Source organism: Dactylosporangium sp. CA-092794 (genome assembly GCF_050948465.1).
Taxonomy (GTDB): domain Bacteria; phylum Actinomycetota; class Actinomycetes; order Mycobacteriales; family Micromonosporaceae; genus Dactylosporangium.
Window position 1 is genome coordinate 11,021,654 of the sequence record NZ_CP192044.1, and the last position, 114,968, is coordinate 11,136,621.

The following is a 114,968-nucleotide window of genomic DNA, read 5'->3' on the forward strand; positions in this document are numbered from 1 at the left end:
ACCTACGCGGTCGCCGGCGGCAACGACTCGGCCAACGCCTGCAGCAAGTCCCCGGCCCGCCTGCCCGAGGCGATCACCGTCGGTGCCACCGACACCGCCGACACCCGCGCCAGCTTCTCGAACTTCGGCAACTGCCTGGACATCTTCGCCCCCGGCGTGAACATCACCTCGAGCTCCAACGCCTCCAACACCGCGACCCAGAAGATGAGCGGCACCTCGATGGCGACCCCGCACGTGGCCGGCGCCGCCGCCCTGTACCTCGCCGCGCACCCCGCCGCCACCCCGCAGCAGGTCCGCGACGCCCTGGTGAACGGCGCCATCAACGGCGCGGTGAAGAGCGGCGGCAGCGGCTCCCCGAACAAGCTGCTCTACACGACCAACCTGAACAACGACGTCACCCCGACCACGCCCGCCACGCCGGCCCCGACCACCCCGGCCCCGACCACTCCGGCCACGCCCGCCCCGACCACCCCGGCTCCGACCACTCCGGCCCCGACCACGCCCGCCCCGGCCGCCTGCGCCGCCGCCGTGAGCACCACCGCGGTCGCCATCCCGGACCCGGGCACCGCCGCCAGCAAGGTCGTCGTCGCGAACTGCACCGGCAACGCCTCGAAGACCGCCACCGTCAAGGTCTCGATCAAGCACGCCGACCGCGGCGACCTGCGCCTGGACCTGGTCGCGCCGGACGGCACCAGCTACCACCTGAAGAGCTCGACCTCCGGTGACGACAACGCCTTCACCACCGCGACCTACACGGTGGACCTGTCCTCCGAGGTCCGCAACGGCACCTGGACGCTGCAGGCCCGCGACGTCTTCGCCGGCGACAAGGGCACGCTGACCGGCTGGACGCTCACCGTCTGAACAAAAATGACCAAAGCCCGCCCCCGCCGGAACCCCGGCGGGGGCGCTTGGCATTCGCGAACTAATCCCGCGAATCACCCGTAATACGGGCGAATCCGTCGGTAGCGTGTGGACAATCAGGCACCGAACGGCGAGGGGGACCACCATGAGCACCGCGAGAGAGTCGATCGAGGTTGCCGTACCGGTGGAGGTCGCCTACGAGCAGCTGACCCACTTCGAGAACTATCCGCAGTTCATGTCCGGCGTGATGAGCATGGCGCCGATCGACGCCTCCACCGCGCACATGGTGCTGGACCTCGGCGGCAACCGGGCCGAGTTCGACGCCCGGATCACCGAGACCCGGCCCGGGGAGTTCCTGTGCTGGGAGGCCACCGACGGCCCGCAGATCAGCGAGGCGCTGCGGCTGGAGCCGATGGCCGACGACATGACCCGGATCATCGCCGACCTGCAGGTCGACGCCCGCGAGCTGATGCCGGCCGAGGAGCACGCGGTCGAGGTCCTCGGCCGCCGGCTCAAGGCCGACCTCAAGGGCTTCAAACGGTTCTGTGAGCAGGCCGCGCTGGTGCGCAGCGAGCTGACCCACGCCACGAACGAGCGGCCGGCCCAGCCCGTGCCGCCGCACGGCAACCTCGGCCCGATGCAGCACACCGCCCGCTGAGATGACCGCAATACTCGTCGCCGACGACGACACGGACATCAGGGACCTCGTCGCCTTCAAGCTGGAGCAGGCCGGCTACGACGTGCTGGCCGTCGACAACGGCCTCGCCGCGCTCACCGCGGCCACCGAGAGCCCGCCCGACCTGGTTGTCCTCGACGTGATGATGCCGGGGATGTCCGGCATCGACGTGTGCCGCCAGCTGCGGCTGGAGCAGGGCACGAAGGCCCTGCCGATCATCCTGCTCACCGCGCGCGCCCAGGAGGGCGACGTCGAGGTGGGCTTCGGCGCCGGTGCCGACGACTACATCGTCAAGCCGTTCAGCCCGCGGGAGTTGGTCAGCCGGGTCGAGGCGATCCTGGCCCGCCTGCGCCCGTGACGCTCGCCGGCGCCGCCCTGGTGGCGCTGCTGGTGATGCTGTTCGCCGCGCTCGTCGACGTCTTCGAGCGCCGCGCCGCCTGGCGGGCCCGCAGCCGGCTGGGTCGCCAACGGCTGCACGGCGGTGGCCGGGCGCATCGTGGACGTGCGGATGCCCCGGAAGGTGCTGGGCAAGCAGCGCGTCGGTGCTGGAGAACGTCGGCTACCGGCAGCTGACCGCGCTGTGGCGCACGATGGGCATGTGGGCCGCGATCCGCGGCGGCAAGCACGTGTGGGGCGAGATGACCCGCACGGGCTTTCAGACGGTGGAACCCGAACGGGTCAGAGCCAGACCGGGCGCTCGCGCGGGATCCGGATCGTGAACGTCGTGCCCTGACCGGGCACGCTGTCCACCGCGATCTGCCCGCCGTGCCCCTCCACGATCGTCTTGGTGATGGCCAGACCCAGTCCCGCGCCCTGCACCGCCTCGCGCACCGCGAAGGTACCCCGGAAAAATCGGGTGAACAGCCGCGGCTGCTCCTCCGGGTCGATCCCGGCGCCGTTGTCGCGGACCTCGATCCGCACGTGCTCGCCGTCCTCCCGCGCGGTCAGCTCGACGAGACCCCCGTCGGGCGTGAAGTTGACCCCGTTGACGAGCAGGTTGGACAGCGCCCGGCGCAGCTGCTCCGGGTCGGCGTCGACGCTGCCGAGCTGCCCCTCCACGGACAGCACCAGCCGCAGCCCGCGGCGCTTGGCGCGCGGCTCGACGGCCGCGCAGGCGGCGCTGAGCACCTCCCGCAGGTCGGTGCGGCGCAGCTCGAGGTCGAAGACGCCGGCCTCCACCCTGGAGATGGTGAGCATGTCCTCGATGAGCGCGCGCAGCCGGTCGGAGTTGCGGCCGATGACGCCGAGCATCCGGGTCTGGGCCGGGGTCAGCGGGCCGGCGTCGCCGGAGGTGAGCACCTCGAGGTGGCCGATGACGTTGGTCAGCGGCGTGCGGAACTCGTGCGACACGGTCGCCACGAAGTCGCTCTTGGCCACGTCGAGCTCGCGCAGCCGGGACACGGCCTCGCGCTCGTGCTCGTAGGCGTGGCGCAGCGCGTCCTCGGTGCGCTTGCGGTCGGTGATGTCGTGCACGAACGCGTTGAACGTCCAGCCCATCACCGGGTCCTGGACCGCCCACACGGCGAGTTCCACCGGGAACTCGTAGCCGTTGCGGTGCCACGCGGTGATCTCGATGCGGTGGTCCAGGAAGCGCCGCTCCCCCGTGGTCAGGAACCGCCCGACGCCGAGATGGTGGGCCTCACGGTACTGCGGGGGCACGATCGTGTCGGCCAGCCGCCGCCCGATCGCCTCCTCCTTGGACAGGCCGAAGACCTTCTCCGCGGCCGCGTTCCACGAGGTGATCATCCCGCCCTCGTCCATCGCGACGAACGCCTCGACGCAGCTGTCGAGGATCCGCTCCAGCCGCCGGCCGCCGAACAGCAGCGCGTCGCGGGCGGCCATGCGGTCGGCGACCCGGCCGAGCTGGGTGCCGACGTCCGACATGATCTCCAGCAGCCCGGGGTCGGGCGCGGCCGGCTCGCGGGTGAAGAACTCGAGGACCGCCGCGACGACCCCGCGCGCGGTGACCGGGAAGGCGATCGCCGCGCCGACCCCCTGGACGCCGGTGCGCACGACGCCGCGGTCGGCGGACACGTCGGCGATCCACTGCGGCCGCCCGGTGCGGGCCGCCCGGCCGACGATGCCGGCGCCGAGCGGGAAGTGCGCTTCCTCGCTCGCTTTGCGCAGCGCGGCGAACTCGCCCGCCACGTCCTCGTGCCACACGTCGGTGGAGACGAGCACGCGGCGGTCCCGCTCGTCGGGCAGGCACAGGTGACCCACCGGCCACCCGGTCGCCGTGCACACCGCCTTGAGCACGGGCAGCCCGGCGTCGCCGATGTCGTCGGCTTCGTTCGCGATCCGTGTCGCCTCCTGCAGCAGGGAGACGAGGACGAGTTCGCGATCCTTCGGCACAGCTTGATGGTAAAGGTCTGACCCGCAACGATTGCCCGTTTCGGGGATTGGACCGTGCACTTTGCCCCTGCACAGTGGCCGCGCGGCGACCATGCGGGTTCGGGGCGGCGATAGCCTCGGCACAGACGCGATGGGGGGCGAGCCTTCATGGACGACATCGATCCGCACGTGCTCCACCCGCTCAACCGGTTCGTCGCCTTTGTGGCGCACTCCCGGCAGGACGCGGCGCTCGCGACCGCGGAAGAGGCGTTGGCCTACTGCGCCGAGCACGGCCGGGTCGCCGACGAGTTCAGCGTGCTGCTCGTGCTGTGCGGCGAGCTGGACCCGGAGTTCTTCGCGGCCGACCTGGGCCGCTACGCGACCAGGCTGATCGAGCTCGCGGTGGCGCATGCCGAAGCGCTCACCCGGGTGGAGGTGCACACCTCCGTTGGCCCCATGCTCGACGCGCTCCTCGCCCAGGTCCCCGCCGAACGGCGCGGCGAGCTGGCCCGGCGGTTCGCGACCGTCCGGGCCGGCTACCACGCGGGCTTCACCGCGGACGTCCTGCTGGAGCCGGCGATCGACATCCCGCTGCCGGAGCCGATGGCGCGGCGGTACCGGCTGCTCGCGCTCGCCGCACACGCGCCGGAGTCCGTGCGCGACCGCGACATCAGCGTGGCCGCGCTGCACGACCGGTTGATCCGGCAGGCCCGGAGGCTCCCGGCGGCCAGTGGCTCGCGCCGGATGCTGCTGGGAGAGATCCACATGCTCGCCGCGGAGGCCGGTATCCGCCTGCACCAGCCACGGCCGGTGCTCGCCGGCGCCACGGCCATGCTGACCGAGGCCGGCCCGGTTCTCCCCCGGCAGCACCGGATCGCGGCCGCACACACCATCCTGTGGCAGTTACGGGAGCTGCTGCCGGCGCAGCGGCTGGGCTCAGGCCGGCTGCAGCGCGGCCGGGCCGTCAGGGCGGCCGGCCGGGTCGTGCGGGAGAACCTGACGCTGGTGTACGCGAACCGGGTCATCCGCTTCGCCGCGGCGAACCTGGCCGAGCTGTATCCGCTCGTCGGGGAGTACGTGGACCTGCTGGCGGCCCGGCCGGCCGCGCACCGTCGCGCGGCCGGGATCATCCACCGCTACCAGGGCGGCCTGGTGCTGATCGCCTACGCGCTGAGCACCGATCCCGGCCTGCGCCCCGAGGGTTTCGACGCCTTCATCCATGAGCTGGACAACCTGCTGCGGTACTCCGCGGTCGGCGCGGCCACCGAGGACGAACGGCTCGGTCGTCCCCTCCTCGCCCGCGACCCGGCGCCGGCCACCGACGCCGAAGAGTCGCCGGGCCGGGCCGACCCCGGGTACGCCGGCGTCACCTTCGGCATCAGGGCCACCCGCCGCGACCCGTCACCGGTCGCGGTCCCGGCCGGTGAGCTGCGTGCGTCGCTCGCCCCGGACGAGGCCACGATCTCGCTGTTCGTCAGCGAACGGCGCGTCCACGCGGTCAGCCTCACCCGGGGGCGACCGCCGCGCCTGGCCACCATCGGCGAGCGGGCCAAGCTGTGGCCCCGGGCCCGCGACCTGCTGGCGGCCATCCGTGACGAGGACGCCCTTCCGCAGCTGCGCGCCGCCGACTTCGCGTGGCTGCACGACGAGCTGCTCGGCCCGGTCCTGAGCGACCTCCCGCCCCGCGTCGGCAAGCTCGTGCTCGCGGCACCTCAGCTCAACCTGCCGCTGCACCTCGCCTACGACGGCGCGAGCAAGACGTACCTCACCGACCGGTACGACATCTCCTACACGCACTCGGTCCAGGTCCACCACCGCCAGTCCCGCCGGCACTCGGCGCGGCACGGCACGGCACTGCTGCTCGACGGCAGCGACGCGACCCTGTCCCACGTCGCGGCGGAAATGGCGCACATCGCCGAGGCGCTCGCCCCGCGACTGCGCGTGGACGGTCCACATCGGACATTCGAGTCGGCGTCGCGGGTCCCCGGCCCGGCCGCGGTCGTCCACTACGGCGGGCACATGAGCACGGACGAGGCCGGCGAGCGCTGGTACCTGCACATGGCGGACCGGTCGGCCAGCCCGGGCGAGCTGCTGTCGCGCGTGGGGCACGGCACCGATGTGGTGTCGCTGTTCTCCTGCTCCTCCGCCGACCGGCGCGGCGGCAGCCCGGAGCCGGTCGGCGTCTCGGCCGCCGTTGCCGCCGCCGGCGCGCGCTGGTTCGTCGGCTGCCTGTGGCCGATCCCCGACCGGACGGCGGCCACCATCGCGGTAGCCATGTACCGGACCTGGGCGTCCCGCGGGGTGAGCATGGCGCAGGCACTCCGCGAGGCGACCGCCCCGCTGCGCTCGAAGCCGCCGGCCCTGTGGGGCGCGGTGGTGTGCCACGGCCCCCACCGGCCGTAGCCCACCCCGCGCGATCGGCCGATCAGAACGGCCAGGCCTCGTCCCGGCCCGCCTCGATCAGCGGCAGCATCCGGAACGTGGCATCGGTCAGGCCGCCGAACTCCACCCGGTTCGCCACGGCCGGGATCGCGGTCACCCGGTAGCCGCCCAGGTTGAACCCGTAGAGCGGGATGGACTTCGGCACCACGTCGGTGACGCCGCGGTCCATCGTCTGCATGTCCGAGATGATGACCACCCGGTCGTGCTTGGAATACGACTTGCGCAGCGACGCCGCGATCGCGGTGCCGTGCCCGTCCTCGCCCGTCCGCCGCACGAACCGGTCCACCTCGCGGATGACCGACGCGCCCCGGCCGACCTTGTGCGTGAACGGCCGGCGCCCGTCGGCGAAGCCGACCAGGTCGACCCGCTCGCCCTTTGCCGCGAGGGCCACGCCGAACACCGCGGCGGCCTTCAGCGGCGTCACCGTCGAACGCGCCGAGATCCCGCCGGAGGTCATCGACCCCGACGTGTCCACCAGCACCAGCGTCCGGCCGGGCAGCGCGGGCAGGTTGGTCAGCGACGCCTGCAGCGCCTGGTCCAGCGGGTGGCTCCAGCGCACCGACGGCGCCTGCTCGTAGGCCGACAGCCACCGGAACGGGAACATCCGGGAACGGGCCACCTGCCGCGGGTCGGCGAACCGGGCCGCGACCGCGGCGGCCGCCGCGTCGGACACCCCGGCCTCGTCGAAGTTGCGCACGTTGCGGGCGAGCGCCATCAGCCCCATGACCGGGATGAGCGCCTCCCACAGCAAGGCCTTCGGCAGCTTCGAACCGACCAGGGAGAGCACGTCCTCCCACGTCAGGCCGGCCGCGCGCAGCCGCTCGGGGTCGAGCAGCGCGTGCGGGTCGCCCTCGGCGAGCTCCCGCAGCTCTGCGTTGGCGCGGACCATCCGCAGCCGCTCCGGCGCCGGGTCCTCCCGGTGGTGCCGCCGGTCGATCGCGTGCCGGAACAGGTCGTCCTGCACCGCGCCGCCGCGGCGGCCGGCCGGGTGGGTCAGCTCGATGACGTCGGCGAAGCGCACGCCGTGGCTGCCGGTGTCGTACTTCAGCAGCGGATACTCCGTGTAGAGGCGCAGCGCCCCGTCGGCGATGCCGCGCTTGACCGGCATCGGCAGCTTCCGCCCGTGCCGCCCGATCCAGTAGGCGAGCAGTTCCCCCGGCTCGTCGGCGCGGTCCATGGCGGCCGCGACGATGGCCCGGTTGTCACCGGCGAGGCCGGCGGCGAGCCGCGCGTGGACCGCCTCGGCGGCGGCGACCAGCGGCGCCGAGCGCATGTTCGCGCCGGTGCGCAGCCAGCGCACGAACCGGGTCAGCCAGTCGACGCCGTCGACGGCGACCTGACCGACGAGGCGCGCGAACCGCTCGTCGCGCTCGCCGGCCCGCTCGTAGAAGGTGTCCTCGCCGACCAGGTTGGACACGGCCAGCAGGAACAGCTCGCGCTTGGCGTCGCGGGTGTAGCCGGCGCCGCCCTCGTAGGTGGCGGCGTTCGGCTTCGGCGACGCGGTGCGGGCGTTGAACTTGGACACGACAAGGGCTCCTTCCGGCATCGGGAGACAGCGTGTGGGTGCCCGAGAACCAAGCGGCTGCGGCACGTTACCGCTCTATCCGCTGAGCTACCGCCCCGAGTGGTGGGACGGACAGGAGTCGAACCTGTGACCTGTCGATTAGGAGTCGAAGTATCCGCGGCCTTCGCAGCGGGCACCCTCACGCTGAGGAACACCGTAGCCGCGCGGAGCCCTTGCGAGCCAACGATTTTCCGCCGCGGCGAGGACCGCGCGGACGCCCGGCGTCAGGCCGCGGCGGCCGAGGGCCGGGCGGCGGCTTCAGGCTGCGGCGGCCGAGGGCCGGGCGGCGGCGAGGACCTCGCGGACGTAGCGGAACTGCCCGACCTCGCCGGCCCGCAGCGCGTCGCTGGCCGCGACGAGCCGCACGCCCTGCTCCACGCACGCCCGGACCAGCCGCGGCCCGGGCAGCCGGTGCCGCTCGCTGAGCTCGACCACGGTGCCGTTCGCGCGGCAGGCCGCGACCAGCTCGGCGATGGCCGCGTCCGGTACCGCCTCCTCCTCGATCCCGGCCCGGATGAGGAAGTCCAGCGGCCGGGCCAGGCGCGTGGGCGCGTAGCGCGAGACCCGCTCGACGGCCAGCCCGGTGACGGTGACCACCTGGTCGATGACGTCGAGGGCCCGCATCGTCCCGTTGTCGATGAGCCCGCGCACCGCGTCGGGGCTGAGCAGCCCGGCCGGCAGCGGCAGCCGGCCGAGCCCCACCGAGATGACCTCGAGCCCGCCGAGGTCGGAGGGGAACGCGAGCCACCCGTCGATGCCGATCGCCTCGACCTCGACGCCGCGCTTGAGCACGACGTCGGTGCGCTGCTGCGCCCGCTGGATCGACGCGAGGTACGGCGGGAGCCAGCTCGTGTCCGGCCCCACCCGGTCGGCGAACGTGAGCTCGGCCAGGCCGGCCTGCTCGGCGGCGGCGACGAGCACGCTGACGCTGTCACGGCCGGAGGCGAACGCGGTGTGGACGTGGCCGTCGGCGGAGAGGTCGATCATTCGGCGCTCATTTCGTGGGTCGCTGGTGCGGTACGCCAACCAGATTCCCCACCGCCGGTCGCGGTGCCCGGTTCCGCCCGGGTGCGGCTCGGTTCCCCTACTCGGCGCGGTCCATCACGGGCCGCCGGTAGCGGTACCCGAAGCCGCGGACCGACTCGATCGGCGACGCGTCCGGGTCGGTCCAGCCGAGCTTGCGCCGCAGCCGCAGCACCGCGAACTTCACCCGCTCCGGGCCGATGCCGGTCGGGTCGTCCCACGCCTGGGCCAGCAGCTGGTTGGGCGACAGCACCGCGCCGGCGTGCCGGACCAGGACGTTGAGCAGGCGGAACTCGGTGGGCGTGAGGCGCACCTCGGCGCCGGCCACAAACGTGCGGCGGGCGGCCGGGTCGATGCGCAGCACGCCGTCGTCGTACACCTCGTCGGCCCACGACGCCGGGCCGGCGCTGCGCCGCAGCAAGGCCTCGACCCGGGCCACCAGCTCGGCGTTGGTGAACGGCTTGGTGAGGTAGTCGTCGGCGCCGCCGCGCAGGCCGCGGACCTTGTCCGACTCCTGCCCGTGCGCGGTGAGCAGCAGCACCGGCACGTCGCTGACGTCGCGCAGCCGCTCCAGGACCTGCCAGCCGTCCATCCCGGGCAGGCCGATGTCGAGGATCACCAGCTCGGGGCGCTCGGTGTAGGCGTCGCGCAGGCCGGTGCGGCCGTCCTTGGCGTGCGCGACCTGATGGCCGGCCCGCGTGAGGAGCAGTCGCAGTGCCATGGCGATATCCGGGTCGTCTTCGACGACGAGCAGTCGGCTCACGGTCATCCCCCAATTCGTGCCGGTCGCGTGGGCAACGACAGCGTGACCGTCGTGCCGACCCCTTCAGTGCTGGCGACGCTGATGCTGCCGCCGTGTAACTCGACGATGGCCCGGCTGACGACCAGCCCCAGGCCGGTGCCGGGCATGACCTCCCGGCCCACCGCCGCGGTGACGTTGGAGCCGCGGAAGAAGGCGCTGAACAGCCGCGGCAGGTCGGCGGCGGGAATGCCGACGCCGGAGTCCGCGACGGCGACGCTCCAGCCCTCGCCGTCCGGGCCGGGCCACGCCGTCACCGTCACCCGGCCGCCGCTGCGCGTGAACTTCACCGCGTTGCTCACCAGGTTGTCGACGACCTGGTGCACCCGGGTGTCGTCGCAGACGAGCTCCGGGCCGTCCGAGCCGTCAGGGCAGTCGAGCACGAGCTCGATGCCGGCCGCGGCCGCCGCCGGGCGCCGCTCGGTCACCGCGACGCCGAGCAACTCCGGCAGGCGGGTCGGCACCGGCTTGAGCTGCAGCGTCCGTGCCTCCAGCCGGGACAGCAGCAGCAGGTCCTCGATGAGGCGCAGCAGGCGGTTGGCGTTGCGGTCGATGACGGAGAGGTACGTGCGCTGGTCCTCCGACAGCTCCCCGCTGGTGCTGTCGCCGAGCAGGTGCGAGAACGCCACCACCGACGAGAGCGGCCCGCGCAGCTCGTGCGAGACGCTCGCGATGAACTCGTTGTTGAGGGCGGCGGCCTCCACCAGCGCCTGGTTGCGTTCCTCCAGGCCGCGGCTGCGCTCCTCCAGCCCGCGCCGGACCGCCACCCGCGCGGTGACGTCGCGCAGGTGGACGAGCGTGCCGCCGTCGGTGCCGAGCCGGCCGGGGACGGTCACCGGTACCAGATCCAGCTCCAACACCCGCCCGTCGGCGAAGGCCAGCTCCTCGCCGACCACGGCGCGGCGGGTGCGGAAGCCGGTGCGCAGCCGCTCGACCCGGAACGCCTCCGGGCCGAGCCGGGCAATGGTCCGCTCGATGATCCCGGCCCAGTCCGCCGGCGCCGGGTCGTCGGGGTCGTGCTCGGGGCTCACCTCGAGCACGCCGGTGTTCAGCAGCTTGTGCGCGGCCCGGTTGGCCAGGCAGACGCGGCCCTGCTCGTCGAGCATGAGCAGGCCGTCGTCCATCGTCTCGACCAGCCGGGCCAGGCGCTGCTGCTCGATGCGGGCGGTGCGCTCGGACTCGCGCTGGCCGGTCACGTCGACGGCGAAGAAGACGACGGTGCCCACCTCGGCGTCGTCGACGAAGCTGCGCGAGACGACCTCCATCGTCCGCCAGCGCCCGCCGGCGGTGCACAGCCGCAGGTCGACGGCGCGCTCCGGGCTGCGCCCGGCGCAGCCGGCCAGGAACAGGGCCACGGCGGCCGGGCGGTCGTCGGGGTGCACGAGGTCGACCAGGCGGAACTCGGGCGGGCGGTGGCGGTCGTAGCCGAGCACGGCGGTGAACGAGTCGGACAGCGCGCTCCAGCCCCGCTCCGGGTCGACGGACAGGATCAGCGACCGCGACCCGGTGGTGATGGCCCAGGTCAGCGGCGCGCCGTGCAGCGGCGGGGGCGGGATCGCGCGGCACGCCCGGGCAAGGCCGCGGTCGGCCGCGGCGGCGATCTCGGCGGCCGCGGCGAGCAGCTCGGCGCGGGCCGGCGCGGCGCTGAACTCGACCCGCAGCTCCTGCCCCCACTGGGCCGGGCCGACCGGCAGCCGCTCCAGCAGGTCCAGCGCGCCGGCGACCGGGGCGACCGCGGGCACGATGCCGGCCGAGCGCACGCCCGAGAAGCCGCGGAACTCGGCCACGAGCCGCTGCGCGTCCACCACGGTGGCCGCGTTCGCCGCACGGACCACCAGGTCGACCACGGCACCCTCGATCAGGCCCGTGTCGACCAGGCGGTCGGTCTCTCCACGCAAAGCTCTCCTCGGCCGGCAGCCGATCGCGACATTTGCCGCTTACTGTCGGTACACACATATCCTACGCAATGTAATGACTTGTCCTGTAACGTTTCCGGAGGACCGAGCGGGTGCGCATGGATGACGAACCGGCCGACAACGCGGAGCCCGACCTGGCCGAGCGGCACCGGCAGCTGAGCGAGCTGTCGCAGCTGCGCACCGAGTTCATCCGGGTCGCCTCGCACGAGCTGCGCACCCCGCTGACCTCGATCGTCACGTTCGCCACGATGCTGGAGGCGGGCGACGAGGTGATGGGCCTCTCCCCGGCCGACCGGCAGGCCGCGCTCGGCGTGATCCGGCGCAACGCCGAGCACATGCAGGTGCTCGTCGCCGACCTGCTGCTGCTGACCCGCCTGGAGACCGCCGAGGCGCCGCTGGACCTGGCCCCGCTGCCGATCGCCGAGTTGCTCGAGTTTCCGGGGGTACCGGTACGGGCCGGACCCGGGCCCGAGCTGATGGGCGACCGGGCCCTGCTGCGCGAACTCTTCCACACCGCGGTGCAGATCGCCTCGATCGCCGGCCCGGCCGAGGTCGAGGCCGCGTTCGCCGACGGCCGCTGGCGGATCGTGGTGTCGGTCGCGACCGGCTCCGGACTCACCGCGGAGCGCCTGCTGTCCATGCGCATCGCGCATCCGGAGCAGCCGGACGAGTACCGCACCGGCGCCCTGGCCCTGATGCTGGGCCGCGAGATCGCCGCCCGCCACGGCGGCACGATGGTCACCGCCGTCGAACCCCCGGCCGTCGCGGTCCGCATCACCCTCCCCCGCCGCTGACCCGCCCTTGCCACCGCGCGGCACGGCGCAGCGACCGGAACTCTCCGCGATCATGCGCAACCCGGCACCGACACCACGGTTTTTCATGATCACGGAGTGCTGATGTACCCCCGTGTACCGAAAAGCTCCGGGATCATGACAAACCCGTGGTGCGGCCACCGCAGGCAGCATGATCACGGAGACATACGTCCGGCCCGGGCGCCGGGTGCCGGGACAGCAGGTTGCTTGTTCGGCGAACGTCCCGTGCAAACAGTGAACAAAGTTAAACAATTACTATTTTGACATTGTTCGATGGGCGTGAGCTGGCACACACTGGCATCTCCAAACCCCGTCCGCCACGGGAGTGTCGATGAAACGTGTTGTGCTGGCCGCCGCGGCGGCCCTCCTGCTCGCCGTCGGGCTGGGCGCCACGCCGGCCGACGCGCGGACCGATGCCGAGGCCGGCGTGCCGGCGAACGATCCGGCGCGGGGGCTCGTCTACGACGGCTTCACGGCCGGTACCGGCCGCTGCAAGGGATTGCTCGAGGTCAAGAACGTGCCGGGGGCGTGCACCCACGGGCCCGACGCCGCGTTCGCCGGGTTCGACGTCAAGCAGTCCGTCGCGCCGCTGTCGTCGCTCGCGGCGAGCGCGGCCAGCATCGTGTGCGACGGCGACGGGCAGAGCGGCAACCGGGTGCAGGTGCTCTACATCCACGGCTCGGGCAACGCCGACCGGTACAGCCAGTACCTGGCCTCGATCCGCACCTGGACGTCCGGCGTCGACGACATCTACAGCGCCAGCGCCGCGCAGACCGGCGGCGTGCGGCACATCCGCTTCGTCACCGACAGCAGCTGCCAGATCGCGGTGACCGACGTTTCGATCGCCAACAGCGCGCTGTCCGACTTCGGCAACTCGGTGAACGCGATCAAGAGCCTCGGGTACAACCGCACCGACCGCAAGTATCTCATGTACGTCGACGCCACCGCCCTGTGCGGCGTCGCCTACGTGACCCTGGACGACCAGCCCGGGCAGAACAACGCCAACAACTCCGGCGCCAGCTACAGCCGGGTCGACTCGGGCTGCTGGGCGGCCGGGCCGGCGGCGCACGAGCTGACGCACGCCATGGGCGCGGTGATGAGCAGCTCGCCGAACCACACCGCCTACGGCCACTGCACCGACGACTACGACATCATGTGCTACAACGACGGGCCGGGCACCGTGCTGCGGGTCGTCTGCGCCGACCAGGCCCAGGACAACCGGCTGGACTGCAACAAGGACGACTACTTCAACACCAACCCGCCGGCCGGGTCGTACCTCGCGACGCACTGGAACACGGCGAACAACCGCTTCCTGCTCACCGGCGGGGGCAGCGGCGGCTCGCACACCGGGGCGGTGACGTTCGTCAACCTCGGCAAATGCGTCGACGTGAGCGGATCCGCCACCGCCAACGGTACCCACATCCAGGTCTGGACCTGCAACGGCACCGGCGCGCAGCAGTGGACCCTGCCCGGCGACGGCACGCTGCGGGCCCTGGGCAAGTGCCTCGACGTCGCCTCGGGCGCCACGGCCAACGGCACGAAGCTGCAGCTGTGGGACTGCAACGGCAGCGGGGCGCAGCAGTGGACCTACGTGTCCGCGAGCCAGGCGCTGCGCAACCCGCAGTCGGGGCGGTGCCTGGACTCGCCGAACAGCAGTACCACCGACGGAACACAACTGCAGATCTGGGACTGCAACGCCACCAACGCGCAGCGCGTGACCGTGCCCGCGTGACCGGATGCTCAGGCCGCGTCGACCGAGACCAGCAGGCCCTGGTTGACGGCGGCCATGAGCGCCTGGGAGCGGTTGTTCACCCGCAGCTTGCTGTACAGCCGGGACACGTAGGTCTTGACCGTCGCCTCGGACACCTCGAGGCGCTGGGCGATCGTCGGCAGGCTCAGCCCGTCGCGCATCAGCGAGAGCACCTCCTGCTCGCGCTGGCTGAGCAGCCCGGTCTGGCCGCGGCGGCGGGACAGCGCGGAGGACAGCCCGGGCGCGGTGAACGAGTGCGGGGCGACGGCGGCGTGCCGGATCGCGGCGAGGACGGAGGAGACCGGGGCGGCCTTGGTGACGTACGCCGACAGCCCCGCGTCCAGCGCCCGGTACAGCAGGTTGTCGTCGCTCACCGCGCTGAGCAGCACCACGCCGAGGTCGGGGCTGCCGGCGCGCAGCCGGCGGGCCAGCGTGATGCCGTCGGTGTCGGCCAGGGAGGCGTCGATCGTCACCACGTCGGCCCGCGTCTCGGCGACGACCCGCTCGGCGTCGGCGGCGCTGCCGGCCTCGCCGACCAGGGTGATGTCGGGGACGGTGGCCACGACCCGGTTGAGTCCGAGGCGGAGGAGGACGTGTTCGTCGACGGCGACCAGACGGATCGTCATCAAGGGCTCCCTACGGTGTGGCCTGGGCAAATGTGGTGCCAGACCAGCGTGGCAGCGAGCCGCCGGAGCCAGGAAGACGCTGCAATTGACCTGCGCTCGTCGGCACCCGTACTGCACCGCGGCGCCCGCGGGCGGGCCGGAGCTCAGCTCACCCGCTCGAGGTCGACCCGCTCGGCCGGCTTGGGCAGCGTGACGCGCATCGTCGTGCCGCCGCCCGGGGTCTCGCCGACGACCAGCGTGGCGTCGTGCGCCTCCACGATGCGCAGGCAGGTGGCCAGGCCGATGCCGGAGCCCTCGACGTCGGTACGCAGCCGGGTGAACATCTCCAGCACCCGCGCCCGGTCCTCGGCCGGGATGCCGACGCCGTTGTCGGCGACGACGAGCGTCCAGGCGGTCGGCGACTCCTGCGCGCCGATCCGCACGCGGCAGGCCCGGCCGCGGTGGCGGAACTTCAGCGAGTTGCTCACCAGGTTCTGGATCAGCACCCGCAGCTGCGTGGCGTCGCCGACGACGGTGGGCAGCGGCTCGACCTCCACGGTCGCCTCGGCGGCGGCGACCGCCGCGCCCACGTCCTCGACGACCTGGCGCGCGACGGTGTCCAGCGACACGTCGGTGAACGACGGCCGGCCGCCGACCGAGGCGTGCGCGAGGACGTCCTCGATCATCCGCCACATCCGGGTCGCCGAGGACAGCGCCCGGTCCGTGCACTCCCGGCCGTCGGGGTCGGCGGCGACCGCCGGGATGTCCGCGAGCATGGCCACGAACCCGAGGACGCCGGTGAGCGGGTTCTTCAGGTCGTGGCTGACCTGCCCGGCGAAGTGCTGCAGCGAGGCGTTGGAGCGCTGCAGCTCCCGGGTGGTGCGGTGCACCTTGTCCAGCGCCTGCTCCAGCAGCCGGCCGTGCCGGTGTAGCTCCAGCAGGTCCATCACCATGCGGGCCAGCCGCTCCAGCCCCTCACGCTGCGACGGCGTCAGCTCGTGCGGCGCGTCGTCGAAGACACACAGCGTGCCCAGCACGTGCCCGTCGCGGTCACGCAGCTGCGCGGCGGCGTAGAAGCGCACCCGGTCGAGCTCGCCGGTGACGAACGGGTTGTCCGCGAAGCGGGGATCGACCGACGCGTCGCGGACCACCACCGTCCCCGGCTGGACCATGCTGATCGCGCACATCGAGTCCTCGCGCGCGCAGACGTCCGGGTTGAACCCGAACGCGGCCATCTGATGCTGGTGATGCGCCGAGATGATGTTGACCACCGCGTTGGGCACTCCGCAGATGTACGCGGCGAGCTGCACCACGGACGGCAGATCGGGCAACGGCGGCCCGGCGACGATGCCGTAACTGGCCAGCGACCGGAGCCGCTCCCGCTCATCGCCGGGAAGCGGAAACGAGCGCGTCTTCAGAAACGAAGGAGTGCCCATGCCAGCGACCATAGGGCGCCCAGGTTGCAACACCGGCCGAACCGGACGGCACCTGGCATGGGTGCGGGTTCGCGGGGTAGTCCGCCGACTGTCAGGCGGTCGGCATCCGTGCCGTCGCCGAGTATCCGCGGCGGAGGACTCGGATGAACACGCGGGCAGCCCAGCCCCGGGTCGGGATCACCCCGAACATGTTCGCCATCGCCTTCTCGCTGGCCGGCCTGGCCAACTGCTGGGCATACGCCGCCAGACTGGGGCTGGCACCCGCGCTGGTGGCCGACGTCCTGCTCCTCATCGCCGCCGTCGTATGGCTGGTGCTCGTCGCCGGGTACTGCTCGCAGGTGCAGCACCAGCCCGGCGGTTGGCGGCGGGACCTGACCGATCCGGTGCTCGCGCCGTTCGTGTCGCTGATCCCGATCGTCGGCATGCTCCTGGCGATCGGCCTGATGCCGCACGCCCCGGCCGCCGGCAGGTGGTTGTTCGGGGTCTTCGCCGTCGCCAGCACCGTGCTGGCGGGGTGGATGACCGGCCAGTGGATCGCCGGCGACCTCGACCTCGACCGGCTGCACTCCGGCTACGTCCTGCCCGCCGTCGCGGGAGGCCTCATCGCCTCCATCGGCGCCGCCGTCGCCGGCTGGATCGGCATCGCCCACGCGTTCATGGGCCTCGGCGCCGTGTCGTGGCTGCTCATCGGCTCCGTTATCATGGCCCGGCTGCTGTTCCGCCCCCGACTGCCCGCGGCGTTGACGCCCACCCTGGCCATCGAGGTCGCCCCGCCCGCCCTCGCCGGCCTCGCCTACCTGGCCATCACCAACGGCCGGGTCGACCCCATCGCCCTGGCCCTCGGCGGCTTCACCGCGCTCACCGTCATCGTCCAGCTTCGGCTGATCCCGCTGTACCGCCGGCTGGCCTTCGGCCCCGCGTTCTGGTCGTTCGGCTTCCCGTACTCCGCCGTCGCCACCTTCACCCTGCACTGGATCAACTACGGAAAGCCCGCCGGGTACAGCGTCCTGGCCTGGGTCGTCCTGCTCGCGATCACCCTGTTCATGGCCGCCCTCGCCGCGGAAACAGTGGCCGCCCTCACCCGCCGCAGGTTCCTCCCCCAACTCCGCTGACTCCGCCCACGCCTGCTCCCCGCGGAGCACTGCGCAGCGACCGGAAGTCTCCGCGATCATGCACTACCCGCCACCGACACCAACGGTTTTTCATGATCACGGAGCGCTGATGTACCCCCGTGTACCGAAAGTCTCCGGGATCATGGCAAACGCGTGGTGCGGCCACGGCGGGCATCATGATCGCGGAGACATACGTCCGCCGAGGTCGAGGCGGTGCGCCCGCTGGGGCTTACGGCGTTGATCGGGCTGGTGCTCACCGCCGCCATGTTCGTGCTCGGCGGGTATGTGCGGGACACGGGCGGGCGTCGCGGCAAGGGGCGGCCGGGCCGGCATCGGTAGCGGCCGGGCTACCAGGTGGCGAGGTCGCCGCCGATCAGGGAGAGCGCGGCGAGGGCGGTCACGCCCAGCAGGATCGCGGCCAGGCCGAGGTTCACGGTGGCCGCGCCGCGGTCGCCGGACAGCGCGCGGGCGCGGAGTCGCGCGATCAGATTCGTCATCAAGCCCCCCGAGTGGTACTTCCAGTAGCTCGACTATGACGCAAGGTGACCGTCCGGGTCTGTCCGAGGGAGGTGGCGAGGACGGGGACGATCACCCGACAGGCGGGTGCGGGGTGGGTGTCGATGCGGCGCAAACGGGAATTCACCGAGCCATGGCGTCTCGGGCCCATTTGCCGAAAATCACCCACGCGGGGGGTACCGCGGCCCAAAATAAAGCTGTGCCAAAGATCGACCATGGTCTGGCGGCAGTCCTGCGGGCGCTGGTTGCGCTGCTGCTCTGCGCGGCCTGGCTCGTCGGTGAACCGCCCGCGATGCTGCAGACCGCTCGCTTCGCGGTCGTCGTGCCCGGCCCGCCGATCGGGCAGCCGGACGCGGAGGCCATGGCCGGCGCCCGCTGCACCGACCCCTCCGGGACGTGGCTGGGAATGCGCTGGCGAACCGAGTTCAAGTGGCGGGTCAACGAGCAGACCATCCCGGCGTACCTCGGCAATCGCGCCGCCGTCGTGAATTCGCTGCGCAGCGCCGCCACGAGCGTCGACACCGGACGCAATGACTGCGGGCTGCCGGAGAATCTGGGAATTTCCGAGTCGTACGACGGCAAGACCGACCACACCGCCGGCGTGACGCCATCCGGCGGGTGCGGCGACCGCGACGGCCACAACGCCGTGTCGTTCGGCCCGCTCAATCAGGGACTGCTCGCGGTGACGTGCATCTGGTGGTACGGCAGCAAAGACAACGGAAGAAGCGTCGAGACCGATATTCTCATCGACGACGCCGAGGGCCTCTTTTTCCTGAGTACCCCACCCAATTGCACCAACCGGTGGGACCTCGAAGGCACGATCACGCACGAATTCGGCCACGCGTTCGGCCTCGGCCACGTCGCTTTCGCGCAGCACGGCGCGCTCACCATGACCGACGGCCTGCCCGACTGCTCGACCGCCTATCGGGGCCTGGGCCTCGGCGATTATCTGACGCTCAAGCAGCAGTACGGCACGAACTGAGCCGCCCGCCCGGCACCACGGCAACGCCATGGCACCCGCCGGGGAACGAGGGGCGCAACCAGGAATGACGACCTTGGAGGGGACCACCCACCCCTCATGGGAGATCATTCATGTTGCGCACCCTCAAGCAGTTTGTCCTCGCCCCGGCCCTGGCCCTGGCCGCGACCGCCACGACCCTCGTGGTCGCCGCCGCCCCGGCCGACGCCGCGGTCGTCAGCGTTCGCGTGAAGGGCTCGCTGGCCGCCCGTACCGGCGCCGCCAACTGGTTCGACAAGACCCGCACCCTGAAGAACAAGCAGAAGGTCACCATCACCTGCAAGGTCAACGGGCAGTACCTGCGCGGCAATGTCCGCCGCACCGCCCAGTGGGACCGCACGCTGCTGGGCGACTACATCTCCCACGCCTACGTGTCGGGCAACCCGAAGCTGCCGGTCTGCGCCCCGCCCCCGCCGCCGGCCCCCGCCGCCGCGCCGGCCCCTGCCCCGGCCGCACCCGCCGTCGCCCCGCCCGCCGCGGTCCCGGCCGGCCCGACCGGCACAATGACCAACGAGCAGTTCCTCGCCGCCTCGGTACCGCCCGCCCAGCAGAGCCAGCGCGACACGAAGGTCCCGGCGTCGGTAACGTTGGCGCAGGCCATCCTGGAGTCGGGCTGGGGACGCAGTTCGTTGTCCGCGAACGACCGCAACTTCTTCGGCATGAAATGCTTCAACAACGCCCCGGGCTCGTATGCGGTGGGTTGCACGTCGTACAGCACCCAGGAATGCAACGCCCAGGGCGCCTGCACGACGACGGTGGCCACGTTCCGCTCGTACGCTTCGTCGCTGGACTCTTTCCGCGACCACGGCGCGAACCTGAAGTCGCTCCCGCGCTACGCGGCCGCCTTCAACTACACGAACAACCCGAACCAGTTCATCGCCGAAATCCACAAGGCCGGCTACGCGACGGACCCGCAGTACACGACCAAGGTCGTCGCCCTGATGACGAAATACAACCTCTACCAGTACGACCTGGCCGCCTGACTCCAGCGACACACGGCGGCGGTCGCGCCCGGCTCACCCCGGGTGCGGCCGCCGCCGTCTTCGTCCCGAGCGCGCTCCTCAGCAAGGCGCTCTGTCCACTCGTGGGCGCGACTGCCGTGTGGTTCCGGGTGGCCGCCGAACAGGCCGCGCGGAATCAGGTGGCCGCAGTCCCCTCGCCGTCGGCGGACGTATGTCTCCGTGATCATGATGCCCGCCGTGGCCGCACCACGGGTTTGCCATGATCCCGGAGACTTTCGGTACACAGGGGTACATCAGCGCTCCGTGATCATGAAAAACCGTTGGTGTCGGTGGCGGGTAGTGCATGATCGCGGAGACTTCCGGTCGCTGCGCAGTGCTCCGCGGAGTGCGGCGCCGGCCGTGCAAGGGCAGCCGACCCCGTAGCGACCGGGGGTGGAGGCGTCACCGCGGCGCGATCTTCCGGGGCTGCTCGCCGACCCCGCGACCTGGGAGTATCCGGACGATGTCACCTGGATCGGAGCGGTCACCCTCGTCGAGACGGAGGCCGGCAAGAAGATCAGCCGGATGTCCCCCGAAGAGATGGCCGCCCGCGATCAGTCGCCGCCGTCGCGGGCCAGCTGATAAGCGGTGAACGCCAGCAGCCCTGGCACGACGGCGGCGACCAGGCCGATGACCGCCATGATTCGCAGTAACTGCCTCGTCAGCGCGAACCTGTGGTTGAGATAAGCGACCGTGGACACGATCGCCAGCAACACGACGGCAAAGAGCGCCGCCTGCCAGACGAACCACCACGGGGAGTACGCGGTGTGGGCCTGGCCCACCAGGGAGCCATCGGGGTTCGTCACCGTCACCGTGCCGACGGATGGGCTGCTGAGGCCGAGCACGACGGCGACGGCCCCACTCACCGCCATCAGCGTAACGATCACGGCAGTGCGCCATTTCGGGCTGGCCATGAGTGCAATTGTGCTGGCTCAGCCGGTGGTTGGGGAATGGCCGGAGTGTGGCAGGAGGCAGGTGACGACCGTGCCCTGGCCGCGGGCCGGGGTGGCCCAGATGCGGCCGCCGTGGCGTTCGATGATGGTCTTGGTGATGGCCAGGCCTAGGCCGGTGCCCTGGCTCTGGCGTTCGTGGGAGCGGCTCGAGCGGAAGAACTGCTCGAAGATCTGGTCGATCTCGGCCTCCGGGATGCCCATGCCGGTGTCCGCGATCGTCAGGCGGACCTGCTCGCCGTCCAAGTCTGCGCTCAGCCGGGCGCGGCCGCCCGGTGGCGTGAACTTCAGGGCGTTGTCCAGCAGGTTGATGACCACGCGTTCGAGTTGGGCGCGGTCGCCCTCCACGAACAGTGGATCCTCCGGGAGGTCCACGTCCAGGTGTACGGCGCGGCGGGCGCGCACGGCTTGCAGGGCCTCCAGGGCGCCGGCGACCACGGCGCGGATCTGGACCGGGCGGGCGTTGACCTTCACGGCGCCGGCCTCGATGCGGGACAGCATCAGCAGGTCCTCGATCAGGGCCAGGAGGCGGCGGGCGTTGCGCTCCACCGCGGCCAGCAGGCGGGCCTGCGGCGGGGCGACCGGGCCCGCGTCGCCGTCGACGATGACCTCCACGTTGCCCAGGATGCTGGTGAGCAGGGTGCGTAGCTCGTGCGAGACCGTGGCCACCAGGTCGGCGCGGACCTTGTCCAGCTCGCGCAGGCGGGCGGCGGCGTCGCGCTCGCGGTCCAGGGCGTGGCGCATGGCCTCGACGGTGCGGCGCTCGCGGGTCACGTCGCGGGCCACGCAGAGGTAGCCGGTGGCCTCCCCCGACTCGTCGCGGATCACGCTGACCGTGCGGGCGACCGGCACCCGCGTGCCGTCCCGCCGAGCGTAGACACACTCGCGCGCCTCGGTGTCGCCGGCGCGGGCGGGGGCGAAGACCGTTTCCACCGGGGGCTCGCCGGGGGCGTGGAAGCGGGCCAGGCTCGCGGTGCCGACGACGTCGGCGGCGCGGTAGCCGAGCAGGCGCTCCGCCCCGGCGTTGAACACCGTGACGGTGCCTTGCCGGTCGACGCCGATGATGGCCTGCTCGGTCGCGGCGGCCAGGACGTCGGCGAAGAGGCGCTCGGTGCGCCGCTGCTCGGTGACGTCGATGCCGGTGCCGATGACGTGGGTGACCCGGCCGTCGTCGCCGGCGAGCGCGGCGTTGGTCCAGGCGATCCGGCGCCGGCCGCCGGGGACGGTCCAGTCGCGCTCGGCGGAGTTGGGGAACGACGCGGCGAGCAGGCCGCCGAAGTCCGCCCGCAGCCGTTGACCGTCCAGGGTGGACAGTCCGAGGGTGTGGTACGGCCGGCCGACCACGTCCTCGGCGCGCAGGCCGGTGAGCTCCTCGCAGCGGCGGTTGAACGCGGTGACCCGCCCGGCCGCGTCGAGCACGATGACCAGGAACCCGGTCGAGTCGAGGATCGCCTGGTTGAAGTCACGCTCGCGGCGGGCACCGCGAGCGGCCGCGCGTGAGCGGGCGGTCGAGCTCTGCACGGCGGTGGCCATGAGCACGCCGACGGCGATGACGAGCACGCCGCGGCGCCATTCGGCGTGCCGGAGGTCGGCGTCGAGCACCACCGGCACGGCGAAGACGGCGGCCATCAGGGCCACGCCCGCCGCGGTGGCGGCCCGGCCGTGGTACAGGCCGAGCCACAGCACCGGCAGCAGCGCGAGCGGCGCGTAGCCGGCCGGTCCGCCGTCGGCGCCGACGTTGAGCAGCAGCACGACGCCGAAGAAGCCCAGCGGCGGTACCGTTTCCAGGAACGCGGGCAGGCGGGGCCACGGCACGACGGCGACCAGCACCAGCAGTACCGCCACCAGGAAAACGGCCAGCAGCAGGGCGGTGGGGTGGACGCGGGGCGGCAGCCAGGCGACGGCGAACGACAGCGCGGTCACCGCCATGAACGGCGCGATCCGCAGCCACCGATCCGGTGCGCCCAGGGCGTTCATCTGCCCGGCCAGGCCGGCGGGGCGGCGGTGAGCGTCGAGGCGATTCCGTTGGAACGCGTGGCGGCGTCCCCGGCGCGCACGACGGCCGGCAGCTTCCGCTCGACATCGGTGAACGCGACGGCGATCGGCCGGTTTCTCGACCAGGTGCGCGGTGCGGTCATCGGCGTGCCCTTCTCGAGGCGTCCCGACCGGCCTATCGGCAATGGCGGTGACGTCCTGAGAAGTCGGGTTTCGCGCCGGGGTACCCCCGCCGCCGCTACTTGCTTTCGGTCCGCAGCATGCGGCTCAGGGCCCGCACGGCCACGTCGCTGGGCGAGGCGGCCTCGCGGTTGGCCTTCTGCAGCTCGCGGTAGACCTCTTCGCGGTGCACCTGGATGCTGCGGGGTGCCTTGATGCCCAGCCGCACCACGTCGCCGCGGACGTCGAGCACGGTGACGACGACGTCGTCACCGACCATCACGCTTTCCCCCGGACGTCGGGTCAGGACGAGCACGAGCCGCTCCTTCGCTGGGCGATAGGCGAACAGTACCCGATTTGTCGGCCCGCCCGGGCGGGAAGGCGCCCCGCCACCCCGTTCAGGCGACGAGGAAACGCTGGCGCACGGGGAGGCCGCTGTGGCTCAGGACGAGCTGCACGGCCCGGCGGCTGTTCTGGTCGAGCACGATCGGGGCCATGAGGTTGGCGGTGGCGTCCTCGGCCCCGGTCTCGCCGGCGGTGACCACCAGCAGCACCAGCAGATCGGCCTGATCGGTGACGCCGAGCGCCGCCAGCGTCTCGTCGTCGATCTCGGGCGCATAGTCCGGGAAGAACTGCGCCGGCGGTACCACCAAAAAACGCAACCCTGGCGCGTCCACCGACGTCAGCGCGTAGAGCACGCCGGCATCGTCGAGGCGGACGAGCACGAAACGCCGCTCGTCGGGGAAGCCCGGCATCGGGGCCACGAAGTCGATGACCGGCAACGTGGTCGTGTCCGGACTACCAACGGTCGCGACGCTCATGGATTTCCTCACGATGACTGGTCGGCTGTGCCTTTGCCTACCGCAGGAAGTCCACCAGCGACGGCTGGATCACCCTGGCGGTCGCGGCCAGCGCGGCCTGATAGGCGGTCTGCTGCAGGGACAGCTCGGTGATGGTCTTGGGCAGGTCGATGTCCTCGACGTCGGACAGCTGGCTGGTCAGGTCGAGGACCCGGTTGTCCGCGGCCTGCTGCATCTGCGAGACCTGATTGTATCGGGATCCGACGCCGGAAAGTCCGGTCTGCACCCGTTTCTGCGCCGTGTCGACGTCGGCCATGTCGTTCTGCAGCGCCGACGGGTTGTTACGCAGGTCGTCGGCGACCCGCTGGAGCAGGTTGAAGACGTTGGCGGTGCCGGAGCCGAAGACCTCGTCGGCGCTGGTGTCGACGCGCACCGAGGCGTTGCTGCCGACGGTGCGGTTCACCTGGCCGTTGTCGCCCTGGTAGGCGCCGGTGCCGTCGAAGGCGATGTTGCCTGAGGTGGTACCGCCGAAGATCGGCCGGTCCAGGTACGTGGTGTTGGCCAGGTCGATCATCGAGCTGCGCAGGTTGTCAACCTCCTGCGCGATCGCCTCGCGGCCCTGGGCATTGCCGGAGGTGCCGCTGGACAGCCCGGTGAGCACCAGCTCGCGGGCCCGGTTGAGCTGCGTCGAGGCGCTGGTCAGCGCGGTGTCGGCCATGCTCAGCCAGCCCATCCCGTCGTCGGCGTTGCGCGAGTACTGGTTCAGCGCGGTCATGTCGCTGCGGGTCTGCATGGCGATGACCGCGCCGCCCGGTGAGTCGGACGCCTTGGAGATCAGCTTGCCGCTGGAGAGCTGGTTCTGCAGGTCCTGGTTGCGCTGCAGGTTTACCTGCAGGTTGGCCAGCGTGTGGGTGGCCATCGAGCGTTCGGTGACGCGGAAGCCGGGCATCCGTTCCCTCCCCCTACCTCTTCATGTTGATCAGCGTGTCCAGCGTCGTGTCGACGGTGCTGATCACCTTGGCGGCGGCCTCGTACGCGCGCTGGAACATGAGCATGTTGGTCATCTCCTCGTCGAGGCTCACCCCCGACTCGGCCTGCTCGGCGGCGGTGACGTCGTCGGCGATGACCTGCTGGGCGCTCGCCCGCCGGTTGATCGTCTGGGCCTGGATGCCGATGTCGACGACGAAGTCGCGGTACTGCGTGTCCGCCCCGGCCGGGTCCTTCGCGATCGCCGCCATCAGGTTGGCGTTGTCGCCCTGGAACGGCGTGGTGGGCGTGCTCGACGCGGCGACCTTCGTCGGATCGGTGATCGCCACCGCGATGTCCTTGGCGCTGGTACCGCTGAAGAAGTCCCCGCCCGGCTGCGGCGCCGGCGTGGCGGCCGGCGGCGCGGTGGTGATGTCGAAGCCCTTGGCGTGCTGGGCGTTGACGGTCTGGATGAGCGTCTGCGCGACGCCGTCGAGGCCGGCGACGGCGTTGGGGATCGTCCGGCTCAGCGCCTCCAGGTGCGAGGCGATCGTGCCGGTGGCGATCGCGGCCGGCGTGCCGTTGTCGCCGAACCGCACCTGCACCGGGGCGACGCCCACCCCGTCGACGGTCGTGGAGCCGGCGGACTGCAGCGTCCGCACGGTGTCGCCCTGCACCAGCAGGTTGCCGCCCAGCGACACGTCGACCATGCCGTTCTCGTTGAGCCGGCCGGTCGCGCCGGTCAGCTCCGACAGCCGTAGCACCAGCTGGTCGCGCCGGTCGGACAGCTCGTTGGTGGGCATGTTCGCGGTCCGCGCGAGCGCGATGCGCGTGTTGAGGTCGGCGATGCCGGCCGAGGTCTGGTTGACCACGGCGAGGTCCGAGTCGAGCTGCTCGCGGGTGGCGCCGAAGAGGTTGTCGAGGTTCTGCCGGGTGGTGTTCATGGTGGAGGCGACGGTCCGCGCGCGGGTCAGCAGCGCGGTGCGGGCCGAGATGTCCCCGGGCCGGTTCGCCACGTCCGACCAGGCCGACCAGTAGTCGGCCAGCTGGGACTGCAGCCCGGTGTCGCTGGGCTCGCCGAGGGTCTGCTCGACGTTGGCGTACACCCCGCTCTGCGCCTGCAGGTACTCGTTCAGCCCGCGCTCGGCCCGGGTCCGGTTGGTGTTGAACTCGTTGTGCAGCCGGGTCACGTCGGTGATCCGCACGCCGTCGCCGACACCGTTGCTGGTCGACCAGCGGCCCGGGTCGGTGACCGCCTCGACGGGCGAGAGCTCGACGCGCTGGCGGGAGTACCCCTCGGTGTTGGCGTTGGCGATGTTCTGCCCGGTGAGGTCGAGGGCGCGGCGCTGCGCGTAGAGGGCGGAGAGGGCCGTGTTCAGGCCGGAGAAGGTGCTCATCTACATCGCCTCGTCAATCAGCCGGGTACGGGGTGCCGCCGCGACGGTCTCGCCCTTTCGCCCGTAGGTCTCGACGGAGCCGACGACGGCGAGCATGGTCTCGCGCGCCGCGCGGGCCCCGGTGGTCAGCAGGTCGCGGTTGGCCTCGGCGAGCGCGCTCACCTCCGCGGTCAGCGTCAGGAACGCCTTGCGGTGCTGGGTGAGCAGGTCCCCCCAGGGCGGCGGCGCCGCTTCGGCGAGCGCGCTGAGGCTCGGGTTCGCCGCGAGCCCGAGCTCGGCGCCGATCGCCTCGACCTCGGCGGCGCGCACGACCTCGGTACGCCGGATCTCCTCCAGCACGACCTCGACCTCGCGGGTGGCGTGCGCGAGCCAGCGGGTACGCCCGGCGGCCAGCACGAGCTGCTCCTCCTCGAGCTTGAACAGCAGCAGCTCGAGCATTTCGCGTTCCCGCCACAGGATGCTCGCGAGATCCGCCAGCCCCATCCGTCCCTGCCTCTCCGAGTCCGGCTCACCCGGCAGTTCGGCATTTCGATGCAGGGGTTGAGCACAACCGCCCTGCAACTTTGCGTCACCCGGCGGTGCACCCACGGCTACCGAGTCTGGTTCTCGACCAACTCCTGCCACGAAGAGGTTGCCGTGACCGTCACCGCCGAAGCGCCCACGTCCCTGACGCCCACCGTCACCACCGAAGCGCCCACGTCCCTGACGCCCACCGTCACCACCGAAGCGCCCACATCCCTGACGCCCACCGTCACCACCGAAGCGCCTACGTCCCTGACGCCCGAGGAGCTGGACTCCCTGGTGCGCAGCCACCTGCCGCTCGTCGGCCATCTGGTCCGCGAGATGCTCGGCCGCCTGCCCACCCACGTCTCCCGCGAGGACCTCATCTCGGCCGGCATGGCCGCGCTGGCCGGCGCCGGGCGCTCCTTCGACCCGAGCCGCGGCATCCCGTTCGGCAGCTTCGTCACGAGCCGCATCCGCGGCGCGCTGCTCGACGAGCTGCGCGGCCTGGACTGGGCCAGCCGCTCGGTGCGCGCCCGGGCCCGCAAGGTGGAGACGGTGCAGCAGGAGCTGACCGGCCGCCTGGGCCGCACCCCCACCCAGGCCGAACTGGCCGAGGCGATGGGCGTCGCGGTGGAGGAGCTCAAGGCGATCGGCGAGGACGTGCAGCGCGCGGTCGTACTGTCGCTGCAGGGCTTCACCGCCGGCTCGGCCGAGGAACTGGTACCGGAGCGGACCGCCGGCCCCGAGGACCTCATCCTGCACCGGGAGCGGATCGGGTACCTCCACCAGGCCATCAACGCGCTCCCGGACCGCCTGCGCCGGGTGGTCACCGCCTACTTCTTCGAGGAGCGCCCGATGAACGACATCGCCGCGGAACTGGGCGTGACCGAGTCGCGAATCAGCCAGCTGCGCGCCGAGGCCCTGGTCCTGCTGCGCGACGGCCTGAACAACCACCTGGACCCGCACCTGCTGGCCGGCCCGGACCGCGGCAACGGCTGCGTGGCGCGCCGCCGGGATGCCTACTACGCGCAGATCGCCGCCCAGGGCGACCTGAGCGCCCGCCTGGCGATCACCACCCCCCTAGGCCTACCAAAGGCCGCCTGACCTGCCCTTTCCTCCGGAATATCCAGACACTCCGTGTCCGGATATTCCGGATTTATACCCCGCCAGGGGATAAATCCGCTTCTGGGCGGCCAAGGCGGACGAATGTCTCCGTGATCATGCACCTCGTCACGGCGGCACCACGGGTCCGCCATGATCACGGAGACTTGTGGTACACGGGAGTACATGTTCACTCCGTGATCATGAAAAACCGGTGGTGTCGGCAACCGCTCCGACATGATCACGGAGACTTCCGGTCGCAGCAAGGCGCCGGGACAGCACCCGCCGCGATCGGCTGGCAGCGCAGCGGACGCGCGCCGGACCGGCCGCCCCGCGACGATGCTGAAGACACGGGCGCGGCACAGCGCGCGGGCGCGGCACACAGGCACGGCGCGGGCGCGGGCGCGGCACGGCGCGCGGGCGCGGCACGGCGCGCGGGCGCGGCACGGCGCGCGGGCGCGGCACGGCGCGCGGGCGCGGCACGGCGCGCGGGCGCGGGCGCGGCACGGCGCGCGGGCGCGGGCGCGGCACGCGGGCACGGGCACGGCACGGCGCGCGGCACGCGGGCACGGGCGCGGGCGCGGCACGCGGGCACGGCGCGGGCACGGGCACGGCGCGGGCACGGGCACGGCGCGGGCACGGGCACGGCGCGGGCACGGGCACGGCGCGGGCACGGGCACGGCGCGGGCACGGGCACGGCGCGGGCACGGGCACGGCGCGGGCACGGGCACGGCGCGGGCACGGGCACGGCGCGGGCACGGGCACGGCGCGGGCACGGGCACGGCGCGGGCACGGGCACGGCGCGGGCACGGGCACGGCGCGGGCACGGGCACGGCGCGGGCACGGGCACGGCGCGGGCACGGGCACGGCGCGGGCACGGGCACGGCGCGGGCACGGGCACGGCGCGGGCACGGGCACGGCGCGGGCACGGGCACGGCGCGGGCACGGGCACGGCGCGGGCACGGGCACGGCGCGGGCACGGGCACGGCGCGGGCACGGGCACGGCGCGGGCACGGGCGCGGAGCGTCCCGCGCGCCACGGTCCAGGCGTCGTGACTGGCGGCGGCTGCCGCGACGGGCCTGGGCACGTGCCGCGCGTGGGCCCGGCGGCGCCCGACGCCGCAGCGCGGACGCCGACAGGTTGGTATGCGCGGGCGCCGGCGTGGTCGAAAGGCCGGTGAACTCTTGGGCGGCCGGCGCCGTACCACCGACGTGAGCTGGCGTCGGCGGCGGGTGTCGTGGTGGGTGTTGGCGGCGATGGTGGGAGCCATGGCCGTGCTCGTGCTGCCCGGTCGGCCGGCCAGCGCGCACGCCGTGCTGACCCAGGCCGAGCCGCAGCCGGGCGCGGTGGTCGCCGCGGTGCCGCCGGTGGTCGTGCTCCGGTTCAACGAGTCCGTGCGGGTGGTGCCCGGCAAGTCGCAGGTGGTCGGCCCGGACGGCAAGCGGCTCAGCACGGGCGATCCCGAGGCGTCCGACGGTGCGCTGTCGTTCCGGTTGCGCGGTACCGACCGGCCGACCGGCACCTACGTGGTCAGCTACCGGGTGATCTCGGGCGACAGCCACCCGGTGTCGGGGTCGTTCACCTTCTCCGTCGGCGCGCCGTCGGCGAGCGCGCCGCAGGCCGTGGTGATCGGGACGAATCCGGTGGTGGCCGCCGCCGTCCCGGCCGCGAAGTACGTGGGGTACCTGGGGCTGGTGCTGCTGATCGGGGCCGCGGTGATGCTGGCGCTGTGGTACCCGCGCCGGCTGTCCCGGCGGGGGCCGTTGCGGATGGCCCGGGCCGGCGTGGCCGCGGTGGCCGCGAGCGCGCTGGGCGCGCTGTGGTTGCAGGCGCCGGCCGCCTCCGGCGCGGCGGTGCTGGACGTGTCCCCGGTCGAGCTGCGCGAGGTGCTGCTGAGCGAGTTCGGGCTGGTGCTGGTGGGCCGGTTGGCCGCGCTGGCGGCCGTGGCGGTGCTGCTGGGCGGGCTGCGCCGGCGGCCGGGCCGGCGGCGCGGTGCGCTGCTGGTGGCGGCGGCCGTGGCGGGTCTGGTGACGTGGCCGCTGTCCGGGCATCCGGTGGCGTCGCCGCACGCGGCGCTGCTGGTGGCGGCGGATGTCGTGCATCTGGCCGCGATGGGGTGGTGGATCGGCGGGCTGGCCTGCCTGTGGGCGTTGCTGCTGCGCCGTGCGGATCCGCGCGAGCTGCGGCTGATCCTGCCGTCGTGGTCGCGGTGGGCGATGGCGGCCGTGTACTGGCTGGTCGTCGCCGGCCTGGTCCAGGCGGTCGTGCAGGTCGGCGGGTGGGCGGAGATCACCGGCAGCACGTACGGGCGGGTGATATTGCTGAAGGCCGGCCTGGTGGCGGTGGTGCTCGGGGTGGCCTGGTTCTCGCGTCGCCTGGTCCAGCGCGGCAGCGCCGCCGCGGCACCGGGCCGGCTGCGCCGGACGGTCGGCGCCGAGGCGGCCATCGCCGCGCTCGTCCTGGCCGCCAGCGCCGCGCTGGTGCAGCTCAGTCCGGGCCGGACGGTCGACGTGGAGGCGGTGGCGGCGGCCCGGGCCCAGGGGTTCGCCGCGACCTTGACCAGCTCGTTGTACTCGGTGCAGTTCGAGGTGTATCCGGCGACCGTGGGCGAGTACAACAGCTTCCACGCCTACGCCTACACGCCGGAGGGCAAGCCGCTGCCGGTCGTGGAGTGGAAGGTCACCGCGGCCCTGCCGGAGCAGGGCATCGAGCCGATGGACAACCCGGTCTTCACCCTGGTCGACAACCAGGGCATGGGCAACGTCACCTTCCCGCTGGCCGGGCAGTGGCGGCTCAGCCTCACGCTGCGCATCTCCGACTTCGATCAGGCCACGGTCAGCACGCGAATCCCGGTGCGCTGAACCGCGGCCAACCGGCAAGGCGCAACCGGATAGCAACCCACTGCGACCTTATGTGTACCCAACGTGACAGAGGCTGGTTCACGAGACCGCTCTCCTGCCACGAAGAGGTTGCCGTGACCAGCACCGCCACCCGACCCGACCGGACGACCATTGCCGAGCGAGAGGACCTCGTCCGCGACCACCTGCCGCTCGTCGGCCACCTCGTCCGCGAGCTGCTCGGCCGGCTGCCCGCCCACGTCTCCCGCGAGGACCTCGTCTCGGCCGGCATGGCCGCGCTCGCCGGGGCGGCCGGGGCGTTCGATCCGGGGCGCGGCATCCCGTTCGGCAGCTTCGCCACCGCCCGCATCCGCGGCGCGCTGCTCGACGAGCTGCGGGGTCTGGACTGGGCCAGCCGCTCCGTGCGCGCCCGGGCCCGCAAGGTCGACGCCGCCCAGCAGGCGCTGACCGCCTCGCTCGGGCGCACGCCGAGCGCGGCGGAGCTGGCCGCGTCGCTCGGCGTGGGGATGGAGGAGCTCAAGAACCACGACGACGACGTGCAGCGCGCGGTCGTGCTGTCGCTGCAGGGCTTCGCCGCCGGTACCGCCGAAGACCTCGTCCCCGAGCGGGCGGCTGGGCCCGAGGACCTCATCCTGCACCGGGAGCGGATCGGCTACCTCCACCACGCCGTCGACGCGCTCCCCGAGCGGCTGCGCCGGGTCGTCACCGCCTACTTCTTCGACGAGCGGCCGATGACCGAGATCGCCGCCGAGCTCGGCGTCACCGAGTCGCGGATCAGCCAGCTGCGGGCCGAGGCGCTGGTGCTGCTGCGCGACGGGCTGAACAACCACCTCGACCCGCACCTCGTCGCCGCGGCCGAGCGCGGCGCCGGCTGCGTCGCGCGCCGCCGCGAGGCCTACTACGCGCAGATCGCCGCGAAAGGCGACCTGAGCGCCCGCCTCGCGGTCACCAACCCACTCGGAATGCCACGCAGCGCCTGAAAGCGCGCCGCGGGCCAAGGACGGCCCGCGGTGAGGGCACGACCCACGAGTCACGGAGGAGTATTTAATGGGTCTACGCATCAACAACAACATCGCCGCGCAGAACGCCTACCGGAACCTGTCGATCACCGACACGCAGATGAGCAAGTCGCTGGAGAAGCTGTCGTCGGGCTACCGGATCAACCGGGCCGCGGACGACGCGGCCGGGCTGTCCATCAGCGAGGGGCTGCGCTCGCAGATCGGTGGGCTGAAGGTCGCCGTGCGCAATGCCCAGGACGGCATTTCGGTGGTACAGACGGCAGAAGGCGCGCTCACCGAGACCCACTCGATCCTGCAGCGCATGCGCGACCTGTCGGTGCAGGCGGCCTCGACCGGTTCGCAGGACTCCGACGCCCGGGCCGCGGCGCAGACCGAGTTCTCCCAGCTCAACCTCGAGCTGGACCGGATCGCCACGACGACGAGCTTCGGCGGGCAGAAGCTGCTGGACACCTCGGGCAGCAACGCCTACCTGGGTACCTTCCAGGTCGGCGCCAACGGGGCCGCCGCGGACCAGATCGGGGTCGACCTGAGCTCCAACGTGTTCGGCAGCGGCGCGGCGGTGTCCGGCTTCGACTCCAACGGGCTGGGCCTCGCCAGCATCGACCTGACCTCGGCCGGTACCGCCGCGATCGACACCATCGACGCCGCCATCAAGGGCGTCTCCACCGCCCGGGCGACGCTCGGTGCCTACCAGAACCGCTTCGAGCACACCATCAACAACCTCAACGTCGCCGTGGAGAACCTCTCCGCGTCGGAGTCACGCATCCGCGACACCGACATGGCCGAGGAGATGGTGTCGTTCACCCGCTCGCAGATCCTGACCCAGGCCGGCACCAGCATGCTCGCCCAGGCCAACCAGGCACCCCAGAACGTCCTGTCCCTGCTGCGCTGACCGGGAAGCCGGCGAAAAAAGCGCGCGAAAACCTTGAGTGGCAAGGGTTCGCGCCGATGAGAAGAACGACCGGACCACGGATGGACCGGCATGACCCCGCTCAAGGAGGAAAACCGTGGGTCTTCGTATCAACAACAACATCGCTGCTCAGAACGCTTACCGGAACCTGTCGGTGACGGACAGCCAGATGAGCAAGTCGCTGGAGAAGCTGTCCTCGGGCTACCGGATCAACCGGGCGGCCGACGACGCGGCCGGCCTCTCCATCAGCGAGGGTCTGCGGTCCCAGATCGGCGGTCTGAAGGTCGCGGTCCGCAACGCGCAGGATGGCATCTCGGTCGTGCAGACCGCTGAAGGTGCTCTCACCGAGACGCACTCGATCCTGCAGCGCATGCGCGACCTGTCCGTTCAGGCGGCCTCCACGGGTTCCCAGGACTCCGATGCACGGTCGGCGGCACAGACCGAGTTCGCCCAGCTCAACAGCGAGCTCGACCGCATCGCGACGACCACGGCCTTCGGCGGGCAGAAGCTGCTCGACATCGCCAACGGTGCCTACCTGGGCACCTTCCAGGTCGGCGCGAACACCGCCGGCGCGGATCAGATCGCGGTCGACCTCGGAACCGCGGCCTTCGGCAGCGGCTCCACGGTGACCGGCTTCGACTCGTCCGGCCTCGGGGTCAACACCCTGGACCTGACGACGGCGGGCACGGCCGCGATCGACGCGATCGACGTCGCCATCAAGGGTGTTTCGACGGCTCGGGCCACCCTGGGTGCCTACCAGAACCGGTTCGAGCACACCATCAACAACCTCAACGTCGCGGTCGAGAACCTCTCGGCGTCGGAGTCGCGGATCCGCGACACCGACATGGCGCAGGAGATGGTGTCGTTCACCCGCTCGCAGATCCTGACCCAGGCCGGCACCAGCATGCTGGCCCAGGCCAACCAGGCGCCGCAGAACGTCCTCTCGCTGCTGCGCTAGGACTGAGGAGCAACGACTTGACGGGGACATGACATGACAGGGCACGGCATCCAGCCAGGGCGCCGTGCCCTGCCGCATCGCCCCCGAAGCCCCCGGAAGCCCCCCACGAATCCGTAAGGAGGGACCGCATGGTCACCGGCGGAAGCGTCGACGGCCTGGTCTCGGGCCTGCAGACCTCGACCGTCATCGCGCAGCTGATGCAGGTCGAGGCGGCGCCGCAGACCGCGCTCAAGCAGAAGGTCAGCACGCAGCAGAAGGTCGTGGGGGCGTACCAGTCGATCAACACGAAGATGAGCGCGCTGCTGACCGCGGCCAAGGCGCTCAACGACCCGGCCGCGTGGAAGGGCGCCACGGCCGCGTCAAGCTCCGACTCCGTGCTGGCCACCACGAGTACCACCGGAGCCAGCCAGGGCGGCTCGGTCACCTTCCGGGTCAAGCAGCTCGCCGCCGCGGAGTCGCACATCTTCTCCGGCGGCACGGTGGGCTCGACGAGCGACAGCATCACCAGCTCGCCGACGGTCACCATCACCAACACGGCCACCGGCAAGCAGACCGACGTGGCGATCACCGACACGTCGCTCAAGGGCGTGGCCGACGCGATCAACAAGGCGACCGACTCCGGCGTGCGGGCCACCGCGATCCAGATCTCCCCCGGCAAGTACACCCTGCAGCTGACCGCCGGCACCACGGGCGAGGCGTCGGCGTTCACCGTGCTCGGCGTCGACGGCCTGGGCCCGGACGTGATCTCCACCGACGGCGCGAACGCGGTGCTCACGGTCGGCACGAGCCAGACGAACTCGTTCGACATCTCCTCGGCGACGAACACTTTCACCGGGCTCATGGACGGCCTCACCATCACCGCCCGCAGCAAGCAGGCCGACACCGACCCGCCGGTCACGGTCACCGTGGCCAGCGACACCGAGGGCATCGCCGGCAAGGTCCAGGCGATGGTCGACGCGGCCAACGCGGCGCTGAGCGAGATCGGCACGCAGACGAAGAACTCCAGCGGCGACGTGCCCGCCGGGACGCTCGCCGGCAACAGCTCGATGCAGCTGCTGGCCGGCCGGATCCTCGGCACGGTCTCCGGCGGCGCCGGGGCGCTGGGCAGCCTCAAGGACGTCGGCATCGAGCTGACCCGCGACGGGCAGCTGTCGTTCAACAAGACCACGTTCGTCGCGGCGCTCAACGCCGATCCGGTCAAGACGCAGTCGTACTTCAACGGCACCACCGACACCGACGGCGACGGCATCAAGGACGGCTTCGCCGACAAGATGGCGGGCATGGCCGACAAGGCCACCCAGATCAACACCGGCACCCTGGCCCAGCTGATCACCAGCGGCAACAGCGCGATCACCGACCTCAACGACCAGATCAGCGACTGGGACACCCGCCTGGCCGCCCGCCAGGAGACGCTGCAGCGGCAGTTCACCGCGATGGAGACCGCGCTGGGCTCGCTGAAGAACCAGTCGACCTGGCTGGCCGGCCAGCTGTCCTCGCTGGGCTGAACCCCTCCGGCCTGGGAGCCTGAATGACCACACAAGCGCTGCGAAACCGCTACGTCACCGACAGCGTCTCGACCGCGCCGCCCGCGCAGTTGCTGGTGATGCTGTACGACCGCCTGGTGCTCGACCTCATGATCGCCGCACAGGCGCTGGAGGCGGGCGACCGGCCGACCGCGTCGAGCCGGGTGTACCACGCCCAGGAGATCCTCATGGAGCTGCGCGCGACGCTGGACACGTCCGCCTGGAGCGGCGGCCCCGGCCTCGCCGGGCTGTACAGCTTCATGATCAACGAGCTGGTGCAGTCGAACGTCGCCGGCGACCGGGCCCGGATCGGCAAGGTCCAGGGCTTCGCGGAGCAGCTGCGCGACGCCTGGCGGGAGGCGGCCGCCCGGGTGACCGCGACCGGCTCATGACCGCCCTCGCCGACCCCTGGGAGGCCGCCTGGTCGGCGGCGCTGGACGCGCTCGAGCTCGAGGCCGACGCGGTCGAGCGGATGCTGCGCCACCGGGACATGCTGCTCGCGGCGGAGCCGGACCGGGCGGTGTTCACGCCGCCGGCGGGGCTCGGCCCGCTGCCGCTGGCGCTCACCGAGCGCGCCCGCCGGCTCATGCAGCGGCAGCTGGACCTGTCGCGGGAGCTGTCGATCGCGATCGCCGGCAACCGCCAGCAGTCCCGCCTCGTCGCCCGCCTGCAGCGGGAGGGCGGCACCGGGCACACGCCGCCGGTCTTCGTGGACAACCGCACATGAGCCACATTCCCGTCTCCGTGATCGTCGCCGCCGGTGGCAGCCCCGACGACTTCCATGCCTGCCTGGAGTCGCTGCGCCCCACGCTGGGCCTGCGCGACGAGGTGGTGTGCGTCCTACCGCCCGGCCGCCCCGAACTGCACGCCGAGCTGCGCGGGCAGTCGTGGCTGCGGGTGCTGGAGGGCGCCGCGGCGGTACCGTGGGCCGACGGCCTGGCCGCGACCCGGCACCCGATCGTGGTCCTGCTCGACGGCGACGTCGTGGTCTCGGCGCACTGGCTCGACCCGGTGCTGGAGGCATTCGCCGACCCGGCCGTGGTGGCCGCCGGGCCGCGGTGCAACCACAGCTACGGGCCCCAGCAGGCGGACCTGCCGGATTCGGCGATCGAGAGCGCGGCGGCGTTCAAGGCCTACGCCCGGCAGTGGCGCCAGGAGCACCGCGACGAGTTCACCGACGTGGACCGCCTGGGCCCGGTGGTCGCCGCCATCCGCCGCGACGCGCTCACGATCGCCGGCGGGCCCAGCGTCGACCTGCCGTACGAGGAGCTCGCCGCGCAGGGCCGGCTGGTCGTGGCGCAGGGCGCGCTGGTGGCGCACGTCGGCTCGGCGCGCTGCGGGCTGCGCCTGCCGGACCCGCCCGACGACGCGCCGCTGCTCACCGCGAGCCTCATCGTCAAGGACGAGGAGGATGTACTCCCCCGCTGCCTGCAGGCGCTGGGCGAGCTGGCGGACGAGATCGTGGTGTACGACACCGGCTCGACCGACCGCAGCATGGAGATCGCCCGCGAGCACGGCGCCCGGGTCGTCGAGGGCTACTGGAGCGACCACTTCGGCGACGCCCGCAGCCGCGGCCTGCCGCACTGCCGGGGCCGCTGGGTGCTGTGGGTCGACGCCGACGAGGTCTTCATCGGCAACGCCTCGGTGGTCCGCGAGACCATTCGCTACAGCGACCACGGCGCCTGCTTCGCCACCATCGACAACCGCGAGGGCCACGAGGGCGGCGCCGGCTCCAGCACGATCTACTTCCCGCGTCTGTTCCGCCGGGCCCGCGGCCGCATCTACGGCCGCCTGCACGAGCAGGTCGTGGACCGCATCACCGGCCGGCCGCTGACCGGCGGCCTGCTGCCCGAGCTGGTCCTCGACCACTACGGCTACACCCGGCTGCGCGGCACGCTCAAGAACAAGGCCGAGCGCAACCTGCGGCTGGCCCGGCTCGCGGCCGAGGACGTCAGCGGCCTGACCGCGATCGCCAACCTGGCCCGCTCCCAGCTCGGCTCGGGCCACATCGAGGAGTGCATCGCCAACAGCCGCCGCGGCCTGGCTGAGGCCAAGGAGCACACCCACAAGGTGCTGTTCCTGAAGATCCTGGCCGACGCGTACCTCAAGGTGAACCGCCTCGCCGAGGCGGGCGTCACGATCGAGCAGCTGCGCGCCATCGCCACCACGCCGTTCACGGTCGGCGAGCACGAGGTCAAGCTCCGCTTCGCCGAGGGCGACTACGAGCGCACCCTCGAGCTCATCGCGCAGCTGCCCGAGTCCGGCGCCAACGACCTGCTCTACGGCGTCGGCCGGGGCCGCTTCGCCGGCCTGCACGTCGACGCGCTGAGCCGGCTGGACCGCCACCGGGAGGCCGCGCACCAGCTCCGCGAGGCCCTGCGGGAGGGGCACATCCCGGTGCCGGTGGCCCGCCTGGCCCAGGTCCTCGGCGCCGCGGACGGCAGCCTGGCCGAGGTCGCCGAGCTGCTGCCCGCGGCGAGCCTGCGCGGCCTGCTGTTCCACCTCGCCGAGGCCCCGCCGGAGGCCGCCGACGAGCTGCTGGAGGCCCTGTGGCGGCGCTACCCGGGCGAGCCGACGGTGCTCGCCCTGGCCGCCCGGGTGGGCCGCCTCGTCCCGCTGATCCGGGCCATGGAGTGGTCGGCCCGGCTGCGCCGGCACGGCTTCGCGGAGCGCTGCACGCTGCTGTCGCTGTCCGCCGACCGGCGCCGCACTCCGCGGGAGCGCACCCTGGCCGCGGCGATCGCCCTGGAGATGTTCCACGACGAGGCCGCCCTGCCGCTGCTGAACGAGGCGCTGGCCGACGTGCCCGACGAGGCGAGCGCGGCGGTCCTCGAGGAGATGCGCATCCTCGCACCGCGCGTGTCGGCCGGCATCGAGCTGGCCGACGCCTGAACATTCGCCGAGGAGGCCGACGTGAACCTGCCAGGATCGGAGCCGGCGCCGGGCGGCTACCGGTGGAACCGGGACGTGCTCACCGGTCGGCACCCGGACGACGACGTCTTCGAGTTCATCTACGAGCGCAACGTCTGGGGCAGCGGCGAGTCGGCCTCCGGGCTCGGCTCGGAGCTCGCCCAGACCCGGGTGCTGCGGGTCGCGCTGCCCGAGCTGCTGCACCGCCTGGGCGCCACCCGGCTGCTGGACGCGCCGTGCGGCGACTTCCGCTGGATGCGGCACGTCGACCTGGGCGGCATCGACTACGTCGGGCTGGACGTGGTGGAGCGGATGGTCGCGACCGACCAGGAGCGCTTCGGCGCGCCGGGGCGGCGGTTCGTGGCCGGCAACGTCATCAGCGAGCCGCTGCCGGAGGCCGACGTGATGCTGTGCCGGGACTGCCTCGTGCACCTGTCGTACCGCCAGATCTTCGACGCCCTGGGCAACATCGCCCGGTCCGGGATCGGCTACCTGCTGGCGACCACGTTCGTCGAGCGCGCGGAGAACCACGACATCGTCACCGGCGACTGGCGCCCGCTCAACCTGTGCGCGCCGCCGTTCAGCCTGCCGCCGCCGCTGCAGGTGATCGTCGAGGGCTGCACGGAGAACGGCGGCGCCTTCGCCGACAAGGCCCTGGGCCTGTGGCGGACCTCGATGCTGCCCGCGTAGTCACCGGTCGGCGTCCGGGCCCTCCAGCGAGGCCAGGGAGCGCAGCGAGCGGGTGTTCTCCCCCGGGTCCGCGGACAGCGCCACGCGCACGGCCGCGCGCAACGCTGCGCCCTCCGGCTCGCCGTAGACGACGATGTCCGGCAGCGCCCGCCGGCCGGCGAGCTGGCTCAGGATCCCCGCCATCGCGTCGCCGATCGCCTCGGTCACCGCCGGGACCCCCTTGACCACCAGGGCCAGCTCCGTGCCGGGCGCGGCCCGGGCCGCCTCCAGTGCCCCGGACAGGACCGCGGCGCCGGGCTCGATCAGGTCGGGATCGATCTCCACCACGATGCGCTGGGCCGTGGGCGCCGGCTCCTCCTGCCAGGACTTGGTCCAGTGGTGGGCGGCGTAAGCGTCCGGGAAGGTCTCGCCCGCCCGGTGCGGTTCGGTCCAGTGGTACGGGAAGAACAGCTCCGGCCCGAAGATCGTCGGCACCGGGTTGCCCAGCGCGTCCTGCTCGGCGATCGTGCGGGTGAGCAGCTCCGGGCCGGTCTGCTCGTTGGGCGGGCGGCCCGGCCGCCAGGCCACCGAGTCGGGCAGGGCGGCCATGACCGCGGCGATGAACGGGTGCCCGGGCGTGCCGCCGAGCAGGCCGTTGGCGGTGCGGAAGCCGTCCTCGCGGGCGCAGAACAGCTCCACGCCACTCAGGAGCGGCTCGATGCTGCGGTAGCACTCGAAGTCGGTGTCGAGATAGACGCCGCCATGGTTGAGCAGGATTTCGTACCGCAGGATGTCCGCCTTCTGCGCGAGCGAGACGGTGGCGTCGAAGTACCCCTGATTGATCAGCGGCGGCACGTCGGCGTCGGTCCACAGGCGCAGCTCCCACCCGGGGTGGTAGCGGGCCCACGTCTCGCCGTAGGCGCGCTCGCGCTCGGGCAGCGGGCTGCCGAGCCAGATGCGGTGAAAGACGCGCGGGATGACGGTCATCGGAAACTTCCCACCAGCTCGCGGGTGTGCAGGAGGCGGCGCAGCGACTCGGCGACCGTGCCGCGCGGCAGAGGCAGGGCGTGGCGGGCCGGATCGTGGCCGTCGACGGGCGCGAACGAGGCCACCACGTCGCAGGCCCGCCACAGGTCGTCCGCCGTGTCGCAGGCCAGCACCTCCGGGTCGCCGGGACGCCCGGCTCCGCGCGAGGACCGCTCGCCGCCGGAGCCGGTGCCGCGCGAGGACCGCTCGCCGCCGCCGCCGGTGCCGCCGCCGGTGCCGCCGCCGGTGCCGCCGCCGGTGCCGGTGCCGGTGCCGGCGAACGGGTGACCGGGCGGCACGCCGACCACGAGGACGGCGGATCCGGGCGGCGCCGCCGCCACCTCCCGCGTGACCTCGCCGAGCAGCGGCGAGAGCGAGCTGACCCCGACCCGCAGCGCCCGGCCCTCCGCGCGGGCGCGGGCCCGGCGGGCGCCGAGCAGCCAGCCGAGGCTCGCCTCGAGGGAGGAGACGGTCAGCAGGTCGTTGTGGACCCGGTCGAGCAGCGTGCCCTTGCCGTGCGGATCGGGCCGGCGGCGCAGTTCCTCCAATGTGGACGGCCAGTCCGCGGTCAGCAGCCGCAGCCGGGCGTCCGCGCGGCGGGCGAGCCGGCGCGCGGTCGCCTCGTAGGTGCTGCTCCGGAACGCCGGGTGCGTGCGCAGCGCCGGGTGCCGCTCGGCCAGGTGCGCCCGGGCCTGCCCGACCCGCCCGGCCCGGCGCATCAGCGAGACGGCGTCCAGGCCGATGCGCACCCGCTGGACGGCGTGGCGGTTGTGCACCACGCGCAGGCCGCGCGGCCGCTGGGCGAGCCGGTAGGCGAGGTCGGCGTCCTCGGCGAAGGCCACCTCGAACCGGGCGTCGCCGAGCACGCTGCGGCGGATGGTGGAGCGGCCGCCCCAGAACTGGTACCAGTCGCCGATGCTCAGGTGGCGCAGCCCCTCGTGGCTCATGTAGACGAGCCCACGGAAGGCGAGCCAGGCCTCGACGCCGGTGGCCCGGTCGGCGGTCGGGCCGGTCCAGCCGAGCACCGCGTCGACGTCCTCGCCGTGCTCGGCGTAGGTGCGCAGGTGCTCGGCGAGGCAGCGCGGCGCGGGCTCGTCGTCGTCGTCGAGGAAGAACAGGATGTCGCCGCGGGCCGCGTCGATGCCGACATTGCGCGCCTCGCCGAGGCCGGCGTTGCGCTCGAGCCGGATGAAGGTGAGGTCGAGCCGGTCGAGGAACGGCAGGACGACCGGCTCGGCCGACTCCGCCGAGCCGTCGTCGACGACCACCACGTGGAACCGCTCGCGCGGCAGCGTCTGCTCGCACAGCGCGGCGAGGCAGTCGTGCAGGGCGCCCGGGCGCTGGTAGGTGGTCACGATGACGCCCATGGTCAGGTCGGTGGCCGGCGGCTCCAGGTCGCCGGCCAGCTCGCGGTACACGTCGGCCCAGCCCTTGCCCGCGCGGGGGCTTGCGTGGTCGAGCACCGGGCTGCCCGGGTCCAGCCAGTCGGCCCGCAGGCCGCGGTGGTCGGCGACGCAGACCAGGTCGGCACGGGTGAACTGGTCGGTGAGGAACGCCTGAGCGGGCTCACCGGGCGGCGGCTGCCAGCCGGCGTGGACGCTGACCACCAGCGGCAGGCCGAGCAGCCAGGCCCGCTCCAGCACGGCGGCGTCGGCCCGCTCGCCGGCGAGGTGGACGTGGACGACGTCGACCGGCCAGCCGGCCAGCAGCTCCGCGAGCAGGTGCTCCGACGGCGTGTCGCCCAGGAACGGCGCCGGGTTGGCCACGTCGAGCACGAACTGCCGCACGCCCTGCTCCAGGCCGGTCTCCCGCAGCACGGTGGCCTCGGCGGCCGCCGGCTCGATCGCCAGCACGTCCCAGCCGCGGGCGGCGACCTGCCGGGCCAGGCCGGCGCAGCGGCGGAAGGCGATGGCGTCGCGGGACGGGAGGATGACGGCCACACAGGGCCGGCGTGTGTTGTTCCGCACACCGGCCCCATCGGCACCCGTTTCGCACCCCTGAGGAAACCTCAGCGGACGCCGACCAGCTCGCCCTCGACCTCGCGGCCGCGGTGGGCCGGCTTCGGGCGCGGGCGCAGGAACCGCGGCGCCCACCAGTTGGCACTACCCAGCAGGGTCATCAGCGAGGGCAGCACGACCGCCCGGATGATCGTCGCGTCGAGCAGGATCGCCGCGGCCAGGCCGACGCCGAGCTGCTTCATGTCGATCGTGCTCAGCGAGGCGAAGATGGCGAACACCGCCACCATCACCACGGCCGCGCTGGTGACCACGCCGGCCGAGCCGGAGATGCCCTGCGCCACCGCCTCCCGGGTGGTCAGGCCCCGGCGGACCCCCTCGCGGATCCGGCTCACCACGAAGACGTGGTAGTCCATCGACAGGCCGAACAGCACCACGAAGAGGAACAGCGGCAGCCAGGACACGACCGCGTCCATGGACTTGAAGCCCAGGATGCCCTCGGCCCAGGTGCCCTGGAAGATGAGCACCACCAGGCCGTAGGAGGCGGCCGCGGAGAGCATGTTCAGCGCGATGGAGGTCAGCGCGACCACCACCGAGCGGAACGTGAACGTCATGACCAGGAAGGTGAGCAGCAGCACGAAGCCCATGACGATCGGCAGCTTGTGCGTGACGTGGTCGGCGTAGTCGACGTCGGAGGCGACGAACCCGCCGACGGCCGCCTCCGCGCCCGGCACCCCGCCGAGCGTCTGCGGCACCAGCTGGGTGCGCAGCCGGGTGAGCGACTCCCGCGCCTGGTCCGAGCGGCCCTCGAACGGCGTGGCCACGTCGAGCAGGGCAACCTTGCCGTCCGCGGACACCCGCACGTCCGGCGCCTCGTCCAGCGGCGCGAACAGCGGGTCGGCGGCGGCCCGCTGGGCGAGCCGGGTCAGCGCGGCCTTGGTCGCGTCCAGCTGCCCGGCCGGGACGCGCACCGCGACCGTGTGCACCGTGCCGTTGCTCGGGAACGCCTTCACGAGGCGGTCGTACGCCTGCATCGCCGGCGTGGTGCGCGGCAGGTCCTCCATGCCGGGCGAGGTGAGCCGCATGGACAGCGCCGGCCCGGCCAGGGCCAGCAGGGCCAGCACCGACACCGCCAGGGTGGCCGCGGGCCGGCGCAGCGCCGGGCGCAGCAGGGCCGACCAGACCCGCGATCCCTGGTCGTCGGTGCGGGGCCGGGTGAGCCGCCACAGTAGCGGTACCCGCGGCCGGTCGATCCACCGGCCCAGCTTGGCGAGCAGCGCCGGCAGCACGGTCAGCGAGCCGAGCACGGCGACCAGCACGACCAGGATCGAGCCCAGCGCCAGGGACGCGAAGACCACGTCGCCGGCCAGGAACAGCCCGGCCATCGCGATCGTCACGGCGATGCCGGAGACGACGACGGCGTGCCCGGACGTCTCGGCGGCGATCTCGACCGCGTCGAGGTGCGCCCGGCCCTTGGCCCGCTCTTCCCGCTCGCGGCGCAGGTAGAACAGCGAGTAGTCGACGCCGACCGCCATGCCGATGAGCAGGATGACGCTGGAGGTGGTGTCGCTCGCCGGCACCAGGTGCGAGGCCAGCGTGGACAGGCCGAGCGCGGCGGCGACCGAGGACAGCGCCAGCAGCACCGGCACGCCGGCGGCGATGAGCGCGCCGAAGGCCACGATGAGGATGGCGAAGGTGACCGGCAGGCTGAGGTACTCGGCCCGCTTGAAGTCCGCGCCCAGCGTGTCGTCCATCGCCTTGGAGATGGACGGGCCGCCGGTCTCCTCCACCCGCAGGCCGGGGTAGCGGTCCTGCACGCCGGCGGTGGCGGCGGTCAGCGGCGCGAGCCGGTCCGGCGCGGTGTCCGGATCGCCCTTGAGGGTGACCCGCACCAGCAGGGCGCTCTTGTCGTGCGACGGTAGCGCCGGGCTCACGCCGGCGACGTCCGGCAGCGCCTGCATGGCCGCGGTGACGTCGGCGGCGGCGCGCTGCGCCGCGTCGGGGTCGAGCGCGCCGGAGCGCGCGGTGATGAGGACGCTCTCGACGGCCGGGTTGTCGAAGTGCCCGTCGTTGGCGATGATGTCGGCCCGGCCGGACTCGCCGATGGCGTAGTCGCGGGTGGTGGCCTCGACGGTGCCCGCCATGCTGCCGCCGACGAAGCAGACGGCGACGAACACGACCCACAGTGCGATGGCGCGCCACGGGTGCTCCGCGCTCCAGCGCGCGACCCGGACGGTGATCGGTCTCTTCTCCACGGCGTTGACGCTATGGATCGGCCGGCCGCCGGACATCCGGGCTGCTCCCGGCCCGCACCCGGATCCGCGAACCCGGGGTTTCCCTGAGTATCAGGGGCCTCATCGGGGGCAGAACCCGCACCGCGACCGCAACCCGGCGGCAACCGAAAAACCGCCGAAGTGGCTCAGCATCTCCGCCGCCGGGCCGATACCCCTGGTGAGCAAGGATCGCTCATCGCATGCGCCACGGACCGGCGACACACCGACGGGAGTTCGGTTCGTGTTCGAGGACACCACGTCCGTCACCCTGCACGGGGCCCTGGCCGGGCTGGCCGAGCGGCAGCGGGTCATCGCGGACAACATCGCCAACATCAACACTCCGGGGTTCCTGGCCGGCCGGGTCGAGTTCGAGGACGCGCTGCGGGCCGCGGTGCAGGCCGGCGATCCGGGCGCGGCCACCATCGGGGTGGCCCGGTCGCTCGAGCCGACCCGCGAGGACGGCAACAACGTCAACCTCGACCACGAGGTGCTGTCCAACATCGACACGGGGCTGCGGTACCAGACCATGCTCCGCGCGACCGACGACAAGTTCGGTCTGCTGCGCACGGCGATCCGGGGCTGAGGGCGATGGGCATCTTCGGGGCGATCGGCATCGCCGGCACCGGCGTGACCGTCTACCGCAAGTGGATCGACGCGGTGTCGGACAACATCGCGAACATCAACGACGCGGTGCCGACCGGCGCGCAGGCGTTCCGGGCCCGGTACGTGCAGGCGCAGGCGGTCAACTACGGCGCCGGCGACGGGGGCGTGACGATCGCGGGGACGGCGCTGGGGCCGGCGAAGGGGCGGCTGGTGTACGAGCCGGAGAACCCGATCGCCGACCGGGAGGGCTACGTGCAGTACCCCGACATCGATCTCGGCTCCCAGATGACCCAGCTGATGATCGCCCAGCGCGCCTACCAGGCGAACCTCACCGTGGTCGATCGCGCCAAGGACGCCTACCAGGCGGCGCTGCAGGTCGGGAAGGGCTGATCATGACGATCTCCCCCGTTTCGGCCCTCACCCCCATTTCGTACAACGCCGAACTGCCGGGCTCGGCGTCGGGCGCGGACTTCGGCGCCGTGCTGGCACAAGGGCTGCAGAAGCTGCAGGACACCCAGAACACCGCCGACGACCTCGCCGTCCAGGCGGCCACCGGGCAGCTCACCGACGTGCACGACTACATCATCGCCGCGACCGAGGCGAGCCTCGCCACCAGCCTCACCGTGGCCGTGCGCAACCGCGCCCTCGACGCCTTCAACGAGATCATGAGGATGCAGGCCTGATGCGTGACCGGCTCACCACGCTCGGCCGGCGGACCCTCGACGGCTGGAAGTCGTTCAGCCCCGGGCAGAAGGCGGTCACGATCGTCGCCGTGCTGGCCATCGCGATCGGCGGGTACTTCTTCGCGAGCTGGGCCGGCAAGCCGACGATGGCGCCGCTGTTCTCCAACCTGGCCGCCGCCGACGCGAGCGCCATCGTCGACAAGCTCAACGCCGACGGCGTGCCCTACTCGCTCTCCGACGGCGGCGGCACGATCAACGTGCCGGCCGACCAGGTGTATCCGCTGCGCATCGAGATGAGCGGCGCAGGCCTGCCCGCGCAGGGCGACGCCGGCTACGCGCTGCTGGACAAGCAGGGCATCATGACCAGCGAGTTCATGCAGCAGGTGACCTACCGGCGGGCCCTGGAGGGCGAGCTCGCCAAGACCATCAAGTCGATCGATGGGGTCAATGCCGCGACGGTACACCTGGCCATCCCGCAGAAGGACGTCTTCGCCGACGACCAGCAGGCGCCGACGGCCTCGGTGCTCGTCGACACCGGCACCCGGCAGCTCGGCGGGGACCAGGTGAGCTCCATCGTGCACCTCGTCTCCTCCAGCGTGGAGGGCCTCACCGCCGACGCCGTCACCGTGGTCAGCGCCAGCGGCAAGGTACTGTCCACATCGGACTCCAACGGCGGCGGTGCGGGCTCGGACAGCTCGGCCGGCCTCACGTCGTCCTACGAGCAGCGCCTCCGCGCGGCGGTGCAGACCATGCTCGACACCGTCGTCGGGCCGGGCCACTCCGCGGTCAACGTGACCGCCGACCTGAACTTCGACGACACCGAGACGAAGACGCAGCGCTACGTCGCGGATCCCGCCGTACCGCCGCTGTCGGAGCAGAAGAAGTCGGAGCAGTATGCCGGCGGCAACGGCGTCCCGGTCGGCGGCGTGCTGGGCCCGGACAACATCCAGGTGCCCAGCGGCACCGGCGGCGACGGGCAGTACCAGCAGACGACGGAGACCCGCAACAACGCCGTCGGCATGGTCACCGAGACCACGAAGACGGCCCCGGGCGCGGTCCGCAAGCTCGGCATCGCGGTGATCGTGGACAGCTCGGTCGCCCGGGTCGACCTGGCCCAGCTGCAGCAGCTGGTCTCCTCCGCGGTCGGGCTGGACGCGACCCGCGGCGACCAGATCGCGGTGAGCTCGATGGCCTTCGACCAGACCACGGCCGCGGCCGAGCAGAACGCGGCCAAGGAGGCCGCCAAGGGTCAGCAGGCGCAGGTGCGGCAGCAGTACGTGCAGATGGGCGCGATCGTGCTGGCGCTCCTGGTGCTGCTGATCATCGCCGCGATCGCCGGCCGCCGGCGGCGCAAGGCCGAGAAGCAGCGGCTCACCGCGGAGCAGAACGCCGCGCTGGAGGAGATGCAGGCCGCGATCGAGTCGGCCCGGGCGAAGCTGGCCCTGGAGGGCGGCGGCGGCCACGGCGGCGCCCCAGCGCTGGAGGGCGGCGGCGCGCCGGGCGAGGAGTTCGACCGCGACGGCCGCTTCCGCGACCTGACCACGATGGTCGAGAAGCAACCGGACGAGGTGGCCCAGCTGTTGCGCGGCTGGCTGGCCGACCGGCGCAGCTGAGGACGAAAAATCCAGCCGCTCCGCGACCGGATTTTTCGGACATATCATCATTTTGTGGGTTTCTAGGAGAGTCGGCGGTTCATGGTTACGGGTGAGATGACGGGGCTGCGCAAGGCCGCCATCCTGCTCGTCCAGATGGGCAAGGACGACGCCGCCAAGATCATGGCGCACCTGCGCGAGGCGGAGGTCGAGGAGCTGACCGCCGAGATCGTGCGGCTCGGGCAGGTCGAGGCGGACATCGCCAACGTGGTGCTCGAGGAGTTCCACGACATGGCCACCGGTCACCGCTACGTCGGCCAGGGCGGCATGGACTTCGCCCGCGACCTGCTGGAGGCCTCGCTCGGCCGGGAGCGGGCCGGCGAGATCGTCGGCCGGCTCACCACCGTGTTCATGGACGTGCCGTTCGGCTTCCTCGGCCAGGCCGACCCGCGCCAGCTGCTGTCGTTCCTGCAGGACGAGCACCCGCAGACGATCGCCCTGGTGCTCGCCCACATGACCGCGACCCAGGCCTCGCAGATCCTCTCCGGCCTCGCGCCCGAACTGCAGGCCGACGTCGCGCACCGGATCGCCGTCATGGACCGCACCTCGCCCGACATCATCCGCCAGGTCGAGGCGACGCTGGAGCGCAAGATGTCCTCGGTCCTGCAGCCCAGCGACCTGTCCAACGTCGGCGGCCTGGAGCCGCTGGTCGAGATCATCAACCGGACCGACCGGGCCACCGAGCGGCTCATCCTGGAGGGCCTCGCCGGGCGCAACCCGGAGCTGGCCGAGGAGATCCGCTCCAAGATGTTCATGTTCGAGGACATCGTGTCGCTCGACGACCGGTCGATCCAGCTCGTACTGCGGCAGGTGGAGACCAACGACCTCGCGACCGCGCTCAAGGGCGTGCGCGAGGAGGTGCGCCAGAAAGTCATGAAGAACCTGTCCGAGCGCGCCTCGGAGAACCTCGCCGACGAGATCGAGATGCTCGGCCCGGTCCGGCTGCGCCAGGTCGAAGAGGCGCAGGCCAAGATCGTCCAGGCCATCCGCATGCTCGAGGAGTCCGGCCAGATCGTGATCAGCAGGGGCGATGACGATGAGTTCGTCGGCTGAGTACCCCCTCGCCTTCCCGCCGCCGCCGAAGCGGCGCCCGAGCCCGCCGCGGCCCGCGTTCCCGCCCCCGCCGCCACCGCCGTCGACCCCGGCCACCCGGGCGTTCCCGCCGCCGGAGAAGCCGGCGACGGTGCGCTACGGCGAGAGCGTGCTGCGCGACGCGCGCGCGGAGACGGCCCCGTCCGCGCGCTTCGACGTCGACCTGCGCGAGCGCGAGGCGCCGCCGCCCGAGCTCGTCGCGCGGTGGCGGGCCGAGGCCGAGGCGACCGGGTTCTCCGCCGGCTGGGCGCAGGGCGTGCGGGAGGCGCGCGACGACGCCGCCGCGGAGGCCGCCCGCGCCGCGGCCGAGGCGGCCCGGGCCGTCGAGGCGCAGCGGCTGCGCGTCGAGGCCGCGCTGCAGGCGATCGGCCGGGCCGCCGACGCACTGGAGCGCCGCGCCGTGCCCGCCGCGCACGACATCGAGGACCAGATCGTCGCCACCGCCTTCGCCATCGCCGGGGCGGTGCTCGGCCGCGAACTGCGCACCGCGACCGAGCCGGGCCGCGAGGCGCTGGCCCGCGCCCTCGCGCTGGCGCCGTCGTCAAGTCCGGTGACCGTACGGCTCAACCCGGCCGATCGGCTGACGATTGGCCGTACGGAACTGGTCATGGACGGCCGCACGGTGTCTCTCGTGGACGACCCGGCCCTCGGGCCCGGCGACGCGGTGGCGCTGTGCGACGCCACGACCGTCGACGCCCGGCTGGGCCCCGCGCTCGACCGGGTCCGGGAGGTCTTGCAGCAGTGACATCCGCGCTTCACCAGCGGCTCGCGGCCGCGGCCCGGGCCGCGCATCCGCGCGTGACCGGCCGGGTCGTGTCGATCGTCGGCCTGTCGGTCACCGTGGCCGGCGTCGAGGGCCGCGTCGGCGACCTCATGGAGATCGGCGACCCGGCCGCCGGCGACGTCGTGCCGGCCGAGGTCGTGTCCATCACCGGCGACCGGCTCGCCTGCCTGCCGCTCGGCCCCCTCGCGGGCATCGGCGCGGGCAGCCCCGTGGCGAGCACCGGCCGGCCGCTGGACATCCCGGTCGGCCCGCAGCTGCGCGGGCGCGTGCTCGACGGCCTCGGCCGCCCGATGGACGGCGGCCCGGCGCTGATCGGCCTCGACCGCGTGCCGGTGGAGAACGACGCCCCGGTCGCCCTCGCGCGCGGGCGCGTCCTGGAGCCCCTCTCCCTCGGCGTCCGCGCGCTGGACACCCTCGTGCCGTGCGGCCGGGGCCAGCGGATGGGCATCTTCGCCGGCAGCGGGGTGGGCAAGAGCTCGCTGCTGTCGATGATCACCCGGGGTACCGACGCGGAAATCTCCGTCATCGGGCTGGTCGGCGAGCGCGGACGCGAGGTGCGCGAGTTCATCGAGAACGACCTCGGCCCCGAGGGCCTGGCCCGCTCCGTGGTGGTGATCGCCACCTCCGACCAGCCGCCGCTCGTGCGGCTGCGGGCCGGCTCCGTGGCGACCCGGATCGCCGAGTACTTCCGCGACGGCGGCCACGACGTCCTCCTGCTCATGGACAGCCTCACCCGCACCGCGACGGCCCAGCGCGAGGTCGGCCTCTCCGCCGGCGAGCCGCCCGCCACCCGCGGCTACCCGCCGAGCGTCTTCGCCCTGCTCCCCCGCCTGCTGGAGCGGGCCGGCCCGGCGCCCACCGGCAGCATCACCGGCCTGTACACGGTCCTCGTCGAGGGCGACGACCACAACGAGCCGATCGCCGACGCGGCCCGCTCGATCCTCGACGGCCACATCACCCTGGACCGCCGCCTGGCCACGTCCGGGCACTTCCCGAGCATCGACGTGCTCGAGTCGGTCTCCCGGGTGGCGAACGCGGTCACCACCCCCGGGCAGCGCGCGAACGCCACCGCGCTGCGCCGCATGCTCGCCGCCCACCGCGACGTGCGGGAGCTGGTGGAGATCGGCGCCTACGTCGCCGACACCAACCCCGACGCGGACCGCGCGCGGGAGCTGTGGCCCCGGATCAACGACTTCCTCCGGCAGGACCTGGAGGACACCACCCCGGCCACCCGGGCGTGGCAGCTGCTCGACGCGTTGCTGGCAGGAGCATGATGGCCAAGAGCGGGTTCCGCCTGGGCGCGGTGTTACGCGCCCGCAAGGCTCAGGAAGACATTGCCAAGGCCGCGGTGGTACGCGCACGAGCCGACGCCGCCGAGGCCGTCCAACGCGTCCGGGCGCGCGAGCGCGACCTCGACGGCCGCCGCGTCCCCGACGCCGCCTCCTCGGCCGCGTTCGCCGCCACGCTGACCGCCCGCCAGGCCCTGGCCGGCGAGCTGGCCGCCGCGATCGGCCTGCGCCGGCTCGCCGACACCTCGGTCGAGGAGCGGATGAACGAGCTGGTCGACGCCGCGGTACAGCGCCGCACCATCGAGAAGCTGCAGGAGCGGCACGACGCCACGCGCAAGCGCACGGAGGCGGCGGCCGAGGCGCGGGCGGTCGACGACATCACGACCGCGAGCGCTTTCCAGGAGGAGCGGCCGTGACGGTACTCGAGGCACAGGCCCGCATCACCGAGATCCGCGCGCTGCTCACCCACTCCCGCCCCCCGTCTGCCGACGCGTCGTTCGCCGACACCCTCCGGTCCACTGTGGACGCCGCGACGGCCGTCCCCGCGACCCCCGGCACCACCCGGCTCTCCGGCGCGGACGCCGTCACGGCGGCCGAGCGGTACCTCGGCACGCCGTACACCTTCGGCAGCAACGTCCCCGAGAACGGCCTGGACTGCTCGGGCCTGGTCCAACGCGCCTACGCCGACCTCGGCGTGCGGCTACCGCGCACCGCCCGGGAGCAGGCCCGCGCGGGCACGGCGGTGCGGTCGTTGTCGGAGGCGCGCCCGGGCGACCTGCTCGCGTTCGGCAACCCGGTCGACCACATCGCCATGTACGCCGGAAACGGCCGGATGATCGTCGCCCCGCACACCGGCGAGGTGGTCAAACTCGAGCCGGTACCGTCCACGCCGACCGCCATCCGCCGCATCGTCCCCACCGCCTCCGCGCCCACCACGCCCGCGCTCCGCCCGGCCGCCCTGGCAAGCTACAGCGCCCTAGCGGGTTCCACCGCCCTACCGGGCTCCACCGGCCTCGCAGGCTCCACCGGCCTGGCGGACTACAGGGGCCTGGCCGGCTACGCCGCCCTCGCGGGCTCCACCGGCTTGGCGGGCTCCACCGGCTTGGCGGGCTCCACCGGCCTGGCGGGCTCCACCGGCCTCGCAGGCTACAGCGGCCTGGCGGGCTCCGCCGGTCTGACGGGCGCGGGCGCGCCGGAGGGTTCGGCGGTGCCCTATGCGGACCTGTTCCGCACCGTGGGCGCCCGCTACGGCGTGAATCCGGCCTTGCTGGCCGCCGTGGCCAAGGTCGAGTCGGGCTTCGACCCGACCGCCGTCAGCGGCGCTGGCGCACAGGGCTTGATGCAGCTGATGCCCAGCACGGCCGATGGCCTGGGCGTCGACGCCTTGGACCCCACCGAGGCGGTGGACGGCGCCGCCCGCCTCCTGACGTCGAACCTGCGCCGGTTCGGCTCCCTCGACCTGGCCCTGGCCGCGTACAACGCGGGCGGCGGCGCGGTGGCCCGCTACGGCGGCATCCCACCGTTCCCGGAGACCCAGGCCTACGTCCCGAAGGTGAAGGCCGCCATGACCCAGCTGTCCCGCTCCCTGCCCCCGGTCGCGTCTGCGGGGTCCCCGGCATGACGGCCCGCCCGATCGCCCCGCCCTCCGCCGCCGCACAGCCTCGCACCCCCGCCAACACCACAGCGGCGACTTCCGGGGACGACGGCTTCGCCGACACGCTCTCGGCCGCCCGCGCCCGCTTGGATCCGCGACGCCGCGGTCCCGGACCCAGCGACCCGCGCGACATGGACCCTCCCCGCCGCCACGCGCGGCCGCGCTCCGACAGGGCGGACTCTGCGCGCGGTCAAGACCCGAGGGATGCGGCTCAGGCACCGTCTTCGGGCCCGCGCAAGGCGAAGCGTCCGCAGCATCCCGACCGCGCGGACGCCGCCGTCGCACCCGGGCCGCCGGAGTCCGCATCGGCATCTTTGGCCGTCGTCGCGATGGCTGCGACACCGCTCCCGAACCCGGCAGCCCCCTCCCCCACAGCGTCACCGACGCCCGGAGGCCCGGTGCCGGCCCCACCGGCCGCAACGGCCGCCCGCTCTCAGCCGGACGGCCTTGTCGGCTTGGACGGCACACCCACCACGACCACACCGCAAGCCGCGCCGCTCACCGCCGACACCGCGCTGCCCACCACCAACATCGCGCTTCCCACCACCAACGCCGCGCTCTCCACCAGCAACGCCGCGCCACTCATCGGCAGCACCGCGGCGGTCACCGCAGCCGCCGCGCAAGTCGCCGCGAACGCCGGATCGGCGAGCGGCGCGGGCACGGGCGACGCGACCGCGGCGGGCCACAGCACCACGGCGAGCGACGCGACCGCGGCGGGCCACAGCACCACGGCGGGCAACACGACCGGGGTGGGCCACAGCACCACGGCGGGCAACACGACCGGGGTGGGCCACGGGGCCACCGCGGGCAACACGACCGGGGTGGGTCACGGCACCACGGCAGGCAACACGACCGGGGTGGGTCACGGCGCCATGGCGGGCGACACAACCGTGGCGGGCCATGGGGCCACCGCGGGCAACACGACCGGGGTGGGGCACGGCGCCATGGCGGGCGACGCGACCGCGCGTGGGCTACGGGCTCAGCGGGGCGACGTCGATCCGCGCGGCCAGGCGACCGCACGCGACCGCGCGGGCGCCGCAAACTCCGCTCGGCGCGACGCCGCCGTCTCAGCGCTGGCGCAGGCGGTTCTCGGCCCCGACGCCGCGCTCCGCGGCGCCCTCGCGGCCGAGCTGGCGGAACAGCTCGCCACCGTCGCGGGCACGCCGGGTCTCCAACCGGCGCAACCATCCGCATCCGCGCGGCTCGAGGCGGTGCGCCTGGCGGCCCTCGCCACGGCACCGTCCGCCGCGCCCGCGCCCGCGCCGGACGCCCCGAAGCCTTCGGGCCAAGACGCAGCGAACGGTGCGGTCGCTCAGGGCTCGATCGACGCCCATGGCCCGGATGCGGCGCCGTCGAGCTCCGCGAACCGCTCGAACGGAGCGGAGGCGCTCGTCGCGGCGCCGGACCAACCGCCGGGGAGCACGGTCGGCGGCGTTCCGCGTCCGGGCGCTACCGAGCGGCACGGAGCACCGTGGGGCGCCCCCGCGGCCGCTATCGACCAATCCCCGCCGCTGAGCGCCACGGTCGCGAGCCAATCGCCGCCCGAGCAGGGTGCCACCGACGTGGCGACCAATCGGACCCAAACGACCGGCGGCCGCGCGGACGCGGCGGTCGTTCGGGCCCAAACGATAGCGGATCGCGCGGACGCGGCTGAGCTGCCGGCGGGTGGGACCGACGCGCTGGTCGGGGGCGTGGCCGACGCTGACGCGCGCGGAGGCGCCAGTCGAATGGCGGACGGGGCACCCTTGCCGGCCATGGCCGGCGGGGCGGACGCGTCCCTGCCTACCGCCACCGCGCCGGGAGTCGTCGCGGCCCCGGGCGCCCTCGCGGCGCAGGGGAACGACGCGACGCCGGCGGCCCACTCGGCGCCAGGGAGCGACCGGACCCTGGGGAGCGATGCAACGCCCGGGAGCGACCCGACGTCGGTGACGCAGGGAAACGACACGACCTCGGGGAACGACACAACGTCCGGGAGCAACCCGACGCCAGGGAGCGATTCGACGTCGGGGCCTGTCGCGACGCCGGGGAATGGCGCGACGCCGGGGAATGGCACGGCGCCGGGGAATGGCACGGCGCCGGGGAATGGCACGGCGCCGGGGAGAAATGCAGGGCCAGGGCACGACGTGACGCGGGCGAGCCATCGGGCGTCGGCGAACGACCAGGCGCTCGGGAGCGGCTCGGCGCCCGGGGGTGACTCGGCGTCGGCGACGCGCGCGACGCTCGGGAGCGACACGGCGATGGGAAGTGACACGGGCTCGGCGGGGCTCGCGACGACGGGGAACGACAGTTCGCTGACGAGCGGCACAACGCCGGGAAGCGGTACAACGCCGGGGGCGGTCGCGGCACCGGGAAGCGGCGCGGCGCCGGCGACGGTCGTGGCACCGGGGAGCTTCGTGGTGGCGGGGGGCGGCGCGGGGGCGGGGGGCGGCGCGGGGGCTGGGGCGAGTGACGTTTGGGGGGCGGCTGGCGGCGGGGCGGTCGCGGGGTCGGACCGGATGATGCCGGGGCAGGCCGCCTGGGGCAGCGTCGCGCCGCAGATCGTGAGCGTGCTGGGGCCGCTGCGCAAGGGGGCCGACGGCGTCCACCGGATGACGGTGCGGCTGCATCCCGAGGAGCTCGGGCCGGTCAGCGTGCTGGCCGAGGTGCGCGACGGGGCGATCGCCGTGCGGCTGCGGGCCGAGCGGGAGGCGGGGCAGGTCGCGCTGGCGGCCGCGCTGCCGGCGATGCAAGGGGATCTGCGCGAGGCCGGGTTCGCCGACTGCAGTCTCGCGCTCCAGCAGGGCGATTCCGGCGCCGTGGGGTCGCAACTGCACCAGGAAACCACCTCGGGTGGCAACCAATCGCAACATTTCTCAGGTTGGCAGCCGCCGGGACGATCTCAACGACGTGGGCCGGAACGGGATCGGACCGGCGCGGCGGTGGACGCCGTGCGGCCGGCCGACGGGCTGGTCGATCTGAGGCTCTGACCGGAAGTACCGGGAAAACCGAAGCAACGAAACAAGGGAGTGCGGCCATCACCACGCCGACGCCGGTCAGTGGCAACGTCGCCGACTATGTGCCGAAGACGAGCGCACCGACCAAGAAACCAGACTCCGACGAAGCCGCCAAGCCAGGGGGCGACCTGGGCAAGGACGCCTTCCTGAAGCTGCTCGTGGCCCAGCTGAAGTACCAGGATCCGAGCAAGCCGATGGACAACTCGGAGTTCCTGGCGCAGACGGCGCAGTTCAGCACCGTCGAGAAGCTCACCGACCTCGCGGGGGTCGAGCAGAGCCTGCTCACCGCCCAGCTGCAGCTCGGCGCGAGCAGTCTGATCGGCCGGAGCGTGACGTACACCGACAAGGAAGGCAAGGCTCAGACGGGCCTTGTGACGTCGGCGAAGTTCGCCGGCACCACGGCGACCGTGCACGTCGGGGACGCCGACGTCGCGCTCGCCGACATCACCGAAGTCAAGGCTGCCGCCGATCAAGGGGCACAGCCGAAGAGCGACCAGAAGGCCTGAAGGGACAACCCCACATGCTCCGCTCATTGTTCTCAGGCATCAGCGGCCTGCGCGCCCACCAGCAGATGATGGACGTCACCAGCAACAACATCGCCAACGTCAACACCGTGGGGTACAAGGCCGCGCAGACGGTGTTCGCCGACACGCTGAGCCAGATGATGCGCTCCGCGGGGGCGCCGCAGCCGGGGCAGGGCGGCACCAACCCGGCGCAGGTGGGTTTGGGGGTACGGCTCGCGGCGATCAACACCAGCTTCGTGCAGGGGTCGGCGCAGACGACCGGGCGGGCGACCGACGTGATGATCTCCGGCGACGGCTTCTTCGTGGTGAACTCGGTCAACGAGCAGCTCTACACCCGGGCCGGCGCGTTCAACTTCGACGCCGAGGGCAAGCTGGTAACGCCGACCGGTGCGGCCGTGCAGGGCTGGCCGGCGGTCAACGGCGTGGTCAACACCAACGCGCCGCTGGGCGACATCCGGCTGCCGATGGGCACGCTGATCGCGCCGACCGCGACCGACACCGTGGTCATCGCGGGCAACCTGCCGGCCAACGCGCCGGACCCGACGACGATCACCCGCTCGATCAAGACCTACGACGTCACGGGCAACACGGTGACACTGACGGAGGACTTCACCTTCACCGGCGGCGCCTGGTCGGTGAGCGTGTCCGACGGGACGAACTCGGTCGGGCCCACGGCGCTGTCGTTCGGGCCCAACGGGGTGATCACCGGGCCGACGTTCACCGACACGAACGGCGCGACCAAGGTCGGGCTGATGTTCGACCCGCTCAGCACCGGCTCGGGTATCGGCATCGACCTGGCCGGGCTCACGCAGTACACCGGAAACACGACGGTGCAGCCGCTGAGCCAGAACGGCGCTCCGGCCGCGACGCTGCAGTCCTTCAGCATCAACCCGGACGGGCAGTTGGTGGGCGTGTTCTCCAACGGCAACAAGCAGACCGTCGCGCAGCTGGCGCTGGCGAACTTCAACAACCCGCCGGGCCTGGAGAAGGTCGGCGACTCGCTCTACCGGTTCACGGTGAACTCGGGCCTGGCCCAGGTCAGCGCGCCGGGCACGGCCGGGCTCGGCACGCTGCAGAGCGGCGCGATCGAAATGTCCAACGTCGACCTCGCGCAGGAGTTCACCAACCTCATCGTGGCCCAGCGCGGCTTCCAGGCCAACTCCAAGGTGATCAGCACGTCGGACGACGTCCTGCAGGAGCTGGTGAACCTCAAGCGGTAGCTCCTAGGGAGGGCCCGTGATTCTGCTGACCCGCCTCAACGGCCCGGTGTTCGCGCTCAACCCCGACCTGATCGAGCGGGCCGACTGCACCCCGGACACCGTGATCACGCTCGTGGACGGCACCAAGTACCTGGTCGCCGAGTCGCTGCCGGAGGTCGTGGCGCTCATCCGGCAGTACCGCGCCTCGGTCGTCGCCGAGGCGCAGAACCTGGCCGGGCAGACGCCGGACGAGCGGGCCGCGGCCGCCGCCGAGCGGGTCAAAGAGACCAACGTCGTCCGTCTGCACCGTCGGGAGCGCTGAGCACCATGGATCCGGCCACCCTCGTTGGCATCGTCCTCGCCTTCGTCGCGATCTTCGCGGCGATGATCCTGGAGGGCGGCAGCCCCGGGGCGATCTTCCTGGTCGCGCCGCTGATCCTGGTGTTCGTCGGCACCATCGGCGCGGCCATGGCCGGCGGCATGCTCAAGGACACGATCGGGCTGGTCGACTCGATCAAGCGGGTACTGCTGAGCAAGGCGGCGGTCTACGACTCACTCGTCGACGACATCGTCAAGCTCGCCGAGAAGGCCCGCCGCGAGGGCCTGCTCGCGCTGGAGGACGCGATGAAGGAGGTGCAGGACCCCTTCCTGAAGAAGGGCCTGCAGCTCGCCATCGACGGCACCGACTCCGAGGAACTGTCCACGATCCTCGAGGCCGAGGTCGAGGCCAAGAAGAAGGCCGACAAGCAGGCGGCGGCGATCTTCACCCAGATGGGCGGGTACGCCCCGACGATCGGCATCATCGGCACCGTCATCGGCCTCATCCACGTGCTGGAGAACCTCAGCGAGCCGGCGAAGCTGGGCGGGCTGATCGCGAGCGCGTTCGTGGCCACCCTGTGGGGCGTGCTGTCGGCGAACATCATCTGGCTGCCGATGGGCGCCAAGATGAAACGCCTGTCCGACATCGAGTGCGGGCAGATGGAGCTGGTCATCGCCGGCATCATCAACATCCAGGCGGGCGCGAACCCGCGCCTGGTCGCCCAGAAGCTGCGCAGCCTGCTGCCGCCGGGCACGGCCAAGGAGAAGGAAAAGGCCGCCTGACGCGCGAAGCGCGGAGAAGCCGGCCGCGGCGGAGACCGGAAGTCTCCGCGATCATGCTGTACCCGCCGCCGGCACCAACGGTTTTTCATGATCACGGAGCGCTGATGTACCCCCGTGTACCGGAAGTCTCCGGGATCATGGCAAACCCGTGGTGCGGCACCGCGCACATCATGATCACGGAGACATACGTCCGCCCCCCGCCCCGGACAGCGCCGCGACGAAGTCGCCGCAAGGCCAGGAACAGCTCAAGTGCCCGCGCAGCGGGCATGGGGGGCCTGGGGTGGGAACCCCCCGGACAGCGCCGCGACGAAGTCGCCGCAAAGCTAGGAACAGCTCAAGTGCCCGCGCAGCGGGCATGGGGGGCCTGGGGTGGGAACCCCCCGGACAGCGCCGCGACGAAGTCGCCGCAAAGGCCAGGAACAGCTCAAGTGCCCGCGCAGCGGGCATGGGGGGCCTGGGGTGGGAACCCCCCAGACGGCGCCGCGACGAAGTCGCCGCAAGGCCAGGAACAGAACAGTTACCTGGCCGCACCCGCGCGCAACTCGGGTGTCCGCCGATCGGACCGATGTGACCCCCGACGGGGTTACAAGGCGGCCGGACACGAGGAAGCCGCACACGACAACCACGAGCGGTGGCTCCAAGCCACCGGCTCTACCGACACGCGGGCGCTGCTGCCCTCGGCCACCGACTGACGAGGGAGCCCACCATGGCCAAGCACCGCAAGCTCATCATGATCGTCGCCATCGCCCTGGTCGCCCTCGTCGGCGGCGTCGGCGGGTACCTCATGTTCGCGCCCAAGCAGGCCTCCGCCGAGCCGGCCCCGAAGCCGGGCGTGGTCGCGCCGCTCGACGCGATCGCCATCAACCTCGCCGACGGGCACTACCTCAAGCTCAAGATGACCCTCCAGGCCACCGCCGAGGTCGCCGAGGCGCCGGACGGCAGCAAGGCCCTGGACATCGCGATCACGCAGTTCAGCAACCGCGACCGGGCCGGCCTGCTCACCGCCGAGGGGCGCGACCAGGCGAAGCAGGAGCTGGTGGCCGACGTGGTCAAGGCATACACGGTGGACAAGAAGAAAGAAGTTATGGACGTGTACTTCACCACATTCGTGATTCAGTAGGGGTCCGTTTCGGCCGTTTTACGTCATCCTGCACCCGAAAAGACGGATGGTTAGAGTGTGACGCAGTCATCCTCGGCGACCGGAAGCGGCCGCACGCCCGGCAAGATGAGCCGGCGCGGCGGCAAGAGCTCCGGTCCCGAGCCGTATGACTTCCGCCGGCCGACCAAGCTCTCCCGCGAGCACATCCGGACCCTGCAGATCGCCTACGAGACCTTCGCCCGGCAGTACGCCACGCTGCTGACCTCGAGCCTGCGCGCCGTCTCCCAGGTCAGCCTGATCTCCATCGAACAGCTCACCTACGACGAGTACATCAGCGGCCTGTCGAGCCCGACCATCGTCGCAATGTTCCGCATCGACCCACTGCCCGGCAACGCCATCCTGGAGTTCTCCCTGAGCACGGCCATGGCCTGCATCGACCACATGCTCGGCGGGCCCGGCGGCCCCCAGCCGCAGCGCGCGCTGAGCGACATCGAGACCCCGCTGCTCTACGGCCTCATCGAGCGGACCCTGGGCGAGCTGCGCTACGCCTTCGAGGGCATCGTCGTGCTGCGGCCGGAGCTGACCACGATCGAGTACAACCCCCAGTTCGCCCAGGCCGGCGCGGCGTCCGACGCGGTCATCGTGTCGTCGTTCGAGATGCGGGTCGGCACCGAGGAGTGCGTGGCCACGGTCTGCCTGCCGTTCGGCTCGATCTTCCCGAAGCTGCAGGGCGAGCGGGGCGAGGGCGTGCTCACCGACGCCCAGCGGGCCGCCCGGGACGCCGCCTACCGCAACGTGGTGGCCGGCCTGGAGGGCGCGCCGATCGAGGTCGCGGTGCGCTTCCAGCCGGTCCGGATGCACCCCGCCGACCTGATCGGGCTGCAGCCCGGCGACGTGGTACCGCTGGCGCACACCACGTCGACGCCGTTAGCGGTGGTGACCGCGGACATCACGTTCGCCTACGCCGTGCCCGGCGCGCAGGGCAACCGCATGGCCTGCCTGGTGGTGCCGAGCCCCCAGCCCGGCCGGCGCCCCACGCACGGCTCCCCCGCCGGGCAACTCGGCCAGAATTACCGTGCTGAGGAGACCAGCCGATGACCATCGCCACCAACGGCGCCCTGCTGGCCCGGGCCGAGGCGGCCGCCCAGGCCGCCGTGGTGTTACTGCCCGCCAGCTCCCCGCTCTCCGTCGGTGCGCCCACGCAGGACCTCGACGAGCTCGCCATCGCCGGGCAGGCGGTCCGGGCCCGCTTCGCCGGCGCGGCCCAGGGCGAGGTCGCCATCGTCGTCACCCAGGACCTCGTCGAGGCGCTGGCCAACTCCCCGATGGGCAGCCTCGACCTGAGCCAGGCGGTGCGCCCCGCCCTGGAGGCGGCCGCCGCGGTGCTCGGCCCGGTGGTGGTCGACCCCGGCGAGATCCTCGAGCCGGCGACCGCCCTCGCCGAGCTGGTCGCGACGGGCGGCGCGCTGGTGCCGCTGATCGCGGACGGGGTCGGCGTGCAGGCGGTGGTCGGCCTGGCCGTCTCGGCGGAGATCGCCGGCGGGGACGGCGGGGCGGAGGAGCGCCGCTCGGAGCGCGGCCGCGGCGGGCCGCCCGCGTTCGACCTGCTGCACGACGTCGAGATGGAGGTCACCGCGGAGCTGGGCCGGACCCGGATGAGCGTGCGGGAGCTGCTCTCGCTCGCGCCCGGGGCGGTGATCGAGCTGGACCGGGCCGCCGGTGGCCCGGCCGACCTGCTGGTCAACGGGCGGCTCATCGCGCGGGGCGAGGTGGTCGTGATCGACGAGAACTTCGGCATCCGGATCACCGAGATCGTCGGCCCGAGCGACCGGGCCTAGCGGCGGCAATAGACATGATTGAATTGGTACTGCGCGTCCTGTGCTCACTGACGGTAGTTTTCGCAATACTCTGGGCGCTGGCGCGGCTGGTCCGCCGCCCGCTCGTCGGTCGCGGCGGGGCGACGGTCACCGTGGTGGCCCGCCAGCAGCTCAGCCGCGGCTCGTCGGTCGCGGTGGTCAAGGTCGCCGACCGCGCGCTCGTGCTCGGGGTCAGCGACGCCGGGGTGTCCCTGCTCGCCGACGCCGACGCGACGCTCTTCCCGGAGCCGCCGCCGGTCGAGCACCCGGCCCTGAAGCTCTTCCGGGGCCGGCGATGAGCCGGTTCCTGCTGCTCATGTGCGCGCTGGCGGTACTGCTCGCGCCGGCCCTCGCGCCCGGCGTCGCCGAGGCGGTGCCGACCCCGCGGCCACCGGTCGCGCCGAGCGCGCCCGTGATCGACGGCTCCCCGGACGGTACCGTCAACATCGACGTCAACGGCGTCAAGCCGAGCCAGTCGATCACGATCCTGATCGCGCTGACACTGCTGTCCGTGGCGCCGGCGCTGCTGCTCACCATGACGTCGTTCACGAAGGTGTTCGTCGTGCTGAGCATCACCCGAAACGCACTGGGCCTCAGCAACGTGCCGCCCAATCAGGTGCTCGCCGGATTGGCGCTGTTCATCAGCCTGTTCATCATGTCGCCGGTACTGTCGGACGTGAACAACCAGGGCGTGCAACCCTATCTGCACGGCGAGAAGACCCAGTCGGTGGCATTCTCCGACGGCGTCGCGCCGCTGCGGCAGTTCATGCTCAAACAGACCCGCAAGGACGAGATCGCGCTCTTCACGAAGATCGCCGACCGGCCCGCCCCGAAGAACAAGGACGACGTACCGCTCACCACCCTGATTCCCGCGTTCGTGCTTTCGGAGCTGCGCGCCGCGTTCATCATCGGCTTCGTCGTCTACATCCCGTTCCTGGTGATCGACATGGTGGTCTCGGCCGCGCTCATGTCGCTGGGCATGATGATGCTGCCGCCGGTCACCATCGCCCTGCCCTTCAAACTCCTGCTGTTCGTGCTGGTCAACGGGTGGGGGCTGATCCTCACCGCGTTGGTGGCCAGCTATCGCGGCTGATCGCGAGGTACCGAAAAATGACCGACACGAAAATCATCGAACTGAGCCTGCAGGCGATGACCATCGCGGTGAAACTGGGCGCACCGATCCTCGTCACCGCCCTCATCGTCGGCTTCGCGGTGTCGCTGTTCCAGTCGGTGACCCAGATCCAGGAAAGCACGCTGTCGTTCGTGCCGAAGGCCGCCGCCATCGGCCTGGCGCTGGTGCTCGCCGGCAACTGGATGCTGCACGAAATGGTCGCCTACACCGAGCAGCTCTACGCCCAGATTCCCGACCTCGTCAATGGCGCTTGAGCTTTCCCTCGCCACGGTCATGGCGATCCTGCTGGCCTCGGTCCGGGCCGGGGTGTGGCTGGCGCTGAGCCCGCCGTTCAGCAACCGCGGCACGCCGGCGGCGGTGAAGGCCCTGCTGTCCGTGGCGATCGCCCTGCCGCTGGCCCCGCGCCTGGCCCCGCAGGTGCCGCCGGACCTGTCGGCCGGCTACCTCATCGCGAGCGCGGTCGAGCAGGCGGCCGTGGGCGCGGCGCTGGCCTTCCTGACCATGCTGATCTTCGCCGCCACCCAGATCGCGGGCAACCTCGTCGACCTCGTCGGCGGCTTCACTCTGGCCTTCGCGATGGACCCGTTCTCCCTGCAGGGCAACGCCGTGTTCGGCCGGTTCTACGGCCTCATCACGATGGCGCTCATGTACGCCACCGATGCGCACCAGCTGATCCTGCGCGGGTTCACGCAGTCGTACCGCGCGATCCCCCTCGACGGCACGATGTCGCTGTCGAACTTCACCCAGCTGGTCACGACCGGCGCGGGCGAGATGTTCCTGGCGGGCCTGCAGATCGCGGCCCCGCTGATCGCGATCATGCTGGCCGTGGACGTCGCGCTGGGGCTGCTGACCCGCGCGGCGCCGGCGCTGAACCCGTTCTCGTTCGGCTTCCCGGCCAAGATCCTGCTGACCCTGACCGTGGCCGGCACGGCGATGATGCTGCTGCCCAACGCGATCGCCAACCTGACGACCCGCTCGCTGACGCTGGTCCTGCGCCTACTGGGCGGCTGAGCCGAGCACGTTGGTGTGCAGCCCGGCCGCCGAGCCCTTGGACTTGAGCAGCATGATGAACGCGAGGATCCGGGCGACCGCGCCGAACAGCTCCGCCGGGATCTCCTCGCCGAGGTCGCAGGCGGCGAAGAGCGCGCGAGCCAGCGCCGGCTCCCGCACGACCGGCACCCGGTGCTCGGTGGCGACCTCACGGATGCGGGCGGCGATCACCCCGGCGCCCTTGGCGACGACCCGCGGGGCGCCCTTGTCCGGCTCGTAGCGCAGCGCCACCGCCACGTGGGTCGGGTTGACCACGACCACGTCGGCCTGCGGCACGTCGGCGATCATCCGGCCGCGGGCCATCGCGTGCTGGCGGGCCCGGATCTGGCCCTTGACGTGCGGGTCGCCCTCGGACTTCTTCTGCTCCTCCTTGACCTCCTCCTTGGACATCTTCAGCTGCTTGCCGACCCGCCGCTTCGCCACGGCGTAGTCGGCCGCGGCGAGCACCAGGCCGGTCGCCGCCGCGATCTGCACCACGTGCAGGACGGTGCTCGCGACCATGCCGATGACCGTCTGCAGCGGTACCGTCGTCGCGGACAGCAGCGCCGGCACGAGGTTGCGCATGGCGTTCGCCACGACCAAGCCCAGGACCAGCACCTTGAACAGCGACTTGACCGACTCCCAGGCCGCCTGGCCGCCGAAGGTCCGCTTGAGGCCGCTGATCGGGTTGAGGCGCTTGAAATCGGGCTTGAACATCTTCGTCGCCGGGCGCAGGCCGCCCTGCGCGGCCGAGGCCAGAATCGCGAACGCGAACAGCCCCACGGTGATCGGCGCGGCGATCACCACCATGTCCTTCGCGGCGGATTTCACCAGCCCGAGGGCCTTCGCCGGCTCCGGGTCGGTGAAGGCCTGGGTACCGCGCACGAACAGCGCCTGCGTGCGGTTCATGATCTCGCGGGCCATGGCCGGGATGAGCAGGCTGGCCAGCAGCACGCCGCCCCAGGCACCGAGGTCGGGCGTGCGGGCCCGGGTGCCCTCCCGGCGCGCCCGCCGTTTGCGCTGCTCGGTGGGCTGCTCGGTCTTCTCCCCGGCCATCGGCTACGCCGCTTTCTTCATCGCCGCTTCGTTCCCGGCCATCGGCTACGCCGCTTGCTTCAGAGCCGCTGTGTTCCCCGCCGTCGGGCTATGCGGCGCCGGTGCCCAGCGCTCCCTCGATGGTCTTCATCGACCAGCCGACGGCGGCGAGGTAGGCCTTGGCCAGCTCGCTGGAGGAGACCGGCGAGGCGGCCAGGGCCTGCTCGTCGGCCAGCTCGTACGCCCGGACCACCGACAGCACCTGGCCGAGCCGCCCGTGGCCGTCGACCAGCGCCTCGACCACCTCGACGGTCAGCGGCAGCCGCGCGGCGATCTCGTCGATCGGCTCGGAGATGAGCTCGGCGACGCCGGCGAGCAGGCCCACGGTGAACGCCGCCTCGCCGGACAGGCCCAGCCGCTCGGCGACGGTCTGGCACAGCCGCGCCCGCGCCATCGTGGCCGACAGCTGCTCCTCGCCGGCCGACTCGGCCACGTCGCTGACCAGCATCAGCGCCGCCCACTGGCGGATCTTCGCGGAGCCGAGCAGGACCACCGCGTCGCGCACGGAGGCGACCTTGCGCGGCAGGCCGCTGGCGGCCGAATTCGTCGCCCGCAGCACCCGGTAGGACAGGGCCGGGTCGCTCTGCACGATCGACACGACCTTGGCCAGGTCGGCGTCCTCGGCGGTCACCGCGCCCAGCAGCTCGAGCCGGCGCAGCCGGGACGGCGACAGGGCGACCGCGGTCAGCACCTGCGGGCGGCCGACCGCGTACCCCTGCAGCAGCTCGAAGCCGAAGCGCTTGGCCAGCAGGATGTGCTCCTCGGTCTCCAGGCGCTCCGCGACGAGCTTCACCCCCGGGTACCGCCGGCACTGCTCGACCACCGCGGCCAGTTCGTCGGGCTCCCGGATCAGCAGGTCCAGCTTCACGTAGGCGGCGAGGCCGAGCAGCCGCTCATGGCCCAGGCCGAAGACGAAGTCGTCGAGGGCGATCTCGTAGCCCTGCTCGACCAGGCGGGCGGTGCCGGCGATCACCGCGTCGTCGATCTCGACGGTCTCCAGGATCTCCAGGATCGCGTGGTCGGGGTCGAACGGCAGCGGCAGATCGCCGACGAGGAAGTCGCGGGTCAGGTTGATGAAGCACTTCCGGCCACCGACGAGCTGCTCCAGCCCGAACTCGGTGAACGCGTTGACGATGACCTGGCTGGTGGCGTAGGCACTGCGCCGGGTGGCCTCGATGTCCTCGGCGGCGCCGCGGAAGAGCAGCTCGTAGCCCACGACGTGGCCGCCCCAGTCGTAGATGGGCTGGCGGCCGATGTGGACGAGCTGGGTCGAGTCGGTCACGGACGAGGCTGCTGCGGGCTGCACGTTTCAACGATCGGCACCGGGCGCTGCAACCCAAGGAAAACCCTCAGAAGTACCCGAACCGCACCGATCAGTCCACCGTGGCGAAGCGCCTCTCGCAGTACGTCGTACCCATCGGCATCGTCCTGATCATCCTGATGATGGTCGTGCCGCTGCCGTCGTTCGTCCTGGACGCGCTGATCGCCACGAACATCACGCTCGCCCTGGTCATCGTCCTGGTGAGCATGTACGTCAAGCGGCCGCTCGAGTTCTCCTCGTTCCCGTCCCTGCTGCTCGTCGCCACCCTCTTCCGGCTGGCGCTGAACATCAGCGCGACCCGGCTGGTGCTCACCAACGGCTTCGCCGGCCACGTGATCGACGCGTTCGGCCACTTCGTGGTCGGCGGCTCGCTCATCGTCGGCCTGGTCATCTTCCTGATCCTGTTCATCATCCAGTTCATCGTCGTCACCCGCGGCGCCGAGCGGGTCGCCGAGGTCGGCGCCCGGTTCACCCTGGACGCGATGCCCGGCAAGCAGATGGCCATCGACGCCGACCTCAACGCCGGGCTGATCGACGAGGCCACCGCGCGCCAGCGCCGCGCCGAGATCACCGCCGAGGCGAGCTTCTACGGCGCGATGGACGGCGCCTCGAAGTTCGTCAAGGGCGACGCGATCGCGGCGATCATCATCACCGTCGTCAACCTCGTCGGCGGCTTCGCGATCGGCATGCTGCAGCGCGGGCTGTCGCCGCAGGACTCGATCTCGACGTACTCGCTGCTCTCCGTCGGCGACGGCCTGGTGTCGCAGATCCCGGCCCTGCTGCTGTCCGTGGCCACCGGCCTCATCGTCACCCGGTCGGCCAACGACGGCGACATGGGCACGACGGTCAGCCGCCAGCTCAGCCAGCACCGCCGCGCCCTGCAGATCGGCGGCGGCGCGGTGCTGGCCCTGTGCGTCGTGCCCGGCCTGCCGAAGCTGCCGTTCCTGCTGGCCGGCGGCGCGGCGCTGCTCATCGCCACCCGCCTGCCCAAGCAGGGCGAGCCGACCGCCGAGGAGCAGGCCGCGGCCGCCGAGGCGGAGCCGGCCCCGCCGGACCCGACCGAGGTGCTGCTGGGCGAGATGCGGGTCGACCCGCTGGAGCTGGCGCTCGCCCCCGACCTCGTCGACCTGGTCGACGCCAGCGGCGGCGACCTGCTCGAGCGCGTCCGCGCGCTGCGCCGCAAGGTCGCCCTGGAGCTGGGCATCGTGATGCCGCCGGTGCGCACGCGCGACGACCTGGAGCTGCCGCTGTCCACCTACGTGGTGCGCATCAGCGGCGTCGAGGTCGGCCGCGGCCAGGCCCCGCCCGGCACCGTGCTGGCCATCGGCGACGGCCTGGACTTCCTGCCCGGCCGGGCCGGCGTCGAGCCGGTCTTCGGCCTGGCCGGCAAGTGGGTACCGGCGGAGCTGCGCCACCAGGCCGACCTCACCGGCGCCACGGTCGTCGACCGGGCGTCGGTCATCATCACGCACCTGGCGGAGATCGTCCGGGTCCACGCGAGCCGCCTGCTCGGCCGCGAGGACGTGCGCGCCCTGACCGAGGTGGTCAAGCGCACGCACCCGGTCGTCGTGGAGGAGCTCACCCCCGCCGCGCTCAGCCTGGGCCAGGTCCAGCAGGTGCTGCAGGGCATGCTCGACGAGGGCGTGCCGATCCGCGACCTGGTGCGCATCTTCGAGTCGCTGTCGCTGCACGCCAAGCAGTCCGCCGACCCCGACACCCTGCTGGAGGCGGCCCGCGCCGCGCTCGGCCCGGCGATCGCGAACCGTTACGCGCACGACGGCACGCTCACCGCCATCACCTTGGAACCGCGCCTGGAACAGCAATTGCTGGAATCGATGCGCCCCACCGACAACGGCCTGCAACTGCTCATCGACACCGGCCGAGCGGAATCCATTCTGGCGGACCTGACACGCCTCACCGAACAGGGCGAGGAACGCGGCGTCAGCCCCGTGCTCGTCTGTTCCCCGCAACTACGGGCCGCGTTGCGCAGACTGGTGCAGATGGCCCTTCCGCGTTTGCCGGTTTTGTCATACTCAGAGATCACCGGGAGTACGCTGCGAATTGAGACTGTTGGGGTGGTGAATGGTGCCTACCCGGTTGCTGCTTGAGGGTCGTGACCTCGACGAACTGCTCGCGCAGGTGCGCGCCGAACACGGACCCGACGCCGTCGTCATCTCCGCGGAAAAGGTCCGCACCGGCGGTGTCGGCGGCCTTTTCGGCACCCAGAAATACGAGCTGACGATCGAGATCCCGGACGTTGTCGCCTCGTCCACTGAACCATCCGCGACCCCACCCGACCAAGCCGACACGCCGAAACGCGCCATCAGCATCGAGGACTTGGCCGCTCTGGCCGACGAGGCGGAGCGCCGCGGCGAAAACCCGACGGCCGCTTCGGCATTCGCACAATTGCTCGCGGAGGCGCAGCAGGATCCGGGAGTGCGCCCGCCTACCGCCGCGGACGCTCTCAACCGCCTGCTGGGCGCCGAACCCAATGCGCCGAAGCCGCCCGACCCGGCAGTGCCGTCGGTGCGTCCGTTCCGCCCCACCGCCGACCACCCGGTGGCCAAGCTGGGCGTGCGCCAGGTCGCGCCACCCTCGCCTCCCACCGCTCCCGGCCCGGCCCGCCCGTCCCGCCCGGACGCCCCGACGTCCACGGCCTCGCCCGCCTTGCCCCACGACCGGGCGACCTCCCACGGCCTCGCCCCCGCCACCGTCCCCACCGCGGCCAACGGCGCCACCGCCGGCCCCGGGCGCGCCACGGGTGGGCCGGTCGAGCCGGGGCCGACCACCGCCGCGGGCGCTCCGGCCCGGGCCGCCGCGGCGGCCGCCGGCGCTCAAGCCGCAGCGGCCGCCGGTGCTCAAGCCCCGGCGGCCAACGGCACCGCCGCCGCCCGCGCGGAAGCGGCAAAGGCCGCCCCCAACGGCGCGCCCACCACCACCAGCACACAGACTCCAGCCAACGGCACCCCGGGCCCGCGCGGGGGCGCCGCAACCACCGCCGCCAACGCCACGGCCGCCACCACCAGCACGCAAGCGACCGCCAACGGCACCCCGGCCGCGCGCGGGGCCCGCGCGGAGGCGGCGAGGACCGTCGTGGGCCCGGCGCGCGACGCCGCCGCGACGGCCATCGGCCCGGCCGAACCCGCATCTCCCACCGAACCCGGATCTCCAACCCAGCCGGGATTTCCCACCGAGCCCGGATTTTCCACCGAGCCCGCAGCTCCCCCCGAGCCCGCAGCTCCCGCCGAGTTCGCAATTCCCACCGGGCCCGCAGCTCCCGCCGGGTCGCTGTTTCTCGCCGAGCCGCCGCCCACATCGCTGCCGGCCGGGCCGTTCGACGCCCCGCCCTGGCCACCGCGCGGTGGCCCGGCCGCCGCCGGCCGAGGCGTCCCGCGGGACGAACGGCACCACGTCGTCGGTCAGGCCGCCAACGGCCGCCGTCAGCCGCGCGGTCTGGCCGGCCACCGCGGATATCCCGCCGTCCCGGCCGCCTGGGGGCCGCCGCCGCTCGCCGACTCGCCACTGCCGCCACTGCCATTGCCGCCACCGCCGCTGCCGCGACCGAGCCGCGCCGCTCTGCTCGCCGAACGCGGGCCGGGCAGCGGGGCCTTCCCGCGCGGCCCGGTGCCCCCGCCGCCGCCATGGCCCGGCTGGGCACGTCCAACCGGATCAACCTGGTCACCCGGACCACCCGGGTCGTCCGAGTCGTCCGAGTCGCCCGGACCAACCAGGCCACCGGGGATGCCCCGAGTGCCCGGGCCTGACGCCGCGGCGCCGCGTGAGCGCGCCGATCCAATGCCAGACCGTTCCGAGCCGGCCCAGCACCGGCCTTCCGATTCCCGGCAGGAGTCCCCAATGCCTGTTGAAGCAGCGACCGCCACGGTGGAGAAGCCGCGTACCCCTCCGGCGAGCGAACGGCTCGCCGCCGGCGCGTACGCGCAGCCGGCCACCGCGCCCGCCGAGGCGACGGTCCTCCCCCGCAAGCTGCAGTCCCTCGGTGTGCCGAGTGACATCGCGGTCCAGGCGACCGGCCCCGACACGTACGCCACGATCGTCGAGGCGTTCACCGCGCTGGCCGTGGCCGAGCCGGCCCCGGACGCGCCGGGCGAGACGCTCGTCGTGGTGGGCGAGTCGACGCACGCGATGGAGGTGGCCCGCTTCGTCGCCGAGGCGCATCGCCTCGACGCGGGCCGCATCCTGTTCGCCGGGCGCAACGCCGCGGCCGCGGGCGTCGACGGCAAGCGGCGCATCACCGGCGCGCACGACGCCCGCCTGTGGGCCAAGAAGCTGCGGAAGTCCGACGCCGCGAGCGTGGTCGCGGTGGAGGCGGCCCTGGACGAGTGCGACTGGGCGGCGTCCATCGTGGAAGCGGTACGCCCGGCCGCGGTCTGGGTCGTCGTCGACGCCAGCCGCAAGACCTCGGACGTCGCGCACCACCTGCAGGGCCTGCGCCGCGTGGACGCGATCTGCCTGCGCGGCACCGGCTCCAGCGGCGACCCGGCCAGCCCGCTGTCCCTGCGCCTGCCGGTGGCGTTGCTTGATGGTCGCCCTTCCACGCCGTACCAGTGGGCCGCCATGCTCTGCGAACGACTGAGCCTGGTGGGCGGCTGACATGCTGGGCCTGGCCCGCTTCCCGACCCTCTTCCTGGCCTTGCTGATCGCGTCACCGGCCCTCTACGCCGGTTTCGTGACCCACCGCATCGACGCGCAGACGGCCCTGCTGCGCCTGCTCATCGCGGTGCCGGTCGCCGCCGTCATGCTGGCCCTGTTCCGCATGATCACGCAGGGGTACGGCCGGACAAAAGACGAACCACCCAAGCGCCCATCGGCACCAGGCACACCGCCCGGCACCGAACCTCTGCGCGCGGAGGCCGTCGCGGGCGAGCCCTTCCCCCACCGCCGCACGGAGGACGCCGCCCCGCAGCCGTGACCCGGCGGTTCAGATGTCGTTGGACGAGCGCTGCCGCAGCCCGTACCGGCTCGCCACCGGGTTCCACACCCCGAGGAACCGGTTCTTCGCGTCGCTGGCGTTCTTCGACTGCCGCTGGGCCTCGTCGTAGTTGTCCTGGCCCCCGCCGCTGCACCCGCTGGCCTGCTGCGCCTGCCCCCACGGCACGAAGCTGCGGTCGGCCGCGAGCGAGAAGCCCAGCGCTTCCTTGAGCATCGAGCGCAGCTGCTCCCCCTCGGGAATCGCCGAGAGGTCGAAGCGAGTCACGCTGTCGATCTGGGACTGCCGCTCGGTGCCGACGGTCTGCATGTCGGCGATCGCCTTCTCGATCAGCGTGCACTTGTTGACCAGGTCGATCGCCGCGTTGAGCTTGGTACGACTGGAGATGCTCCCGTCCAGCACCGCGTCAACCGCGGCCGCCTGCGCCTTCGGGTCGGCCACCGCTCCGTTGGTCGTCGGCGCGGGCGGCCCGCTCGCACCCCCGTCGCCCTTGACCGGCGCCGTCGTCGCCACACCCCCGGTCGACGAGCCCTGGGCCACCGGCGCACCCCCGCCACCCCCGGTCAGCTTGACCACCGCGATGACGGTACTGGCGATGACCAACACGACGACGATGACCGTCAGCGGCAGCAGAACGCGCGACCGGTTGGGCTTGAGCGGCTGGTAGTACCCCGGCTGCGGCGACCCGGAAATCGGCGTCACCGAGATCGGCGTAGGCGAGACCGGAACCCCCGGATAGGGCGCCCCCGACACGGGCGGCAGCTGCGGATACCCGCCCGTCGGATACTGCGGGTACCCACCCGGATACTGCTGCTGCGAATACGCCGCGGCCGGAAACTGCTGCATACCCACCGGCGGCCCCACGGGCGGCGGCTGCATCACGGCCGGGCCGGCGATCGGGTTGCCGGAGATCGGATTGACCTCGTACGACACGGGAGTCCCCGGATACGCCCCCACCCCGGGCATCAACGACACACCACACTGCGCACACTGCGTCGCGGCGGGGTCGTTGCCCAGAAAATGGCAGTTCGGGCACGGCATGCCCAAGAGCCTAACGACCCCGGACAACCCCCGAAACAACCGAGCGTTCCGCGTCCGCGCCCAACAGTCACCCCCAACTCACCCAGACGGCCGGACGTTCCGTCCACTCCGCCGGGCCCTGCGCTTACGGCCCAGCCGTGCCGCCCGGAAGATGGCGTCGATGGCCGCCGCGCCCCACCGGCGGCCATCGACAACGCGCTACGACGGCCGCCGCCTCCTATCAACCACCACGATCAGGCGCCAGCCACTTCACACACCACGCCGACGGGCGCGGAGGCGGGGCGCGGACGCGGGGCGCGGCGCGCGGGGCGCGGCGCGCGGGGCGCGCGGCACGGAGGCGCGCGGCACGGAGGCGCGCGGCACGGAGGCGCGCGGCACGGAGGCGCGCGGCGCGGAGGCGCGCGGCGCGGAGGCGCGAGGCGCGGGGGATGCGGGGGCGGGGTGGGGGTGGCAGGCTCGACGGCATGGATGGCGGCGGCGATCGGTTCGACGTCGTGGTGGTCGGGGCCGGGCCGGCCGGCGCCGCGGCCGCGCTCGCGGCGCGGCGGGCCGGGGCCGGTGTGCTGTTGCTGGACAAAGCCACGTTCCCGCGCGACAAGCCCTGCGGAGACGGGATCGCGCCGCACGCCCTCGACGTGGTGCGGGAGCTGGGCGTGAGCGGGGTCGAGGAGGGGTACGCGCCTGTGCCCGCGCTGCGGCTCGTCGGGCCCGGTGGGCGGGCGGTCGCGCGGGCGCACGCGAGGGTGGTGTACACCATCCCGCGCATGGTGTTCGACCGGCGGCTCGTGGAGGCGGCGGTGCGCGCGGGGGCGGTGCTGCGGCGGCACGCGGTGCGGCGGGTCGAGGACCGGGGCGGGTATGTGGTCGTCGACGGTGAGATCCGGGCGGGGGCCGTGGTCGGGGCCGACGGGGCGTACTCCCTGGTGCGCAGAGCGCTCGGCGAGCCCCCGAACGGGCCTGGACACCTCGCGCTGGCCATCCGCGGGTATGCCGAGGCGCCCGAGATCGCGGCCGAGCAGCGGATCGTCACGACCGCGGCGGGGTGGCCGGCGTACGCGTGGGCGTTCCCGATCGGCGACGGGCGGGCGAACATCGGCTACGGCGAGGTGCTGCGCGGCCGGCCGCTCACCCGGGAGCACCTGCTGGACCGGCTGGCGGCCCTGCTGCCCGACCTGGACACCGCGGCCGCCGCCGGGCTGCGCGCGCATCACCTGCCGCTGTCCACCCGGCGCCCGGTGGCGGGACGCGGGCGGCTGCTGCTGGCCGGCGACGCCATGTCGCTGATCAACCCGTTCACCGGAGAGGGCATTTTCTATGCGGTACTCTCCGGTGCCCTCGCCGGCGCCGCCGCCCTCGACCCGGGCGCGCCCGCGCGGCGCTACCGGGCGGCGCTGCGGCGGCGGCTGGGGGCGCACCTGCGCCACTCCCGGGCGGCCGCGGCGCTGAGCTCGCAGCGGTGGATCGTCGACGCGGCCGTGCGCGCCGCGGACCGCGACCAACGAGTGTTCGACGCCCTGATCGAGCTGGGGCTCGGCGACGGCCGGCTGACCCCGCGCACCCTGGCCTCCGTCGCCGCCGCGACGCTCAACCGGTAACCCAACCGCACCCGGCCGCGTGGCAGACGATGCAGATCGCGGCGGCCGTGCGCGGCTGCGGTCCGCACCGGCGACGAGGCGGCCAAGGGAGCCGGGCGCGCAACCGCGGGCCGGCAAGCTCGTCAGCGCCGCCGTTCGAGCCGAGCCGAGCCGGCGCGAGGCCGACCAGACGGACGGTCGCCGGGCCCCGCCGGTACGCACCGTGGCCGGCCGCCGACGCTGCGAAAGCATTCACCAGTCCCGGCGGGAACGATTCGAAAAAGCGACTTTCGCCGAAACCACCGCCGAGCGGGCCGCGTTTGCGCAGGTCCTGGCGCGATTCGTGGACGGACTCACGGAAACGGCGGGAGAACGGCACTGAGCGTCGATTCTTCATGGGGCCGCGGTGCAGTAATCTTCGCCGGGGGTGATGCGGTGGCAAGCTCGGACAGCCGGGGCAATGCCGCCATCGACCCTGCGCTGTCGCAGCTAGCCCGCCAGTGGGTCGTCGCCGTGCGGCAGACCAGCTACCTCGACCTGAGCGCCGATGCGCTGCAGCGATTCTTCGAGGAGCAGACCGCGGAGCTCGCCGACGCGCTGCGCACCGCCGACCCGCAGGCCGGCACCGAGGTCGGCGCGGCCCTGGTCGGCATCGGCCTGGCCAGCCCCGAGGCTTTACAACGCTCGATCGGCATCCTGACCGAGCTACCAAAGCTCATAAATCCCGAAAAATCGGACACGGACGAACCGCCGCCGAGCGCGGACCAAGCAGCCGCGGACCAAGCAGCCGCGGACCAGGCACCAGCGGACCAGGCACCAGCGGACAACACGGCAGCGCACGAAGCAGCCGCAGCGGACGAAGCGGCCGCGGACCAGGCACCAGCGGACGAAGCAGCCACGGCGGCCGAGGCAGCAGCGGACAACGCGGAAACAGGCAGTAAAACGGGAAACGCCGCAGAGGCGCAACAAAGCAGCGATCCGGAAGAAGCCGACAAAGCGGCGCAGGCCGACAAGGCCCGGCGAATCGCCCAGGAAACCGTCGGCGAACTGATCGGCGCATTCGCCGGCGGGTTCGCCAGGGCCAGCCGCCAGAAGATCCTCGACGACCAGGAGCGCATCCGCCGCGCCTGGACCCGGGCCCTCACCGATGCCGAGCACACCCTCCAGCGGGAGCTGCACCACCAGGCCCACCACGACCCGCTGACCGGGCTGCCCAACCGCGTCCTCCTCTACGGCCACCTGACCGAGGCGGTCCGCGACGCCGAGGAGGGCACCCGCATCGGCGTGTGCTTCCTCGACCTCGACGAGTTCAAGACCATCAACGACACGCTCGGCCACGGGTACGGCGACCAGCTGCTCGTCGCCCTCGCCGACCGGCTGCGGGCCTGCGTGACCGGTGCCGGGCACTTCGTGGCCCGGGTCGGCGGCGACGAGTTCGTGGTGGTCGCCCGCGACACGAAGGGGCCGGAGGAGCTCACCGAGCTCGCCGAGGCGATGCTCGCCGAGCTCAACAAGCCGGTCCGCCTCGACGGGCACGAGCTGGCGGTCTCGGCCAGCATCGGCATCGTCGAGCAGGCCGCCCGCGGCGCCGAGCCGGAGGAGCTGCTGCGGGCCGCCGACGCCACGCTGTATCTGGCCAAGGCCGACGGCCGGGCCCGCTACGCGGTCTTCGACGCCCAGCGCAACGCCCAGCAGCTGCTGCAGTACGGCCTGACCGGCCGGCTGGCGGGCGCGCTGGAGCGCGGCGAGTTCCGGCTGCTGTACCAGCCGCTGGTGGCCCTGTCCGACAACCGCCTGCGCGGCGCCGAGGCGCTGTTGCGGTGGGAGCACCCGGAGCTCGGCACGGTGTCGCCCAACACGTTCATCCCGGTGGCCGAGCAGTCCGGCATGATCCTGCCGCTCGGGCGGTGGGTGCTGCGCGAGTCGTGCCGGGCCGCCGCGGACTGGCAGCGCAGCCACCCCGGCGAGCGGCTGCTCATCAGCGTCAACGTCTCGCCCCGCCAGTGCACCGACCCGCGGCTGCTCGACGACGTGCGCCACGCGCTGGCCGACACCGGGCTGGAGCCGGGCAACCTGCAGCTGGAGCTGACCGAGACGGTGCTCATGCAGTCCAGCGGCCCGGCGGTGCAGACCCTGCGCACGATCGCCGACCTGGGCGTGCGGATCGTCATCGACGACTTCGGCATCGGCTACTCCAACCTCGCCTACCTGCGCCACCTGCCGGTGCACGGGCTGAAGCTGGCCGGCGCCTTCATGGCCGGCATCCGCAAGCTGGAGAGCGACCACGTCGACGAGCAGATCGTCGAGACGGTGATCCGGCTGGCGCACACGCTGCAGATGACCGTGACCGCGGAGGGCATCGAGACCGCCGACCAGGCCAGCCGCCTGGCCGCGCTCGGCTGCGACCTCGGGCAGGGCTGGCATTTCGGCCGCCCGGGGGCGCCGGAGCTGATCCCGGCTATACGCTCCGGCGCCGGAGCCTGATCCAGCGGTACCCATAAGGGCCGAGCGGCAGCGCGGAGAGGTCCGCGACCTCGGGGTAATCCCGATCGCCGAACACCTCGTTGGGATGGTTGGTCTCGGCCGAGAGCTCGCCCAGGTCGACGACCGCCTCCTCGGTGCCCAGGTTGTGCAGGAACAGCATCGACCCGGTCGGCCCGTCGGCCCGGTGCGCCAGCACGCCCGGCGGCAGCGGCTTGTCGATGCATGCGCAGGCGCCGTTGCCGACCTCCGGGCTCTCCCGCAGGGTGCGGATCATCCGCTCGAACCAGGCCAGCAGCGACCGGTCGTCGTGGCGCTGGGCGGTCACGTTGACCCGCTCGTAGCCGTACTCCCCCTTGGCCACGACCGGCCGGATCGGCTCGGCCGCGCTGAAGCCGGCGTTGGTGTCGAACGACCACTGCATCGGCGTGCGGATCGCGTAGCGCCCCGGCTCCCCCAGGTCGTCGCCCATGCCGATCTCCTCGCCGTAGCGCAGCACCGGCGTGCCGCGCAGGGTGAACTGCAGCGAGTAGGCCAGCTCCAGCCGGGCCCGGTCCCCGCCGAGCATCGGCGCGAGCCGGCGGCGGATGCCCCGGTCGTAGAGCTTCATGTCGTCGTCCGGGCCGAACTCGGCGAACACGTCCTCGCGCTGCTCGGCGGTGAGCCGCGACAGGTCGATCTCGTCGTGGTTGCGCAGGAACGTGGCCCACTGCCCGCCGTCGGGCAGCCGCGGGGTGGTGCTCAGCCACTCGATGACCGGCTCCGGGTTGCGCCGGGCCAGGGCGAGCACCAGGCGGGCGTTGAGCATGAAGTCGAACAGCATGTGGATGCGGTTGCCGGAGCCGCCGGCGTCGCCGAAGTACCGCGGCAGCTGCTCCGGCTCGACGTTGGCCTCGGCCAGCAGCATCGCGTCGCCGCGCCGCCACTGCACGTGGTGGCGCAGCTCGGTGAGGTAGTCGAAGTCCAGCGGGCTGTCGGGGCGGCCCGGCTCGGTGAGCTCGATGATGAACGGCACCGCGTCCATGCGGAAGCCGGCCACGCCCAGCTGCAGCCAGAAGGCGAGCACCTTCTTGATCTCGGCGCGCACCCGCGGGTTGGCGTAGTTGAGGTCGGGCTGGAAGTCATAGAAGCGGTGGTAGTACCAGGCCTTGGCCTTGCGGTGGTACGTCCACGTCTCGGACTGCTCGCCGGGGAACACCATGCCCTGGTGGCGGTCGCTGGGCTCGGTGTCGCTCCAGATGAACCAGTCGCGGTAGGGCGAGTCCGGCGAGGACACCGCCGACTGGAACCAGGGGTGCTGGTCGGAGGTGTGGTTCACCACAAGATCAATGATGACCTTGATCCCGCGGTTGTTCGCCTCGTGCAGCAGCTCCGCGAAATCGCCCAGCGTGCCCAGCCGCGGGTCGACGTTGTAGAAGTCCGTGGCGTCGTAGCCGTCGTCCCGCCCGGGTGTGGGATGGATCGGGTTCAGCCACAGGCAGTTGATCCCGAGCCTGGTCAGATAGTCCAGGCGGCTGATGACACCTTGAAAGTCGCCGATGCCGTCGCCGTCCGAATCCTGGTACGTCTCGACGTCCAAGCAGTAGATGACACTCTCGGTGTACCACCGTTCGCCCATGGAGTTCGGGTAACCGAATCTGTCTCTGCTCAAACGCGCGCTTGCGTGCGCGCGCCTCGGACCGCGAGGATGGCTCCCGGGGGGCTGATGGTCGACTTCGCAGGCGCGCTACGCGACGCAATCCAGGCACGTGGTCTGGGGCTGGAACGCATCCAGGAGCGGTTGCGTGCGGAAGGGTATTCGGTCAGCCTCGCCACGCTGAGTTACTGGCAGACCGGGCGCAGCCGGCCGGAGCGGCGCGAGTCCCTGGCCGCCCTGGCCGAGTTGGAGAAGATCCTCGAGGTCGAGCCGGGCTCCCTCGCCGCGCTCGTCGGGCCGCCCCGCCCCCGGGGCCGCCACCTGCACAAGAGCCCCGACAACATGGAGCTGGGCGCCTTCTTCTCGGAGCGCGACCTGATCGTCGATCTCGCGCAGGGCATCGACACCCGCTGGGACGAGCGGCTGACCAGGCTCAGCCAGCACGACCGGGTGACCGTCGGTCCGGACCGGGGCGAGGTGTCGATCCTGGTGCGGCAGGTGCTGCGCGCGGAGGCCGACGGGCCGGACCGCTGGGTGGCGATCATCCGGCTCGACGTCCCGGGCAACCCGCTGCCGCTGCTCACCCCGGGGCGCAACTGCCGGCTGGGGCGGATCGTGGAGCACCCGGAGAGCGGCCTGTTGCTGGCCGAGCTATTGTTCGATCGGCCGCTCGCCAAGGGTGAAACCGTCATCACGGAGCACGCGCTGCACAATTATCCGCCGTTTCCGCTGGCGACGCAGTACGAGCGCAAGTTCCGCCTGCCGGTCCGCGAATACGTCGTCGAGGTCTGTTTCGACCCCGCCGCCTTACCGCGGGCCGTCTATCAATATCAGCAGATGGATGGCCAGGACGAACAGGTCACGTCGATGGAGGTCGACGTGGGCCACTCGGTCCACGCGATCGCCCTCGACTACGGTCCGGGCCGCTACGGGCTGCGCTGGGACTGGGACTGACCAGGACCGGCGCGGTGGTGTTTCGTGCCGCTCACAAGACCTTGGACAGGGTCGAGCGCAGCACCTTGGACGGTAGGGAAGAACAACGGGGCGCCGGTGTGGCCAGCGCCCCGCCTCTGTTCCCGGAATAACCCGGCGTCACCATCGGAACGGCTGGGATGTCGCCGCGACGGTTAGGGTGGAACGCATGTGTCGCCTCCACAAGGAAGTGATTTTCCTTGTGGAAGAAGTTATTGGGCGACGCGGCGGCGAGACAAGTTCGTCGATCGCCTTAACAGTTAACGCTCTGGGCTACGCGCCCCTTAACAGTTAAGAGACCCCAGCTCTCTTAACTGTTAAGAGAGTGAAAAGGGCCGGACGGTCGCACCCGCCAACTTGTGCGACCGCCCGGCGTATCGGTCCCCCGTGTCGTGCCTCCAGACCTGTCCCAGGGCTACCCCAGGCGCAGCCAGGCGGAGGCGTCGGGCGGGAGCGTGCCGTCCGCGTTGAGCGGGGCGCTGCTCAGCAGCACCTCACGGTGTGGCGGCAGGACGGCCGGCTCGGCGCCAAGGTTGGTGACGTTGGCGAAGGAGTCGTCGCGGGCGAACGCGAGCACCTGCGGGCCGGAGTCCAGCCAGCGCATCGGCCCGTCGCCCAGCGAGGGCTCCTCCCGGCGGATCCGCAGCGCCTCGGTGTACAGCCGCAGGAACGAGCCCGGCTCGCCCCGCTGGGCCTCGACCGAGAGCGCCGCCCAGTGCGCCGGCTGCGGCAGCCACGGCGTGCCGGGCGAGTCGGGCGGGCTGAAGCCGAACGGGGCCTGCGATCCCGACCACGGCAGCGGCACGCGGCAGCCGTCGCGGCCCGGGTTGACCCCGCCCGAGCGGTGGAACATCGGGTCCTCGCGCAGCGCGTCGTCGAGGTCCTCGACCTCCTCCAGCCCGAGCTCCTCGCCCTGGTACAGGTAGTACGCCCCGGGCAGCGACATGGTCAGCAGCGCGGCCGCCCGGGCCCGGCGGGTGCCCAGCGCGAGATCCGAGGGCACGTCGCGGCGCTTGTCGGCGAAGGCGAAGTTGGTGACCTCGCGGCCGAAGCGGGTCACCTCGCGGGTCACGTCGTGGTTGGACAGCACCCAGGTGGCCGGCGCGGCGACGGGGGCGTGCACCTCGAGCGTCATGTCGATCTCGTGCCGCAGCTTGCCGGCCTCCCACGGCGCGCCCAGGAACGCGAAGTTGAACGCCGTGTGCAGCTCGTCCGGGCGCAGGTACCGGGCGAACGCGTCGTGGTCGGGCAGCCACACCTCGCCGATGAGCGCCCGCGGCGGGCTGTAGGTGTCCGCGATGCGCCGCCACGACTGGTACACCTCGTGGATGCCGTCGTTGTCCTCGTACTTGTCGCTGACCAGCGGGTCCTTGATGAGCACGGCGGCGGAGTCGATGCGGATGCCGTCGATGCCCCGGTCCAGCCAGAACCGCAGGATGTCCTCGAACTCCTCGCGCACCGCCGGGTGGTCCCAGTTGAAGTCCGGCTGCTCCGGGGCGAACAGGTGCAGGTACCACTCGCCGTCGGCGACCCGGGTCCAGGCCCGGCCGCCGAAGATGGACTGCAGGTCGGTCGGGGGCAGCTCGCCGTGCTCGCCGCGGCCCTTGCGGAACCAGAACAGGTCCCGCTCCGGCGAGCCGGGCGCCGAGGCGAGCGCCCGCTGAAACCAGGCGTGCTGGTCGGAGCAGTGGTTCGGCACGATGTCGCAGATCACCCGGATGCCGGCGGCGTGCGCCTCCTCGATGAGCTTCTCGGCCTCGGCGAGGGTGCCGAAGATCGGGTCGATGGCCCGGAAGTCGGCGACGTCGTAGCCGCCGTCGGCGAGCGGCGACGGATACCAGGGCACGATCCAGATGGCGTCGACGCCGAGGCCGGCCAGGTACGGCAGGCGCGACCGCAGGCCCGCCAGGTCGCCGACGCCGTCGCCGTTGCCGTCGGCGAAGCTGCGCAAGTACACCTGGTAGATAGCGGCGCTGCGCCACCAAGCTTGGTGGTGTTGGTCGGCCACGTGTGGAACCTGCTTTCTCGCACTTGGAATGCCTTATACGACAGGTGGATCCGCGGGGCCGGCGCCCCGGTTGCCGGTGCGCTCAGCCCTTGACCGCGCCTCCCAGTCCGGCGCTGGAGAGGAACAGGCGCTGGAAGACGAGGAAGAACACGACCGGGATGAGCGTCGAGATCGCCAGGGACGCGAGGAACACGCCCAGATCGGTCTGCGACGCGATCGCGGGCAGCCGCACCGACAGCGGCTGCTTGGTCTGGTCCTTGAGCACGAGCATCGGCCACAGGAAGTCCTTCCAGCTCGCAATGGCCGCGAACACCGACACGACGCCGAGGATGGGCCGGGACATCGGCAGGACGACCGACCAGAACAGCCGGAACGAGCTGGCGCCGTCGACCTTGGCCGCCTCGAACACCTCACGCGGGAGGCTGTCGAAGAACCGCGTCACGAGCACGACGTTGAACGCGCTCGCGCCCGAGGGCAGCCAGACGGCGAAGAAGCTGTTGATGAGCGACGTGCCGACGAGCGGCGGGTTGAGGATCGTGAGGTACAGCGGCACGAGGAGCACGACGCTCGGCACGAACAGGGTCGCGATCACCAGACCGTTGACGATCTTGGCCCAGGCGGGCCGCAGGACGGACAGCACGTAGCCGCCCGTGGTCGCGACGAGCAACTGCACGAACCACGAGCCGGCCGCGAGCCAGATCGTGTTGAGGAAGTACCTGCTGATCTGGACGTCGTTCCACGCCTCGGAGATGTTCTGCCAGCGCACGCCGTGCGGGAAGATCGCCAGCGGCGTGCGGATGATGTCCTGCGTGGGCGTGATCGCATACTTCGCGAGCAGCAGCATCGGCCCGATGCCGGCGACGAGGAGCAGCACCAGCAGGATCACCTGCAGGGTCTTCATGGTCGCGTTGACGCGAGGGTTGCGCCAGTCCTGGCTGGAGACGTAGCCGCGGCCGCCGTCGAACTGGGACGCCCTGCGCTTGCGGACCCCTCCCGCGGCTTTGGCGGCGGCGACCGGAGTCACGACGTCGGGCGCCCGCCCCGGCGCGCCCGCGGCGACGGAGGTCGACGGGAGGGTCATGGTGGTCCTCTTCCCCTCGGAGACGTGTTGGCCGGTCACGACTTGCTCCAGCCGGACGTGAGCTTGAAGTACACCAGCGACAGGATCGCCAGGAACGCGGCGAGCATGACGGACAGGGCGGTCGCCGCGCCGTAGTTCGCGCCCAGGGAGCTGCCGAACGCGTAGTTGTAGATCATGAGCAGGATCGTCAGCGTGGCGTTCGCGGGGCCGCCGCCGGTGAACAGGTAGGGCTCCAGGAACACCTGGACGGTACCGATGATCTGCAGGATGAAGGTGATGAGCAGGACGCCGCGCAGCTGCGGCATGGTCACGTGCCACACCTTCCCCCAGATGCCGGCGCCGTCGACCTCGGCGGCGTCGTAGAGGTCGTCCGGCACGCCGAGGAGCGCGGCCAGGTAGATGATCACGGTCCCGCCGGCCGCGGCCCACGTCGCCTCGACGACGAGGGACGGCATCGCCATGGACGGGCTCGACAACCAGGCGTACGGGCCCAGCCCGACCCAGCCGAGGATCGTGTTGAACACGCCGTCCGGGGCGCCGTCGTAGAAGAACTTCCACAGCAGGACGGCGACGACGGGCGGCACCACCACCGGGAGGTACGCGAGCACGGAGTACAGGCCCTTGCGCCGCCGGACCGAGCTGATGAGCACCGCCGTCACCAGCGGGACCGGGAAGCCGATCACGAGGGCGAGCAGCGCGAAGTAGAGGGTGTTGCCGATCGCCGTGGGCAGGTCGGGATCGGTGAGCACGTACTGGAAGTTGTGCCAGCCGACCCACCTCGGCGTCCCGACGAGGTTGGTCTTCTGGAAGCTCATGACGACCGACCGCAGGATCGGCCACCACGAGAAGACGCCGAAGATGACCAGGAGCGGCAGCGCGAACACGACCGAGCTCAGCCCGCCGCGCTGGACCCAGGTCGCCGGGTTGCGCCGGCGGACCCGCCCGCCGCGGGCCGGCTGGTGGTTGCCCCCGACGGCGGCGGCGTCGCCGGTCTGCCGCGGGGCGCCCAACGCACTCACGACACATCACTCCTCGTCCTGGTTTCGGGGGCGCAGCCCCCGGTGCGGGCCGCCGGTCTCCCGACGGCCCACGCGGGTTGTCGATGGTGTGGTGAGCGTCAGCCGGCCGCGTCGATGGCGCGCTGCGCCTTCGCGTTGGCGTCGGTGAGCAGCTGGTCGATGTTGGCGTCCTTGTTCGTCAGGACAGCCTGCACCACCGTGTCGAGCGACTTGTAGACGTCCTGGGTGGCCACGGCCGGCTCGTTGACGAGCTTGGCGTCGAAGACCTTGCTGGTGAACGTGGTCATCTGGTCCAGCGGGACGTTGACGTAGGTCTTGATCCAGTCCTGGTACTGCTGGTACTGCGACTGGGAGAAGATCGGCAGCTCGGGGGTGCCCACGGGCTGCTTGCTCGCCACCTGGATCTGCGCGTTCTTCACCGCTGCGTCCTGCTTGGTGTACTTGCGCAGGTAGTGGTAGTCGATCCACTTGATCGCGGCGGCCTTCTCGTTGTTGCCGGCCTTGCTGGACACGGCCGCCATGGTGCCGCCACCGAGCACGCCGGAGTCACCGCCGGCGAGCGGGATCATCGTGAGGCCGTACGACTTCGGGTTGATGTTGTTCGTCTGCACCAGGCTCGTGTAGACGTCCTGGCCCGAGGTGTACATGCCGAGCTTGCCGGCGGCGAACGCCTGGTTGATGCTCGACCAGTCGTAGTCGAAGTTCGCGCCCATGGAGTTGTCGCTCCAGCGCAGGTCCTTCAGGAACTGCAGCGCGGCCTTGGTCTGGTCGTTGGTGAGCGTCGCCTTCTTGCCGTCCTCCATCCGGCCACCGCGGGCGTAGGTGTCGACCGTCAGCTGCCAGCCGCCGGTGCCGTCCTTGGCCATCTGGGCGAATCCGGCCTGGCCGGTCTTGTCCGCGATGGCCTTGGCGTCGGTGCGGACCTCGTCCCAGGTGGTCGGGGGCTTGTTCGGGTCGAGGCCGGCCTGGGTGAACAGGTCACGGTTGTAGTGCAGGCCGACCGCGTAGATGCTCTTCGCGGGAATGGCGTAGACGTGGCCGTCGGAGCCCTGGCCGTACTGCAGCAGGTTCTTGTTGAAGTTCGACGCGTACGAGAGCTGGTTGAGGTAGCCCTGCATGTCGACGATCTGCTGGTTCGCGATCAGCGTCTTCGCGTCGGTGAAGGGGATCTCGAACACCGTCGGCAGCGTGCCACCCGCGAGGTCGGCCGCGAACGTGGTGGCCTTCCACTCGTAGTCGTGCGTCTTGACGGTGATGTTCGGGTTTTCCTTCTGGAAGTCCGTCACCTCGTCCGCGAGCGCCTGCTGCGCCTCGGGCTTGGCGCCGGGCAGCAGGCCCACGACGTTGAGCGTGACCTTGGTGTTCGGGTCGAGCGAGGTCGAGTCCGAGCCGCCGCTGCCGGAGTCGCTCGAGGAGCACGCGACGAGCGTGCCGCCGAGCGCGAGCGCACCCACGAAGGCTAATGCCCGCGTGGTACGTGAGTACTTCATCGTCGCTCCTTGTTGGGGTGTGTGGGCATCCGGATGGATGGGACGGAGGGAATTCGTTGGGGCGAGGTGCTGGCCGTCAGAGCCGGAGCCAGACGGCGGTGTCCGTGGGCAGCCGGCCATCGGGGAGGTCCCCGCTGGCCAGCAGCACCGCGGAATGCTGTGGCAACGACGCCGGCTCGGCGCCGAAGTTCACGACGCAGGCGATGTCGCCGCGAGTGAAGGCGGGCCGCGAGCGCCGCCGGGAGCCGGGCGTGCTGGTCGGAGACGTGGTTCGGGACGATGTCCAGGATGGTTCGCAGGCCCGGCGCGGCGGCATCGGCGATGAGCGCCCCGGCCTGCTCGACGGTGTCGAAGACGGGTCGATCGTCCGGTAGCCGGCCACGTCGTAGCCGCCGTCGCGGTCGGCCACGTCGTAGCCGCCGTCGCCCAGCGGGGAGGCATACCACGGCGTGAACCAGATCGCGTCGGCGCCGAGGGCCTGGAGGTAGGCGAGGCGCGCGCGAACGCCCGCGAGATCACCGGTGCCGTCGCCGTTGCCGTCCGCGAAGGAGCGCGGATAGATCTGGTAGATCACGGCATTGCGCCACCACGGTGATCGATTCACCGGCGTCCCGCTCTGGCTCATGCTCACGTGCGGACTCCTTGAGGCCGAGCCTGCTGGGTCGCGTTACTGATCGGTTTCCACCGCATCGCGTCAGGGTTTCGGCCTGGCGTAGGCAAGAGATTAGGCTCACGCCGCACAAGAAGTCCATGGCTCGTTGCAAAATTTTAATGATCATCCGGCAGGTACTTGCACGGGCGCGCTCCCACGGCCCCGCAACTTGCATTGAACCCGCCGAAATCGCGCACGCCGGGGCCTCGCCGGCGCAACCGGGGTGCCGCAGCGCACCCGCCCGGCTACCGACGGACAGCGGAAAGCAGGCTCGCGAGCACTGCAAAGAGCGCCACGACTTCACGCAGAAGTCGTGGCGCTCGGTGGTCTTGCCCGGATTTGCCGGTTATGCGGCGGTGCTCGCCCGGGCCTCGGTGAGCGCACCCGTCGAGCCGCGCACGACGAGCTCGGGCTCGAAGAGCATCTCCTCGGTCGGCACCAGCGTGCCGGCCACCTGGCTGACCAGCAGGGTGACGGCGGCCTGGCCCATCGCCTGGATGGGCTGGCGGACCGTGGTCAGCGGCGGGTCGGTGCAGTTCATGAACAGCGAGTCGTCGAAGCCGACCACCGACACGTCGTCGGGCACCTCGCGGCCCAGCCGCCGGGCGGCCCGGATGGCGCCGAGGGCCTGCACGTCGGAGGCGCAGATGATGCCGGTGACGCCGTGCTTCACCAGCCGCGTGGCGCCGGCCCGGCCGCCCTCCATGGAGAAGATGACCCGCTCGACGTCGTCCTGGTTGACCGTGCCCGACTGGGCCGCGGCGGCCTTGAAGGCGGCCAGCTTGCGGTTGGACGGCGCGTGGTCGGCGGGGCCGAGGATCAGCCCGATCCGCTTGTGCCCGAGCGAGAGCAGGTGGTTGAACGCCTGGTCGACGGCATGGCCGTCGTCGACCGACACGCGGGGGAAGCCCAGGTCGTCGATGGCGGCGTTGACCAGCACGGCCGGCAGCCCGCGGTCGTGCAGGCGGTGGTAGTGGTCGTGCTCGGCGGCGGCCTGGTGGTAGAGGCCGCCGCAGAAGATGATGCCGGAGACGTGCTGGTCCAGCAGCATCTCGACGTAGTCGGCCTCGGAGACGCCGTCCGCGGTCCGGGTGCACAGCACCGGCGTGAAACCCCGCTTGGACAGCGCCCCGGCGACCACTTCGGCGAAGGCCGGGAAGATCGGGTTTTGCAGCTCCGGCAGCACGAGGCCGACCAGGCGGGCCCGCTCGCCGCGAAGCTTGGTCGGCCGTTCGTAGCCCAGCACGTCGAGGGCGGTGAGCACCGCCGTGCGGGTCGCGTCGGAGATACCGGGCTTGCCGTTGAGCACCCGACTCACGGTCGCCTCGCTCACGCCGGCATACTTCGCCACCTCAGCGAGTCGTCGAGTCATGCCCGCAAGCGTAGTGCATGCCTACGCAATTTTTTGCACGATGTCGCCCACGCAACGGAGCCGGCCCGCAGGCCGGCCCCGACCCGCCGGTGGGATGCCCGAAAAATACGGCATTTTCCGGGCACCACCTCAGCCCACCAGCGAGATCGACATCTTTCCGCCGCCGTACCCGGAGACATCCACCTTGAGGTCCAGCCGCCGGCCGAGGGCCAGCAGGTGGTTGACCGCGTCGGCCGGCGGGCCGCCACCGGGCAGGTAGGTCTGGTGCAGCTTGACCCGCGGCGCGCCCTCCTTGTTGATCAGGCCGGCGAGGATGTTGCAGACCTCGATGGCGTTCTCGCCGATCATCTTCGAGATCTCCTTGTCCTCGATGCACGCCTCGGCGCCGCCGGGCGGGATCAGGCCGATCGCCGCGCCGGCGTAGGCGGTGAGCTCGAAGTCCAGCCCGATCACGGCCATGAGCTGGAGCCGATCGTCGGTGTAGAGGGCGACCAGGGTGCGCGGGACGTCGGCGGCTTTGAGCGGATCGGCGGGGTTCACGGTGACCGGCCGGCCGAGGAGGTCGTCGAAGAGGTCCTTGACGGCCTTGGGAACGGGCAGAACATGCGACATGACTCAAATCATCCCAAAAATCCGGTCAGCCCAGGATCGGTTCGAGCGCGTCCTTGAAAGTGTCCGCCGTGAAGGGCTTGGTCACGAGAAACAGCGCGCCCGCGTCCTCGGCCGCCTGGCGCATCTCCGGCGTACCCTCGGACGTCACGAATCCGAACGGCACCTGGTTGCCGTTGGCGCGCAGCATCCGCAGCACCTCGACGCCGGTCATGTGCGGCATGTTCCAGTCCGACAGCACGAGGTCGGGCTTCTCGGCCACGGTCTTGTCGAAGGCCTCCTGCCCGTCGCAGGCCTCGACGAGGTCGTGCCCCTCGTAGCCGGCCTGCCGCAGGGTCCGGGTCACGATCTGGCGCATCACCCGGCTGTCGTCGGCGATCAGGATCTTCATGCGGGTGCTCCAGCGAGATCGGCGGTGCTTTCCAGGACGGTGACGGTCACCGACTCGGCCATCCACGTGCCGTCGAGGTGGCACACCTCGGTGACGGAGGGGTACCGGCCGTTGGCCCCGTCGACGTGGACGTGCGGCAGCGACAGCGCACACGGCTCGGGCAGCAGGCTCTTCACGTTGCCGCCGATGATGTTCGCGAGCTCGCCGAGCGCGTCGGCGATGTCCTCCTCCGCCACTTCCTCGAACTCGATGCCCAGCAGCGCGGCGGCGACGTTCTTGGCGGCCTGGTCCGAGCAGCTCACCAGGACGTGGCCGCGCCACGCGCCGGTGACCGAGACCGACGCGGTGACGTCGTCGGCGGGCTTCTCGGCCGGGTAGGGGACCAGCGGGCTCGCGCCGTCGAGGTCGAGGTAGGAGGACCAGACCTGGTCGGCGATGACCCGCAGGTCGTCCTCGGTCGGGTTCGTCATGCCGCGACTCCGTTCGGGACGAGGCCGAGCAGGGCCAGCTTGTCGATGATGGCGTCCGGCGTGAAGGGCTTGATGACGTACTCGTGCGCCCCGGACGCGAGCGCCCGCACGATCTGGCTCTGCTCGCTCTCGGTCGTGACCATCATGAGCGTCATCCCCCGCAGCCGCGGCTCGGCGCGGACCGCGGTGACGAACTCCAGCCCGTTCATCTCGGGCATGTTCCAGTCGACGAGCGCGAGGCCGGGGATCTCACCGCCACCGTCGAGGACGTTGGCCTGCAGGTAGTCCATCGCCTCCTGGCCGTTGCCCGCCTCGACCACGTCGAAGCCCAGCTGTGCCACGATCCGCTTGAGAATCAGGCGCATCGCGCGCGAATCGTCGATCACCATGGTGAGCATCTGGCTTCACCCCTTTCCTACTGCGCTCACGGGGGTGGCGGCCCATCCGGCCGCCCGGAGCTTGTACGCGGACGTCCGGCCGGCGACCACCCGCTCGAACCTGTCATCGATGCCGATCGTCGTCTCGGCGGAGCCGAGGAACAGCCAGCCGTCGGGGCGCAGCGCCCCGGCGACGCGCTGCAGCACGTTCCGCTTGGTCTGGACGTCGAAGTAGATCAGCACGTTGCGGATGAACACGATGTCGAACGGGCCCACCGGCGGAAACGGCGCGGCCAGGTTCAGCCGCCGGAACGTGACGTTCTTGCGCAGCGCCTGTGCGACCTTCCAGTGCGCCCCGGCCCGCTCGAAGTGCTTCACCAGCAGCGGCGCCGGCAGTCCCCGGTTGACCTCGAGCTGGGTGTACTGCCCGGCCTCGGCGCGGGTCAGCATCTCGGTCGAGATGTCCGTGCCGAGGATGTCGAAGGTCCATCCGCCCGGCAGGTGGTCCTGCAGCACCATGGCCAGCGTGTAGGGCTCCTGCCCGCTCGAGCTGGCGGCGGACCACACCTTGATGGTGCGGCTCGCGGACCGGCGGCGCAGCAGGTCCGGCAGCACGGTGTCGACGATCTGCTTGAACGGCTCGCCGTCGCGGAAGAACGATGTCTCGTTGGTCGTCAGCGCGTCCACGATCTTCGCGTGGATCTCCGGCTCCGGCCGCTGCTGCGCGCGGTTGACGAACTCCGAGACGGTCGGCAGGCCCGACTGGCGGGCCAGCGGCAGCAGCCGCGCCTCGACGAGGTACTCCTTGCCCGCCTCCAGCACGATCGCCGCGTCGCGCCGGACGAGGCCGCTGATGAAGGCGAACTCCTGGGCAGTCAACGTCATCGGGTCACCTCCATGGACTTCGCGCCGCGGCCGCCGGCGGTACGGGTGATGAGATGGTTCGCGATCTCGCCGAGCGGCAGCACGGCGTTGGCCAGGCCGGCCTGCGTCACCGCGCCCGGCATGCCCCAGACGACCGACGTCGCCTCGTCCTGCGCCACGATCTCGGCACCGGCCGCGCGCAACTGCTCCGCGCCCCGCTTGCCGTCCTGGCCCATGCCGGTCAGGACCACCGCCAGCGTCGCGCCGCCGTAGGTGCGCGCCACCGAGCGGAACAGCACGTCCACGGCGGGCCGGCAGAAGTTCTCCGGCGGGCCGGTGTTGAGCTTGGTGACCACCTCGGTACCGCGCCGGTGGACCTCCAGGTGGAAGTCCCCGGGCGCGAGGTAGACGGTGCCCGGCTTGACCACCAGGTCGCCCGCGGCCTCGACCACGCTCAGGGCGGCGGTACGGTCGAGCCGGTCGGCGAACATCTTGGTGAACACCGGCGGCATGTGCTGCACGACGACCACGGGCACCGGCAGGCTCGCCGGCAGCGCCCGGATCACCGACGTCAGCGCGTCCGGCCCGCCGGTGGAGCAGCCGATCGCGATCACCTCGACGGCGCCGGTGCGCGGCGCGGTCCGCGCGGGGGCGAGCGCGGGGCCGCCGGGCGGCACGTTCGGCGGGCGGACCACGCCCGGCAGCGCCGCGCCGCCGGGCCGGGCCAGCGGGGCTGCCGGCGCGTGGAGGGCGCCCGGCGCGCGGCCCGGGGCAATGCCCGGGCGGGCGGGCGGCGCCAGCGGGCCGCGGCGGCTGCCGCACAGCGCGTGGATGCGCGGGATGATCTGCTCACGGACGCTGCGGATGCTCTCCGCGACGCTGCCGACGTTGGCCGGCTTGGTCACGTAGTCGCTGGCGCCGGCCGACAGCGCGTCGAGCGTGGCGGTGGCGCCGGCCGCGGTCAGGGTGCTGAACATGATGACCGGGAGCCGGGCGTACTTCGCGCGGATCGCCCGCATCGTCTGCAGCCCGTCCATGATGGGCATCTCGATGTCGAGCGTGACCAGGTCGGGGCGCAGCTGCTCGATCTTGGTGAGGGCGACCTTGCCGTTGGGGGCGGTGCCCACCACGCGGATTTCCGGGTCATCGCCGAGCGCGTCGGTAATGAGACGCCGGACGACGACCGAGTCGTCCACGACCAGCACCGAGATCACTCGCCCTGCCTCCACCCCCGGGGGCCCGCATCGCGAGGCCCGTCACGTTCCAGCGGACTCATCGGCGCCGGAACCGGTGTGGATAAGGGATTTTCGAAAAGTAGCGCCCCAGTCGCCGGCAGATGTTTCGCGTTTCCGCCGGACCGCTTTTTCCGCCGTCAGGCGTTTCCGCCGGACAGCGGGCCCAGCGCGGTGAAGTAGGGATCGAGCAGCCGGCGCGCGGTGGTCGAGTCGAGCAGGTCGCGGACCATGAGCGCCTGCACCGCGCCGCTGAGCAGGTTCCACACCCCACCCGCGCGGTCGGCGACCGGCACGCCCGAGCGGTCCAGCGCCTGCACGAGCAGCAGCTGCGCGGCGGCGCCGGAGCGGACCCGGCCGGAGAGGAAGACCGCCCACGAGGCCGAGTGCACGGCCGGGGCCCAGTCCGACAGCCCGGGCCGGGCGCTGTCGGTGACCTTGTTCAGCTGCCGCAGCTGCGCGGGCGAGAGCGCGCCGACGCGGGTGAGCAGCTGGTGCACGTCCTCGGCCTGGGGGCCCAGGTCGTGCTCGCGCTCGGGCAGCGCGCGCACGGCGACGGTCCAGGGGGCGCTCAACCGCCGGCGGGACTCGTCGGGCAGCAGCTCGCGCAGGTAGGCGGCCGCGGCGGCGTCGGAGAGCACGCCGGTGGCGCGGCTGGCGACCGGGCTCTGCCGCTGGCGCGGGGTGCGGGCCTGCGCCGAGGGCATGCTCGTCGGCTGGGCCGGGCGCTTGCCCCAGGTCCAGTCCAGCACGTCGTACCGCAGGCAATGCAGCAAACCGTCGAGGGTGCCCAGCGGCGCCCGCTCGATGACGGTCAGGGTGCCGGCGTCGGCGGTGGAGGCGCGCCGCTCCTGCGCGGCGGCGTCGACGTCGCGCCAGAGGTCGGCCCGGTCCCAGTCGTCGTCGGCGCGAGCCTCGGCGATCGCCGGAAGGTCACTCTGCGTAATTGTCAGGCTGCGAAGCAGCACATCGGCCGCGGCCGATCCGCCCTGCAGACGGGAGAGGTCGAAGCCGAGAACGGGGGCGCTAACCAGGCTGTACATGCAACTAGTCTGCAACGCAGCTGCACCCCGGTCTGTCCACCGAACGGGCCGGGGGCGGCGCCGGGCAGTAGCCCAGCGTCACCCCCGGCCGTAACCCGATCCACGCACCGGGGGTACCGTCAAATCTTGAAACGGGCGACGAGCGCGCGCATCTCGCTCGACATCCGCGACAGATCCGAGGCAGCGCGTTGCGCCTCCGCTACGTTGAGTGACGTATTCTGCGTCGCCGTGGCCACCGTCGAGACGTTCACGGCGATCTCGGCCGAGCCGGTCGCGGCCTCGCTGACGCTGCGGTTCATCTCGTTCGTGGTGGCCGTCTGCTCCTCCACCGCGGAGGCGATGGTCAGCTGGTAGTCGTTGATCCGCGAGATGATCTGCCCGATCTGGCCGATCGCGGCCACCGCGCCGGTGGTGTCGGCCTGGATCGCCTCGACCCGCCGCGAGATGTCCTCGGTGGCCCGCGCGGTCTCCTGGGCGAGCTCCTTGACCTCGTTGGCGACGACCGCGAAGCCCTTGCCCGCCTCGCCGGCCCGGGCCGCCTCGATGGTCGCGTTGAGCGCCAGCAGGTTGGTCTGCTCGGCGATCGAGGTGATCACCTTGACCACGTTGCCGATCTCGGTGGAGGACTCCCCCAGCCGGCTGACCGCCTGGTTGGTCGATTCCGCCGCCATCACCGCCTGCGACGCGACCTTCGCCGCCTCGCTCGCGTTCTGCGCGATCTCGCGGATCGACGCGCCCATCTCGTCGGTGCCGGCCGCCACGGTCTGCACGTTGCGCGAGACCTCCTCGGCCGCGGCGGCCACGACCTTCGCCTGGTCGCTCGCCTCACCGGTACCGGAGGCGATGTGCGCGCTGATCCCGGTGAGCTGGTTCGCCGAGGCGGCCAGCGACGAGGCGGTCTGGTCCATCGTCTGCACCGTGGTGCGCATGCTGTCGGTCGCCCGGTTCAGCGCCTGCGCCATCGCCCCGACCTCGTCGGCGGAGGCCACCTCGACCCGGGTGGCCAGGTCGCCCGTGGCGACCGCGCCGAGCACGTCGGCCACCCGCCGCAGCGGCCGGACCACGAGCGCGGTGACCCACAGCCCGATGCCGAACGCGGCGATCAGCCCGATCACGGCGGCCAGGATCATGAGCGTCCGGCTGTTGGTGTAGTCGCGCTGCGCACCCGAGCGCCACTGCTCGGCCTCGGCCACGTCCTTTGCCTGCATGCGCCCGATCGCGTCGGTGGCCTTCGTGATCATCGGCTGGCCCTTGGACGACATGATCTGCACCCACTGGTCGAGCCGGCCCTGGCCGATCACCGTGGCCAGCTCGCCGTCGCGCAGCGTCCGATACTGCTGGATCGAGTCGGCCACCGTCGTCAGCTCCGCGGCACTGTCCGGCGCGCCCGAGCGATAGCGCTCGATGGCGTCCGCCAGCATCGCGTCGGCGGCCTTCTGCTGATCGGGGTTGAGCGCGTTGAGCAGGTTCGCGATGCCCTGACGCATGTCGGCCAGCGCCACGAACTGCTTGTTCTTCGCGGTGAACTGCGTCATCTTCTCGTTGGCGCGGCTGAGCGAATTGAGCCCGACGATCGTGACGACGACCGTGACGACGCCGGCGATCGCGATTGCCGCGAGTACCTTGGCCCGGACACTGCGGTTGGTGAACCAGCTCATGGCTATTCCTCGCGGTTGGTGCCGGGCGGATTGGTGTTGACGGCCTTGGTGGTGTCGAGGGCGAGCAGGAGCCGGCCGTCGAGCTTGAAGGCGCCGGTGATCAGGTGCCGGGCCCGGCCTTGCAGCGTGTCCGGCGGCGGCTCGAACGTGTCGTCCTGCAGCGTCACCACCTCGCCGATGCGGTCGACGAGCAACGACACCGACTCCTCCTCGGTCTTGACGATCACGTTCATCGCGGGCTCAGCGCTCTTGGTGCGCGGCGGCAGGCCCAGCTGGACCCGCAGGTCGACCGCGGCGATCACCTGACCGCGCAGGTTGAACAGCCCGCCGACGGACTCCGGGGCCAGCGGCACCGGCGTGTACTGGTCGAAGGAGAGCACCTCCTGGACCTTGGCGACGTCGAGGCCGAACAGCTGGTCGGCGACCTCGAAGGTGGCGTATTGACGGCTGGCCATGGCTCAGGCTCCGGCGGTCTGGTAGGAGTTGACGTCGGCCTCGGTACCGTTCTGGTACACGTCTTGCGGCTCGTACGGGTCCATCGTGGTGTGGAACATCGGGTCGGCGGCGAGGATCGCGCGCCGCACGTCCAGCAGCTCGGTGACCCGCTGCTGGATGACGGCCGAGCCGAGCAGCCCGTCTTCGCCGAAGTCGCGGCGCGAGTCGTCCAGGCCCTCCTCGACGATGTCGATGATCTTCTCCACGGCGAGGGCCACGGAGCGGCCGTTCTCGGTGTAGACGACCACCGGCACGGTCTGGCCGGGCTCGGTCTCGTAGGCGCCCAGCAGGTGCGACAGGCGCAGGACGGGCAGGATCTGGTCGCGGTACTGCACGACCTCGCGGCTGCCGGTGCGCTCGATGCGCTCGACCGGGAACTCCTCGAGCCGGGTGACCATGTCCAGCGGGATGGCCACCCGCCGGTCCCCGACGCCGGCGATGAGCAGCCGGTCGGCGTTGTCACCGCCGCGGCGCACGGTCGTGTCGGTGTCGGTGTCGGTGCGCTCGGTACCGGCCGCGGCCAGGTGCGCCCGGCGGGCGAGCGAGGCCACGTCGAGGATCAGCGCGACCCGCCCGTCGCCGAGCAGCGTGGCCCCGGCGTAGACCCCGATGTCCTTGAACCGGGAGGTGAGCGGCTTGACCACGACCTCCTCGGTGTTGAGCACCCGGTCGACGACGAGACCGAAGCGCTTGCCCTCGGCCTGCAGGACCGCGACGTAGACGTCGGTGTCGTGCTCGCCCTCGCGGGCCAGTCCGAGCGTGTCGTCGAGGTACACCAGCGGCAGCAGCTTGCCGCGCAGCCGGTAGACCGGGGCGCCCATCGCGTGCTCGACCACCCGCCCGGTCTGCCCGTCCAGATAGACCAGCTCGTGCACGGCGACCTGCGGGATGACGTACCGCTCCCGCCCGCACTCGATCGTGAGCGCCTGGATGATGGCCAGCGTCAGCGGGATGGTGAGCCGCCAGGTGGTGCCCTGCCCGACCACCGACTCGACGTCGACCGCGCCGCCGATGCGCTCGATGTTCGTCTTCACCACGTCCATGCCGACGCCGCGGCCGGACACGTTGGTGACCGCCTTCGCGGTGGAGAACCCGGGCCGGAACACCAGCGCGAGAATCTCCCGGCGGTCCATCGCGGCCAGCTGGTCGCGCGACACCAGCCCCTTCTCCACGGCGATCCGGGCAATCTTGTCCGGGTCGATGCCCGCCCCGTCGTCGCGGACCTCCACGATGACGTGGCCGCCTTCGTGGTACGCCCGCAGCGTCAACGTGCCCTCGGCGGGCTTGCCGGCGGCGACCCGGTCGTCCGGGGTCTCGATGCCATGGTCGACGGCGTTGCGCACCAGGTGGGTCAGCGGGTCCTTGACCGCCTCCAGCAGGGACCGGTCGAGCTCGGTCTCCTTGCCCTCCTGGGCCAGCCGGATCTGCTTGCCGAAGGTCGAGGAGAGGTCGCGAACCACCCGGGGCAGCTTCGACCACAGGTGGTCGATCGCCTGCATCCGGGTCTTCATCACCGATTCCTGCAGCTCGGAGGTGATGAGGTTGAGCCGCTGCCCGGTGCGGGTCATGCCCGGGTCGGCCACCGAGCCGATCGCCCGGACCAGCTGGTTGCGGGTCAGCACCAGCTCGCCGACCAGGTTCATGAGCTTGTCGAGCAGGTCGACGTCGACCCGGATCGACTGGTCGGCAACGCTGCGGCGGGACACCGTGTCCTCACCCGACTCCGCCACCGGCGCCTCGACCGGCTTGGGCGCCGCCGGCTTCGCCGGTCCCGCCGCGGGCGCCTTGGCCGGGGGCTTTTCCGCGGCCGGCGTCGCCACGACCACCGGTTCCACCACGACGATCTCGGTCACCAGCTCGACCAGCTCCGGTTCGGGCTGGGGTTCGGGCTGGGCTGCGGCCTTGGGCTGGGCTGCGGCCTTGGGTTCGGGTTGGGGTGTGGCTGTGGGTTGGGGTGTGGCTGTGGGTTCGGGCTGGGCCGCGGGTATGGGTGCGGCTTTGGTTTGGGCTCTGGGTTCGGGCGGCGCGGCGGCGGAGTCGTCGGTGATGCAGGCGTTGACCGCGGCGACCACGTCCGAGTCGTCGCCGGGCAGTTCCTGGCCGTTCTCCTCGATCTCCGCCAGCAGCCCCCGCACGGTGTCAACCATGCGCAGCAGCGCGTCGGTGGTCGCCGGGGTCATCTCCTGCGCACCGTCCCGCAGCCGCGACAGCAGCGACTCCCCGACGTGCGTCACCCGCTCCAGCCGGTTGAACGCGAGGAAGCCCGAGGTCCCCTTGATGGTGTGGATCGTGCGAAAGATCGACGACAGCAACTCGCGCGAGCCCGGCTGGGCCTCGAGCGCGACCAGGTCGCGGTCCAGCTGATCGAGGTTCTCGTGCGATTCGACGAGAAACTCCTGGACAATGTCACCCAACTCGCTCACGGCCAGGCGCTCCTTTCGCCCCCGCGCGGGGGGACACGCACCGGGACGAACCACACGGCCCGCACCTACCGGGAGAATCGGCACCCACGCAGGCCGGTAAAGGAGATTCGTGCTGATTGGGTGAACGCTCAGGCACGCACCGTGACCCTAGCCCACGAGCCCGCCGCGACCACCTCCGCCGACGCCCGACGCCCCGCCCCACCACCGAACACCGACACTGTCACGATCCCCACGCCGACACTGTCACGGTTCCCAACGCCGACACTGTCACAATCTCGGACGGCGACACTGTCACGATTTAGGACGGTGACACTGTCACGGTCTAGGACGGCGACACTGTCACGGTCTGAGTCTCGGACGGTGACACTGTCACGGTCCCGGTTTCCGACGCCGACACTGTCACGGTCCCCGACGCCGACACTGTCACGATCTCCCTCGGTGACACTGTCACGGTCTAGGACGGCGACACTGTCACTGTCACTGTCACTGTCACTGTCACTGTCACTCTCGCCGAAGCCGTCGCGGTCCCCGACGCCGACACTGTCACGGTTTCCAAGGCCGACACTGTCACGATCCCCGACGGTGACAGTGTCACAATCGCCGACCCTGACACTGTCACAACCGCCGACAGTGACAGTGTCACGGTTCCCGACAGTGACAGTGTCACGGTCCCCGTCCATCGGCGGGGGCGCAGCGCGACGACTGCCGACGGCCGGAGCGAACGAATCTCTCCGCGATCATGCAGTTCCCGCCGGCGCGCAGCGGGTTTCTCATGATCGCGGAACGTTAAGGTACCTATGAGTACATCAACCTTCCGTGATCACGAAAAACGCGTGATACGGGCGGCGACTACAGCATGATCGCGGAGAGTTCCGGTCGTGTGCCCGGTGCCCGAAGGGATCACGCCGATCGACGGCTCGCCCAAGGGGCGGCGGAGCCGATCAAATCCGGATTTATCCCCTGTCAGGGTATAAGTCCGAAAAGTCGTGGCGCGGAGCGCCCGACTTTTCGATCGGCAGCCGGGCGACTTCTCGAAGGGCAGGGAGGGGCGTTGAAGAAGGGCGGACCGGGCGACAGCGCCCGGCCGCAACCCGACGCATAGTGGCGTGGTGGCGCCGCGGGCGCCGATCCTTCTTGCACCCGGTAGCGCAACCGGGCTGCACCGCGCATCCCGGTGAATGAGGACGTGCGAATCTGGCTGTGGTTCCTCGTGTGCGCCGTGGTGGCATCGGCGATCGCCGCCGCGGTCTCCCCCGGCAGGAACGGGCTGCCCAACCTCGCGGTCCTGCTCGCCGGGCTCGTCGCGGCGGTGGCCGGGCTGCGCCGGCACCGGCCGCGGCCGGCCGCGGGCTGGTGGCTGCTGGTGGCCGGGGCGGGCGTGTCCGCGGCGAGCACCGCGTCCACCGCGCTGTGGCCGGACGCGCCGGCGGCGACCCGGACCGGGTACTTCTTCTGCTACCCGCTGACCGCGGCCGGGCTGTGGCTGATCGCCCGCCGGCTGCGGCCCTGGACCTCGACGAGGCTGCTCGACGCGGTGATCGTCATGCTCGGCATCGCGCAGCTGTCGTGGGCATTGGTGCTGTACCCCATGCTGGCCCGCGGCGACCTGAGCCGCATGGCCACGGCCGGCGTCACGCTGAGCGCGGTCGGCGACCTGGTGATCGTGACGCTGGTGCTGCGCGTCGCCGGGGCGATTCGGCCGAGCCCGGCCGCGCTGCTGCTCGTCGGCTCGGTCGCCGTGCGGGTGCTGAACGACGCCGCGTACGTGGCCATGTACGTCGCGGGCGGCGGCGCGGTGCAGCACTGGGTCACCTCGGCCGGCTGGCTCACCTGGAACTGCCTGCTCGCGGCGGCGCTGCTGCACCCGGGCGTCGCGACCATCGCCGCCCGGCCGCGACCGGCCGGCGACGACGGCGGCGCGCCGATCGCCGGGTTCGTGGTCCTGGCGCTGCTCGGGCCCGCGCTGCTCATCGCCGACGTGATCCTGCGCCCGGGCGTCAGCTCGTGGCGGCACACGCTCGTGCCGACGGTACTGACCGCGGCGCTCATGGTGGCGATGGTGCTGCGGCTGGGCCGGGCGCTGCGCGACCGGGTCCGGCTGCAGCAGGAGCTCGCCTTCCGCGCCCAGCACGACGTGCTGACCGGGCTGGCCAACCGCGAGCTGTTCCGCAGCAGCCTGCAGGCCGGCATCGACGCGGGCGAGGAGGTCGGGCTGCTCATCATCGACCTCGACGGGTTCAAGGACGTCAACGACACCCTCGGCCACCCGGCCGGGGACGAGTTGCTGCTGACCGCCACCGCGCGGCTGCGCTCGATCGCCGGGCCGGGGGCGCTGCTGGCGCGGCTCGGCGGCGACGAGTTCGCGGTCGTCTGCCCGCCGGGCGCGCTGGACGCCCTCGCCGCCGCGCTCGTGCCGGAGCTGGCCCGGCCGTACCGCGTGGCCGGCCGTGAGCAGCGGATCAGCGCGAGCGTCGGGGTGTACGCCGGAAACCCGGCAACCACCGGTGAAGCCCTGCAGAACGCCGACATCGCCCTCTACGCGGCCAAGGAGGGCGGGCGGAACCGGGCGATGCGCTACCACCCGGGCCTGCGCGAGGCCCAGGTCGCGCACACCGCGCTCGCCGACCAGCTGCGGGCCGCGGTCGAGGGCGGCACCGGCTTCGCCATGCACTACCAGCCGGTGGTCGACGTCCGCTCGGGGCGGGTCACCGCGGTCGAGGCGCTGCTGCGCTTCACCGCACCGGACGGTACCAACGTCTCACCTGCGGTGTTCGTCCCGGTCGCCGAGGAGATCGGCCTGATCGCCCGGCTCGGGTCGTGGGTGCTGGAGCAGGCGTGCACGGACGCCAGGGCCTGGCACGAGCGGCACGGCATCTCGGTCACCGTCAACGTCTCCGGCCGGCAGCTGCGCAACCCGCGGTTCGCCGACGAGGTCCTCGCCGTGCTGCGGCGCACCGGCCTGCCCGGCGCCGCGCTGGTGCTGGAGATCACCGAGACCGTGCTGGTCACCGCCTCGCTCGAGGAGACCGAGGAGGTGAGCCGCCGGCTCGCGCGCCTGCGGGCATTCGGCATCCGCATCGCGATCGATGATTTTGGCACGGGGTACTCCTCGCTGGCCTACCTGCGCACGCTCCCGCTCGACGTGCTCAAGATCGACCGGGCGTTCGTGTCGCGCATCGAGGAGCGGCAGGAGAAGGCCTTGTTCCGCGCGGTCGTCGAGCTGGCCCGCAGCATGTACCTCCAGCCCGTCGCCGAGGGCGTGGAGACCACCGGCCAGGCCCGCGTGCTGCGCGAGCTGGACTGCGCGCTGGCCCAGGGCTTCCTGTTCGCCCGCCCGCTGCCCGCGGCGAGCCTCACCGCGCTGCTCGCCGAGCGATCGTCAGGTCCGGCCCTCGCGCTCCTGGGCGGTCCGCAGGGTTGACGAGTGCGGTACCCAGTCGGCCAGGCGCACCGGGTAGCCCAGCCCGCGCAGCCGCTCGACCACCTCGGGGTCGTCGTCGACCACCACCTCGATCGGCGACTCCCGGGCCAGCCGGGCGAGCTGCTGCGCCTTGAACTCCCGGGCCGGGCGCCGGTCGCCGGCCGGGCGCATGAACAGCAGCTCGCCGGGCAGCCCGGCGGCGTCCAGCCAGCGCGCGGTCAGGTCGCGCAGGTGCTCGGGCCGCCCGGTGAGCCACACCAGCACGTGGCTGTCGGCGTACTCCTTGGCCAGCGAAACACCCTCGGCCAGCACCGGGTCCCGGCCGGCCGCGGCGAAGAAGCGGTTCCAGTCCTTCGGCCGGCGATCGAGATATTTCAGCCGATGGCGTACGTCGGCGACGACGCCGTCGATGTCGAACACGGCCAGCGAGGACTCCATCGCCCCAGTGTCGCAGGCCCGCCCGCCGGCAACCGGGCGGCAACGGCCGGCGAACCGGGGCCGCTCCCCGGCGTACCGACGCTGGAGGTGCCCGGTTTTCAAGCAGCCAAGAGGAGTCCCGGCTTATGCGTGCTTCCCTGCGTGCCTCCGTCGTCGCGGTCGCCTCGGCCGCCGGGCTTATCGCGCTCGGCACCCCCGCGCTGGCCGCGCCCGAGGGCACCATCCTGGGGGCGAACGAGGCCGGCGCGATCCGCGACCGCTACATCGTGGTGTTCAAGGACACCGTCGACGCCGGTGCGACCGCCGACGGCGCGAGCCGGCTCACCGAGCGCTTCGGCGGCCAGGTGCGCCGCTCGTTCGGCCGGTCGCTGAAGGGCTTCTCCGCCCAGCTGAGCGAGCGCGCGGCCCGGCGGATCGCGGCCGACCCGCGCGTCGCCTACGTGCAGCAGGACAAGACGGTGCGGGTCGCGGGCACCCAGGACGACCCGCCGTGGGGCCTGGACCGCATCGACCAGGCGTACCGCCCGCTGAGCGGCACATACAGCTACTCGTCGGACGGCGCGAGCGTCACCGCGTACGTGCTCGACACGGGCATCCGCACCACGCACGCCGAGTTCGGCGGCCGGGCGCGTTCGGGGTACGACTTCGTCGACAACGACACCGACGCGACCGACTGCCACGGCCACGGCACACACGTCGCCGGCACGATCGGCGGCAGCACCTACGGCGTGGCGAAGGGCGTGTCGCTGGTCGCCGTGCGGGTGCTCGGCTGCGACGGCTCGGGCAGCTACTCCGGCATCATCGCCGGCATCGACTGGATCACCGCCAACGCGCGGAAGCCGGCGGTGGTCAACATGAGCCTGGGCGGCAACGCCGACGGCGCCGTGGACCAGGCGGTGCGCGCCTCGATCGCGTCCGGCATCACGTACGCCGTCGCGGCCGGCAACGCCAACTCCGACGCCTGCGCGGTGTCGCCCGCCCGTACCGCGGAGGCGATCACGGTCGGCGCCAGCGACCCGAACGACAACCGGGCCTCGTTCTCCAACTTCGGCGGCTGCCTGGACCTCTTCGCCCCCGGCGTGAGCATCCTCAGCGCGGGCATCGCGTCGGACACCGCCACCGCGGTCATGAGCGGCACCTCGATGGCCACCCCGCACGTGGCCGGCGCCGCGGCGCTCGTCCTCGCCGCGAACCCGCAGGCGTCCCCGGTCCAGGTCCGCGACGCCCTGGTCGGCACCGCGGTCACCGGCGCGATCACGGGGGCCGGCTCCGGCTCGCCGAACCGCCTGCTCGACACCGCCGGCACCCCGATCGTGACGCCGGTGCCGGAGCACGCCCCGGTGAGCACCCCCGTGACCGCCCCACCCGCCGCGCCCGCGCCGGCCCCGGTGACCGCCCCGCCCGCGCCCCCGCCGGCGCCGTGCAACGTGAAGACCAACGGCACCGACGCACCGATCCGCGACCGCGGCAGCGTGACGAGCGCCGTGCGGGTGACCGCCTGCCCCGGCAAGGCGTCCCGCGCGGCGAGGGTCGAGGTCCACGTGGCCCACCAGAAGCGCGGCGACCTGGTCGTCGAGCTGATCGCCCCGAACGGTTCGGTGAAGCGCCTCAAGCGCGCCAACCGCCGCGACGGTGCCGCCAACCTCAACGCCGTCTACACCGTGAACCTGGCCAACCGCCAGCGCAACGGCACCTGGAAGCTGCGCGTGCGCGACTCGTACAAGGGCGGCACCGGCTACCTCGACAGCTGGACCATCACGCTGTAATCGATTCGGTGGCCGGGGTTTCTTGTTGCGCCTCCGGCGCAGCGGGCACCATCCCCTGTCGCACCTCCGGCGCAGCGGACGCGGCCCCCGTCGCGCCTCCGGCGCAGCGGACGCGGCCCCCGTCGCGCCTCCGGCGCAGCGGACGCGGCCCCCGTCGCGCCTCCGGCGCAGCGGACGCGGCCCCTGATTGCGCCTCCGGCGCAGGGGCTGGGGTTTTTGTTGCGCCTCCGGCGCATTTGGCTGGGGTCCGAAATCCTAGCCACGCGCGACTCCGTCGCGGCGCTGTGCCTGGGGGGTTCCCACCCCAGACCCCCCATGGCCGCTGCGCGGCCACTCTTTGCCGCGCTGCGCGCCCCTGACGTCCACCGCGGCGTTACAGCCCTGTCGCGTCGGGCTGGCGCAGGAGCTGCGGATCGACCGGGTGGTGTGCACGCCTGTTCTTCGAGGGCGGGGCGCGTCGGCCTCCACCCCGGCCCAGCGCGAGGGCCTGGCTGCGCGGCGGGGCACAAGCGGCCATGGCGCCGGCCCCGGGCAGCGCAGCGCGACGGGTTGGTGCAGACATCGCACCCGGCGGGGGCAATGTCCGATCCGCTCGGCCGGGGCGGACGAAAGTCTCCGTGATCATGATGCCCGCGGTGACCGCACCGCGGGTTTGCCATGATCCCGGAGCCTTTCGGTACACAGGGGTACATCAGCACTCCACGATCATGAAAAACCGTTGGTGCCGGTGTCGGGTTGCGCATGATCACGGAGACTTCTGGTCGCTGCGCCGCACTCCCGCGGCGCGCAACACCCGAAGTGTGGGGAACTCCGTCCCATCCTGACGGTCAAGGGCTGACGCGGCGCTCGACGGTCTGGACCAGGCGGGCGGCGACCGTGGTCAGGGGCAGGTCGAGGCGGCGGGCGGTGGTGCGCAGCACGTCCAGGGCGGCGTCGGCGGAGCAGGCGCGCTGGACCATCATGATGCCGACCGCCCGGTTCACCGTCTCGCCGTCGGCGAGGGCCTCGGTCAGCTCGGCGTGGACGTCCGCGCGGCGGCCTCGGTCGAGCACGGCGGACAGCAGCAGGCCGGCCTGCTCGGCGACGAGCATGGCGGTCAGCCCGATGTCGGCGGTGAAGCGGCCGGGCTCGGCGGAGTATACGGTGAGCGCCCCGACCGCGTGCTCGTCGATGTCGACCGGCACGGTCAGCACGGCCTTCACCCCGGCCGCCAGGGCGCGGGCGCGCCACTGCGGCCAGCGGGCGTCGGCGGCCAGGTCGTCGCTGAGGATGACGTCCCGGGTGCGGATGGCCTCCATGGAGGGCCCGGCGCCGCTGTCGTACTGGCTCTCCAGCAGCGGCTCGGGCAGCCCGGCCGACGCCGCCGCGGTCGACGGGCCACCGGCGCGGACCAGCGTCACCGCGCACCAGGCCGCACCGTCCACCAGGTCGGCGGCGGTCTCGACAAGGTCCTCCAGTGCCTCGTCGAGGTCGTCGCTGGCGATGAGCCTCGCGGTCAGCTGGCGTAGCACGGCGGCGATCTCCACGGTGTGGAGGTCTGTCACGGCTCCCCCTTCGTCGGCCGGGGGGCTTACTACCCGCGCCGCGGTGCTCTCAACCGTCACGCACGCGGCGCGAACCGTCACGCACGCGGCGCGAACCGTCACGCACGCGGCGCGAACCGTCACGCACGCGGCGCGAACCGTCACGCACGCGGCGCGAACCGTCACGCACGCGGCGCGAACCGTCGAGCGGCGCCGGGCAAGGCGGGCGGGACCCGCCCGGCGCGGGACGCCGCCGAGCGGGGTGGGCGGGCCAGGTTCAGCCGTCGAGCAGCGCGCGGCGCAGGCCGTCGAGGGTGCGGCTGAGCAGCCGCGACACGTGCATCTGGGAGATGCCCAGGTCGGCGGCGATCTGGGCCTGCGTGCGGTTGCCGTAGAAGCGCAGCGACAGGATGCGTCGCTCGCGCTCGGGCAGGCGAGCGATCAGCGGCTTGATCGCCTGCCGGAACTCGACGCCGTCGATGTCCCGGTCGTCGTCGCCCAGCACGTCGGCCAGGGTGCCGGCGTCGTCGTCGCCGCCGAGCGGGGCGAAGAGCGACACCGGGCGGTAGGCCGAGGACGCCACCAGCGCCTCGAGGATCTGCTCCTCCTCGATGCCGAGGTGGTCGGCGACGTCCTTCGGGGTGGGTGAGCGGCCCAGCCGCTGGCCCAGCGAGTCGCGCACCCGGTTGATCTCGATGCGCAGCTCCTGCAGGCGCCGCGGGACGTGGACGCCCCAGCCCTTGTCGCGGAAGTACCGCTTCAGCTCGCCGACAATCGTCGGGGTGGCGTAGCCGCCGAAGTCGGTGCCGTAGTCGGGGTCGAAGCCCTCGATCGCCTTCATCAGGCCGAGCGCGGCCACCTGGCTCAGGTCGGCGGGCGACTCCCCCATGCCGTGGAAGCGGCGGGCCAGCCGGTCGGCCAGCGGCAGGCTGTGCGCGACCGCGCGGTCGCGCAGGGCGCCGCGGCGCGGGTCGTCCCGGTCCATCGCCGCGGCCTGGCGCAGCAGCTCGTTGACCGTGGTCCACTGGCTGGGCGGATCGCCGCCCGCTGGCTCGTCCTCCTGCGCCGGTGGGGCGCCCGGGGGCGGGTCGTCGTAGGCGCGCAGCTGCTTCGCCGCGCCGATGATTTCGAGCACGTCCAGGACGAGGTCGGACGCGCCGGGCGCACGCAGGGCGCCGCCGCGTTCCTGTGCCTCGGTCTGGGCGCGCAGCAGCGTGTCCGCCGCGGCGCAGTCCAGCAGGCGCAGCCGGGACAGGTCGACGGTGAGGTTGCGCTGTCCGGCGTCGAGGCGCTGCGAGAGCGCGACCCGAAGGCCGACGCTCGCCGCATAGTCGAGAATTCCGGAAGGACGCAGAACCTCGTCATCCCCATTCCGCCAGGTGTCCAGTGCGGGTACCGAATCCGTAGGCATTGTCTCCATGGCGGAGACTCCCCCTAATCTTTAGGCGGATTGCTTTCCGGATCACTGTACGCACGCATTCGCGCGCATTGTAAAAGCGAAAGGATGAGTTGGCGGGTGACCTTCTTAAATGCGCATTGTCGCCCAGACCACCTTTCCGTCGGGAACGGGAATACAGCCCCATGCGTAGGTCAGCGCGCTCACCACGAGCAGGCCGCGGCCGTCCTCGCGCAGCGGGCCCTCCTCGGCGTCGTCGGCCCCGCCCAGGCGGGGCACGCCGGGGCCGTGGTCGCGGACCGACACGTGCAGCAGCCGGCGCTCCCGCGCCACGCCGACCTCCATGTCGGTACGCGCGTGCCGCAGCACATTGCTGACCAGCTCGGTGACGACCAGTTCGGCGACGTCGCGGATTCGCTCGACGCCCCACCGCACGCAGGCGCGGCCGACCAGGTGCCGCGCGGCCGCGGTAGCGTCGAGCATGGGCTGCAGGGTCAGCCGCATCCGCTCGCCGGCCCCGCCCGCGCCCGGGCCGGTGGCGCCGGCCAGCGCCGCGTCGGTGGTCGGGAACAGCGGTACGAGGCGGGCGACGGCCATGCGGTCCAGCGCGGAGGCGAGCGGGGGCCGCGCGGCGGCGAGCGTCATCGCGCTGCCCGGCCACGCGGCGGCGTGCTGGGCCAGCGCCGGCAGCACGGTGAGCGCGACGTCGTCGCCGTGGCGCAGGTCGGCCACGTCGAGCACGATCACGGACGGCTCGGCGGCCAGGCAGGCCAGGACCGCCGAGCGCAGCGAGGGCGAGCTGTCGACGTCGAGCACGCCGCCGAGGCGCACGACTGTCGCATCACCCCGCCGCTCGATGCTGGCCCGCAGGTCTTCCGCCCTCATGGGGTGATGCTCTACCCACCCCCGCCGTTATAAACCCCACACGCGTTTGTATACGACGATCCCGGCACCTGCCGTGGCGCCGGGATCGCGAGTCGGTGCGGGCAGGCTGGCCTGCGGATGTCTCTACACCGGAGTCGGTACCTTCTGCACGTCCCACACCGCGGAACACATCTGCTGCACGTGCGCGTCGGTGAGCGGGGCGAATTCGTGGTAGTACAGGCCGAGGGCGTGGAATTCGCGCGGGCTGTAAATGTCGAGCACCGCGTCCACGTCGGCGGCGATCAGGTCGACCGACTCCGCCGCGCACACGGGCGCGGCGAAGACGAGGTGCGCCGGCTTGCCGGCCCGCAGCGCGCGGGCCGCGGCCCGGGCGGTCACGCCGGTGGCCAGCCCGTCGTCGACGATCACCACCACGCGCCCGGTCACGTCCGGGGCGGGCCGGGAGCCGCGGTAGCGCTCCTGGCGCCGGCGCAGCTCGACCCGCTCGCGCTGGACCGCCGGGGAGAGGTCGCCGACCCGCAGTCCGACGGCGGCCACGGCGCAGAGGTCGAAGACGGCCGGGCCGTTCTCCGCGATTGCGCCGACGCCGTGGTCCGACTGCCACGGCAGCCCGATCTTGCGGGAGATGACCAGGTCGAACTCCGCCCCGATGGCCTCGGCCACCGCGACGCCGACCGGCACCCCACCCTTCGGCAGCGCCAGCACCAGCGGTGTGTGGGTCCGGGTCGCGTCCATCCCGATCTGCCGCAAGTGTTCCGCGACGGCGGTGCCGAGCCGGTGACCCGCGGCCGTACGGTCCGCGAAGCGCTCGTGTTCAGGCGGCCACATGGCCGTACCCTTCCCCTAGGCGGGCATTGCACCCGATCCGCGTCAAGTCCACCCGCATCAAGCGGACACCCCCTTCGATCGGCGCGGAGGTCAGTGGTCCGGTGCGCCGCAGCGCCCCGATCTGTTGCCCCAGCTGTCGCCGCTCTGCCGCGGCGCCGCGCCCGGTGGGAAGCCTACCCCCGCCTGACCTGCGAAAACTCCGCTTTGGCTCGTCTGCTCCGGGTGATCCGGACGCGCGGCCTCACTCCCGTGAACGCTGCGCCCTGTGTTGCTCTTGACACCGTCGGCAGCGCCGGCGTGAGGCCAGCGCGAGCGGACGAAAGTCTCCGTGATCATGATGCCCGCGGTGCCGCACCCCGGGTTTGCCATGATCCCGGAGACTTTCGGTACACAGGGGTACATCACCACTCCGCGATCATGAAAAACCCTTGGTGTCGGTGCCGGGTTGTGCATGATCACGGAGACTTCCGGTCGCTGCGCCGAGCCCCGCGGAGAGGGCAGCAACCGACGGGTGGCACGCGATCACCGACCGCGACCCCGCTCCAGCCAACTCTCGCAGATGGCGGTAAATCGTGATATGTCCGATAAGTCCGGCGCGCCAGCGCCGGACTTATCGTCGCTCTTGGCGCCGCGGGCCTGGCAGGGAGGGCCGCCAGGCCCGACCGGTGTCTGGCGGGAGCAACGGTCTGTATGTGACGCGGCCCGAGCCAAATATCGGTCTCATTGTTTATTGGGAAAGGCAATGAATGGTGGCCAGCAGGCTGTTCAGCGGGCGGCCCCTGGTCAGGCCCGGATCGGCCAGCGAAAGGCCGTGGACCGACGTGGCGTGGGCGGCGTTCGCGCTGTAGAACACCACCGGCAGGTCGGCCGTGGCGGCGTTGCGGCGCAGCAGGTCGAGCAGCTCGTCGCCGTCCGGGCGGGGCAGGTGCAGATCCAGCACGGCCACGTCGAAGCCCGGGTGGTCCGCCGCCACGCTCAGCGCCTCCTGGGGCGTGGCGGCGGAGATCACGTGGTGACCGCCGATCTGCAACCGGATGGCGGTGGTCTCCCGGATCTCCGCGTCGTCGTCGATGAGCAGGACTCGCGCCATGACCGTCTGATTCCCTTCCCGAGGGGCCGCAACCAACCCAATCGGTCAGGTCATCGCGAAATCAAGCCTGCGGGCGGCGCCGCCGGCGCATGACGATGAAGAGGATCACGGCCGCGACGATCAGGACCACGACGCAGCAGCAGGTGCCGATCAGGCCGCCGCCGTAGCTGCGCCGCCGGTCGAGCTCGAGGCCGGTGTCCAGAGTGTCCAGGGTGGCCGGGCTGAGGTAGCTGTACACCAACGCGATGATTGCGCTCATGCTTCGACGGTAGCGGGGGCTGTCACGCCCCCGCCTCGCCTTCGTCTCGGTTCAGGCGCGCAGCCAGGCGGTGGTGTCGGGCGGCAGGCTGCCGTCGGCGGCGAGGTCGCCGCTGGCGACCAGCACCTCGCCGGGTGGCAGCGGAGCCGGCGACGCGCCGAAGTTGGTGATCACCCGGACGGCGCCGGTGCGGAAGTCGAGCGCGTCCTTGGCCGCGTTCCACTCCACGGTCCCCCGGCCGAGCCCGTGCGTGCGGCGCAGGCGGAGGGCCTCGGTGTACATCGACAGCGTCGAGCCGGGCACGCCGCGCTGGCTGCCGGCGGCGAAGCGGTCCCAGTCGGCCGGCTGCGGCAGCCAGGTGGCCGCACCCGGGCCGAAGCCGTAGGACGGGGCGCCCGCCACCCACGGGATCGGCACCCGGCAGCCGTCGCGGCCGCGGACCTCGTGCCGGGAGCGGGCCCAGGTCGGGTCCTGGCGCGCCTCGTCGGGCAGCGTGGTGTGCTCCGGCAGGCCGAGCTCCTCGCCCTGGTACAGGTACGCCGAGCCGGGCAGCGCGAGCATGAGCAGCGTGGCCGCCCGGGCCCGGCGCAGGCCGAGGGCCTCGTCGGGCTGCGGGTCGTCGACGCCGATGCCACCCTGGGTGACGTGGCCGGGCTCGAAGCCGAGCCGGCTCGCGTGCCGCACCACGTCGTGGTTGGACAGCACCCAGGTGCAGATGGCGCCGACCGGCGCGACGCCGTCGAGGCTGGCCTCGATCGCCTCCCGCTGGGCGTCGGCGGTCCACGGTGCCATCAGGTAGTTGAAGTTGAACGCCTGGTTCATCTCGTCCGGGCGCACGTAGCGGGCGAGCCGCTCGGCCGGGGCGACCCAGGCCTCGCCGACCATCATCCGGTCGCCGGGGTAGCCGTCGAGGATCCGCCGCCAGGAGCGGTACACCTCGTGCACCCCGTCCTGGTCCCACATCGGCGGGACGCGGTGCTCGGCGCCGGGGCTGGTGATGGGCACCTGGGCGGCCGCCCAGTCGGGCAGGCCGCTCTCCTTGATCAGGCCGTGCGCCACGTCCACGCGGAAGCCGTCGACGCCGCGGTCGAGCCAGAAGCGCAGCACGTCCTCGAACATCTGCCGCACCTCGGACAGGTCCCAGTTGAGGTCGGGCTGGCTGACGTCGAACAGGTGCAGGTACCACTCGCCGTCGGGCACCCGGGTCCAGGCCGGGCCGCCGAAGACGCTCTGCCAGCCGTTGGGCGGCAGTTCGCCGTCGGCGCCGAGGCCCTTGCGGAAGTGGTACCGGTCGCGGGCCTGGCTGCCGGGCCCGCCCGCCAGCGCCTCCTGGAACCAGGCGTGGTCGCTGGAGGTGTGGTTGGGCACCAGGTCGACGATGACCCGCAGGCCGCGCGCCTTGGCGGCGGCGACCAGCGCGTCGAAGTCGGCGAGGGTGCCGAAGCGCGGGTCGACGTCGCGGTAGTCCGCGACGTCGTACCCGGCGTCGTGCTGCGGAGAGGGGTAGAACGGCGACATCCACAGGGCGTCGACGCCCAGTTCGACCAGGTGGTCGAGGCGCGACGTGATGCCGCGCAGGTCACCCAGCCCATCACCGTCCGCGTCGGCGAACGATCGCGGGTAGACCTGATAGATCACGGCATCGCGCCACCACAGCAGCGGACTCACCCCTTGACTCCACCGGCCAGCAGGCCGCGAACGAAATAGCGTTGCAGGGACAGGAAGACGATCAGCGGGATGATCATCGACACGAACGCGCCCGACGTCAGCCGCTGCCAGTCGTTGCCCCGGGTGCCGGCGAGCTCAGCGAGCCGGACGGTCAGCGGCCGGGTCTCGGGGCCGGAGGTGAAGACGAGCGCCACCAGCAGATCATTCCAGATCCACAGGAACTGGAAGATGGTGAGGGACGCGAGCGCGGGCGTGATGAGCGGCAGGACGATCCGCCGGAACGTCATCGCCGGGCCGGCGCCGTCCACCTTGGCCGCCTCGAACAGGTCCTTCGGCAGCTCGGACATGAAGTTGTGCAGCAGGAACACCCCGAGCGGCAGGCCGAAGCAGGTGTGGGCGAACCACACGGCGAAGAACCCGCCGCCCCACTCGGTGAAGTCGCCCAGGATCTGCAGCAGCGGGATGAGGGCCATCTGCAGCGGCACGATCTGCAGCGTGAACACGGCGATGAAGATCCAGTCCCGGCCGCGGAAGTTCAGCCAGGACAGGGCGTAGGCCGCCATCGCCGCCAGGGAGACGGAGAACACCACGGCCGGCACGGTGATGGCCAGCGAGTTGATGAAGTAGCTGGCCAGCTGGCCCGAGGACGCCGAGGTGCCGAAGACGACCTCGTTGTAGTTGTCCAGGGTCAGGCTGGGGTGGCTGAAGAACTGCCACCAGCCGGTGGTCTTGATGTCGTTCTCGGGCCGCAGCGACGAGACGAACAGGCCGAACGTCGGGATCGTCCAGACGATCGCGATGATGATCGACACGACGCTGGCGGTCCGGGAGGTCAGCTTGCGCCGGACCCGGCCGGCCATGGAGTCCGTCGCGGGCTGGGGCAGCGGGGCGACCGCGGGAGCGTCGGTGCTGACGGTGCTCATCGGATCTCCGCTCGTTTGCGCAGTTGCCGGACCTGGTACAGCACGACCGGCACGACGAGCAGGAACAGCACGACCGCGAGCGCGGCGCCGTGACCCTCGCCGCTGGGGTCGTCGCTCAGCCGGAACGCCTGGTTGTACATCTCGAAGGCGAGCACGCTGCTCTTGAAGTTGCCGTTGGTGGACGTCCGGACGATGTCGAACACCTTCAGCGTGGCGATGGTGATGGTGATGGTGACCACCACGACCGCCGGCCGGATGGTCGGCATCGTCACCCGCCAGAACATCTGCCACGGGTTGGCACCGTCGAGCTTGGCGGCCTCGACGATCTCGGACGGGATCGCCTTGATCGCGGCGGACAGGATGACCATCGCGAACCCGGCCTGGATCCAGATCATCATGATGATCATGTAGAAGGTGTTGCCCGGCGACTCCGTGAGGAACTGCCGGGGCTCCATGCCCAGCCAGACCAGGATCTGGTTGAGCAGGCCGATCTGGTCCTGGTCCGCCTCGCGGTAGGCGTAGATGAACTTCCAGATGATGGCGGCGCCGACGAGCGAGATGGCCATCGGCAGGAAGATCAGCGACTTGGCGAAGGCCTCGCCGCGCGTCTTGTCGACCAGCACGGCGTAGAGCAGGCCGAACCCGGTCGACACCAGCGGCACGCACACCACCCAGATCAGGGTGTTGCGCAGCATCACCAGCGTGTCGGGGTTGGTCACGATCCAGCTGTAGTTGTCGACCCCGACGAATTTGCCGTGGGCGTTGTTGTAGAACGACAGGACGATCGTGCGGATCAGCGGATAGATCAACCCGACGCACAGCAACAGGAGGGCGGGGCCGAGAAAGCCGAGCACGTGCAGGCGTTCCTTGTGCTTGCCCCACCGGGGCAGGATGTCGAGCACGAACAACACCGCGCCGACCGCCACGGCGAAGCCGCCGATGAACAGCAGCGCGGGCCAGATCTTGGCGACATCCTCGGAGAAGTCGTATTCCATGGGGTGTCCTCCGACCGGCCGGGCCCGGCGCCGTGGTGCGTGGCGCCGGACCCGGCTCTCAGTTCGCTACTTGGGCCAGGTGCTTTCGATGTAGTCCAGCGTGGCCTTGGTGTCCTTGGTGCCGTTGATCCAGTCGGTCATGCCGGTCCAGAAGGACTTCGACCCGACCGCGGCGGGCATCAGGTCGGAGCCGTCGAAGCGGGCCACGGTGGCCGGGTCCTGCAGGATCTGCACCGACAGCTTGTCGATCGTGCCCGTCACCTGGCTGACGTCGAGGTTCTTGTTGGCCGAGATCCAGTCGCCGAGCTTGGCCTTGCTGTTCGCCCACTCGGCCGAGGCCAGGTAGGTCTGCACCTTGACGACCTCTTCGCGGTCGGAGAAGGCCGAGACGAACTCGCCGCCCACCAGCACCGGCTTGCCCTTGGACGGGTCCACCGGCGGGAAGTAGAAGGCGAAGACGTCGCCGTCCTCGGCCACGTTGGTGCCCTTCGGCCACTGGTTGGAGTAGAAGTTGGCCTGGCGGTGCAGGCCACACTTCTTGTCCTTGACCGGCAGGCCGGCCTCCTGGAAGGAGGTGGTCACGATGGTCTTGGGGTTGCCGACGTACTTCGGGTTCTTGAGGATCGACGCGGCGCGCTCGGCGGCCGAGTAGATCTTCGGGTCGTTGAACGGGATCGTGTGGTCGACCCACTGGTCGTACACGTCCGGACCCTGGTCGCGCAGGACGATGTCCTCGATCCAGTCGGTGGCGGGCCAACCGGTCGCGTCACCGGACTCGATGCCGGCGCACCACGCCTTGATGCCGCTGTCGGCGATCTTGTCGCTGAGCGCGATCATCTCGTCCCAGGTCTTGGGTACGGTGTACCCCTTCTCCTTGAACAGCGACGGGGAGTACCAGACCAGCGACTTGACGTTGGCGCCCATCGGCACGCCGTAGACCTTGCCGTCGACCGTGGCGTACTTCGCCCAGTCCTTCGACCAGTTCTTGTCGAGGTTCGCCTTGACCGGCGCGGGCAGCTCCTTGAGCTGGCCCTTCTTGGCGAATGACGCGAGCAGGCCGGGCTGCGGGAAGACGGCGATGTCCGGCGGCTGACCGCCGTCGGCCCGGACCTTGATCTGGGTCTCGAACTCGCCAGATCCCTCGTACTCGATCTTGATGTTGGTGCAGTCCTCGAACTCCTTCCACGACTGCGTCAGCTTGTCGGCCTCGGCGTCGCGGATGGTGGCGTAGACCGAAACGGTCTTCTTCTTTGCGACCTTGTACTGCGCGAACGGCGCGCACTCGGGCTGGTCGGCCTTGCTGGAGCCACTGTCGCCACTACCGCAGGCGGATGCGGCAAGGGCCAACGCGGCCACACCGACGAGCGTGAATGCCCGACGCCGCCTCGAGAGGACGGCCATGGTTAGCCTCCTTTGGCTATGCCCGGTCCGTGGCGAAGACCTTCCGCCGACGTCCCCGGCGTGCTGGGGGTGTGCCTTGTGTTCCTCGGATGTAAGCGTTTGCAAGGTTGGTTTGTCGAGCCCCCCAAGGGGTTTCATCGATAACGGGTTGGTAACTCGGTGGACATATTGCCGGTCGGCGCTGCGTTGCCTAGCCTTCGCGTGTGGCTGACGTTCCACCGCCCGTCAGCATGGAGGACGTTGCCCGGCTTGCGGGGGTTTCGACCGCAACCGTGTCACGCACCCTCCGCGGGCTGCCCAACGTCTCCGAAGAGACGCGCGACCGCGTGCTGCAGGCCGCGGCGTCGCTGTCGTATGTCGTCTCACCGATCGCCTCGCGCCTGGCGAGCGGCCGGACCAACACGGTGGGCGTGATCGTGCCGTACGCCTCCCGCTGGTTCTTCGGCCAGATCGTCGCCGGCGCCGAGTCGGTGCTGCGCGAGCACCGCCTCGACCTGCTGCTGTACAACCTCGGCGACATCCCGGCCCGCGAGCGGTTCTTCGGCGCCCTGCCGCTGCGCCGCCGCGTGGACGCCGTGCTCACGGTCGCGATGCAGTTCACCGAGGAGGAAATTTCGGATCTACGATCTTTGGGGGTACCGATCGTCGCGGTCGGCCACCACGTGCCCGGCGCCGGCTGCGTCCGCATCGACGACGTGGCGGCGGCGTCCACGGCCGTCCAGCACCTGCTGGCCCTGGGCCACCGCCGGATCGGGATGATCTCCACGTTCAACGACCAGAGCATGTTCCTGCCGGTCGCCCACGCCCGCCGCCACGCGTACACGGAGACCCTCACCGCCGCCGGCATCCCCATCGCGGACGAGCTGATCATGTCGGTACCGCACGGCCTGGACGGCGGCGAGCAGGCCATGCGCCGCCTGCTCACCCTCCCCGACCCACCCACCGCGGTCTTCGCCGAATCGGACGAACTGGCCTTCGGCGCCCTGAGCGCCCTGCGCCGCACGGGACGGCACGTATCGGTCATCGGCTTCGACGACCACGAACTGAGCGCCCTGCTCGACCTCACCACGGTCCGCCAGCGCGTCTTCGAGCAGGGAGTCCTGGCCGCCGGCATGCTCCGCCGCGCACTGACCGCCGGCGACTGGAGCCCCGAGGAGCTGCTGATGCCCACCACCCTGGTACTGCGCGCCTCGACCTGGCCGGCCGCGGTTAGGACCGCCAGCTCCGGGTAGCTCGCCCAGCGCCAGTTTGGAATCAGAGATCCGGTACCCACGGGGGTGTGCCATGACAGCCGAGATGCCGAAGATGCCGAATTCGCCCGCGACCTGGGATCAGCCCGACGAAGAGCTGGACGAGATGGTCGGCCCGGAAGCGGACCTGCTCGAGGACGACCCGGACCAGGCTCCCCAGACAGACTTCTTCTGGGAGGACGACGAGGAGTAACGCGGGCCACGCCTGGACGGGGGTATCTCGTTTGCTGCGGCCCCTGGGGGCCGTGCTAGGGTTACTCCCGTTCAGCCACGCGCCGCTAGCTCAACTGGCAGAGCAGCAGACTCTTAATCTGCGGGTTGTAGGTTCAAGTCCTACGCGGCGTACATAGGAGAGGCAGTGACCAGCCGGGATGTGCTCACCGCATTTTTGTCGATGACTTTCCTGGTGTGCAACCCCTCGGGAACCCCCCGCTTTGACGGAATTGGTGTCTCAACAGCCACCCAGACCAAGATCGTCTCGCCAGTATGATCGGCGCTGGCAAGCTCGCCCACTCGGGCGCAGGTTTGAATCCTGCCGGGGGCACGTCACAGAACTGCAAACGCGCAGCGTGCGCGGTCGATCACTGATCGTGGATGCCAGCTTCGCGCTATAGCTGAACGAGGATGCCCCGGGCGATTCGCCTGGGGCATCCTCGTGTTCACCCTGATGCTCGACACCGGAACCATTTCGATCGCGGCGGGAGCGCGGACGTTACTTTAGGCACGTCCGGCGACCCCAAGACGCTCGGAGCCCTTCGCAAGGGGGCCCCAACGACACGCCCCCTCGATCCCGGCCCGTCCGGCCATGCGCGACCAACGCAAACGGATGCTCTACAGGCCGACGGCGACCAGAGACCAAGGGCCGCAAAGTGAGCGCATCGCGAGATTTTCTGAAGTTTCCGTGCTACCTTGTCGGCATCACCTGAAGCAGGGGGCAGTTCGAGATGGTCGACGCTGAAGCGCTCGCATGGTCGCGGGAGGTGCTGGGTGAGCCCGGCCCGTACGTCCGCGAGACCCTTCCTAATCTCCTGGTGGCGACGCACGGACGGTACGTCGCGCTCCAGCAGCAGACCGGGCTGGCGGACGCTAGCCCGTACGGCCTCATCTGGCTCGGTATACCGAGGGCACTCGTTGACGGCCTGAGTGGGGTCGCGGGGGTGCAGCGCCATCGCCCAAAGAGGGGCCGCTACGTCCTGCCCGTGGTCAACGGGGTGCCGATTATCCCGTGGCGCTACGCGAGGGACGGGAAGACCGACCTCAAGACCGTGCCCTTCGGCAAGCCCGTTTCTGACACTCGCCGGTCCCTGTTCGAGCCTCCAAGCCTTCCCGCGGAGCTGCCCCTCGGTGAAATCGGTCTTGGCGACGCGGTCATCGCGGAACTGCCCGAGGAGCAGCAGCAACAGTTCAATGAGTACGGTGCCGACATCCGGGCGCTGGCGACAACCGGTGGCTTGGTGGCCGTCCTCGCCTTCGCGAGCAATCCGGATGCGCTCCTCAACGCGCACTTCGGCTATGCGCGGCTCGGACCGGGCGACCTGTTGGATTGGGCGTACTGCGAGCCGATCGAGTTGTCGTCCGTCCACACGGCCTTCGTCCGTGACACTACGACCCGCGACGACGGACCTACGTTCGACTCGGGCCCGCTGGAGCGTCCGAAGCTGCGCCCCCGTTCCCCGCTTGAAAGCGGCTCGCCCGGAGACGACTCGACGCCGCCCGGCCCCACCGGCACTCATGAGTAGGCGGTTCCGTCAGCCCTCGCTGTTCGAGTCGCCGGCCGCAGCGACTGTCGCCGACCTGTTCGATCCGGTCCGGCTGACGCAGGCGCGCGTGCTTGCTGGCAGGACAAAACATGAACTGGCCGAAGATCTCGGGGTTTCGGCGGCAGCCGTTGGACAGTACGAGGCGGGGATTACCGCTCCACGCCCCGATCACCTGAAGCGTCTGGCAGAGGTCTTGGGCTATCCCTTGGCCTTCTTCGCCAAGGGCAGGCCATACGTCAGGATCGACGCGTCCATGGCTCATTTCCGAAGCCTCCGCAGTACGCGGGTCGGCCAGCGCGCCAAAGCGATGGAGGTCGCGGAACAGGTCTGGGAACTGACGAATGCGCTCGAACGGCACATCGAACTTCCGCCTGTGAACCTACCGGCTATTGGATCCGAGAAAAGTGCACGGCCTATTGGGCCGGAGTCTGCAGCGAGAGAGGTCCGCAAGTTTTGGGGGATCGAAGCCGGACCATTTCGTCATGCCGTGCGCACGCTTGAGATTCATGGCGTGGTCGTCTCGCTCGTATCAATGGATGAGGACGTAGCCCGAGTCGACGCGTTCTCGACCTCCATCTTCCCACGCCC

General features: G+C 71.8%; 104 protein-coding genes, 1 tRNA gene and 1 pseudogene (2 of these 106 running past the window's edge). 55 read left to right on the forward strand and 51 right to left on the reverse strand.

Going from position 1 to position 114,968, the window contains the following annotated elements; translation table 11 throughout:
* The 4 genes from ACQPXD_RS47545 to ACQPXD_RS47560 all read left to right on the forward strand — a co-directional run.
* Positions 1–861 carry the 3' portion of a S8 family serine peptidase gene (locus ACQPXD_RS47545; RefSeq protein ID WP_432830301.1) on the forward strand. The gene continues 807 nt to the left of window position 1, outside the view, so the window shows 861 of its 1,668 coding nt (coding positions 808–1,668); the start codon falls outside the window, past its left edge; its stop codon occupies positions 859–861.
* A gap of 145 nt (positions 862–1,006) precedes the next feature.
* The gene (locus tag ACQPXD_RS47550) at positions 1,007–1,519 is read left to right on the forward strand and encodes an SRPBCC family protein (RefSeq protein ID WP_432830303.1); all 513 of its coding nucleotides are present in this window, start codon (positions 1,007–1,009) and stop codon (positions 1,517–1,519) included.
* 1 nt (position 1,520) lies between these two features.
* Positions 1,521–1,895, forward strand: a complete 375-nt coding sequence (locus tag ACQPXD_RS47555) for a response regulator transcription factor (protein WP_432830305.1) — start codon at positions 1,521–1,523, stop codon at positions 1,893–1,895.
* Positions 1,896–2,079: 184 nt separating this feature from the next.
* Positions 2,080–2,256: a hypothetical protein gene (locus ACQPXD_RS47560; RefSeq protein ID WP_432830307.1), complete on the forward strand. Its 177-nt coding sequence runs from the start codon at positions 2,080–2,082 to the stop codon at positions 2,254–2,256.
* Here the strand turns inward: ACQPXD_RS47560 and ACQPXD_RS47565 are convergent.
* Positions 2,216–3,889, reverse strand: coding sequence for an ATP-binding protein (locus tag ACQPXD_RS47565; protein ID WP_432830309.1), 1,674 nt, complete (start codon positions 3,887–3,889; stop codon positions 2,216–2,218). The genes ACQPXD_RS47560 and ACQPXD_RS47565 overlap by 41 nt on opposite strands.
* Positions 3,890–4,036: 147 nt before the next feature.
* Here ACQPXD_RS47565 and ACQPXD_RS47570 point away from each other — a divergent pair, with 147 nt between their 5' ends.
* Positions 4,037–6,271 carry a CHAT domain-containing protein gene (locus tag ACQPXD_RS47570; protein ID WP_432830311.1) on the forward strand — a complete coding sequence of 745 codons (2,235 nt, stop codon included), beginning with the start codon at positions 4,037–4,039 and terminating at the stop codon, positions 6,269–6,271.
* A 22-nt stretch (positions 6,272–6,293) separates the two neighbouring features.
* On the opposite strand, the gene ACQPXD_RS47575 is transcribed toward ACQPXD_RS47570, so the two are convergent.
* From ACQPXD_RS47575 to ACQPXD_RS47590, 4 genes are all read right to left on the reverse strand, one after another.
* The gene (locus ACQPXD_RS47575) at positions 6,294–7,835 is read right to left on the reverse strand and encodes a TROVE domain-containing protein (protein WP_432830313.1); all 1,542 of its coding nucleotides are present in this window, start codon (positions 7,833–7,835) and stop codon (positions 6,294–6,296) included.
* A gap of 297 nt (positions 7,836–8,132) precedes the next feature.
* Complete coding sequence (locus ACQPXD_RS47580; RefSeq protein ID WP_432830315.1) at positions 8,133–8,861, reverse strand: hydrolase; 729 nt, start codon at positions 8,859–8,861, stop codon at positions 8,133–8,135.
* A gap of 97 nt (positions 8,862–8,958) precedes the next feature.
* The gene (locus ACQPXD_RS47585) at positions 8,959–9,666 is read right to left on the reverse strand and encodes a response regulator transcription factor (protein ID WP_432830317.1); all 708 of its coding nucleotides are present in this window, start codon (positions 9,664–9,666) and stop codon (positions 8,959–8,961) included.
* On the reverse strand, positions 9,663–11,594 hold the full coding sequence (locus ACQPXD_RS47590) for a PAS domain-containing sensor histidine kinase (RefSeq protein ID WP_432830319.1): 1,932 nt from the start codon (positions 11,592–11,594) through the stop codon (positions 9,663–9,665). The genes ACQPXD_RS47585 and ACQPXD_RS47590 overlap by 4 nt, the downstream gene beginning before the upstream one ends.
* 116 nt (positions 11,595–11,710) lie before the next feature.
* Here ACQPXD_RS47590 and ACQPXD_RS47595 point away from each other — a divergent pair, with 116 nt between their 5' ends.
* Positions 11,711–12,406, forward strand: a complete 696-nt coding sequence (locus tag ACQPXD_RS47595) for a sensor histidine kinase (RefSeq protein WP_432830321.1) — start codon at positions 11,711–11,713, stop codon at positions 12,404–12,406.
* A gap of 349 nt (positions 12,407–12,755) precedes the next feature.
* Positions 12,756–14,156: a ricin-type beta-trefoil lectin domain protein gene (locus tag ACQPXD_RS47600; protein WP_432830323.1), complete on the forward strand. Its 1,401-nt coding sequence runs from the start codon at positions 12,756–12,758 to the stop codon at positions 14,154–14,156.
* A gap of 8 nt (positions 14,157–14,164) precedes the next feature.
* Here ACQPXD_RS47600 and ACQPXD_RS47605 read toward each other — a convergent pair whose 3' ends face one another.
* Both ACQPXD_RS47605 and ACQPXD_RS47610 read right to left on the reverse strand, forming a co-directional pair.
* Complete coding sequence (locus ACQPXD_RS47605; RefSeq protein WP_432830325.1) at positions 14,165–14,800, reverse strand: response regulator transcription factor; 636 nt, start codon at positions 14,798–14,800, stop codon at positions 14,165–14,167.
* A 143-nt stretch (positions 14,801–14,943) separates the two neighbouring features.
* Positions 14,944–16,215, reverse strand: coding sequence for a GAF domain-containing sensor histidine kinase (locus ACQPXD_RS47610; RefSeq protein ID WP_432830327.1), 1,272 nt, complete (start codon positions 16,213–16,215; stop codon positions 14,944–14,946).
* Positions 16,216–16,358: 143 nt separating this feature from the next.
* On the opposite strand from ACQPXD_RS47610, the gene ACQPXD_RS47615 reads away from it, so the two are divergent.
* Positions 16,359–17,327, forward strand: a complete 969-nt coding sequence (locus ACQPXD_RS47615) for a hypothetical protein (protein WP_432830329.1) — start codon at positions 16,359–16,361, stop codon at positions 17,325–17,327.
* A gap of 347 nt (positions 17,328–17,674) precedes the next feature.
* On the opposite strand, the gene ACQPXD_RS47620 is transcribed toward ACQPXD_RS47615, so the two are convergent.
* The gene (locus ACQPXD_RS47620; protein ID WP_432830331.1) at positions 17,675–17,824 is read right to left on the reverse strand and encodes a hypothetical protein; all 150 of its coding nucleotides are present in this window, start codon (positions 17,822–17,824) and stop codon (positions 17,675–17,677) included.
* A gap of 218 nt (positions 17,825–18,042) precedes the next feature.
* Here ACQPXD_RS47620 and ACQPXD_RS47625 point away from each other — a divergent pair, with 218 nt between their 5' ends.
* The 3 genes from ACQPXD_RS47625 to ACQPXD_RS47635 all read left to right on the forward strand — a co-directional run bounded on the left by ACQPXD_RS47625 (position 18,043) and on the right by ACQPXD_RS47635 (position 20,444).
* A complete protein-coding gene (locus ACQPXD_RS47625; RefSeq protein WP_432830333.1) occupies positions 18,043–18,825 on the forward strand; it encodes a hypothetical protein in 783 nt (260 codons plus the stop codon).
* Positions 18,826–18,935: 110 nt separating this feature from the next.
* Positions 18,936–19,844, forward strand: coding sequence for a sporangiospore maturation cell wall hydrolase GsmA (gsmA, locus tag ACQPXD_RS47630; protein ID WP_432830335.1), 909 nt, complete (start codon positions 18,936–18,938; stop codon positions 19,842–19,844).
* Positions 19,845–20,255: 411 nt separating this feature from the next.
* Positions 20,256–20,444: a hypothetical protein gene (locus ACQPXD_RS47635; RefSeq protein WP_432830337.1), complete on the forward strand. Its 189-nt coding sequence runs from the start codon at positions 20,256–20,258 to the stop codon at positions 20,442–20,444.
* Here the strand turns inward: ACQPXD_RS47635 and ACQPXD_RS47640 are convergent.
* The 8 genes from ACQPXD_RS47640 to flgN all read right to left on the reverse strand — a co-directional run bounded on the left by ACQPXD_RS47640 (position 20,417) and on the right by flgN (position 26,612).
* Positions 20,417–20,776, reverse strand: coding sequence for a hypothetical protein (locus ACQPXD_RS47640; RefSeq protein WP_432830339.1), 360 nt, complete (start codon positions 20,774–20,776; stop codon positions 20,417–20,419). The two genes, ACQPXD_RS47635 and ACQPXD_RS47640, sit on opposite strands and share 28 nt — an antisense overlap.
* Positions 20,777–20,794: 18 nt before the next feature.
* Positions 20,795–22,789 carry a PAS domain S-box protein gene (locus ACQPXD_RS47645; protein WP_432830341.1) on the reverse strand — a complete coding sequence of 665 codons (1,995 nt, stop codon included), beginning with the start codon at positions 22,787–22,789 and terminating at the stop codon, positions 20,795–20,797.
* Positions 22,786–22,950 carry a hypothetical protein gene (locus ACQPXD_RS47650; protein WP_432830343.1) on the reverse strand — a complete coding sequence of 55 codons (165 nt, stop codon included), beginning with the start codon at positions 22,948–22,950 and terminating at the stop codon, positions 22,786–22,788. The genes ACQPXD_RS47645 and ACQPXD_RS47650 overlap by 4 nt, the downstream gene beginning before the upstream one ends.
* A gap of 95 nt (positions 22,951–23,045) precedes the next feature.
* Complete coding sequence (gene csrA / locus ACQPXD_RS47655) at positions 23,046–23,282, reverse strand: carbon storage regulator CsrA (protein ID WP_344614898.1); 237 nt, start codon at positions 23,280–23,282, stop codon at positions 23,046–23,048.
* A gap of 82 nt (positions 23,283–23,364) precedes the next feature.
* Positions 23,365–23,787 (reverse strand): flagellar assembly protein FliW, encoded by a 423-nt coding sequence (fliW, locus tag ACQPXD_RS47660; RefSeq protein WP_432830345.1) that lies wholly within the window; start codon positions 23,785–23,787, stop codon positions 23,365–23,367.
* 37 nt (positions 23,788–23,824) lie between these two features.
* Positions 23,825–24,715: a flagellar hook-associated protein FlgL gene (flgL, locus tag ACQPXD_RS47665; RefSeq protein WP_432830347.1), complete on the reverse strand. Its 891-nt coding sequence runs from the start codon at positions 24,713–24,715 to the stop codon at positions 23,825–23,827.
* A 13-nt stretch (positions 24,716–24,728) separates the two neighbouring features.
* On the reverse strand, positions 24,729–26,129 hold the full coding sequence (flgK, locus tag ACQPXD_RS47670) for a flagellar hook-associated protein FlgK (RefSeq protein ID WP_432830349.1): 1,401 nt from the start codon (positions 26,127–26,129) through the stop codon (positions 24,729–24,731).
* Positions 26,130–26,612 (reverse strand): flagellar export chaperone FlgN, encoded by a 483-nt coding sequence (gene flgN, locus ACQPXD_RS47675; RefSeq protein WP_432830351.1) that lies wholly within the window; start codon positions 26,610–26,612, stop codon positions 26,130–26,132.
* Between the two features lie 57 nt (positions 26,613–26,669).
* Here flgN and ACQPXD_RS47680 point away from each other — a divergent pair, with 57 nt between their 5' ends.
* From ACQPXD_RS47680 to ACQPXD_RS47725, 10 genes are all read left to right on the forward strand, one after another.
* Positions 26,670–27,737 (forward strand): FliA/WhiG family RNA polymerase sigma factor, encoded by a 1,068-nt coding sequence (locus ACQPXD_RS47680; protein WP_432830353.1) that lies wholly within the window; start codon positions 26,670–26,672, stop codon positions 27,735–27,737.
* Between the two features lie 1,265 nt (positions 27,738–29,002).
* Positions 29,003–30,595: a copper resistance protein CopC gene (locus ACQPXD_RS47685; protein ID WP_432830355.1), complete on the forward strand. Its 1,593-nt coding sequence runs from the start codon at positions 29,003–29,005 to the stop codon at positions 30,593–30,595.
* A gap of 113 nt (positions 30,596–30,708) precedes the next feature.
* Complete coding sequence (locus ACQPXD_RS47690) at positions 30,709–31,572, forward strand: sigma-70 family RNA polymerase sigma factor (RefSeq protein ID WP_432830357.1); 864 nt, start codon at positions 30,709–30,711, stop codon at positions 31,570–31,572.
* Between the two features lie 67 nt (positions 31,573–31,639).
* A complete protein-coding gene (locus ACQPXD_RS47695) occupies positions 31,640–32,503 on the forward strand; it encodes a flagellin (protein WP_432830359.1) in 864 nt (287 codons plus the stop codon).
* A gap of 115 nt (positions 32,504–32,618) precedes the next feature.
* Positions 32,619–33,479, forward strand: coding sequence for a flagellin (locus ACQPXD_RS47700; protein ID WP_432830361.1), 861 nt, complete (start codon positions 32,619–32,621; stop codon positions 33,477–33,479).
* A 128-nt stretch (positions 33,480–33,607) separates the two neighbouring features.
* Positions 33,608–34,984, forward strand: a complete 1,377-nt coding sequence (fliD, locus tag ACQPXD_RS47705) for a flagellar filament capping protein FliD (RefSeq protein ID WP_432830363.1) — start codon at positions 33,608–33,610, stop codon at positions 34,982–34,984.
* A 23-nt stretch (positions 34,985–35,007) separates the two neighbouring features.
* A complete protein-coding gene (gene fliS / locus ACQPXD_RS47710; RefSeq protein ID WP_432830365.1) occupies positions 35,008–35,394 on the forward strand; it encodes a flagellar export chaperone FliS in 387 nt (128 codons plus the stop codon).
* The gene (locus ACQPXD_RS47715) at positions 35,391–35,729 is read left to right on the forward strand and encodes a hypothetical protein (protein WP_432830367.1); all 339 of its coding nucleotides are present in this window, start codon (positions 35,391–35,393) and stop codon (positions 35,727–35,729) included. The genes fliS and ACQPXD_RS47715 overlap by 4 nt, the downstream gene beginning before the upstream one ends.
* Positions 35,726–37,894 (forward strand): tetratricopeptide repeat-containing glycosyltransferase family 2 protein, encoded by a 2,169-nt coding sequence (locus ACQPXD_RS47720; protein WP_432830369.1) that lies wholly within the window; start codon positions 35,726–35,728, stop codon positions 37,892–37,894. Before ACQPXD_RS47715 ends, ACQPXD_RS47720 begins: the two co-directional genes overlap by 4 nt.
* A 21-nt stretch (positions 37,895–37,915) precedes the next feature.
* Entirely contained in the window at positions 37,916–38,602 is a 687-nt protein-coding gene (locus ACQPXD_RS47725) for a class I SAM-dependent methyltransferase (protein ID WP_432830371.1), read from the forward strand.
* On the opposite strand, the gene ACQPXD_RS47730 is transcribed toward ACQPXD_RS47725, so the two are convergent.
* The 3 genes from ACQPXD_RS47730 to ACQPXD_RS47740 all read right to left on the reverse strand — a co-directional run bounded on the left by ACQPXD_RS47730 (position 38,603) and on the right by ACQPXD_RS47740 (position 43,817).
* Positions 38,603–39,568: a glycosyltransferase gene (locus tag ACQPXD_RS47730; protein WP_432830373.1), complete on the reverse strand. Its 966-nt coding sequence runs from the start codon at positions 39,566–39,568 to the stop codon at positions 38,603–38,605.
* Positions 39,565–41,547: a glycosyltransferase gene (locus ACQPXD_RS47735; RefSeq protein ID WP_432830375.1), complete on the reverse strand. Its 1,983-nt coding sequence runs from the start codon at positions 41,545–41,547 to the stop codon at positions 39,565–39,567. Before ACQPXD_RS47735 ends, ACQPXD_RS47730 begins: the two co-directional genes overlap by 4 nt.
* Before the next feature lie 68 nt (positions 41,548–41,615).
* A complete protein-coding gene (locus tag ACQPXD_RS47740; RefSeq protein ID WP_432830377.1) occupies positions 41,616–43,817 on the reverse strand; it encodes an MMPL family transporter in 2,202 nt (733 codons plus the stop codon).
* Between the two features lie 259 nt (positions 43,818–44,076).
* Between ACQPXD_RS47740 and ACQPXD_RS47745 the strand changes: the two genes are divergently transcribed.
* The 21 genes from ACQPXD_RS47745 (at position 44,077) to ACQPXD_RS47845 (ending at position 62,507) form a co-directional block, all read left to right on the forward strand.
* Positions 44,077–44,418 (forward strand): flagellar basal body rod protein FlgB, encoded by a 342-nt coding sequence (locus ACQPXD_RS47745; protein ID WP_432830379.1) that lies wholly within the window; start codon positions 44,077–44,079, stop codon positions 44,416–44,418.
* A gap of 5 nt (positions 44,419–44,423) precedes the next feature.
* A complete protein-coding gene (locus ACQPXD_RS47750; protein WP_432830381.1) occupies positions 44,424–44,828 on the forward strand; it encodes a flagellar basal body rod protein FlgC in 405 nt (134 codons plus the stop codon).
* A gap of 2 nt (positions 44,829–44,830) precedes the next feature.
* Positions 44,831–45,121, forward strand: a complete 291-nt coding sequence (fliE, locus tag ACQPXD_RS47755; protein ID WP_432830383.1) for a flagellar hook-basal body complex protein FliE — start codon at positions 44,831–44,833, stop codon at positions 45,119–45,121.
* Positions 45,121–46,734 carry a flagellar basal-body MS-ring/collar protein FliF gene (gene fliF, locus ACQPXD_RS47760; RefSeq protein ID WP_432830385.1) on the forward strand — a complete coding sequence of 538 codons (1,614 nt, stop codon included), beginning with the start codon at positions 45,121–45,123 and terminating at the stop codon, positions 46,732–46,734. Before fliE ends, fliF begins: the two co-directional genes overlap by 1 nt.
* A gap of 81 nt (positions 46,735–46,815) precedes the next feature.
* Entirely contained in the window at positions 46,816–47,826 is a 1,011-nt protein-coding gene (gene fliG, locus ACQPXD_RS47765; RefSeq protein ID WP_432830387.1) for a flagellar motor switch protein FliG, read from the forward strand.
* Positions 47,810–48,610, forward strand: a complete 801-nt coding sequence (locus ACQPXD_RS47770) for a FliH/SctL family protein (protein ID WP_432830389.1) — start codon at positions 47,810–47,812, stop codon at positions 48,608–48,610. The genes fliG and ACQPXD_RS47770 overlap by 17 nt, the downstream gene beginning before the upstream one ends.
* Positions 48,607–49,923, forward strand: coding sequence for a FliI/YscN family ATPase (locus tag ACQPXD_RS47775; protein ID WP_432830391.1), 1,317 nt, complete (start codon positions 48,607–48,609; stop codon positions 49,921–49,923). The genes ACQPXD_RS47770 and ACQPXD_RS47775 overlap by 4 nt, the downstream gene beginning before the upstream one ends.
* Complete coding sequence (locus tag ACQPXD_RS47780; protein ID WP_432830393.1) at positions 49,920–50,354, forward strand: cell envelope biogenesis protein TolA; 435 nt, start codon at positions 49,920–49,922, stop codon at positions 50,352–50,354. Before ACQPXD_RS47775 ends, ACQPXD_RS47780 begins: the two co-directional genes overlap by 4 nt.
* Positions 50,351–51,559 carry a transglycosylase SLT domain-containing protein gene (locus ACQPXD_RS47785; RefSeq protein ID WP_432830395.1) on the forward strand — a complete coding sequence of 403 codons (1,209 nt, stop codon included), beginning with the start codon at positions 50,351–50,353 and terminating at the stop codon, positions 51,557–51,559. The genes ACQPXD_RS47780 and ACQPXD_RS47785 overlap by 4 nt, the downstream gene beginning before the upstream one ends.
* A gap of 488 nt (positions 51,560–52,047) precedes the next feature.
* Complete coding sequence (locus ACQPXD_RS47790; RefSeq protein ID WP_432830397.1) at positions 52,048–54,558, forward strand: flagellar hook-length control protein FliK; 2,511 nt, start codon at positions 52,048–52,050, stop codon at positions 54,556–54,558.
* A gap of 89 nt (positions 54,559–54,647) precedes the next feature.
* The gene (locus tag ACQPXD_RS47795; protein WP_432830399.1) at positions 54,648–55,091 is read left to right on the forward strand and encodes a flagellar hook capping FlgD N-terminal domain-containing protein; all 444 of its coding nucleotides are present in this window, start codon (positions 54,648–54,650) and stop codon (positions 55,089–55,091) included.
* Between the two features lie 14 nt (positions 55,092–55,105).
* Positions 55,106–56,329 (forward strand): flagellar hook protein FlgE, encoded by a 1,224-nt coding sequence (locus tag ACQPXD_RS47800; RefSeq protein WP_432830401.1) that lies wholly within the window; start codon positions 55,106–55,108, stop codon positions 56,327–56,329.
* A 16-nt stretch (positions 56,330–56,345) separates the two neighbouring features.
* Positions 56,346–56,630, forward strand: a complete 285-nt coding sequence (locus ACQPXD_RS47805; protein ID WP_432830403.1) for a flagellar FlbD family protein — start codon at positions 56,346–56,348, stop codon at positions 56,628–56,630.
* A 5-nt stretch (positions 56,631–56,635) separates the two neighbouring features.
* A complete protein-coding gene (locus tag ACQPXD_RS47810; protein ID WP_432830405.1) occupies positions 56,636–57,409 on the forward strand; it encodes a flagellar motor protein in 774 nt (257 codons plus the stop codon).
* 706 nt (positions 57,410–58,115) lie between these two features.
* Positions 58,116–58,529, forward strand: a complete 414-nt coding sequence (locus ACQPXD_RS47815) for a flagellar basal body-associated FliL family protein (RefSeq protein WP_432830407.1) — start codon at positions 58,116–58,118, stop codon at positions 58,527–58,529.
* A gap of 57 nt (positions 58,530–58,586) precedes the next feature.
* Positions 58,587–59,606: a flagellar motor switch protein FliM gene (locus ACQPXD_RS47820; RefSeq protein ID WP_432830409.1), complete on the forward strand. Its 1,020-nt coding sequence runs from the start codon at positions 58,587–58,589 to the stop codon at positions 59,604–59,606.
* Complete coding sequence (gene fliN, locus ACQPXD_RS47825; protein WP_432830410.1) at positions 59,603–60,346, forward strand: flagellar motor switch protein FliN; 744 nt, start codon at positions 59,603–59,605, stop codon at positions 60,344–60,346. Before ACQPXD_RS47820 ends, fliN begins: the two co-directional genes overlap by 4 nt.
* Positions 60,347–60,360: 14 nt before the next feature.
* A complete protein-coding gene (locus ACQPXD_RS47830) occupies positions 60,361–60,663 on the forward strand; it encodes a FliO/MopB family protein (RefSeq protein WP_432830412.1) in 303 nt (100 codons plus the stop codon).
* Positions 60,660–61,457, forward strand: a complete 798-nt coding sequence (gene fliP, locus ACQPXD_RS47835) for a flagellar type III secretion system pore protein FliP (RefSeq protein ID WP_432830414.1) — start codon at positions 60,660–60,662, stop codon at positions 61,455–61,457. Before ACQPXD_RS47830 ends, fliP begins: the two co-directional genes overlap by 4 nt.
* Positions 61,458–61,474: 17 nt before the next feature.
* Positions 61,475–61,750, forward strand: coding sequence for a flagellar biosynthesis protein FliQ (fliQ, locus tag ACQPXD_RS47840; protein ID WP_432830416.1), 276 nt, complete (start codon positions 61,475–61,477; stop codon positions 61,748–61,750).
* Complete coding sequence (locus tag ACQPXD_RS47845; RefSeq protein ID WP_432830418.1) at positions 61,740–62,507, forward strand: flagellar biosynthetic protein FliR; 768 nt, start codon at positions 61,740–61,742, stop codon at positions 62,505–62,507. The genes fliQ and ACQPXD_RS47845 overlap by 11 nt, the downstream gene beginning before the upstream one ends.
* Here the strand turns inward: ACQPXD_RS47845 and ACQPXD_RS47850 are convergent.
* Together ACQPXD_RS47850 and ACQPXD_RS47855 are read right to left on the reverse strand one after the other, a co-directional pair.
* The gene (locus tag ACQPXD_RS47850) at positions 62,493–63,581 is read right to left on the reverse strand and encodes an EscU/YscU/HrcU family type III secretion system export apparatus switch protein (RefSeq protein ID WP_432830420.1); all 1,089 of its coding nucleotides are present in this window, start codon (positions 63,579–63,581) and stop codon (positions 62,493–62,495) included. The two genes, ACQPXD_RS47845 and ACQPXD_RS47850, sit on opposite strands and share 15 nt — an antisense overlap.
* 88 nt (positions 63,582–63,669) lie before the next feature.
* Positions 63,670–64,902 (reverse strand): EAL and HDOD domain-containing protein, encoded by a 1,233-nt coding sequence (locus ACQPXD_RS47855; protein ID WP_432830422.1) that lies wholly within the window; start codon positions 64,900–64,902, stop codon positions 63,670–63,672.
* A 101-nt stretch (positions 64,903–65,003) separates the two neighbouring features.
* On the opposite strand from ACQPXD_RS47855, the gene flhA reads away from it, so the two are divergent.
* From flhA to ACQPXD_RS47870, 3 genes are read left to right on the forward strand one after another with little or no spacing between them, the layout of a single operon-like run.
* Complete coding sequence (flhA, locus tag ACQPXD_RS47860; RefSeq protein ID WP_432830424.1) at positions 65,004–67,049, forward strand: flagellar biosynthesis protein FlhA; 2,046 nt, start codon at positions 65,004–65,006, stop codon at positions 67,047–67,049.
* Positions 67,039–69,552: a hypothetical protein gene (locus tag ACQPXD_RS47865; protein WP_432830426.1), complete on the forward strand. Its 2,514-nt coding sequence runs from the start codon at positions 67,039–67,041 to the stop codon at positions 69,550–69,552. The genes flhA and ACQPXD_RS47865 overlap by 11 nt, the downstream gene beginning before the upstream one ends.
* A 1-nt stretch (position 69,553) precedes the next feature.
* Positions 69,554–69,871 (forward strand): hypothetical protein, encoded by a 318-nt coding sequence (locus ACQPXD_RS47870; RefSeq protein ID WP_432830428.1) that lies wholly within the window; start codon positions 69,554–69,556, stop codon positions 69,869–69,871.
* A 9-nt stretch (positions 69,872–69,880) separates the two neighbouring features.
* On the opposite strand, the gene ACQPXD_RS47875 is transcribed toward ACQPXD_RS47870, so the two are convergent.
* Positions 69,881–70,822, reverse strand: a complete 942-nt coding sequence (locus ACQPXD_RS47875) for a hypothetical protein (RefSeq protein WP_432830430.1) — start codon at positions 70,820–70,822, stop codon at positions 69,881–69,883.
* A 572-nt stretch (positions 70,823–71,394) separates the two neighbouring features.
* Here ACQPXD_RS47875 and ACQPXD_RS47880 point away from each other — a divergent pair.
* On the forward strand, positions 71,395–72,525 hold the full coding sequence (locus ACQPXD_RS47880; protein ID WP_432830432.1) for a geranylgeranyl reductase family protein: 1,131 nt from the start codon (positions 71,395–71,397) through the stop codon (positions 72,523–72,525).
* Positions 72,526–72,939: 414 nt separating this feature from the next.
* Positions 72,940–74,988 (forward strand): putative bifunctional diguanylate cyclase/phosphodiesterase, encoded by a 2,049-nt coding sequence (locus ACQPXD_RS47885; protein ID WP_432830434.1) that lies wholly within the window; start codon positions 72,940–72,942, stop codon positions 74,986–74,988.
* Here the strand turns inward: ACQPXD_RS47885 and ACQPXD_RS47890 are convergent.
* The gene (locus ACQPXD_RS47890; protein WP_432830436.1) at positions 74,963–76,603 is read right to left on the reverse strand and encodes an alpha-amylase family protein; all 1,641 of its coding nucleotides are present in this window, start codon (positions 76,601–76,603) and stop codon (positions 74,963–74,965) included. The two genes, ACQPXD_RS47885 and ACQPXD_RS47890, sit on opposite strands and share 26 nt — an antisense overlap.
* 87 nt (positions 76,604–76,690) lie before the next feature.
* Between ACQPXD_RS47890 and ACQPXD_RS47895 the strand changes: the two genes are divergently transcribed.
* Positions 76,691–77,575: a helix-turn-helix domain-containing protein gene (locus ACQPXD_RS47895; RefSeq protein ID WP_432830438.1), complete on the forward strand. Its 885-nt coding sequence runs from the start codon at positions 76,691–76,693 to the stop codon at positions 77,573–77,575.
* A 433-nt stretch (positions 77,576–78,008) separates the two neighbouring features.
* Here the strand turns inward: ACQPXD_RS47895 and ACQPXD_RS47900 are convergent, their stop codons facing one another.
* The 17 genes and pseudogenes from ACQPXD_RS47900 to ACQPXD_RS47980 form a co-directional block, all read right to left on the reverse strand.
* Positions 78,009–79,601: a glycoside hydrolase family 13 protein gene (locus ACQPXD_RS47900; protein WP_432830440.1), complete on the reverse strand. Its 1,593-nt coding sequence runs from the start codon at positions 79,599–79,601 to the stop codon at positions 78,009–78,011.
* Positions 79,602–79,683: 82 nt separating this feature from the next.
* Positions 79,684–80,682 carry a carbohydrate ABC transporter permease gene (locus ACQPXD_RS47905; RefSeq protein WP_432830442.1) on the reverse strand — a complete coding sequence of 333 codons (999 nt, stop codon included), beginning with the start codon at positions 80,680–80,682 and terminating at the stop codon, positions 79,684–79,686.
* A gap of 35 nt (positions 80,683–80,717) precedes the next feature.
* The gene (locus ACQPXD_RS47910; RefSeq protein WP_432830444.1) at positions 80,718–81,701 is read right to left on the reverse strand and encodes a carbohydrate ABC transporter permease; all 984 of its coding nucleotides are present in this window, start codon (positions 81,699–81,701) and stop codon (positions 80,718–80,720) included.
* Between the two features lie 98 nt (positions 81,702–81,799).
* Positions 81,800–83,191, reverse strand: a complete 1,392-nt coding sequence (locus ACQPXD_RS47915; RefSeq protein ID WP_432830446.1) for an ABC transporter substrate-binding protein — start codon at positions 83,189–83,191, stop codon at positions 81,800–81,802.
* Between the two features lie 76 nt (positions 83,192–83,267).
* The gene (locus tag ACQPXD_RS47920; protein ID WP_432844220.1) at positions 83,268–83,507 is read right to left on the reverse strand and encodes a DUF3459 domain-containing protein; all 240 of its coding nucleotides are present in this window, start codon (positions 83,505–83,507) and stop codon (positions 83,268–83,270) included.
* Positions 83,416–83,816: pseudogene (locus tag ACQPXD_RS47925) on the reverse strand (alpha-amylase family glycosyl hydrolase); the annotation flags it as partial. The pseudogene ACQPXD_RS47925 and the gene ACQPXD_RS47920, both read right to left, overlap by 92 nt.
* Before the next feature lie 373 nt (positions 83,817–84,189).
* Complete coding sequence (locus ACQPXD_RS47930; protein ID WP_432830448.1) at positions 84,190–85,215, reverse strand: LacI family DNA-binding transcriptional regulator; 1,026 nt, start codon at positions 85,213–85,215, stop codon at positions 84,190–84,192.
* A gap of 129 nt (positions 85,216–85,344) precedes the next feature.
* The gene (locus ACQPXD_RS47935; RefSeq protein WP_432830450.1) at positions 85,345–85,827 is read right to left on the reverse strand and encodes a hypothetical protein; all 483 of its coding nucleotides are present in this window, start codon (positions 85,825–85,827) and stop codon (positions 85,345–85,347) included.
* A 25-nt stretch (positions 85,828–85,852) separates the two neighbouring features.
* A complete protein-coding gene (locus tag ACQPXD_RS47940; RefSeq protein WP_432830452.1) occupies positions 85,853–86,215 on the reverse strand; it encodes a response regulator in 363 nt (120 codons plus the stop codon).
* Positions 86,212–86,685, reverse strand: coding sequence for a chemotaxis protein CheX (locus tag ACQPXD_RS47945; protein ID WP_432830454.1), 474 nt, complete (start codon positions 86,683–86,685; stop codon positions 86,212–86,214). Before ACQPXD_RS47945 ends, ACQPXD_RS47940 begins: the two co-directional genes overlap by 4 nt.
* Positions 86,682–87,083 carry a response regulator gene (locus tag ACQPXD_RS47950; RefSeq protein ID WP_432830456.1) on the reverse strand — a complete coding sequence of 134 codons (402 nt, stop codon included), beginning with the start codon at positions 87,081–87,083 and terminating at the stop codon, positions 86,682–86,684. Before ACQPXD_RS47950 ends, ACQPXD_RS47945 begins: the two co-directional genes overlap by 4 nt.
* Before the next feature lie 6 nt (positions 87,084–87,089).
* Complete coding sequence (locus tag ACQPXD_RS47955) at positions 87,090–87,947, reverse strand: CheR family methyltransferase (RefSeq protein ID WP_432830458.1); 858 nt, start codon at positions 87,945–87,947, stop codon at positions 87,090–87,092.
* Positions 87,944–89,140, reverse strand: a complete 1,197-nt coding sequence (locus ACQPXD_RS47960; RefSeq protein ID WP_432830460.1) for a protein-glutamate methylesterase/protein-glutamine glutaminase — start codon at positions 89,138–89,140, stop codon at positions 87,944–87,946. The genes ACQPXD_RS47955 and ACQPXD_RS47960 overlap by 4 nt, the downstream gene beginning before the upstream one ends.
* Before the next feature lie 158 nt (positions 89,141–89,298).
* Complete coding sequence (locus ACQPXD_RS47965; RefSeq protein WP_432830462.1) at positions 89,299–90,201, reverse strand: hypothetical protein; 903 nt, start codon at positions 90,199–90,201, stop codon at positions 89,299–89,301.
* A 119-nt stretch (positions 90,202–90,320) separates the two neighbouring features.
* The gene (locus ACQPXD_RS47970; protein WP_432830464.1) at positions 90,321–91,859 is read right to left on the reverse strand and encodes a methyl-accepting chemotaxis protein; all 1,539 of its coding nucleotides are present in this window, start codon (positions 91,857–91,859) and stop codon (positions 90,321–90,323) included.
* A 2-nt stretch (positions 91,860–91,861) separates the two neighbouring features.
* Positions 91,862–92,314: a chemotaxis protein CheW gene (locus ACQPXD_RS47975; protein ID WP_432830466.1), complete on the reverse strand. Its 453-nt coding sequence runs from the start codon at positions 92,312–92,314 to the stop codon at positions 91,862–91,864.
* Between the two features lie 3 nt (positions 92,315–92,317).
* Complete coding sequence (locus ACQPXD_RS47980; protein ID WP_432830468.1) at positions 92,318–94,777, reverse strand: chemotaxis protein CheW; 2,460 nt, start codon at positions 94,775–94,777, stop codon at positions 92,318–92,320.
* A gap of 1,186 nt (positions 94,778–95,963) precedes the next feature.
* Here ACQPXD_RS47980 and ACQPXD_RS47985 point away from each other — a divergent pair.
* Complete coding sequence (locus ACQPXD_RS47985) at positions 95,964–98,198, forward strand: putative bifunctional diguanylate cyclase/phosphodiesterase (protein ID WP_432830470.1); 2,235 nt, start codon at positions 95,964–95,966, stop codon at positions 98,196–98,198.
* Here ACQPXD_RS47985 and ACQPXD_RS47990 read toward each other — a convergent pair.
* On the reverse strand, positions 98,157–98,636 hold the full coding sequence (locus ACQPXD_RS47990; RefSeq protein ID WP_432830472.1) for a hypothetical protein: 480 nt from the start codon (positions 98,634–98,636) through the stop codon (positions 98,157–98,159). The genes ACQPXD_RS47985 and ACQPXD_RS47990 overlap by 42 nt on opposite strands.
* Positions 98,637–98,761: 125 nt before the next feature.
* Here ACQPXD_RS47990 and ACQPXD_RS47995 point away from each other — a divergent pair, with 125 nt between their 5' ends.
* The gene (locus ACQPXD_RS47995; RefSeq protein ID WP_432830474.1) at positions 98,762–100,402 is read left to right on the forward strand and encodes a S8 family peptidase; all 1,641 of its coding nucleotides are present in this window, start codon (positions 98,762–98,764) and stop codon (positions 100,400–100,402) included.
* 827 nt (positions 100,403–101,229) lie between these two features.
* Here the strand turns inward: ACQPXD_RS47995 and ACQPXD_RS48000 are convergent.
* The 10 genes from ACQPXD_RS48000 to ACQPXD_RS48045 all read right to left on the reverse strand — a co-directional run bounded on the left by ACQPXD_RS48000 (position 101,230) and on the right by ACQPXD_RS48045 (position 111,370).
* Positions 101,230–101,946: a GAF and ANTAR domain-containing protein gene (locus tag ACQPXD_RS48000; protein ID WP_432830476.1), complete on the reverse strand. Its 717-nt coding sequence runs from the start codon at positions 101,944–101,946 to the stop codon at positions 101,230–101,232.
* A gap of 256 nt (positions 101,947–102,202) precedes the next feature.
* Entirely contained in the window at positions 102,203–103,336 is a 1,134-nt protein-coding gene (locus ACQPXD_RS48005) for a SigB/SigF/SigG family RNA polymerase sigma factor (protein ID WP_432830478.1), read from the reverse strand.
* Positions 103,337–103,450: 114 nt separating this feature from the next.
* On the reverse strand, positions 103,451–104,206 hold the full coding sequence (locus ACQPXD_RS48010) for an ATP-binding protein (RefSeq protein ID WP_432830480.1): 756 nt from the start codon (positions 104,204–104,206) through the stop codon (positions 103,451–103,453).
* 123 nt (positions 104,207–104,329) lie between these two features.
* On the reverse strand, positions 104,330–105,034 hold the full coding sequence (locus ACQPXD_RS48015; RefSeq protein WP_432830482.1) for a phosphoribosyltransferase: 705 nt from the start codon (positions 105,032–105,034) through the stop codon (positions 104,330–104,332).
* 727 nt (positions 105,035–105,761) lie between these two features.
* Positions 105,762–106,124 carry a response regulator gene (locus tag ACQPXD_RS48020; protein WP_432830483.1) on the reverse strand — a complete coding sequence of 121 codons (363 nt, stop codon included), beginning with the start codon at positions 106,122–106,124 and terminating at the stop codon, positions 105,762–105,764.
* Positions 106,125–106,185: 61 nt separating this feature from the next.
* Positions 106,186–106,383, reverse strand: a complete 198-nt coding sequence (locus tag ACQPXD_RS48025) for a hypothetical protein (RefSeq protein WP_432830485.1) — start codon at positions 106,381–106,383, stop codon at positions 106,186–106,188.
* Between the two features lie 51 nt (positions 106,384–106,434).
* A complete protein-coding gene (locus ACQPXD_RS48030; RefSeq protein WP_432830487.1) occupies positions 106,435–108,051 on the reverse strand; it encodes a glycoside hydrolase family 13 protein in 1,617 nt (538 codons plus the stop codon).
* Positions 108,048–108,974, reverse strand: coding sequence for a carbohydrate ABC transporter permease (locus tag ACQPXD_RS48035; RefSeq protein WP_432830489.1), 927 nt, complete (start codon positions 108,972–108,974; stop codon positions 108,048–108,050). Before ACQPXD_RS48035 ends, ACQPXD_RS48030 begins: the two co-directional genes overlap by 4 nt.
* Positions 108,971–109,969: a carbohydrate ABC transporter permease gene (locus ACQPXD_RS48040; RefSeq protein WP_432830491.1), complete on the reverse strand. Its 999-nt coding sequence runs from the start codon at positions 109,967–109,969 to the stop codon at positions 108,971–108,973. The genes ACQPXD_RS48035 and ACQPXD_RS48040 overlap by 4 nt, the downstream gene beginning before the upstream one ends.
* A gap of 66 nt (positions 109,970–110,035) precedes the next feature.
* Positions 110,036–111,370, reverse strand: coding sequence for an ABC transporter substrate-binding protein (locus ACQPXD_RS48045; protein ID WP_432830493.1), 1,335 nt, complete (start codon positions 111,368–111,370; stop codon positions 110,036–110,038).
* A 203-nt stretch (positions 111,371–111,573) separates the two neighbouring features.
* Between ACQPXD_RS48045 and ACQPXD_RS48050 the strand changes: the two genes are divergently transcribed.
* From ACQPXD_RS48050 to ACQPXD_RS48070, 5 genes are all read left to right on the forward strand, one after another.
* Positions 111,574–112,602, forward strand: a complete 1,029-nt coding sequence (locus ACQPXD_RS48050; RefSeq protein ID WP_432830495.1) for a LacI family DNA-binding transcriptional regulator — start codon at positions 111,574–111,576, stop codon at positions 112,600–112,602.
* A 73-nt stretch (positions 112,603–112,675) separates the two neighbouring features.
* Complete coding sequence (locus tag ACQPXD_RS48055; RefSeq protein WP_432830497.1) at positions 112,676–112,813, forward strand: hypothetical protein; 138 nt, start codon at positions 112,676–112,678, stop codon at positions 112,811–112,813.
* A 79-nt stretch (positions 112,814–112,892) separates the two neighbouring features.
* Positions 112,893–112,965, forward strand: a tRNA-Lys gene (locus ACQPXD_RS48060).
* 599 nt (positions 112,966–113,564) lie between these two features.
* Complete coding sequence (locus ACQPXD_RS48065) at positions 113,565–114,359, forward strand: hypothetical protein (protein WP_432830499.1); 795 nt, start codon at positions 113,565–113,567, stop codon at positions 114,357–114,359.
* Positions 114,352–114,968, forward strand: partial view of an XRE family transcriptional regulator gene (locus tag ACQPXD_RS48070; RefSeq protein ID WP_432830501.1) — the 5' portion only. 529 nt of this gene lie beyond the right edge of the window; 617 of the gene's 1,146 nt are visible here — the first part of the coding sequence; it begins with the start codon at positions 114,352–114,354; its stop codon lies off the right edge, out of view. The genes ACQPXD_RS48065 and ACQPXD_RS48070 overlap by 8 nt, the downstream gene beginning before the upstream one ends.

Coding starts and splice junctions, on each gene's coding strand:
- ACQPXD_RS47550 (WP_432830303.1), top strand. CDS start 1,007: ATGAGCACCGCGAGAGAGTCGATCGAGGTTGCCGTACCGGTGGAGGTC.
- ACQPXD_RS47555 (WP_432830305.1), top strand. CDS start 1,521: ATGACCGCAATACTCGTCGCCGACGACGACACGGACATCAGGGACCTC.
- ACQPXD_RS47570 (WP_432830311.1), top strand. CDS start 4,037: ATGGACGACATCGATCCGCACGTGCTCCACCCGCTCAACCGGTTCGTC.
- ACQPXD_RS47580 (WP_432830315.1), bottom strand. CDS start 8,861: ATGATCGACCTCTCCGCCGACGGCCACGTCCACACCGCGTTCGCCTCC.
- ACQPXD_RS47585 (WP_432830317.1), bottom strand. CDS start 9,666: ATGACCGTGAGCCGACTGCTCGTCGTCGAAGACGACCCGGATATCGCC.
- ACQPXD_RS47595 (WP_432830321.1), top strand. CDS start 11,711: ATGGATGACGAACCGGCCGACAACGCGGAGCCCGACCTGGCCGAGCGG.
- ACQPXD_RS47600 (WP_432830323.1), top strand. CDS start 12,756: ATGAAACGTGTTGTGCTGGCCGCCGCGGCGGCCCTCCTGCTCGCCGTC.
- ACQPXD_RS47605 (WP_432830325.1), bottom strand. CDS start 14,800: ATGACGATCCGTCTGGTCGCCGTCGACGAACACGTCCTCCTCCGCCTC.
- ACQPXD_RS47610 (WP_432830327.1), bottom strand. CDS start 16,215: ATGGGCACTCCTTCGTTTCTGAAGACGCGCTCGTTTCCGCTTCCCGGC.
- ACQPXD_RS47615 (WP_432830329.1), top strand. CDS start 16,359: ATGAACACGCGGGCAGCCCAGCCCCGGGTCGGGATCACCCCGAACATG.
- ACQPXD_RS47620 (WP_432830331.1), bottom strand. CDS start 17,824: ATGACGAATCTGATCGCGCGACTCCGCGCCCGCGCGCTGTCCGGCGAC.
- gsmA (WP_432830335.1), top strand. CDS start 18,936: ATGTTGCGCACCCTCAAGCAGTTTGTCCTCGCCCCGGCCCTGGCCCTG.
- ACQPXD_RS47640 (WP_432830339.1), bottom strand. CDS start 20,776: ATGGCCAGCCCGAAATGGCGCACTGCCGTGATCGTTACGCTGATGGCG.
- ACQPXD_RS47645 (WP_432830341.1), bottom strand. CDS start 22,789: ATGAACGCCCTGGGCGCACCGGATCGGTGGCTGCGGATCGCGCCGTTC.
- ACQPXD_RS47650 (WP_432830343.1), bottom strand. CDS start 22,950: ATGACCGCACCGCGCACCTGGTCGAGAAACCGGCCGATCGCCGTCGCG.
- fliW (WP_432830345.1), bottom strand. CDS start 23,787: ATGAGCGTCGCGACCGTTGGTAGTCCGGACACGACCACGTTGCCGGTC.
- flgL (WP_432830347.1), bottom strand. CDS start 24,715: ATGCCCGGCTTCCGCGTCACCGAACGCTCGATGGCCACCCACACGCTG.
- flgK (WP_432830349.1), bottom strand. CDS start 26,129: ATGAGCACCTTCTCCGGCCTGAACACGGCCCTCTCCGCCCTCTACGCG.
- flgN (WP_432830351.1), bottom strand. CDS start 26,612: ATGGGGCTGGCGGATCTCGCGAGCATCCTGTGGCGGGAACGCGAAATG.
- ACQPXD_RS47685 (WP_432830355.1), top strand. CDS start 29,003: ATGGCCGTGCTCGTGCTGCCCGGTCGGCCGGCCAGCGCGCACGCCGTG.
- ACQPXD_RS47695 (WP_432830359.1), top strand. CDS start 31,640: ATGGGTCTACGCATCAACAACAACATCGCCGCGCAGAACGCCTACCGG.
- fliD (WP_432830363.1), top strand. CDS start 33,608: ATGGTCACCGGCGGAAGCGTCGACGGCCTGGTCTCGGGCCTGCAGACC.
- fliS (WP_432830365.1), top strand. CDS start 35,008: ATGACCACACAAGCGCTGCGAAACCGCTACGTCACCGACAGCGTCTCG.
- ACQPXD_RS47715 (WP_432830367.1), top strand. CDS start 35,391: ATGACCGCCCTCGCCGACCCCTGGGAGGCCGCCTGGTCGGCGGCGCTG.
- ACQPXD_RS47720 (WP_432830369.1), top strand. CDS start 35,726: ATGAGCCACATTCCCGTCTCCGTGATCGTCGCCGCCGGTGGCAGCCCC.
- ACQPXD_RS47730 (WP_432830373.1), bottom strand. CDS start 39,568: ATGACCGTCATCCCGCGCGTCTTTCACCGCATCTGGCTCGGCAGCCCG.
- ACQPXD_RS47750 (WP_432830381.1), top strand. CDS start 44,424: ATGGGCATCTTCGGGGCGATCGGCATCGCCGGCACCGGCGTGACCGTC.
- fliE (WP_432830383.1), top strand. CDS start 44,831: ATGACGATCTCCCCCGTTTCGGCCCTCACCCCCATTTCGTACAACGCC.
- fliF (WP_432830385.1), top strand. CDS start 45,121: ATGCGTGACCGGCTCACCACGCTCGGCCGGCGGACCCTCGACGGCTGG.
- fliG (WP_432830387.1), top strand. CDS start 46,816: ATGGTTACGGGTGAGATGACGGGGCTGCGCAAGGCCGCCATCCTGCTC.
- ACQPXD_RS47770 (WP_432830389.1), top strand. CDS start 47,810: ATGAGTTCGTCGGCTGAGTACCCCCTCGCCTTCCCGCCGCCGCCGAAG.
- ACQPXD_RS47780 (WP_432830393.1), top strand. CDS start 49,920: ATGATGGCCAAGAGCGGGTTCCGCCTGGGCGCGGTGTTACGCGCCCGC.
- ACQPXD_RS47800 (WP_432830401.1), top strand. CDS start 55,106: ATGCTCCGCTCATTGTTCTCAGGCATCAGCGGCCTGCGCGCCCACCAG.
- ACQPXD_RS47810 (WP_432830405.1), top strand. CDS start 56,636: ATGGATCCGGCCACCCTCGTTGGCATCGTCCTCGCCTTCGTCGCGATC.
- ACQPXD_RS47815 (WP_432830407.1), top strand. CDS start 58,116: ATGGCCAAGCACCGCAAGCTCATCATGATCGTCGCCATCGCCCTGGTC.
- fliN (WP_432830410.1), top strand. CDS start 59,603: ATGACCATCGCCACCAACGGCGCCCTGCTGGCCCGGGCCGAGGCGGCC.
- ACQPXD_RS47830 (WP_432830412.1), top strand. CDS start 60,361: ATGATTGAATTGGTACTGCGCGTCCTGTGCTCACTGACGGTAGTTTTC.
- fliP (WP_432830414.1), top strand. CDS start 60,660: ATGAGCCGGTTCCTGCTGCTCATGTGCGCGCTGGCGGTACTGCTCGCG.
- fliQ (WP_432830416.1), top strand. CDS start 61,475: ATGACCGACACGAAAATCATCGAACTGAGCCTGCAGGCGATGACCATC.
- ACQPXD_RS47845 (WP_432830418.1), top strand. CDS start 61,740: ATGGCGCTTGAGCTTTCCCTCGCCACGGTCATGGCGATCCTGCTGGCC.
- ACQPXD_RS47850 (WP_432830420.1), bottom strand. CDS start 63,581: ATGGCCGGGGAGAAGACCGAGCAGCCCACCGAGCAGCGCAAACGGCGG.
- ACQPXD_RS47870 (WP_432830428.1), top strand. CDS start 69,554: ATGCTGGGCCTGGCCCGCTTCCCGACCCTCTTCCTGGCCTTGCTGATC.
- ACQPXD_RS47880 (WP_432830432.1), top strand. CDS start 71,395: ATGGATGGCGGCGGCGATCGGTTCGACGTCGTGGTGGTCGGGGCCGGG.
- ACQPXD_RS47890 (WP_432830436.1), bottom strand. CDS start 76,603: ATGGGCGAACGGTGGTACACCGAGAGTGTCATCTACTGCTTGGACGTC.
- ACQPXD_RS47895 (WP_432830438.1), top strand. CDS start 76,691: ATGGTCGACTTCGCAGGCGCGCTACGCGACGCAATCCAGGCACGTGGT.
- ACQPXD_RS47905 (WP_432830442.1), bottom strand. CDS start 80,682: ATGACCCTCCCGTCGACCTCCGTCGCCGCGGGCGCGCCGGGGCGGGCG.
- ACQPXD_RS47915 (WP_432830446.1), bottom strand. CDS start 83,191: ATGAAGTACTCACGTACCACGCGGGCATTAGCCTTCGTGGGTGCGCTC.
- ACQPXD_RS47920 (WP_432844220.1), bottom strand. CDS start 83,507: ATGCCGCCGCGCCGGGCCTGCGAACCATCCTGGACATCGTCCCGAACC.
- ACQPXD_RS47930 (WP_432830448.1), bottom strand. CDS start 85,215: ATGACTCGACGACTCGCTGAGGTGGCGAAGTATGCCGGCGTGAGCGAG.
- ACQPXD_RS47935 (WP_432830450.1), bottom strand. CDS start 85,827: ATGTCGCATGTTCTGCCCGTTCCCAAGGCCGTCAAGGACCTCTTCGAC.
- ACQPXD_RS47940 (WP_432830452.1), bottom strand. CDS start 86,215: ATGAAGATCCTGATCGCCGACGACAGCCGGGTGATGCGCCAGATCGTG.
- ACQPXD_RS47945 (WP_432830454.1), bottom strand. CDS start 86,685: ATGACGAACCCGACCGAGGACGACCTGCGGGTCATCGCCGACCAGGTC.
- ACQPXD_RS47950 (WP_432830456.1), bottom strand. CDS start 87,083: ATGCTCACCATGGTGATCGACGATTCGCGCGCGATGCGCCTGATTCTC.
- ACQPXD_RS47955 (WP_432830458.1), bottom strand. CDS start 87,947: ATGACGTTGACTGCCCAGGAGTTCGCCTTCATCAGCGGCCTCGTCCGG.
- ACQPXD_RS47965 (WP_432830462.1), bottom strand. CDS start 90,201: ATGTACAGCCTGGTTAGCGCCCCCGTTCTCGGCTTCGACCTCTCCCGT.
- ACQPXD_RS47970 (WP_432830464.1), bottom strand. CDS start 91,859: ATGAGCTGGTTCACCAACCGCAGTGTCCGGGCCAAGGTACTCGCGGCA.
- ACQPXD_RS47975 (WP_432830466.1), bottom strand. CDS start 92,314: ATGGCCAGCCGTCAATACGCCACCTTCGAGGTCGCCGACCAGCTGTTC.
- ACQPXD_RS47990 (WP_432830472.1), bottom strand. CDS start 98,636: ATGGAGTCCTCGCTGGCCGTGTTCGACATCGACGGCGTCGTCGCCGAC.
- ACQPXD_RS47995 (WP_432830474.1), top strand. CDS start 98,762: ATGCGTGCTTCCCTGCGTGCCTCCGTCGTCGCGGTCGCCTCGGCCGCC.
- ACQPXD_RS48005 (WP_432830478.1), bottom strand. CDS start 103,336: ATGCCTACGGATTCGGTACCCGCACTGGACACCTGGCGGAATGGGGAT.
- ACQPXD_RS48010 (WP_432830480.1), bottom strand. CDS start 104,206: ATGAGGGCGGAAGACCTGCGGGCCAGCATCGAGCGGCGGGGTGATGCG.
- ACQPXD_RS48015 (WP_432830482.1), bottom strand. CDS start 105,034: ATGTGGCCGCCTGAACACGAGCGCTTCGCGGACCGTACGGCCGCGGGT.
- ACQPXD_RS48020 (WP_432830483.1), bottom strand. CDS start 106,124: ATGGCGCGAGTCCTGCTCATCGACGACGACGCGGAGATCCGGGAGACC.
- ACQPXD_RS48025 (WP_432830485.1), bottom strand. CDS start 106,383: ATGAGCGCAATCATCGCGTTGGTGTACAGCTACCTCAGCCCGGCCACC.
- ACQPXD_RS48035 (WP_432830489.1), bottom strand. CDS start 108,974: ATGAGCACCGTCAGCACCGACGCTCCCGCGGTCGCCCCGCTGCCCCAG.
- ACQPXD_RS48040 (WP_432830491.1), bottom strand. CDS start 109,969: ATGGAATACGACTTCTCCGAGGATGTCGCCAAGATCTGGCCCGCGCTG.
- ACQPXD_RS48045 (WP_432830493.1), bottom strand. CDS start 111,370: ATGGCCGTCCTCTCGAGGCGGCGTCGGGCATTCACGCTCGTCGGTGTG.
- ACQPXD_RS48055 (WP_432830497.1), top strand. CDS start 112,676: ATGCCGAATTCGCCCGCGACCTGGGATCAGCCCGACGAAGAGCTGGAC.
- ACQPXD_RS48065 (WP_432830499.1), top strand. CDS start 113,565: ATGGTCGACGCTGAAGCGCTCGCATGGTCGCGGGAGGTGCTGGGTGAG.